General features: G+C 73.4%; 105 protein-coding genes and 4 pseudogenes (1 of these 109 running past the window's edge). 28 read left to right on the top strand and 81 right to left on the bottom strand.

Going from position 1 to position 113,633, the window contains the following annotated elements; genetic code table 11:
* The 16 genes from cobT to PUR56_RS18925 form a co-directional block, all read right to left on the bottom strand.
* Positions 1–884, bottom strand: partial view of a nicotinate-nucleotide--dimethylbenzimidazole phosphoribosyltransferase gene (cobT, locus tag PUR56_RS19000; protein ID WP_329949817.1) — the start only. The gene continues 2,950 nt to the left of window position 1, outside the view; 884 of the gene's 3,834 nt are visible here — the first part of the coding sequence; the start codon lies at positions 882–884; its stop codon lies off the left edge, out of view.
* Between the two features lie 534 nt (positions 885–1,418).
* Positions 1,419–2,747, bottom strand: coding sequence for a precorrin-6y C5,15-methyltransferase (decarboxylating) subunit CbiE (gene cbiE / locus PUR56_RS18995; RefSeq protein ID WP_329949816.1), 1,329 nt, complete (start codon positions 2,745–2,747; stop codon positions 1,419–1,421).
* A 162-nt stretch (positions 2,748–2,909) separates the two neighbouring features.
* Positions 2,910–3,548, bottom strand: coding sequence for a GNAT family N-acetyltransferase (locus PUR56_RS18990; protein WP_329882291.1), 639 nt, complete (start codon positions 3,546–3,548; stop codon positions 2,910–2,912).
* Between the two features lie 210 nt (positions 3,549–3,758).
* Positions 3,759–4,586, bottom strand: coding sequence for a MetQ/NlpA family ABC transporter substrate-binding protein (locus tag PUR56_RS18985; protein ID WP_329882292.1), 828 nt, complete (start codon positions 4,584–4,586; stop codon positions 3,759–3,761).
* A gap of 57 nt (positions 4,587–4,643) precedes the next feature.
* Positions 4,644–5,390: a methionine ABC transporter permease gene (locus PUR56_RS18980; RefSeq protein WP_329949815.1), complete on the bottom strand. Its 747-nt coding sequence runs from the start codon at positions 5,388–5,390 to the stop codon at positions 4,644–4,646.
* On the bottom strand, positions 5,387–6,412 hold the full coding sequence (locus PUR56_RS18975) for a methionine ABC transporter ATP-binding protein (RefSeq protein WP_329882294.1): 1,026 nt from the start codon (positions 6,410–6,412) through the stop codon (positions 5,387–5,389). Before PUR56_RS18975 ends, PUR56_RS18980 begins: the two co-directional genes overlap by 4 nt.
* A 558-nt stretch (positions 6,413–6,970) precedes the next feature.
* A complete protein-coding gene (locus tag PUR56_RS18970; protein ID WP_329949814.1) occupies positions 6,971–7,471 on the bottom strand; it encodes a GNAT family N-acetyltransferase in 501 nt (166 codons plus the stop codon).
* Positions 7,472–7,878: 407 nt separating this feature from the next.
* Positions 7,879–8,136: an RNA polymerase sigma factor gene (locus PUR56_RS18965; protein WP_329882297.1), complete on the bottom strand. Its 258-nt coding sequence runs from the start codon at positions 8,134–8,136 to the stop codon at positions 7,879–7,881.
* A gap of 113 nt (positions 8,137–8,249) precedes the next feature.
* The gene (gene argH, locus PUR56_RS18960) at positions 8,250–9,683 is read right to left on the bottom strand and encodes an argininosuccinate lyase (protein ID WP_329949813.1); all 1,434 of its coding nucleotides are present in this window, start codon (positions 9,681–9,683) and stop codon (positions 8,250–8,252) included.
* Between the two features lie 164 nt (positions 9,684–9,847).
* Positions 9,848–11,041, bottom strand: a complete 1,194-nt coding sequence (locus tag PUR56_RS18955) for an argininosuccinate synthase (protein WP_329949812.1) — start codon at positions 11,039–11,041, stop codon at positions 9,848–9,850.
* Positions 11,042–11,287: 246 nt separating this feature from the next.
* A complete protein-coding gene (locus PUR56_RS18950) occupies positions 11,288–11,836 on the bottom strand; it encodes an arginine repressor (RefSeq protein WP_030395991.1) in 549 nt (182 codons plus the stop codon).
* 17 nt (positions 11,837–11,853) lie between these two features.
* Positions 11,854–13,062 (bottom strand): acetylornithine transaminase, encoded by a 1,209-nt coding sequence (locus tag PUR56_RS18945; protein ID WP_329949811.1) that lies wholly within the window; start codon positions 13,060–13,062, stop codon positions 11,854–11,856.
* Positions 13,059–13,991: an acetylglutamate kinase gene (argB, locus tag PUR56_RS18940; RefSeq protein ID WP_329949810.1), complete on the bottom strand. Its 933-nt coding sequence runs from the start codon at positions 13,989–13,991 to the stop codon at positions 13,059–13,061. Before argB ends, PUR56_RS18945 begins: the two co-directional genes overlap by 4 nt.
* Before the next feature lie 30 nt (positions 13,992–14,021).
* Positions 14,022–15,194, bottom strand: coding sequence for a bifunctional glutamate N-acetyltransferase/amino-acid acetyltransferase ArgJ (gene argJ / locus PUR56_RS18935; protein ID WP_329949809.1), 1,173 nt, complete (start codon positions 15,192–15,194; stop codon positions 14,022–14,024).
* A complete protein-coding gene (gene argC / locus PUR56_RS18930) occupies positions 15,191–16,219 on the bottom strand; it encodes an N-acetyl-gamma-glutamyl-phosphate reductase (protein WP_329949808.1) in 1,029 nt (342 codons plus the stop codon). Before argC ends, argJ begins: the two co-directional genes overlap by 4 nt.
* Before the next feature lie 239 nt (positions 16,220–16,458).
* On the bottom strand, positions 16,459–17,661 hold the full coding sequence (locus PUR56_RS18925) for a methyltransferase (protein WP_329949807.1): 1,203 nt from the start codon (positions 17,659–17,661) through the stop codon (positions 16,459–16,461).
* A 231-nt stretch (positions 17,662–17,892) separates the two neighbouring features.
* Here PUR56_RS18925 and PUR56_RS18920 point away from each other — a divergent pair, with 231 nt between their 5' ends.
* Together PUR56_RS18920 and PUR56_RS18915 are read left to right on the top strand one after the other, a co-directional pair.
* Entirely contained in the window at positions 17,893–18,297 is a 405-nt protein-coding gene (locus PUR56_RS18920; RefSeq protein WP_329949806.1) for a VOC family protein, read from the top strand.
* A gap of 88 nt (positions 18,298–18,385) precedes the next feature.
* Positions 18,386–18,760 carry an RNA-binding S4 domain-containing protein gene (locus PUR56_RS18915; RefSeq protein ID WP_329949805.1) on the top strand — a complete coding sequence of 125 codons (375 nt, stop codon included), beginning with the start codon at positions 18,386–18,388 and terminating at the stop codon, positions 18,758–18,760.
* Between the two features lie 60 nt (positions 18,761–18,820).
* On the opposite strand, the gene PUR56_RS18910 is transcribed toward PUR56_RS18915, so the two are convergent.
* Together PUR56_RS18910 and PUR56_RS18905 are read right to left on the bottom strand one after the other, a co-directional pair.
* The gene (locus PUR56_RS18910) at positions 18,821–19,330 is read right to left on the bottom strand and encodes an FBP domain-containing protein (RefSeq protein WP_329882308.1); all 510 of its coding nucleotides are present in this window, start codon (positions 19,328–19,330) and stop codon (positions 18,821–18,823) included.
* 222 nt (positions 19,331–19,552) lie between these two features.
* Complete coding sequence (locus tag PUR56_RS18905) at positions 19,553–20,437, bottom strand: SAM-dependent methyltransferase (RefSeq protein WP_329949804.1); 885 nt, start codon at positions 20,435–20,437, stop codon at positions 19,553–19,555.
* Positions 20,438–20,700: 263 nt separating this feature from the next.
* Between PUR56_RS18905 and PUR56_RS18900 the strand changes: the two genes are divergently transcribed.
* From PUR56_RS18900 to PUR56_RS18890, 3 genes and pseudogenes are all read left to right on the top strand, one after another.
* Positions 20,701–21,678: a polysaccharide deacetylase family protein gene (locus tag PUR56_RS18900; protein ID WP_329949803.1), complete on the top strand. Its 978-nt coding sequence runs from the start codon at positions 20,701–20,703 to the stop codon at positions 21,676–21,678.
* Positions 21,679–21,798: 120 nt separating this feature from the next.
* Positions 21,799–22,179, top strand: a pseudogene (locus tag PUR56_RS18895) (ketopantoate reductase family protein); the annotation flags it as partial.
* A gap of 109 nt (positions 22,180–22,288) precedes the next feature.
* Complete coding sequence (locus tag PUR56_RS18890) at positions 22,289–22,858, top strand: ketopantoate reductase family protein (RefSeq protein WP_329949802.1); 570 nt, start codon at positions 22,289–22,291, stop codon at positions 22,856–22,858.
* Positions 22,859–22,944: 86 nt separating this feature from the next.
* On the opposite strand, the gene PUR56_RS18885 is transcribed toward PUR56_RS18890, so the two are convergent.
* Positions 22,945–23,763, bottom strand: coding sequence for an SDR family NAD(P)-dependent oxidoreductase (locus PUR56_RS18885; RefSeq protein ID WP_329882312.1), 819 nt, complete (start codon positions 23,761–23,763; stop codon positions 22,945–22,947).
* 477 nt (positions 23,764–24,240) lie between these two features.
* Between PUR56_RS18885 and PUR56_RS18880 the strand changes: the two genes are divergently transcribed.
* On the top strand, positions 24,241–25,110 hold the full coding sequence (locus PUR56_RS18880; RefSeq protein WP_329882313.1) for a 3-hydroxybutyryl-CoA dehydrogenase: 870 nt from the start codon (positions 24,241–24,243) through the stop codon (positions 25,108–25,110).
* Between the two features lie 307 nt (positions 25,111–25,417).
* Here the strand turns inward: PUR56_RS18880 and PUR56_RS18875 are convergent.
* From PUR56_RS18875 to PUR56_RS18865, 3 genes and pseudogenes are all read right to left on the bottom strand, one after another.
* Positions 25,418–25,507: pseudogene (locus PUR56_RS18875) on the bottom strand.
* Positions 25,508–25,531: 24 nt separating this feature from the next.
* Positions 25,532–26,263 carry a DUF7873 family protein gene (locus PUR56_RS18870; RefSeq protein WP_329882314.1) on the bottom strand — a complete coding sequence of 244 codons (732 nt, stop codon included), beginning with the start codon at positions 26,261–26,263 and terminating at the stop codon, positions 25,532–25,534.
* A gap of 109 nt (positions 26,264–26,372) precedes the next feature.
* Entirely contained in the window at positions 26,373–27,212 is an 840-nt protein-coding gene (locus PUR56_RS18865; protein ID WP_329949801.1) for a chitosanase, read from the bottom strand.
* A gap of 254 nt (positions 27,213–27,466) precedes the next feature.
* On the opposite strand from PUR56_RS18865, the gene PUR56_RS18860 reads away from it, so the two are divergent.
* A complete protein-coding gene (locus PUR56_RS18860) occupies positions 27,467–28,636 on the top strand; it encodes a hypothetical protein (RefSeq protein WP_329949800.1) in 1,170 nt (389 codons plus the stop codon).
* Between the two features lie 90 nt (positions 28,637–28,726).
* On the opposite strand, the gene pheT is transcribed toward PUR56_RS18860, so the two are convergent.
* The 7 genes from pheT to infC form a co-directional block, all read right to left on the bottom strand.
* The gene (pheT, locus tag PUR56_RS18855) at positions 28,727–31,228 is read right to left on the bottom strand and encodes a phenylalanine--tRNA ligase subunit beta (protein WP_329949799.1); all 2,502 of its coding nucleotides are present in this window, start codon (positions 31,226–31,228) and stop codon (positions 28,727–28,729) included.
* The gene (gene pheS / locus PUR56_RS18850) at positions 31,228–32,349 is read right to left on the bottom strand and encodes a phenylalanine--tRNA ligase subunit alpha (RefSeq protein ID WP_329882318.1); all 1,122 of its coding nucleotides are present in this window, start codon (positions 32,347–32,349) and stop codon (positions 31,228–31,230) included. The genes pheT and pheS overlap by 1 nt, the downstream gene beginning before the upstream one ends.
* Positions 32,350–32,656: 307 nt before the next feature.
* Complete coding sequence (locus PUR56_RS18845; protein WP_329949798.1) at positions 32,657–33,760, bottom strand: sensor histidine kinase; 1,104 nt, start codon at positions 33,758–33,760, stop codon at positions 32,657–32,659.
* 103 nt (positions 33,761–33,863) lie between these two features.
* The gene (locus PUR56_RS18840; RefSeq protein WP_329882320.1) at positions 33,864–34,730 is read right to left on the bottom strand and encodes a TrmH family RNA methyltransferase; all 867 of its coding nucleotides are present in this window, start codon (positions 34,728–34,730) and stop codon (positions 33,864–33,866) included.
* A gap of 192 nt (positions 34,731–34,922) precedes the next feature.
* The gene (gene rplT, locus PUR56_RS18835) at positions 34,923–35,318 is read right to left on the bottom strand and encodes a 50S ribosomal protein L20 (RefSeq protein WP_327675850.1); all 396 of its coding nucleotides are present in this window, start codon (positions 35,316–35,318) and stop codon (positions 34,923–34,925) included.
* Between the two features lie 109 nt (positions 35,319–35,427).
* A complete protein-coding gene (gene rpmI, locus PUR56_RS18830) occupies positions 35,428–35,622 on the bottom strand; it encodes a 50S ribosomal protein L35 (RefSeq protein WP_030055648.1) in 195 nt (64 codons plus the stop codon).
* A 139-nt stretch (positions 35,623–35,761) separates the two neighbouring features.
* Positions 35,762–36,520 (bottom strand): translation initiation factor IF-3, encoded by a 759-nt coding sequence (infC, locus tag PUR56_RS18825; RefSeq protein ID WP_329949797.1) that lies wholly within the window; start codon positions 36,518–36,520, stop codon positions 35,762–35,764.
* A gap of 444 nt (positions 36,521–36,964) precedes the next feature.
* Between infC and PUR56_RS18820 the strand changes: the two genes are divergently transcribed.
* Entirely contained in the window at positions 36,965–37,342 is a 378-nt protein-coding gene (locus PUR56_RS18820; protein ID WP_329882326.1) for a DUF1844 domain-containing protein, read from the top strand.
* Positions 37,343–37,541: 199 nt separating this feature from the next.
* Here the strand turns inward: PUR56_RS18820 and PUR56_RS18815 are convergent, their stop codons facing one another.
* Positions 37,542–38,285, bottom strand: a complete 744-nt coding sequence (locus PUR56_RS18815) for an SseB family protein (RefSeq protein WP_329949796.1) — start codon at positions 38,283–38,285, stop codon at positions 37,542–37,544.
* Between the two features lie 119 nt (positions 38,286–38,404).
* Between PUR56_RS18815 and PUR56_RS18810 the strand changes: the two genes are divergently transcribed.
* The 3 genes from PUR56_RS18810 to PUR56_RS18800 all read left to right on the top strand — a co-directional run bounded on the left by PUR56_RS18810 (position 38,405) and on the right by PUR56_RS18800 (position 41,477).
* On the top strand, positions 38,405–39,637 hold the full coding sequence (locus tag PUR56_RS18810) for an amino acid deaminase/aldolase (protein WP_329949795.1): 1,233 nt from the start codon (positions 38,405–38,407) through the stop codon (positions 39,635–39,637).
* A 229-nt stretch (positions 39,638–39,866) separates the two neighbouring features.
* Positions 39,867–40,292, top strand: coding sequence for a hypothetical protein (locus tag PUR56_RS18805; protein WP_329949794.1), 426 nt, complete (start codon positions 39,867–39,869; stop codon positions 40,290–40,292).
* A gap of 264 nt (positions 40,293–40,556) precedes the next feature.
* Entirely contained in the window at positions 40,557–41,477 is a 921-nt protein-coding gene (locus PUR56_RS18800) for a lytic polysaccharide monooxygenase auxiliary activity family 9 protein (RefSeq protein ID WP_329949793.1), read from the top strand.
* 210 nt (positions 41,478–41,687) lie between these two features.
* Here the strand turns inward: PUR56_RS18800 and PUR56_RS18795 are convergent, their stop codons facing one another.
* The 4 genes from PUR56_RS18795 to PUR56_RS18780 form a co-directional block, all read right to left on the bottom strand.
* On the bottom strand, positions 41,688–42,857 hold the full coding sequence (locus PUR56_RS18795) for a DUF2510 domain-containing protein (protein ID WP_329949792.1): 1,170 nt from the start codon (positions 42,855–42,857) through the stop codon (positions 41,688–41,690).
* Positions 42,858–43,025: 168 nt separating this feature from the next.
* Positions 43,026–43,844 (bottom strand): 3-oxoacyl-ACP reductase, encoded by an 819-nt coding sequence (locus PUR56_RS18790; protein ID WP_329949791.1) that lies wholly within the window; start codon positions 43,842–43,844, stop codon positions 43,026–43,028.
* A gap of 9 nt (positions 43,845–43,853) precedes the next feature.
* A complete protein-coding gene (locus tag PUR56_RS18785; RefSeq protein WP_443034527.1) occupies positions 43,854–45,284 on the bottom strand; it encodes an aldehyde dehydrogenase family protein in 1,431 nt (476 codons plus the stop codon).
* On the bottom strand, positions 45,281–46,753 hold the full coding sequence (locus PUR56_RS18780) for a glutamine synthetase family protein (protein ID WP_380364301.1): 1,473 nt from the start codon (positions 46,751–46,753) through the stop codon (positions 45,281–45,283). Before PUR56_RS18780 ends, PUR56_RS18785 begins: the two co-directional genes overlap by 4 nt.
* A gap of 156 nt (positions 46,754–46,909) precedes the next feature.
* Between PUR56_RS18780 and PUR56_RS18775 the strand changes: the two genes are divergently transcribed.
* The gene (locus PUR56_RS18775; protein ID WP_329949790.1) at positions 46,910–47,665 is read left to right on the top strand and encodes a gamma-glutamyl-gamma-aminobutyrate hydrolase family protein; all 756 of its coding nucleotides are present in this window, start codon (positions 46,910–46,912) and stop codon (positions 47,663–47,665) included.
* Positions 47,666–47,767: 102 nt separating this feature from the next.
* Here PUR56_RS18775 and PUR56_RS18770 read toward each other — a convergent pair whose 3' ends face one another.
* The 7 genes from PUR56_RS18770 to chrA form a co-directional block, all read right to left on the bottom strand.
* Positions 47,768–48,724, bottom strand: a complete 957-nt coding sequence (locus tag PUR56_RS18770; RefSeq protein ID WP_329949789.1) for a GDSL-type esterase/lipase family protein — start codon at positions 48,722–48,724, stop codon at positions 47,768–47,770.
* A gap of 34 nt (positions 48,725–48,758) precedes the next feature.
* Positions 48,759–49,997 carry a beta-ketoacyl-[acyl-carrier-protein] synthase family protein gene (locus PUR56_RS18765; RefSeq protein WP_329949788.1) on the bottom strand — a complete coding sequence of 413 codons (1,239 nt, stop codon included), beginning with the start codon at positions 49,995–49,997 and terminating at the stop codon, positions 48,759–48,761.
* The gene (locus PUR56_RS18760; protein ID WP_329949787.1) at positions 49,994–50,350 is read right to left on the bottom strand and encodes an acyl carrier protein; all 357 of its coding nucleotides are present in this window, start codon (positions 50,348–50,350) and stop codon (positions 49,994–49,996) included. The genes PUR56_RS18765 and PUR56_RS18760 overlap by 4 nt, the downstream gene beginning before the upstream one ends.
* Positions 50,347–51,885: an MFS transporter gene (locus PUR56_RS18755; RefSeq protein WP_329949786.1), complete on the bottom strand. Its 1,539-nt coding sequence runs from the start codon at positions 51,883–51,885 to the stop codon at positions 50,347–50,349. Before PUR56_RS18755 ends, PUR56_RS18760 begins: the two co-directional genes overlap by 4 nt.
* 7 nt (positions 51,886–51,892) lie before the next feature.
* Positions 51,893–52,828 (bottom strand): cyclopropane-fatty-acyl-phospholipid synthase family protein, encoded by a 936-nt coding sequence (locus PUR56_RS18750; protein ID WP_329949785.1) that lies wholly within the window; start codon positions 52,826–52,828, stop codon positions 51,893–51,895.
* Between the two features lie 152 nt (positions 52,829–52,980).
* Positions 52,981–53,934 (bottom strand): acyl-ACP desaturase, encoded by a 954-nt coding sequence (locus PUR56_RS18745; RefSeq protein WP_329949784.1) that lies wholly within the window; start codon positions 53,932–53,934, stop codon positions 52,981–52,983.
* A 77-nt stretch (positions 53,935–54,011) separates the two neighbouring features.
* Positions 54,012–55,199 (bottom strand): chromate efflux transporter, encoded by a 1,188-nt coding sequence (gene chrA, locus PUR56_RS18740; RefSeq protein WP_329949783.1) that lies wholly within the window; start codon positions 55,197–55,199, stop codon positions 54,012–54,014.
* 174 nt (positions 55,200–55,373) lie between these two features.
* Here chrA and PUR56_RS18735 point away from each other — a divergent pair, with 174 nt between their 5' ends.
* The 3 genes from PUR56_RS18735 (at position 55,374) to PUR56_RS18725 (ending at position 58,225) form a co-directional block, all read left to right on the top strand.
* Entirely contained in the window at positions 55,374–56,423 is a 1,050-nt protein-coding gene (locus PUR56_RS18735; protein WP_329949782.1) for a cation diffusion facilitator family transporter, read from the top strand.
* A gap of 117 nt (positions 56,424–56,540) precedes the next feature.
* Positions 56,541–57,476: a 5'-3' exonuclease gene (locus tag PUR56_RS18730; protein WP_329949781.1), complete on the top strand. Its 936-nt coding sequence runs from the start codon at positions 56,541–56,543 to the stop codon at positions 57,474–57,476.
* Between the two features lie 176 nt (positions 57,477–57,652).
* On the top strand, positions 57,653–58,225 hold the full coding sequence (locus PUR56_RS18725) for a transcriptional regulator (RefSeq protein WP_329949780.1): 573 nt from the start codon (positions 57,653–57,655) through the stop codon (positions 58,223–58,225).
* Between the two features lie 840 nt (positions 58,226–59,065).
* Here PUR56_RS18725 and PUR56_RS18720 read toward each other — a convergent pair.
* Positions 59,066–59,257: a DUF397 domain-containing protein gene (locus tag PUR56_RS18720; protein ID WP_329949779.1), complete on the bottom strand. Its 192-nt coding sequence runs from the start codon at positions 59,255–59,257 to the stop codon at positions 59,066–59,068.
* The gene (locus PUR56_RS18715) at positions 59,250–60,113 is read right to left on the bottom strand and encodes a helix-turn-helix domain-containing protein (RefSeq protein ID WP_329882364.1); all 864 of its coding nucleotides are present in this window, start codon (positions 60,111–60,113) and stop codon (positions 59,250–59,252) included. The genes PUR56_RS18720 and PUR56_RS18715 overlap by 8 nt, the downstream gene beginning before the upstream one ends.
* A gap of 294 nt (positions 60,114–60,407) precedes the next feature.
* Between PUR56_RS18715 and PUR56_RS18710 the strand changes: the two genes are divergently transcribed.
* The 3 genes from PUR56_RS18710 to PUR56_RS18700 are packed head-to-tail and all read left to right on the top strand — an operon-like array spanning position 60,408 to position 61,299.
* Positions 60,408–60,773 (top strand): ATP-binding protein, encoded by a 366-nt coding sequence (locus PUR56_RS18710; RefSeq protein WP_329882366.1) that lies wholly within the window; start codon positions 60,408–60,410, stop codon positions 60,771–60,773.
* On the top strand, positions 60,770–61,030 hold the full coding sequence (locus tag PUR56_RS18705; protein ID WP_329949778.1) for a hypothetical protein: 261 nt from the start codon (positions 60,770–60,772) through the stop codon (positions 61,028–61,030). Before PUR56_RS18710 ends, PUR56_RS18705 begins: the two co-directional genes overlap by 4 nt.
* The gene (locus tag PUR56_RS18700; RefSeq protein WP_329949777.1) at positions 61,027–61,299 is read left to right on the top strand and encodes a hypothetical protein; all 273 of its coding nucleotides are present in this window, start codon (positions 61,027–61,029) and stop codon (positions 61,297–61,299) included. The genes PUR56_RS18705 and PUR56_RS18700 overlap by 4 nt, the downstream gene beginning before the upstream one ends.
* 280 nt (positions 61,300–61,579) lie before the next feature.
* Here PUR56_RS18700 and PUR56_RS18695 read toward each other — a convergent pair whose 3' ends face one another.
* Complete coding sequence (locus tag PUR56_RS18695) at positions 61,580–64,435, bottom strand: DEAD/DEAH box helicase (protein ID WP_329949857.1); 2,856 nt, start codon at positions 64,433–64,435, stop codon at positions 61,580–61,582.
* A gap of 263 nt (positions 64,436–64,698) precedes the next feature.
* On the opposite strand from PUR56_RS18695, the gene PUR56_RS18690 reads away from it, so the two are divergent.
* Both PUR56_RS18690 and PUR56_RS18685 read left to right on the top strand, forming a co-directional pair.
* Positions 64,699–65,073, top strand: a complete 375-nt coding sequence (locus tag PUR56_RS18690) for a hypothetical protein (RefSeq protein ID WP_329875033.1) — start codon at positions 64,699–64,701, stop codon at positions 65,071–65,073.
* 35 nt (positions 65,074–65,108) lie between these two features.
* Positions 65,109–65,441, top strand: a pseudogene (locus PUR56_RS18685) (ArsR/SmtB family transcription factor); the annotation flags it as partial.
* 181 nt (positions 65,442–65,622) lie between these two features.
* On the opposite strand, the gene PUR56_RS18680 reads toward PUR56_RS18685, so the two are convergent.
* The gene (locus tag PUR56_RS18680; protein WP_329949776.1) at positions 65,623–66,792 is read right to left on the bottom strand and encodes an aminotransferase class V-fold PLP-dependent enzyme; all 1,170 of its coding nucleotides are present in this window, start codon (positions 66,790–66,792) and stop codon (positions 65,623–65,625) included.
* 95 nt (positions 66,793–66,887) lie between these two features.
* Between PUR56_RS18680 and PUR56_RS18675 the strand changes: the two genes are divergently transcribed.
* Positions 66,888–68,981 carry a S9 family peptidase gene (locus tag PUR56_RS18675; RefSeq protein ID WP_329949775.1) on the top strand — a complete coding sequence of 698 codons (2,094 nt, stop codon included), beginning with the start codon at positions 66,888–66,890 and terminating at the stop codon, positions 68,979–68,981.
* A gap of 67 nt (positions 68,982–69,048) precedes the next feature.
* On the opposite strand, the gene PUR56_RS18670 is transcribed toward PUR56_RS18675, so the two are convergent.
* On the bottom strand, positions 69,049–70,149 hold the full coding sequence (locus PUR56_RS18670) for an LLM class flavin-dependent oxidoreductase (protein WP_329949774.1): 1,101 nt from the start codon (positions 70,147–70,149) through the stop codon (positions 69,049–69,051).
* 85 nt (positions 70,150–70,234) lie between these two features.
* On the bottom strand, positions 70,235–70,708 hold the full coding sequence (locus tag PUR56_RS18665; protein ID WP_329949773.1) for a MarR family winged helix-turn-helix transcriptional regulator: 474 nt from the start codon (positions 70,706–70,708) through the stop codon (positions 70,235–70,237).
* Positions 70,709–70,835: 127 nt separating this feature from the next.
* Here PUR56_RS18665 and PUR56_RS18660 point away from each other — a divergent pair, with 127 nt between their 5' ends.
* Positions 70,836–73,208, top strand: coding sequence for an immune inhibitor A domain-containing protein (locus tag PUR56_RS18660; RefSeq protein ID WP_329949772.1), 2,373 nt, complete (start codon positions 70,836–70,838; stop codon positions 73,206–73,208).
* 98 nt (positions 73,209–73,306) lie between these two features.
* Here the strand turns inward: PUR56_RS18660 and PUR56_RS18655 are convergent, their stop codons facing one another.
* On the bottom strand, positions 73,307–74,761 hold the full coding sequence (locus PUR56_RS18655; RefSeq protein WP_329949771.1) for an MFS transporter: 1,455 nt from the start codon (positions 74,759–74,761) through the stop codon (positions 73,307–73,309).
* 74 nt (positions 74,762–74,835) lie between these two features.
* Between PUR56_RS18655 and soxR the strand changes: the two genes are divergently transcribed.
* The gene (gene soxR, locus PUR56_RS18650; RefSeq protein ID WP_329949770.1) at positions 74,836–75,591 is read left to right on the top strand and encodes a redox-sensitive transcriptional activator SoxR; all 756 of its coding nucleotides are present in this window, start codon (positions 74,836–74,838) and stop codon (positions 75,589–75,591) included.
* Between the two features lie 190 nt (positions 75,592–75,781).
* Here soxR and PUR56_RS18645 read toward each other — a convergent pair whose 3' ends face one another.
* The 5 genes from PUR56_RS18645 to PUR56_RS18625 are packed head-to-tail and all read right to left on the bottom strand — an operon-like array spanning position 75,782 to position 81,464.
* Positions 75,782–76,759, bottom strand: coding sequence for an ABC transporter ATP-binding protein (locus PUR56_RS18645; protein ID WP_329875017.1), 978 nt, complete (start codon positions 76,757–76,759; stop codon positions 75,782–75,784).
* The gene (locus PUR56_RS18640; protein ID WP_329949769.1) at positions 76,756–77,757 is read right to left on the bottom strand and encodes an ABC transporter ATP-binding protein; all 1,002 of its coding nucleotides are present in this window, start codon (positions 77,755–77,757) and stop codon (positions 76,756–76,758) included. The genes PUR56_RS18645 and PUR56_RS18640 overlap by 4 nt, the downstream gene beginning before the upstream one ends.
* Positions 77,757–78,743, bottom strand: a complete 987-nt coding sequence (locus tag PUR56_RS18635) for an ABC transporter permease (RefSeq protein ID WP_329949768.1) — start codon at positions 78,741–78,743, stop codon at positions 77,757–77,759. Before PUR56_RS18635 ends, PUR56_RS18640 begins: the two co-directional genes overlap by 1 nt.
* Positions 78,740–79,699 (bottom strand): ABC transporter permease, encoded by a 960-nt coding sequence (locus PUR56_RS18630; protein ID WP_329875011.1) that lies wholly within the window; start codon positions 79,697–79,699, stop codon positions 78,740–78,742. The genes PUR56_RS18635 and PUR56_RS18630 overlap by 4 nt, the downstream gene beginning before the upstream one ends.
* Before the next feature lie 13 nt (positions 79,700–79,712).
* The gene (locus PUR56_RS18625) at positions 79,713–81,464 is read right to left on the bottom strand and encodes an ABC transporter substrate-binding protein (RefSeq protein ID WP_329949767.1); all 1,752 of its coding nucleotides are present in this window, start codon (positions 81,462–81,464) and stop codon (positions 79,713–79,715) included.
* Between the two features lie 238 nt (positions 81,465–81,702).
* Here PUR56_RS18625 and PUR56_RS18620 point away from each other — a divergent pair, with 238 nt between their 5' ends.
* Complete coding sequence (locus tag PUR56_RS18620; RefSeq protein ID WP_443034529.1) at positions 81,703–83,214, top strand: aminopeptidase P family protein; 1,512 nt, start codon at positions 81,703–81,705, stop codon at positions 83,212–83,214.
* 143 nt (positions 83,215–83,357) lie between these two features.
* Complete coding sequence (locus tag PUR56_RS18615) at positions 83,358–83,768, top strand: MerR family transcriptional regulator (RefSeq protein ID WP_329949765.1); 411 nt, start codon at positions 83,358–83,360, stop codon at positions 83,766–83,768.
* Here the strand turns inward: PUR56_RS18615 and PUR56_RS18610 are convergent.
* The 3 genes from PUR56_RS18610 to PUR56_RS18600 all read right to left on the bottom strand — a co-directional run bounded on the left by PUR56_RS18610 (position 83,728) and on the right by PUR56_RS18600 (position 86,704).
* A complete protein-coding gene (locus PUR56_RS18610; RefSeq protein ID WP_329949764.1) occupies positions 83,728–84,774 on the bottom strand; it encodes an NAD(P)H-dependent flavin oxidoreductase in 1,047 nt (348 codons plus the stop codon). The two genes, PUR56_RS18615 and PUR56_RS18610, sit on opposite strands and share 41 nt — an antisense overlap.
* Positions 84,775–84,839: 65 nt before the next feature.
* Positions 84,840–85,490, bottom strand: a complete 651-nt coding sequence (locus PUR56_RS18605; protein WP_329949763.1) for a response regulator transcription factor — start codon at positions 85,488–85,490, stop codon at positions 84,840–84,842.
* Complete coding sequence (locus PUR56_RS18600) at positions 85,487–86,704, bottom strand: sensor histidine kinase (RefSeq protein WP_329874999.1); 1,218 nt, start codon at positions 86,702–86,704, stop codon at positions 85,487–85,489. The genes PUR56_RS18605 and PUR56_RS18600 overlap by 4 nt, the downstream gene beginning before the upstream one ends.
* Before the next feature lie 165 nt (positions 86,705–86,869).
* Here PUR56_RS18600 and PUR56_RS18595 point away from each other — a divergent pair, with 165 nt between their 5' ends.
* On the top strand, positions 86,870–87,946 hold the full coding sequence (locus PUR56_RS18595) for an ABC transporter permease (protein WP_329949762.1): 1,077 nt from the start codon (positions 86,870–86,872) through the stop codon (positions 87,944–87,946).
* Positions 87,943–88,623, top strand: coding sequence for an ABC transporter ATP-binding protein (locus PUR56_RS18590; RefSeq protein WP_329949761.1), 681 nt, complete (start codon positions 87,943–87,945; stop codon positions 88,621–88,623). Before PUR56_RS18595 ends, PUR56_RS18590 begins: the two co-directional genes overlap by 4 nt.
* A 350-nt stretch (positions 88,624–88,973) precedes the next feature.
* Here the strand turns inward: PUR56_RS18590 and PUR56_RS18585 are convergent, their stop codons facing one another.
* Together PUR56_RS18585 and PUR56_RS18580 are read right to left on the bottom strand one after the other, a co-directional pair.
* Complete coding sequence (locus tag PUR56_RS18585; protein ID WP_329874995.1) at positions 88,974–89,687, bottom strand: GntR family transcriptional regulator; 714 nt, start codon at positions 89,685–89,687, stop codon at positions 88,974–88,976.
* A gap of 165 nt (positions 89,688–89,852) precedes the next feature.
* A complete protein-coding gene (locus PUR56_RS18580) occupies positions 89,853–90,797 on the bottom strand; it encodes an NAD(P)-dependent oxidoreductase (RefSeq protein ID WP_329949760.1) in 945 nt (314 codons plus the stop codon).
* A 107-nt stretch (positions 90,798–90,904) separates the two neighbouring features.
* On the opposite strand from PUR56_RS18580, the gene PUR56_RS18575 reads away from it, so the two are divergent.
* The gene (locus tag PUR56_RS18575; RefSeq protein WP_329949759.1) at positions 90,905–91,483 is read left to right on the top strand and encodes a TetR/AcrR family transcriptional regulator; all 579 of its coding nucleotides are present in this window, start codon (positions 90,905–90,907) and stop codon (positions 91,481–91,483) included.
* A 313-nt stretch (positions 91,484–91,796) separates the two neighbouring features.
* Here the strand turns inward: PUR56_RS18575 and PUR56_RS18570 are convergent, their stop codons facing one another.
* The 23 genes and pseudogenes from PUR56_RS18570 to dop form a co-directional block, all read right to left on the bottom strand.
* Positions 91,797–92,828 (bottom strand): ornithine cyclodeaminase family protein, encoded by a 1,032-nt coding sequence (locus PUR56_RS18570; protein ID WP_443034526.1) that lies wholly within the window; start codon positions 92,826–92,828, stop codon positions 91,797–91,799.
* Entirely contained in the window at positions 92,825–93,862 is a 1,038-nt protein-coding gene (locus PUR56_RS18565) for a proline racemase family protein (protein ID WP_329949758.1), read from the bottom strand. The genes PUR56_RS18570 and PUR56_RS18565 overlap by 4 nt, the downstream gene beginning before the upstream one ends.
* A complete protein-coding gene (locus PUR56_RS18560) occupies positions 93,862–95,226 on the bottom strand; it encodes an aldehyde dehydrogenase family protein (RefSeq protein WP_329949757.1) in 1,365 nt (454 codons plus the stop codon). The genes PUR56_RS18565 and PUR56_RS18560 overlap by 1 nt, the downstream gene beginning before the upstream one ends.
* A gap of 44 nt (positions 95,227–95,270) precedes the next feature.
* Positions 95,271–96,275, bottom strand: coding sequence for a proline racemase family protein (locus PUR56_RS18555; protein WP_329874987.1), 1,005 nt, complete (start codon positions 96,273–96,275; stop codon positions 95,271–95,273).
* 97 nt (positions 96,276–96,372) lie between these two features.
* Positions 96,373–97,236 (bottom strand): dihydrodipicolinate synthase family protein, encoded by an 864-nt coding sequence (locus tag PUR56_RS18550; RefSeq protein WP_380358807.1) that lies wholly within the window; start codon positions 97,234–97,236, stop codon positions 96,373–96,375.
* Positions 97,237–97,354: 118 nt separating this feature from the next.
* Positions 97,355–98,872 carry an FAD/NAD(P)-dependent oxidoreductase gene (locus tag PUR56_RS18545; protein ID WP_380358794.1) on the bottom strand — a complete coding sequence of 506 codons (1,518 nt, stop codon included), beginning with the start codon at positions 98,870–98,872 and terminating at the stop codon, positions 97,355–97,357.
* Positions 98,853–99,167: a (2Fe-2S)-binding protein gene (locus PUR56_RS18540; protein ID WP_329874983.1), complete on the bottom strand. Its 315-nt coding sequence runs from the start codon at positions 99,165–99,167 to the stop codon at positions 98,853–98,855. The genes PUR56_RS18545 and PUR56_RS18540 overlap by 20 nt, the downstream gene beginning before the upstream one ends.
* Before the next feature lie 98 nt (positions 99,168–99,265).
* Positions 99,266–100,438 (bottom strand): NAD(P)/FAD-dependent oxidoreductase, encoded by a 1,173-nt coding sequence (locus tag PUR56_RS18535; protein WP_329949756.1) that lies wholly within the window; start codon positions 100,436–100,438, stop codon positions 99,266–99,268.
* A gap of 137 nt (positions 100,439–100,575) precedes the next feature.
* A complete protein-coding gene (gene tatC / locus PUR56_RS18530) occupies positions 100,576–101,466 on the bottom strand; it encodes a twin-arginine translocase subunit TatC (protein ID WP_443034528.1) in 891 nt (296 codons plus the stop codon).
* 152 nt (positions 101,467–101,618) lie between these two features.
* Complete coding sequence (gene tatA, locus PUR56_RS18525) at positions 101,619–101,930, bottom strand: Sec-independent protein translocase subunit TatA (protein ID WP_329874977.1); 312 nt, start codon at positions 101,928–101,930, stop codon at positions 101,619–101,621.
* Positions 101,931–102,263: 333 nt separating this feature from the next.
* A complete protein-coding gene (locus PUR56_RS18520; RefSeq protein ID WP_329949755.1) occupies positions 102,264–102,443 on the bottom strand; it encodes a hypothetical protein in 180 nt (59 codons plus the stop codon).
* A 63-nt stretch (positions 102,444–102,506) separates the two neighbouring features.
* Positions 102,507–102,740 (bottom strand): hypothetical protein, encoded by a 234-nt coding sequence (locus tag PUR56_RS18515; RefSeq protein ID WP_329874972.1) that lies wholly within the window; start codon positions 102,738–102,740, stop codon positions 102,507–102,509.
* 3 nt (positions 102,741–102,743) lie between these two features.
* Complete coding sequence (locus tag PUR56_RS18510; protein WP_329949754.1) at positions 102,744–103,700, bottom strand: helix-turn-helix transcriptional regulator; 957 nt, start codon at positions 103,698–103,700, stop codon at positions 102,744–102,746.
* A complete protein-coding gene (locus PUR56_RS18505) occupies positions 103,697–104,677 on the bottom strand; it encodes a helix-turn-helix transcriptional regulator (RefSeq protein WP_329949753.1) in 981 nt (326 codons plus the stop codon). The genes PUR56_RS18510 and PUR56_RS18505 overlap by 4 nt, the downstream gene beginning before the upstream one ends.
* A 169-nt stretch (positions 104,678–104,846) precedes the next feature.
* Positions 104,847–105,227: an FKBP-type peptidyl-prolyl cis-trans isomerase gene (locus tag PUR56_RS18500; protein ID WP_329874968.1), complete on the bottom strand. Its 381-nt coding sequence runs from the start codon at positions 105,225–105,227 to the stop codon at positions 104,847–104,849.
* Between the two features lie 145 nt (positions 105,228–105,372).
* A complete protein-coding gene (locus PUR56_RS18495) occupies positions 105,373–106,686 on the bottom strand; it encodes an FKBP-type peptidyl-prolyl cis-trans isomerase (RefSeq protein WP_329874967.1) in 1,314 nt (437 codons plus the stop codon).
* 219 nt (positions 106,687–106,905) lie between these two features.
* The gene (locus tag PUR56_RS18490) at positions 106,906–107,895 is read right to left on the bottom strand and encodes an FKBP-type peptidyl-prolyl cis-trans isomerase (protein WP_329874965.1); all 990 of its coding nucleotides are present in this window, start codon (positions 107,893–107,895) and stop codon (positions 106,906–106,908) included.
* A gap of 169 nt (positions 107,896–108,064) precedes the next feature.
* Positions 108,065–109,426, bottom strand: a complete 1,362-nt coding sequence (gene pafA, locus PUR56_RS18485; protein WP_329874963.1) for a Pup--protein ligase — start codon at positions 109,424–109,426, stop codon at positions 108,065–108,067.
* A 123-nt stretch (positions 109,427–109,549) separates the two neighbouring features.
* A complete protein-coding gene (prcA, locus tag PUR56_RS18480) occupies positions 109,550–110,317 on the bottom strand; it encodes a proteasome subunit alpha (protein ID WP_329874961.1) in 768 nt (255 codons plus the stop codon).
* Positions 110,318–110,352: 35 nt separating this feature from the next.
* Complete coding sequence (gene prcB / locus PUR56_RS18475) at positions 110,353–111,147, bottom strand: proteasome subunit beta (RefSeq protein ID WP_329875040.1); 795 nt, start codon at positions 111,145–111,147, stop codon at positions 110,353–110,355.
* Positions 111,144–111,221: pseudogene (locus PUR56_RS18470) on the bottom strand (endonuclease VII domain-containing protein); the annotation flags it as partial. The gene prcB and the pseudogene PUR56_RS18470, both read right to left, overlap by 4 nt.
* Positions 111,222–111,365: 144 nt before the next feature.
* Positions 111,366–111,584 carry a ubiquitin-like protein Pup gene (locus tag PUR56_RS18465; RefSeq protein WP_329874959.1) on the bottom strand — a complete coding sequence of 73 codons (219 nt, stop codon included), beginning with the start codon at positions 111,582–111,584 and terminating at the stop codon, positions 111,366–111,368.
* Positions 111,585–111,757: 173 nt separating this feature from the next.
* Positions 111,758–113,269: a depupylase/deamidase Dop gene (dop, locus tag PUR56_RS18460; protein WP_329949752.1), complete on the bottom strand. Its 1,512-nt coding sequence runs from the start codon at positions 113,267–113,269 to the stop codon at positions 111,758–111,760.
* Positions 113,270–113,633 lie beyond the last annotated feature (364 nt).

Below are 113,633 nucleotides of genomic sequence, written 5' to 3'. Positions count from 1 at the left end.
TCCGGCACCGGCCGGACGTCCTGGGCCTGGGGCAAAGGCTGCACGTGCGGCACCGGCTGGGCCTGCACGACCGGGACGGCCTGCGGCTCCGGCTGGACGGCGGCCGGGATCACCGGGATGCCGTGCGCGGGCGTGCCGCCCTGCGAGGGTCCGCGGTCGGCGAGCGAGCGGACCGGGACCTGGCCGGTCATCAGGGACGGGTCCGGGATCGGCGGTCCGGCGTGCAGCGGACGGCGCGGCGCCTGGGCGGCCGCGGCCTGCTCCGGGCTCTGCTGGACGGGAACGGCCTGACCGGCCTGCGCCGGGAACGGCGCCTGCGGTGCGCCGTGGGCCTGCGGGACGGCCGGGTCGACGCCGAGCGGCGGCGGGTCCAGCGGCGGCCAGGACGGCTCGACCGGGGTGCCCGGCGCGACCTGCTGGTCGGCGGCGGTCGCGGCCGGCTCGCCCCACGAGCCCTGCGGGCCGGGCATGAGCAGGACGTCGTCCTCGTCGTCGAGCCCGTCCGGCTGGTCGGGCTGGTCGAGGAAGTGGAAGGCGGGGCGCGGGGCGCCCGGGTCCGCGGCCCAGCCCTCGCCGACGGCGCCCGGGACACCGGTGCCGACGGGAACGCCCGGGGCCTGGACGAAGCCGGGCGCGCCGAGCGGCGGGGCCTGGCCGGGGACACCCTGCGGCGGAAGGACACCCGCGCCGGGGGGCACCGCGCCCGGGAAGCCCGCACCCGGAACCGTGGGGTTCGGGATCAGCTGTCCGGGGACCGCACCGTCCGTCGCGACGCCCTGCACGGGTGCGACAGCCGCGACGCCCTCCGGGCCGCCGAGCGGGTCGGGCCCGGCGAGCAGGTGCTCCGGCAGTCCCTCGTTCGGGACGTGGCCGCCATCGGTCATGTCAAAGCTCCTTCCAGGCCGCTGCCGCGCCCTCGGCGACGCGATCACCGACCGCAGCGCCCATCCGCACGGGCCGGGCCTGCACCGGCCCGCCCCTCAACCACACATGGCCGCCGCGCCGAGGCGCTGCGGCCGAAGTCCTTCCGGCGCGCTGCGGCACCCCGGCCCGCGCACCACCCGCGAGGGGTGGCGCGTCATCTGAAACAACGACAAGCCGGGGCAACCGGCACGACCGCACCGGACCCTACGGCATTCTCCAGGTCCGGCAGGCGGCCCGTCGAATTGCCCACACTCCGAGCCGTACCGGCCTGCACCACGTCAAAAAGGCGACAAACCGACCGGATCGGGCGGGCTGTCGGACGTCGCAGCCGTCCCGGACGCCACACTACCGGCCCGGCGGCGCCGCCTCTCGAATCGGTGTCCGGATGCGACCTGGATCACCGTCGGACCGGCCGCGCCTGCCACCGCGCCTTCCGTCGGACCGCCGCGGTGGCGATCCGCCACCGGGATCACCACCCTGCGGCGACCGCGCCTTCACACGATCTGCTCACCCCAGAGCAGGAAGGTGCCCGGATCGCCCACACCGAGGCGGAGTCCGGAGCCGGTGTCCGCCGCGGCGGCGGGTGCGGAAGCCGACGCGGCGACAGGGGCCGCGGCGGGCGCGAGCAGCGGCGCGGACTGGAGGAGTGCGCCGTCCGCGCGATAGCCCGCTCCGGCGATCGCCCGGCGGACCTCCTCCGCCTCGCCGAGGGTGCGGGCCACCGCCACGACCCGCTCGGGGCGGCGGGACAGGACGGCGCGCACCACGTCGGCACCGCCCGACTCGACCACCGCCGCATCGGGCTCCGGGAGTCCGCCCAGCACCTCGGGGCCGCGGCCCTGCACGATCTCCACCTCGACCCCGTAGCGGCGGGCATTGACGGCCAGCCGGGCGCAGGCCGCGCGGTCGGACTCGACGGCGACGACGGCGGCACCGAACCGGGCCGCCTCCACGGCGAGCTCGCCGCTGCCTGCCCCCACCGACCAGACCAGGTCGCCCGGGCGGGCCCCCAGGCGGGCCAGCACCAGGGCGCGCACGTGCGAGGGGAGCGTTTCGGACGCGCCGGGCTCGCCCCCCGCGCGCCCGGCGCCCGTGTAGGCGTCGGACGGGAGCGCCCAGCCCCGTTCCACGCCGGGATACCCGACCGGACGGCCGGCGATCCAGCCGGCCGCCTCGGAGGCCGTGCCGGCCTGCGGTCCCCCACCGGGGCCGCCGCCGCTGCTGCCGCCGATCACCAGCACCACGCTCGGGTCGCGCCAGACGTGGTCGGCGACCCGGTCGGAGGTGAGCACGGTGACGTCCTCGTCGGGCGTGCCGAGCGCCTCGCAGACCACGAAGGTGCGGTGCACGCCACGGAGCATGAGGGCGAGTTCGGCGGGCCCGGCGCCGGGAGCCGTGAGGACGGCGACCTTCGGGTTGGCCCGGCAGACGTTGGCGGCACGGCGCAGCCGGCCGCCGTGGGCGCTGACCACCTGGGCGTCATCCCAGGGCATGCCGGCCCGGGCGAAGGCGGCCGCGACGGAGGAGACGGCGGGCAGGACCTCCAGTTCGAGGCCGTACTCGGGGCGGCGCAGGGTGCGCACCACACCGAAGAAGCCCGGGTCCCCCTCGGCGATGACGACGGCCGCGCCGCGGTGCTCCGCGATCCGGCGGGCGGCCGGCCGGATGCTGCCGAGGATGATGCGCTCGGCGGCGGGCGGCACCGGGAGGGTCCTGAGCTGGTACGGGGCGCCGGCCACCAGGGTCGCTGCGGCGAGGGCCGCTGCGGCGGCCTCGGTCAGCGGGGTGCCGTCCCACCCGATGACCGTGATCCGGTCAGCCATCTGCGGCTGTTCCCCCTCGCCATCCGTGCGCCGACATGCTGCGCCCGCGTACGGCGCCGGTGGAGAGGCTACCGGGTGCGATCCCCCCGTCGGCGACATCCCGCACACATGTCCGTCACGTACGGGCGGCGGGGCGGCCGGGCACCGGGCGGCCCCGGGGGGTCAGTCGCGCAGGACGTAGTGGCGGTCGCCGGGCCAGGCCCCGGCCTGGACGGTGTCGGGGGTCTCCATGTCCTCCGGCAGCAGGCTCCACAGGATGAGGTCGCTGCGGCTCTCCTCCACCACCTCGCCGGCCTCACCCCGCACTATCCACGCGCTGCGCAGGACGCCTTCGCTGATGCCGCCGATCTTCTGCGCGACCTGCTGGGCGGCGGTGTTGCCGGCGGCGGTGCGCATCTCCAGGCGGAGGAAGCCGCGGTCCTCGAAGAGCCACTGGGCGACGCCGAGGACGGCCTCCGGCGCGTAGCCCTCGCCGCGCGCCCAGGCGGCGGTGACGAAGGCGATCTCGGTGGAGCGCAGCCGCCAGTCGGTGGCGCGCAGTTCGACCAGGCCGACCAGCCGCTGGGTGAGGTGCTCGGTGACGGCGAAGACGATGCCCCGGCCGGCGGCCCGGTGGGCGGGGGCGAGACTGCGGGCCAGTTCGGCGGCGTAGGACTCGGTGAAGGGGTGCGGGAGGTCGGTCCAGGCCAGGACGAGTTCGTCGGCCATCATCGTGGCGAGGCCGGCGGCGTCGTCCTCCGCAAGCGGGCGCAGCAGCAGCCGTTCGGTGCTGATGGCGGTCTCGGGGAAGCTCGCTGCCATGCCGTCTCTCCTCGCCGGGTCGTGGACACACCGTACGCCTCGCCGGTGCCCGGGTCTCACGCGGTGCACGGACCGCACGACGGTACGTCAGTTCCGGGTCTGTCGGACCGTCACTGGTGCATACTGCCCGACCGGGCCCCCGCCGAGGTGCGGCGGGGGCCCGGTGCGGGTCCGGCGGGACGGGTCGGAGCGCGGTTCGGCGCGCCGGTGTCAGAACGCCGGGATGACGGAACCCTTGAAGGTGTCGTCGATGTACTTCTTGACCTCGGCCGAGTGGAGCAGCTCGGCGAGCTTCTTGACCCGCGGGTCGTTCTCCTTGCCCTGCTTGACGGCCAGGATGTTGGCGTAGGGGTTGCCCTCGGCCTTCTCCAGGAGCAGCGAGTCGGTGGCCGGCTTGAGGCCGGCGTCCAGCGCGTAGTTGCCGTTGATCACGGCGGCGTCGAGGTCGTCGATGGAGCGGGGCAGCTGGGCGGCCTCCAGCTCCTTCCACTTGAGGTTCTTCGGGTTGGCGGTGACGTCGGCGGGGGTGGCGGCGGTGCCGACACCGGCCTTGAGGGTGATCAGGTTGTTGTCGGCGAGCAGCTTGAGCGCGCGGCCCTCGTTGGTGGCGTCGTTCGGCAGGCCGACGGTGGCGCCGTCCTTGAGGTCGCCGATGGTCTTGACCTTCTTGGAGTACACACCCAGGGGCTCCAGGTGGACCGTCTCGACCGAGACGATCTGGGTGTTGTGCTTCTTGTTGAAGTCCTCCAGGTACGGCACGTGCTGGAAGTAGTTGGCGTCGGCCGAGCCGTCCTGCACCGCGGTGTTGGGGGTCACGTAGTCGGTGACCTCCTTGATGGTGAGCTTGAGGCCGGCCTTCTCCGCCAGGTTGTCCTTGACGTACTTGAGGATCTGACCGTGCGGGGTGGGGCTGGCGACGACGGTGAGCGCGGCGTTCGGGTCGGAGGACGCCGAGTCGCCGTTGCTGCCGCAGGCGGCGAGCGAGAGGGCGATGCCGGCGGTGGCGAGGACGCTGGTGAACTTCAGGGCGTTGCGCACGAAAAGTGCCTTTCTGCGTGATACGGGGAGCCGGGTCCGGGTTCGGACATCGGAAGGTCAGTGGGCGACGACGTCCTCGTCGGGGGTGGCCGGGGCCGCGGGGGTGCGGCCGCGCGGGCCGAGCAGGCGGGTCCGGCCGCCGGTGCGTCCGCGGTTGGCGAGGGCACGGACGGCCCGGTCGCCGATCAGCTGGACGACGGTCACGATGATCACCAGTTCCGCGACGATGATCCACATGAAGGCGGTCTCGAAGCGGAAGTAGCCGTAGTTGATGGCGAGGGTGCCGAGGCCGCCGCCGCCGACCACGCCGGCCATGGCGGAGTAGCTGATCAGCGTGATGATCGTGGTGGTGACGGAGGCCACGAGGGCGGGCAGCGCCTCGGGGATCAGCGTCTTGCGGACGATGGTCCAGGTGGAGCCCCCCATGGCCTGGACGGCCTCGACCAGGCCGCGGTCGACCTCGCGGACGGAGGTCTCGACCAGCCGCGCGAAGAAGGGGATCGCGCCGATGGTGAGCGGCACGGTGGCGGCCTCCCACCCGATGGAGGTGCCGACCAACCAGCGGGTGAAGGAGATCAGCGCGATCATCAGGATGATGAACGGCACCGAGCGGGCGATGTTCACCGCGGCGCCGAGCACCTTGTTGACCGGCTGGTTCTGCAGCAGGCCGCCCTTGTCGGTGAGGACCAGCAGCACGCCCAGCGGAAGGCCGAGCAGTACGGTGCCGGCGGTGGCGACGCCGACCATCTGGAGGGTCTCCCAGGTGGCGGGCCACATCAGTTCCTGCATCTGGTCCCAGGTCATGCCGCCGCTCCGTTCGCCGTCTCCAGCACGTCCACCTGCAGGCCCTGCTCGCGCAGGAAGCCGATCGGCACCACGTTGTCCGCGCGGGAGCCGGGCAGCTCGACCCGCATCCGGCCGACCATCCGGCCGGCGATGGTCTCGACGGCGGCGCCGAGGATGTTGATGTCGATCTGGTAGGTGCGGGCGAGCTGGGAGACGAACGGCCGGGCGGAGCTGTCGCCCTGGAAGGTGATCTCCAGGACGGTGCTGCCGGGGTGGCCGGTGCCGAACTCGCTGAGCGGGAAGAGCTCGCGGGCGAGCTCCGAGCCGGGCTTGGCGAGCAGGTCGGTGAGCTCGCCGGACTCGACCACCCTGCCGCCGCGCATCAGGGCGGCGGAGTCGCAGACGGACTTGATGACGTCCATCTCGTGGGTGATCAGCAGGACGGTGAGGCCGAGCTGCTGGTTGAGGTCGCGCAGCAGCTTGAGGATCGACCGGGTGGTCTCCGGGTCGAGTGCGGAGGTGGCCTCGTCGGAGAGCAGCACCTTCGGGTCGCCGGCGAGGGCGCGGGCGATGCCGACCCGCTGCTTCTGACCGCCGGAGAGCTGGCCGGGGTAGCTGCGGGCCTTGTCCCCGAGGCCGACCAGGTCGAGCAGCTCGGCGGCCTTGCGGCGGCGCTCGGCCCCGTCCAGGCCCATGATCTCCAGGGGGAGCTCGACGTTCTGCTGGACGGTCCGTGAGGAGAGCAGGTTGAAGTGCTGGAAGACCATGCCGATGCGGCGGCGGGCCTCGCGCAGTTCCCTGCCGGCCCGGTTCTCGCCGCCGGACAGCGCGGTGAGCTCGACGCCGTCCACGGTGACGGTCCCGGAGCTGGGGCGCTCCAGCATGTTGACGCAGCGGATGAGGGTCGACTTGCCGGCACCGCTGGTGCCGACGACGCCGTAGACCTCGCCGGGGCGGACGTGGAGGTCGACGCCGGCGAGGGCGGTCACCTCGCGGCCGCTTGAGCGGTAGACCTTGGTGAGGTCCGTGGTGGTGATCACAGCTGCTTCCGTGGGTCGGGGGCGGGCGGCGTGCAACCGCCGGACCGGGTTGCGGTCGGCGACGAGGACGGCGTTGCGCCAGGGGGGTCCGGACCTGCCACCCCTTGATCGTCGCCGGTCGACGGCCGGGCCGCGCGACGGCGTGGCCCTTACGTGTCAACGGTGACGGCCACCCGCCCGTGGACGGGCAGGCGGGGTGAAGGGGGTGGTGACGGCAGGCTCGGCTCGCTCACTCGGACGGGAGCGGCCGGGTCTCGCTTCGGGGCGCGAGATGTGGTCCCCCGGCCGGCGGCGAGGGGGAGGGAACGGTGGCCCTCAGCGGTGACACATTCGACGGCACATGGCACGCTCACCTGCCGGCAGGGTGCCGGTGGGGGTCCATTTCGTCGTCGCAGTCATGTGAGCCAGTAAATCAGATGGGTCGAGGTGGTCCCAACTATTCGGACCAGCTGTCCGCAATACGGACGCTCATGGCCCTGACCTGCATCAATGCCGACCGGCGCCGCCTTCGGAGGTCCGAATGATGGCGGCGCCGGATCGGGAGGGTACGGCGGAGGGTCAGGCCGTGGCGGCGAGCTCGACCTCGGCGGGCTTCTCCAGGTGGACCAGGCTCAGCCGGCCGCTGATCTGCTCCACGGTGGTCTGCCGGTACCCCTGGCGGGCGTAGAGACGCAGGTTGCCCAGGCTGCGGTGGCCGGTGAACAGCCGGTAGGAGCTCACCGCGCCGTCCTCCGAGAGGCGGTGTTCCAGTGCCTCCAGCAGTCGGCCGCCGAGGCCGTGCCGCTGCATCCGGGGGTGGACGACCAGGCGCCCTATCCGGCCGACGCCGTCGGGGCCGACCCGGCCGCGTACGGTGCCGACGATCTCGCCGCCGAGGCGGGCGACGAGGAAGTGCTGTTCGGTCAGTTCGGCGCGCAGACTCTCCAACGACTGTGTCAGGGGCTCGATGGCCCAGTCGCCGTAGAGTTCAGCCTCGGTCTGGTAGCCGAGGTACTGGAGCTTGAGGATCTGCTCCGCGTCCTCCGCCTCGGCGGTCGAGATGATCACGGTCATGCCCATGTGCGGGGGCCTCCCCATCGTTGTGCCCGGCGCGCGAACGTGAGGGTGTCGCACCGGATGCCCTGCCGGAGATGTCCCGGCCGGGGGTCTTCCCGGACCGGGGGTGGCGCACGAACGTACCAGCCGCGCGGCCCTGGTGAGGGCCGTGCCGCCGATGGCGTGCTCACGGTCAGTATCCGAGCGACCGCGCCACCGTCAAGAGCTACGTTCGCCAGCGCCTTACCCGCGCGTCAGCTGCCCTCAACCTTTCGGCCGCCGGACGTGGCGAGGGTCACGCCCGACGGGGCCGGTCGAGGGCCCGGTTCCGGAGCCGGACGGGGGTCGGACGGGGGGCCGGACGGGGGCGCGACGACGCGGCGGATGACCGGGGCCGGAGGGCGCGGGGCGGGACCGCGCCCCGCGACGGTTCAGGCGTAGCGCTCGGCGTGGAGGCGGGCCCGGAGGCAGGCGAGGCAGCGGGAGCGGGTGGGCCCGATGGACCCGCGCGGCATCCCGAGGCGTTCGGAGAGTTCGCGGTAGGTCGGCGGCGGGTCCTCGACGAGGGCGGCCATCAGCTGCGGGCAGCGGCCGGGCAGGGCGGCCACTGCCTCCCGGACGAGGCGGCGCCGCAGCTCGGCGAGGACCTCGTCCTCGGCGGAGGGGACGAACGGGAGGTTGGTGCACATACCGTGGATGACCGGGTACGGGCCCGGCCGGTTACGCCCGCCCGGTCGCGTCCACGCGAAAGGGGCGCGACGGTCGGACCGTCGCGCCCCTCCCCCGGTTCGGTGACCGGGCGTCAGCCCTTGACCCACTCCTGCTGGACCGCGAGGTCCGCCTTGAGCTCGGCGAGCTGGACCGCCACGGCGTCGGGGGCGGTGCCGCCCCGGCCGTTGCGCGAGGCGATCGCGCCGTGCACGCTGAGCACCGAGCGGACCTCGGGCGTCAGGTGCGGGGAGATCGCGGCGAACTGCTCGTCCGTCAGGTCGGCGAGTTCGATGCCGTCGGCCTCGCACACCTTGACGCAGGTACCCGCCACCTCGTGCGCGACCCGGAACGGCACGCCCTGCTTGACCAGCCACTCGGCGATGTCGGTGGCGAGGGAGAACCCGGCCGGGGCCAGCTCCTCCAGCCGCTCCCGGTGCACGGTGAGGGTGGCCATCATGCCGGTGAAGGCGGGCAGCAGCACCTCCAGCGTGTCGCAGGAGTCGAAGACCGGCTCCTTGTCCTCCTGGAGGTCCCGGTTGTAGGCCAGCGGCAGCGCCTTGAGGGTGGCGAGCAGACCGGTGAGGTTGCCGATCAGCCGGCCGGACTTGCCCCGGGCGAGCTCGGCGATGTCCGGGTTCTTCTTCTGCGGCATGATCGACGAACCGGTGGAGAAGGCGTCGTGCAGCGTGATGAAGCCGAACTCCTTGGTGTTCCAGATGATCACCTCCTCCGCGATCCGGGAGAGGTTGATCCCGATCATCGCGGTGACGAAGGCGAACTCGGCGACGAAGTCCCGCGAGGCCGTGCCGTCGATGGAGTTGCCGACCGAGCCCCGCTCGAAGCCGAGGTCGGCGGCGACGGCCTCCGGGTCGAGGCCGAGCGAGGAGCCGGCCAGCGCGCCGGAGCCGTACGGGGAGACGGCGGTGCGGGTGTCCCACTGGCGCAGCCGCTCGGCGTCCCGGCCGAGGGCCTGCACGTGTGCGAGGACGTGGTGGGCGAAGAGGACGGGCTGGGCGTGCTGGAGGTGGGTGCGGCCCGGCATGGCGGTGTCCGGGTGGGCCTCGGCCAGGCCGACCAGGGCGTGCTGGAGGTCGAGGACCAGCCCGCCGATGATCTTCGCGTGGTCCCGCAGGTACATCCGGAAGAGGGTGGCGATCTGGTCGTTGCGCGAGCGCCCGGCCCGCAGCTTGCCGCCCAGGTCGGGGCCGAGCCGCTCCAGCAGACCGCGCTCCAGGGCGGTGTGGACGTCCTCGTCGGCGACGGTGCCGGTGAAGGTGCCGGCCTCGACGTCGGTGAGCAGCCGGGCGAGCCCGTCCAGCATGCCGGCGAGTTCCTCGTCGGAGAGCAGGCCGGCCTTGTGCAGGACGCGGGCGTGGGCCTTGGAGCCGGCGATGTCGTACGGCGCGAGGCGCCAGTCGAAGTGCACCGAGGCGGAGAGCCTCGCCAGTGCCTCGGACGGGCCGTCGGCGAAGCGGGCGCCCCAGAGGCGGACGTCGCCACCGGAGGTGGTCTGGTCGGCGGACATCGCACGGGCTCCTTTGCGCGAGAGGGTTCGGGAGGGGTGGTCCCGGCCGCGGGGGTGGGCGCGGCCGGGACCGGGAGAGGTGGTTCGGGCCCCGGTCGGGGCGGTTCGGCCCGGGCCCGTCCGGGGGTTCGGACGGAGGTCGGGCCGGTTGTCGGGCCGGGGACTCAGCCGAGGTCGCGGCGGGCGGCGATCTTCGAGGACAGCCCGAAGATCTCGATGAAGCCCTTGGACATCGACTGGTCGAAGGTGTCGCCGGTGTCGTAGGTGGCGAGGTTGAAGTCGTACAGCGACTGGTCGGACTTCCGGCCGTTGACGACGGCCCGGCCGCCGTGCAGCACCAGCCGGATCTCGCCGGAGACGTGCTGGTTGGCCTCGTTGACGAAGCCGTCCAGGGCGCGCTTGAGCGGGGAGAACCAGAGGCCGTCGTAGACCAGCTCGGCCCAGCGCTGCTCGACCTGCCGCTTGTAGCGGGCCAGCTCGCGCTCGACCGTGACGTTCTCCAGCGCCTGGTGGGCGGTGATCAGGGCGATCGCGCCGGGGGCCTCGTAGATCTCCCGCGACTTGATGCCGACGAGCCGGTCCTCGACCATGTCGAGCCGGCCGATGCCCTGGGCGCCGGCCCGCTTGTTGAGCTCCTCGATGGCCTGGAGGACGGTCACCTTGCGGCCGTCCACGGCGACCGGGACGCCGGCGTCGAAGGTGATGACCACCTCGTCGGCCTCGCGCGGGGTGGCCGGGTTCTGGGTGTACTCGTAGACGTCCTCGATCGGGGCGTTCCAGATGTCCTCCAGGAAGCCGGTCTCGACGGCCCGCCCGAAGACGTTCTGGTCGATCGAGTACGGGGACTTCTTGGTGGTGGCGATCGGCAGGCCCTTGGCCTCGGCGAAGGCGATCGCCTTGTCCCGGGTCATCGCGTAGTCGCGGACCGGGGCGATGCACTTCAGCTGGGGGGCCAGCGACTGGATGCCGACCTCGAAGCGGACCTGGTCGTTGCCCTTGCCGGTGCAACCGTGGGCGACGGTGGTGGCACCGTGCTTCTGCGCGGCGGCGACCAGGTGCTTGACGATGACCGGCCGGGACAGGGCGGAGACGAGGGGGTACTCGCCCTGGTAGAGGGCGTTGGCCTTGATGGCCGGGAGGCAGTACTCGTCGGCGAACTCGTCGCGGGCGTCCGCGACCTCGGCCTCGACGGCACCGCAGTCCAGCGCCCGCTGGCGGATGACGTCCAGGTCCTCGCCGCCCTGGCCGACGTCGACGGCGACGGCGATGACCTCGGCACCCGTCTCCTCGGCGATCCAGCCGATGCAGACGGACGTGTCCAGACCGCCCGAGTAGGCGAGTACGACGCGCTCGGTCACGGCTTTCTCCTTCACAACAGTGCGAACAGGCTTACGGCGATAGGCATAAGTATGCACTACTCCGTATGAAACTCAAAACGCCGACCGGGAGCTTCCACGAACGGGACTGCCGGCGGGGTGACGGACGGGACTTCGGGCGTGCTGCGGGCGGGCCGAGGGCGGGCCGGTTGGGCCGGTCGGGCCGTGGACGGGGCCGCGGATACGACTGTGGGCCCGGGGAAACCGGGCCCACGGAAGGGGATGCCGCTACTGGGCCTTCGCCTGGGCGAGCTGCATCAGGTGGTCGGCGAGGGCCTGGCCGCCCGCCGGGTCCCGGCTGATCAGCAGGACGGTGTCGTCCCCGGCGATGGTGCCGATGATCTCGAAGACCTCCGCCTGGTCGATCGCCGAGGCGAGGAACTGGGCGGCACCCGGCGGGGTGCGCAGCACGACGAGGTTGCCGGAGGCGGTGGCGGAGACCATGAGCTCGCCGGCCAGCCGGGCCATCCGGCCCTCGGTGGCGGACTCCCCCATCGGTGCGCGGGGGGTGCGGTCGCCGCCCTCGGCCGGGACGGCGTAGATGAGCGCGCCGTCCCGGTTGCGGATCTTCACCGCACCCAGCTCGTCCAGGTCCCGGGAGAGGGTGGCCTGGGTGACCACCAGTCCGTCGTCGGCGAGCAGCTTGGCGAGCTGGCTCTGCGAGCGCACGGGCTGGCGGGTGAGCAGGTCCACGATCCGCCGGTGGCGCGCGGTGCGGGTCTGGGGGACCTGCGGCGTCGGGCCGGCGGCGGGTTGGCCGGAGTGGGGAACGGTCATGTGATTATTCTCCCGGACTACGCTCGGTTCGCATCGCCCGGGGCGCCCTCGCGGACCGCCCGGAGGACGTCCGGCAGGGCGGCGAGGAAGGCGTCCGCCTCCTCCTCCGTGAGCACCAGCGGCGGGGCGAGCCGGATCGCGTCCGGGACGGCGGCGTTGACGAGGAAGCCGGCCTCCTGGAGCCCGGCCTGGATCGCGCCCGCGACCGGTTCGGTGAGGACGATGCCGAGCAGCAGGCCGGCGCCGCGCACGTGCGAGACCAGCGGGTCGCCGATCGCCTCGACGCCGTGCCGCAGCCGGTCGCCGATCTTGCGGACGTGCTCCAGCAGGCCCTCGGACTCGATGGTGTCCAGGACGGCGAGGGCGGCGGCCGCCACCACCGGGTTGCCGCCGAAGGTGGTGCCGTGCTGGCCGGGGGTCAGCAGGTCGGCGGCCTCGCCGAAGGCGAGCACCGCACCGACCGGCAGGCCGCCGCCGAGCCCCTTGGCGAGCGTGACGACGTCCGGCTCGACCCCCTCGAACGCCTGGTGGGCGTACCAGTGGCCGGTCCGGCCGATGCCGGTCTGGATCTCGTCCAGGACGAGCAGGGTGCCGGTGGCGCGGGTGATCTCCCGGGCCGCGGCGAGGTAGCCGTCGGGCAGCGGGACGGCGCCGTTCTCGCCCTGGATCGGCTCCAGGAAGACGGCGGCGGTCTCGGTGGTGACGGCCGCCCGCAGCGCTTCGACGTCGCCGAACGGGACGTGGGTGACGTCGCCGGGCAGCGGGCGGAACGGCTCCTGCTTGGCGGGCTGGCCGGTGAGCGCGAGGGCGCCCATGGTGCGTCCGTGGAAGCCGCCCTCCAGGGCGACGACATGGGTGCGGCCCGTCCGGCGGCCGATCTTGAAGGCGGCCTCGTTGGCCTCGGCTCCGGAGTTGCAGAAGAAGACCCGGCCCTCGCGGCCGTCGAGCGCGAGCAGCCGCTCGGCGAGGCTGATGGTCGGCTCGGCCATGAAGAGGTTGGAGATGTGGCCGAGGGTGGCGATCTGCCGGCCGACGGCCGCGACGATCGCCGGGTGGGCGGTGCCGAGCACGTTGACGGCGATGCCGCCGAGCAGGTCGGTGTACTCCTTGCCGTCCGCGTCCCACAGCTTGCTGCCCTCGCCGCGGACCAGCGGGATCCGGGGCGTGCCGTAGTTGTCGGTGAAAGCGTGCTGCCACCGCTCGGTGAGCTGCTCGTTGGAAGTCATGCCAGTCCCCCGGTCACGGTCGTTTCGTCGTCCGGCACGACCATCGTGCCGATGCCCTCGTCGGTGAAGATCTCCAGCAGCAGGCTGTGCGCCACCCGGCCGTCCAGCACGCGGGCGGTGCCGACGCCGGAGCGGACGGCGCGCAGGCAGCCCTCCATCTTCGGGAGCATCCCGCTGGCCAGGCCGGGCAGCAGCTCCTCCAGCTCGCCCGCGCTGAGCTGGCTGATCACGTCGTCGGAGTTCGGCCAGTCCTTGTAGAGGCCCTCGACGTCGGTGAGGACGACGAGCATCTCCGCGCCGAGCGCGACCGCGAGGGCGGAGGCGGCGGTGTCGGCGTTGATGTTGTAGACGTGGCCGTCGACGCCCCGGGCGATCGAGGAGATCACGGGGATGCGGCCGTCGGCGATGAGCGCCTTCACCGCGCCCGCCTCGATGTTGACGATGTCGCCGACCAGGCCGATGTCGACCTGCTCGCCGTCGACGACCGCGTACCGCTTGACGGCCGTCATGGTGTGGGCGTCCTCGCCGGTCATGCCGACCGCGAACGGGCCGTGGCCGTTGAGCAGCCCGACCAGTTCGCGCTGGACCTGGCCGGCGAGCACCATCCGGACCACGTCCATGGTCTCGGGGGTGGTGACCCGGAGTCCGTTGGTGAAGGAGGACTCCAGGCCGAGCCGGTCGAGCTGGGCGCTGATCTGCGGGCCGCCGCCGTGCACCACGACCGGGTGGAGACCGGCGTAGCGGAGGAAGACGACGTCCTGGGCGAAGGCCGCCTTGAGCTCGTCGTCCACCATGGCGTTGCCGCCGAACTTGATGACGACGGTCTTGCCGTGGAACCGCTCCAGCCACGGCAGCGCCTCGATGAGCGTCAGGGCCTTGGGCAACGCGGTGTTGTTGCGGGCCTGTTCGCCCTTGGGTGCGATCTGCACGTTTTCTGTCCCCGGCTCAGGTAGCAGGTCTCAGGAGGAGTAGGCGCTGTTCTCGTGCACGTAGTCGGCGGTGAGGTCGTTGGTCCACAGGGTGGCGGTGGCCTCGCCGGCGTTGAGGTCGGCGGTGACGACCACCTCGCGGCCGGTCATGTCGACGAGATCGCGGTCCTCTCCCACGCTGCCGTCGCGGCAGACCCAGACGCCGTTGATGGCGACGTCGAGCCGGTCGGGGTCGAAGGTGGCGGCGGTGGTGCCGATCGCGGCCAGGACGCGGCCCCAGTTGGGGTCCTGGCCGTGGATGGCGCACTTGAGGAGGTTGTTGCGGCCGATGGTCCGGGCCACCTCGACGGCCTCGTCCTCGGTGGCGGCGCCGGTGACGTCGATCCGGATGTCCTTGCTCGCGCCCTCGGCGTCGCCGATGAGCTGGCGGGCGAGGTCGGCGCAGACGGTGCGGACCGCCTCGTCGAACTCGGCGGTGTCCGGGGTGGTGCCGGAGGCGCCGGAGGCGAGCAGCAGCACGGTGTCGTTGGTGGACATGCAGCCGTCGGAGTCGATCCGGTCGAAGGTGGTGCGGGTGGCGCCGCGCAGTGCGGCGTCCAGGGCGGCGGCGTCCAGGTCGGCGTCGGTGGTGAGGACGACGAGCATGGTGGCCAGGGAGGGGGCCAGCATGCCGGCGCCCTTGGCCATGCCGCCGACCGTCCAGCCGGCGGGGCTGGTGACCTGGGCCGTCTTGTGGACGGTGTCGGTGGTCTTGATGGCGATCGCGGCGGCCTCGCCGCCGGTGGCGCTCAGCTCGGCGGCGGCGGTGGCGACGCCGGGGAGCAGCAGGTCCATCGGGAGGCGGACGCCGATCAGGCCGGTGGACGCGACGGCGACCTCACCGGCGTTGAGCTTGAGCTCCTCGGCCACCTTCTCGGCGGTGGCGTGGGTGTCCTGGAAGCCGAGCGGGCCGGTGCAGGCGTTGGCGCCACCGGAGTTGAGGACGACGGCGGAGACCGAGCCGCCCTTGAGGACCTGCTCGGACCAGAGCACGGGGGCGGCCTTGACCCGGTTGGCGGTGAAGACGCCGGCGGCGGCGAGCGAGGGCCCGTCGTTGACGACCAGGGCGAGGTCCGGGGTGCCGGAGGCCTTGATGCCGGCGGTGACACCGGCGGCGCGGAAGCCCCTGGCGGCCGTCACTCCGAGGTTCTGGTGGTCGGTCACGGTGCGACTCCGTTCACGGGAAGGCCCAGCTCCTCGGGCAGGCCCAGGGCGATGTTCATGCTCTGCACCGCGCCACCGGCGGTGCCCTTGACCAGGTTGTCGATCGCGCTGATCGCGATGATCCGCCCGGTGGCCTCGTCCAGGGCGATCTGGACGAGGGCGGCGTTCGAGCCGTAGACGCTGCTGGTCTGCGGCCACTGCCCCTCGGGCAGCAGGCGGACGAACGGCTCGTCGGCGAACGCCCCGGTGTAGGCGGCGCGCAGGCTCTCGGCCGTCACGCCGGGCTTCGCCTTGGCGGAGCAGGTGGCGAGGATGCCGCGCGGCATGGGGACGAGCGTGGGGGTGAAGGAGACCGCGACCGGCTCGCCCGCGAGCGGGGTGAGGTTCTGGGACATCTCCGGGGTGTGCCGGTGGACGCCGCCGACGCCGTACGCGCTGACGTTGCCCATGACCTCGCTGCCGAGCAGGTGGGTCTTGGCCGCCTTGCCGGCGCCGGAGGTGCCGGAGGCGGCGACGACGACGGCCTCGGGCTCGGCGAGTCCGGCCGCGTACGCGGGGAAGAGGGCGAGCGAGACGGCGGTCGGGTAGCAGCCGGGGACGGCGATGCGGTTGCTGCCCTTGAGCGCGGCACGGTGGCCGGGGAGCTCGGGCAGCCCGTACGGCCAGGTGCCGGCGTGCGCGGAGCCGTAGAACTGCTCCCAGTCGGCGGCGGCCCTGAGCCGGAAGTCGGCCCCGCAGTCGACGACCAGCACGTTCCCGCCGAGTTCCTCGGCGACGGCGGCGGACTGTCCGTGCGGCAGCGCCAGGAACACCACGTCGTGGTCGGCCAGCACCTCGGTGGTGGTGGGCTCCAGGATCCGGTCGGCGAGCGGCAGCAGGTGCGGCTGCAGCAGGCCCAGTCTGGTGCCGGCGTTCGAACCGCCGGTCAGCGCCCCGATCTCCACCTCCGGGTGGCCGAGCAGCAGACGCAGCACCTCACCGCCCGCGTATCCGCTCGCGCCGGCGACGGCGACTCGCAATGCCATGGCATTCCCTCCTTCGTCGTGGCATGAATATACGCAGTACGGAACATTCATGCAAGGAGTGGGGCGAGGGGCGCCGCAACGGGCACGCCCCACCCCCACGTCCGAGGACAGGGCGCTCCGACCGCGCGGGCGATCGTCCGCCCGTCGTCGGCGATTAGCTTAGGCTACCCTTACTTAGGGGAAAAACGGCCCGCGCGGGACCGGCCCGACCGCACCCCGCCGGCCCGGCCCCCGGCGGTTCACCGGCGGACGGCCCGCAGGACGACGAACTTCGGGTTACCGGCGACGAGTTGACAGTTGCCGAAGAGACGGCGGAGCTTCTCGTGGTAGCCGAGGTGCCGGTTGCCGACCACCCAGAGCTCACCGCCCGGCCGCAGGGCGCGACGGGCACCGGTGAACATCCGCCACGCGGTCGCGTCGGTGGTGGCCTGGTGCGAGTGGAACGGCGGATTGTTGAGGACGAGGTCCACCGACCCGGGGGGCACCGCCTCGGCCGTCATCGCGTCGGCGGTCAGGAACTCGGCGGGGGCGTCCGGGCCGAGGTTGGCGCGGAAGGTCTCCTCCGCCGAGGCCACCGCCTGGTGGGACTCGTCGACGAAGACCAGCTCGGCGCCGGGCGCGGCCAGGGCGGCGGCGGTGCCGACGACCCCGTTCCCGCAGCCGAGGTCGACGACCCGGTCACCCGGCGCCGCGGTCGGCAGGTGGGCGAGCAGGAACCGGGTACCGATGTCGAGGCGGTCCGCGCAGAAGGTGCCGGCGTGGTTGACCACGGTGCGGCCGGCGGCAGGACCGATGTCGGCGGGCAGCGCGTAGCGGTACGGCCAGGGGTTGGGGCCGGGGTCGAGCGTCCGGTCAGGCGTGCAGAAGATCAGCCGGGCCTTGCGGACGGCGAGCGAGGTCCGGGTCGGCCCGAGGATGCGCTCGAAGAGCTGGAGGGTGGAGGTGTGGATCTCGGTGACCATGCCGGTGCCGATCACCACGGTGTCCGGGTGGACGGCCGGGGCGAGGCGGTGCAGCTGGTCCTCCAGCAGCGCGAGGCTCTTGGGGACGCGCACCAGCAGGACGTCGATCCGCGCGGGCGGGGCGTCCCGGGTGGTGAGCAGCCGGACGGCGGCCGGGTCGGCGCCGGCCCGCGCGAGGTTGGCGCGGGTGGCCCGCTGGGCGAGGTGCGAGTCGCTGATCTGGGCGGGAGCGAACCGCGCGAGCGCGGTGGCCAGGGCGCCCCAGCGGTCGCCGAGGACGGTGACAGCCCGGCCCGTGAGGTCGGTGGCCCCGCCCTGGGCGGAGTCGGCCTCACCGGCCAGGTGCCGCAGCAGGTACTCGTCGGCGGCGTCCCAGGCGCGCAGCAGCTCGCGCGGGTCCTCCGGGTAGCGGGTGAGGTCGAGGCTGCCCCAGGGAGTGGCGAAGGGGGTCGCGGCGGCGGGCGTCGAGAGGCGGTTCATCGTGGCCCAGGCTAGCCGACCGGCGGGCGGGCCCGGTGGGCGGCGACGGCGGGCCCGGGATCACGGGTGCGGGGACGCGTTGCGGGGGCGCGTAGCGGGGTCGTACGGGCTGGGCGGGTAAACCGGGCCGACGGGGGGCTGATCGGCGCGGTTCACCGCCCGGGGCCGGGCGCCGGGCGCGCATCGGGGCCTCGGCCGATACTGGAGGGGCCCGAAGGAAGGGGCGAGGCCATGGACTGGAAGCTCGAAGTGGTGGTGGTCCCGGTGTCGGACGTGGACCGGGCCAAGGTCTTCTACGAGGAACAGGCCGGTTTCACCGTCGACCACGACACCCGGATCCGGGACGGCGTGCGGGTCGTCCAGCTGACACCCCCCGGATCCGGCTGCTCGATCGTGGTGGGCGCCGGGATGACGGAGGCGCCGCCCGGCTCGCTGAAGGGTCTCCAACTGGTGGTGCCGGACATCGACCGGGCGCACGCCGAGCTGGTCGCGCGGGGCGTGGAGGTCAGCCCGGTGCAGCACTTCGAGGACGGGACCCGGGTGGACGGGCGTGGCGGCGAGTGGAACTCGTTCGTCTTCTTCAGCGACCCGGACGGCAACGGCTGGGCCGTCCAGGAGGCACCCGACCGCCGGTAGCGCCTTCGGTACCGTCCGGTCCCGTCCGGTGGCGGGGTCCGTCCGGCTGAGGTAGGGGCCGCCCGGGCGGTCTCGGTAGGCTCGGAGGATGGTCGATGTCGAGGGAAGCGTCCGGGTGGACAGCTGGATCTGGTCGGTGCGGCTCGCGAAGACGCGGTCGGCGGCGGCCGACGCCTGCAAGGCCGGGCACGTCCGGGTCAACGGCGAGCGGGCCAAGCCGGCCCAGTCGCTGAAGCCCGGCGACGAGGTGCGGGTGCGCCAGGAGGGCTACGAGCGGGTCGTCGTGGTGCGGAAGCTGATCCGCAAGCGGGTCGGCGCCGAGGTCGCGGCGGAGTGCCTGGTGGACAACAGTCCCCCGAGGCCGCCGCGCGAGCTGCTGGCCGTGCCCGGCCTGCGCGACCGGGGCGCCGGGCGGCCCACCAAGCGGGACCGCCGGGACATGAACCAGCTGCGCGGCCAGTAGCACGGCGGGCCGGGTCCCCGGCCCGCCGACCCCGCCGCGGCCGACCCGGCCGGACGGCGGTCAGGAAGCCAGGGTGTCCGTCCGGACCTGGGTGAGGAAGGTGTCCAGGTTCGCCAGCGTGCGGGCGATCTGGTCCTCCAGCGGGAGCGACTCGTCGGGCCGGGTCACCAGCGCGGACTTCTTCAGGCCGCGCAGGTAGAGCGAGCAGGCCAGGTCCGCGCAGATGTACGTGCCGACCGTGTTCCCCTCCCGCCCCGCCGCACCGGCGCGCCGGGCGGTGAGCAGCGCGACGCCGGAACCCGCGTGCGCCGTGACGCAGAGCGAACAGACGTTGGTCTTGGTCAGGCTGCGCCGGAACGACGGCACCCGCAGCGTGACACCGACCAGCTCGCCGCCGTGCTCCGCCACCAGGTAGCCGCGGTCGGGGGCGCCCTGGTCCCGCCAGCCGAGGAAGTCCAGGTTCTCCCAGGGGAGTTCGGCCATGCCTCGGGGCAGGTTGAGCCGACGGGCCTCGCCCTTGGAGCAGTTGACGAAGGACGCGCGGATGTCGGTCTCGTTCAGGGGTCGCATACGTCGCAAGCTAACACCGGACGCCCGGCGCCGTCGCGCGGTTTTCCGTCCGCCCGGGCACCGGACCTGCGGCGATCGGGCCCGCCCGTGCAGCGGGCCGGGGGCGTTCCTCGCGGTGGGCGGCCTCGCCGGGGTCTCGGGTGGCGGCGCCGAACAGCACCGCCCCCCCGGCCCACCCGCACGCCCCCCTGATCCGACGGTGCGTCAGGGACGGCCGACGGCTCAGCGCTTGAAGGCGACGCCGGCGTAGGCGGAGACGTCCTGCCAGCCCTCCGGCAGGTCGGTGGTCCGGATGTGGCCGGACTCCGGCCGCCAGAGCGGAAGTTGGACCAGGCCGGGGCCGACGAACTCGAAGTCGCCGAAGAACGGCTCGACGGCGGCGCGCGGGCGCAGCACCAGGGGCGCGCTCGCGCTGCGGTAGATCCGGGTGCCCTCGGCGGCGCTCTCCCGGGAGGCGAAGTCGGGGCTGCCGTGGGAGAGGATCAGCGCGCTGCCGGGGGCGAGCACGTCGCGCAGGGTGCGGACGATCCGTTCGGCGCCGTCCTCGTCCCGGATGAAGTGCAGGACGGCGACGAGCATCAGGGCGACCGGCTCGCCGAGGTCGATGGCGGCGCGCAGGCCGGGGTGGTCGAGGATCGCCTCGGGCTCGCGCAGGTCGCCCTCGATGACGGAGGTGTGGCCCGCCGGGTGGCCGGCCAGCAGGGCGCGGGCGTGGGTGGCCACGATCGGGTCGTTGTCGACGTAGACGACCCGGGCGTCCGGGGCGACCCGCTGGGCGATCTCGTTGGTGGAGCCGACGGTCGGGATGCCGGTACCGATGTCGAGGAACTGCCGGATGCCCCGGCCGGCGGCGAACTCGACGGCGCGGCCGAGGAATTCACGGTTGGTGCGAGCCAGCAGCGGCAGCGCCGGGTAGGCGGCGATGGCGGCCTCGGCGGCCTTCCGGTCGGCCTCGAAGTTGTCCTTGCCGCCGAGGTAGTAGTCGTACATCCGGGCGGTGTGCGGGACGCCGGTGTCGAGCTCGGTCGGGGGCTGCCAGTCGTCGGCGCGCGCCCACTCCCAGTCGGTTCCGATCCCCGTGCTCGCCGTCGTCGTGTCCTCGGTCATCTGCCGCCCCCTGTCGTTCACCGCGTTCACCTCCGGCCGGTGCCGGCGGCGTCCCCCGTACCGGCTGCGGTCGGCGGGCCCGGTGTGCCGTGCCCCCTCCGCCCCGGTGCGCGGCGATCGTAACCGACGACGGACCCCCGAAACAGCGGGAGTTCAGGTTTCCGCAGCATTCGAACGATGGCCCCCGTGCGCGTCGGCGGCCGAGCCCTCGGGCTCTTCCCACCGGTCGCCGCGGGGTGCCGCCCTCTCTATGCTGGCTGCCGATGACTGTCGATCGGCGCAGCGTCCTGCGCACCACCGCCAAGCTGGCCGCTCTGACCGCCGTCGGCGGGCTCGTCGGCGCCTGCGGCGACAGCGTCGCCCGCCGGGCCGATCCGGGGGCGCTGGCCGTCCGCCCGGGCACGATCGACCCGGCGGGCACCGTCGACCCGGCGTGGGCGGAGGCGGAGGGTCCCGCCTCGCCGGCGGCCGGTGGCTCCTCCGGCGCGCCGGGCACCCCCGCGCCGACGGTCCCGGCGGCAGAAGCACCGGCGGCGGGCCCGGCAACCGATCCGGGGGCAGGTCCGGGGGCAGGTCCGGGAGCCGCCACCACCCCGTCCGCACCGCCCGCACCGCCGGTGCTCCCGCCCCTGGCGCCCGGCACCCCGGTCGAGGTGGCGTACGGGCCGCGTACCCGCCGCAATGTCGCGCTGACCTTCCACGGCAGCGGCGACCCGCGGCTCGCCACCGCCCTGCTGGAGACCGCCGAACGGCGCGGCGTCGGGCTCACCGTGCTGGCCGTCGGAAGCTGGCTGGACCAGCAGCCGCAGATGGCCCGGCGGATCCTGGACGGCGGCCACGAACTGGGCAACCACACCCAGAACCACCAGGACATCTCCACCATGACCCCCGACCGGGCGCGCGCCGAGATCGCCCAGTGCGCGGAGCGGCTGCAGCGGCTGACCGGCTCGATCGGCCGCTGGTTCCGCCCGTCGGCCGCCCAGTACGCCACGGCGATGGTGCGCGAGCAGGCGAAGGCCGTCGGGTACGAACACGTGCTGGCGTTCGACGTGGACCCCCGGGACTACAGCGACCCGAGCGCGGCCGAGCTGCAGCGCCGGGTGCTCGGTTCGGTGCGCGCCGGCTCGGTGGTGGCCCTGCACCTGGGTCACCAGTGCACGGTGGACGCGCTCCCCGCGATCCTGGACGGCCTCGCCGGGGCCGGCCTGACCCCGGTCACCGCCAGCCGCCTCTTCGCGTAGCCGCGACACCGCCCCGCAGGGCACCCGGCGCGGGGCGCCCGGCCCGTGGGGCGCGGGCCCGCCGGGCGGTGCCGCGGAAGAGCCCGGCCGCCTCCCGCACGTGCGTGCCATGCTTCCCGCATGCGCTACATCATCATCGGGGCGGGTGCGGTGGGCGGCACGATCGGTGCCCGGCTGCACGAGGGCGGGCACGAGGTGGTCCTGGTGGCGCGCGGCGCCCATCTGGCCGCGCTGCGGGAGACCGGCCTCCGGTTCGGCACCCCGGAGGGCACCCGGACGCTGCGGATCCCGGCCGTCGGCGGGCCCGCCGAGCTGGAGCTGCGTCCGGACGACGTGCTCGTCCTCGCCGTGAAGACCCAGGACACCGCCGCGCTGCTGGCCGCCTGGGCTCCCCGCCCGGTGGCCGGCGGCGGCACCGCCGGCGAGCGGCTGCCGCTGGTCTGCGCGCAGAACGGGGTGGAGAACGAGCGGCTGGCGCTGCGGCTCTTCCGTGAGGTGCTCGGCGTGTACGTGTGGATGCCGTCCACCCACCTGGAGCCGGGCCGGGTGAGCGCGGCGGGGACGCCGGTCAGCGGGATCCTGCGGCTCGGCGGCTACCCGACCGGGACGGGTGAGCGCGGCGGGGACGCCGGTCAGCGGGATCCTGCGGCTCGGCGGCTACCCGACCGGGACGGGCGGGCGGGCGGCGGCGATCGCCGCGGACCTCGCCGGATCCTCCTTCAGCGTGCCGCTGGAGGAGGACGTGATGCGCTGGAAGTACACCAAGCTGCTCGGCAACCTGGCCAACGCGCTGGACGCGGTGGCCGGCCGGATCGAGGACGGTCCGCTGGGCGCCCTCCGCGACCGGGTGACGGCCGAGGGCGCCGCCGTGCTGGCCGCCGCCGGCGTCCCGCACCACGACCTGGCCGAGCAGTTCGTCGAGGCCCGGGAGACGCTGCGGCTCGCACCGGTGGCGGGCGAGGGTCGCACCGGCTCGTCGTCCTGGCAGAGCCTGGCGCGCGGCACCGGCTCGATCGAGGCCGACCACCTGAACGGTGAGATCGTGCTGCTGGCCCGGCTGCACGGGGTGGCGGCGCCGCTCAACGAGGCGCTCCAGCGGCTGGCCGGGGCGTTCGCCCGGACCGGGCGGGCGCCGGGCTCGCTCACCGCGGAGGAACTGGCGGCACTCACCGCACTCTGAGCCGGGTCCGGGGCCGGGTCCGGGCCGGGCCCGTTCCGGCCGGGGTTCCGCGGACGCGCCCGCGCGCCGTCCTGCGGACCGGGCGGTCAGCCCATCGGGTCGTCCGGCCCGTACGGGCGGAGCCGGAGCGTGCGCGCGTCCGCCTCCCGGATCTCCCCGGCCCGGTTGACCAGAACCTCCAGGTCGTCCCGCCCCGCGTGGATGAACCGCCCGTGCAGCCCGTCGAAGCGGCCTCGGGCGGCGTCCACGGTGACGGCGACCATGTACGGGATGGAGCCCCACTCCTTGGTGGACCGGAACATCGGCATCCCGGCCGTCATGTCGGTGGCGACCGCGCCGGGGCTGATGTCGAGGACGACCACGTGGTGCTCGGCGAGCGAGTCGGCGAGGTTGTCGGAGAGCTGGAGCAACGCGCCCTTGGAGGTGGCGTACGCGGTGTAGTGGCCGTCGGGGCGCAGCGCGAAGCCGGAGTTGAGGTTGATCACGCGCCCGCTGCCGCGGCGGACCATGCCGGGCAGGACGCAGCGCAGCAGGTTGTAGGGTCCGCGCAGGTTGACCTCGACGACCTGCCACCACTGGTTGGCGTCGGTCTCCCAGAGCGGCACCTCGGCGCGGTCGATCTGGCCGGCGTTGTTGATCAGCAGGTCGACCGGGCCGAGGTCGCGTTCGACCAGGCGGACGGCCTCCCGGACCGAACCTGGTCTGGTGACGTCGGCGGTGACGGCGACTCCGCGTGCACCGTGCCGGACGCACTCCTTGAGGGTCTCGGTGAGGGTCTCGTGGGTCCGCCCCACCAGCCCGACGGCCATGCCCTCGGCTGCGAGGCCGATCGCGAGCTCCCGGCCGATTCCCCGGCCGGCGCCGGTGATCAGGGCGACCTGTCCCGTGAGCGACCCCGTCGGCATCCCCGTACTCCCTTCGCCTGTGTGCGGACCGTCCCGCATTCTGTCCGGCGCGGGGCGGCGCGGAGCCGGGGCGCACGTGCGACGCGAACGCGCCCACCCGTCCGGCGCAGCCGCCGGACCGGGGCGGGCGCGGACGCCTGGAGGAAGCGCCGGGAGGACGCCGGAGGATCGCGGGGGCGTCGCCGGGAGATCGCCGGGAGGTCGTGACGAGATCGCCGGAACGTGGTCGGAAGTTTGCCGGAGGGTCACGTCGGGAGGCGGGCGGGAGGGGCCGGAAGGAGGCCCGCGGAAGGCCCCGGGGGCACGGGACGGCCGGTTCGACCCGGAGGGAGGGGATGACCTACTGGCCGGTAGGGAGTAGTAACGTCGTCGGGGCGGTGCACCGGTGCACACCTACCGTGCACCCGCCCCGCTGGACAACAGCTTGCGGTACCACCTGTCGCTGGGCGACCCCCAGCACCACCGAAGGGCAACTGAGTGAGTGACATCGCGCGTGTCGGAGTGATCGGCTGCGGCCTGATGGGGTCGGGCATCGCGGAGGTGTTCGCCCGGGCGGGGCTGAGCGTGCTGGTCGCGGAGGCCACCGGGGAGGCCCTGGAGTTCGGCCGCACCCGTCTGACCAACTCGCTGGACACCGCCGTCAAGCGGGGCAAGCTCACCCCCGAGGAGCGGGACGAGGCGCTGGGCCGTCTCGCCTTCACCGTGGACCTGGCGGACTTCGCCGACCGCGACCTGGTGGTCGAGGCGGTGGCCGAGCGCGAGGACGTCAAGGTCAAGATCTTCCAGACCCTCGACCAGGTGGTGGAGCGCCGTGACGCGATCCTCGCCTCCAACACCTCGTCGATCCCGATCGTGAAGCTGGCCGCCGCCACCTCCCGCCCGGAGCAGGTGATCGGCCTGCACTTCTTCAACCCGGCGCCGGTGCAGAAGCTGGTCGAGGTGATCCCCACCCTGACCACCTCCGCGGCCACCACCGAGCGGGTCGAGACCTTCGCCACCGAGGTGCTCGGCAAGGAGCCGATCCGCGCCCGCGACCGGGCCGGCTTCGTCGTCAACGCCCTGCTGGTGCCGTACCTGCTCTCCGCCGTCCGGATGTTCGAGTCGGGCGTGGCCACCGCCTCCGACATCGACAAGGGCATGGAGGCCGGCTGCGCCCACCCGATGGGCCCGCTGCGGCTGTGCGACCTGATCGGCCTGGACACCATCGTCCTGATCGCCGAGTCGATGTACGACGAGTACAAGGAGCCGCTGTACGCCGCTCCCCCGCTGCTCTCCCGGATGGTCGACGCCGGTCTGCTCGGCCGCAAGTCCGGCCGCGGCTTCTACGACTACACCGCCACCGCCTGACCTGCGGAGCACGCGGGAGTGACGGGCACGTGACGGGGCCCGGGAGCGGTATCCAGCTCCCGGGCCCCTGAGGTGCCACCCAATTGCTCTGCACCGGCACGTTTAAGGGTGTGGGTCATTTTCACAGCGTCGCGCTTTGCCATTGAAGCTACCGCGCCAGGAAGAGGCGCAGGCGGGAGTCGAACCCGCATCCGACGCTTACAGCACACACCCGGTCGATCCGGCGCTCGGCGGCGAATGCTGAGACTTGAGCGAGAGTCTGAGTTTGACAGGGGTTGCCTCTGCCGAGTTGGGCCACCCCGGCGCGTGGTGCCGGGGGGAGGACTCGAACCTCCACCGTTCCCCTGATGTCAGCTTCACCATCAGTGTCAGCTTGCGCTCTTCGCGCCACCCCCGCTCTCATACGGGGGCGATCATGGGGCTACCCGAACAGGTAGCCGAACACCGCATCACCGACCCGGTGGTCCGCGACCTCGGCGCCGTTGGCCTCCTCGCGGGCGAACTGAACCGCCTGCTGGAGCTTCTCGACGCGCTCCAGGAGTTCGTTCACCCGCCGGGCCGGGAGGGCGCCGGAGAACTTCACGGTCGTCCAGTAGCCGATGGCGATGTCCTCGTAGTACACCTCGACCTGCGCCGGGTGCTTCTCCGTCGCCTCGGCCTTGACGTGGTTGCGCGGGACCTTCTTGGTCCGGATGGTGCGCACCGACTCGGTCTTCCAGGAGTCCGTGGAGGCGTCGTGGTTCCAGGCCTCGGAGGCGTCCAGCACCGGCAGCTTGCGGACGAAGGTCCGCAGGTCGGTGAGCTGCTTCTCCAGGAAGAGCAGGTAGGTGACCGGGGCGTCGGCGACCAGCGTCCGCCCGTCGACCACGACGTCGGCGCGGGCGGTGGTGTTGGCCCAGTCCTTGGTCGCGGTGACGTCGAACAGCCGGGTCAGGGTCGCGGCGGTCGCCCGCAGGACGTCCTCGGCCTTCACCTGGACGCGGGTGGACTCGGGGGGCAGTTGCTCGCCCTCCTCGTCCTTGGGCTGGTACGTCCGGGAGATTCCGGCCAGCAGCGCGGGCTTCTGCAGGTCCTGGTGGGACTGCGTCAGCTCCTGGAAGGACTTGGACTTGACGCCCTTTTCGACGGCGATGATCTGGTTCAGCTTGGCCACGTCCCGGACGCTATCAGCGCACCCGTTCGACCGTCATCCGAATTCCCGACCGGCCGCGGGGCCCGGGCGGACCCGGTCCCCGCGGCTCGGCCGGCCCGGCGGCCGGACGTCAGCTGTTGATGCTGTAGCTGTCGCCGTAGACCTTCCACTTCAGCGGGGGGTTGAGGTCGAAGTTCTTGGCGTTGAGGAAGACCAGTTGCGCGGTGTCGACGCGGCTGGTGTCGGAGTGCGCGTCCTCCTGCTTCATGACGACCTTGCGGGCGTCCAGGAAGGCCTTGAGGTAGGCGGTCTCGTCGCCGCCCTGGGCGGGGGTCTTGGCCTTCTTCATGGCGGCCTTGCGGATGCCGCCGAAGCTGTCGGAGCTGGTGCCCGGGCCGTGCATGACGATGGCGTCGTAGTAGATGAACTGCCCGAGCGCGCGCAGGCCGTCGGACTTGGCCTGGCTGACGGAGGGGTTGAAGTAGACGCGGTCGCGCTCTTCGTTCTGGGCCTGCTGGAAGACGGCGTCCTTGGCTGCGGTCGCCCAGTCGCGCTCGAAGGCGGAGCCGAGGCCGGCGTGCGACTCCGTGCCGTTGACCTTGCGGAGCGCGGGCAGGTACTTGGCGAGGATGTTGCCGGGCTTGAGGTCGGTGTAGTGCTCGACGAGTTCGAGCATGTCCCCGGTGCCGGAACAGAAGCCGATGATCCCGGCGGTGTAGCCGCGGCCGTCCTTGATGTCCTCGATGTACTTGTACTGGGCCTTCCAGTCGAGGGACGAGTTCTCGGCGCTGGACACCAGCTGCATGGCGATGTCCTTCTTGTGGGGGTCGTCCAGGCCGACCGCCGCGATCCGGACCGCTGCGGGCGCGGTCTGCGCGGCGTGGCCGACGCCGGCGGCCGCCACCGTGGCCGGGGCGGCGACCAGGAGGGCGGCGAGGGTGATCCCGACGGTGCGGTGCTTGAGACGCATCTGACGCTCCGTTTCTCCGCCCGGGCAGGGGGATACCCGAGCTCCATGAGAGTTAGGAAACTTTCCTAACTAAGAGATAGCGCCCACCGGCGCACGTCCGCAAGGCCTTTGACCGAATCACTTCAACCCGCCCGGCGCGCGCGAGCCCCATGCACGCCCCCTCACCTCCGCGCGCCTGTCCCCGTACCTGCCGGTGCCTCAGAATGCCTACCCGTGGGCCGCAGTCGGACGGCCACGGGCACGAGGAGCCGCGCATGATCGGGTACGAGATCGAGATCGACCTTCCCGTCGTCGACGGGAAGGGGGCGAAGATCAAAGGGGACACCAAACTGGCGGCGAGCAGGACCCGCACCGACGGCAAACCCGTCTTCAAGGTGGTCGCGGACAGCAGGAGCCTCCCCGACGGGCGGAAGTACTCCAACCTGGAGTTCGTCACCAGGCCCTGGTCCGTGGTCGGGGACGGGCACACCCGGGGCCCCGCGGCGCTGCTCGACACCCTCACGCGGATCCGGACGGTCCGCGACGCGTTCTACCGGAACACCACCGCGCTGCTCTCGGCCCCGGCCGACCTCCTCGACGTGCTGCCCGCCGGCACCGGGGCCAGGCTCGCCGGCGGCAACGGCTACCAGGAGAGCGCCGGAACGGAGGGCAAGGGCGACGGCCTGTTCGTCCACTACTCCGTGGGCGTACCGGTGAGCGGCATGGCCACCTTCTTCGACCGGCTGCGCCGTGCGGCGCCGCTGCGCGACGGCGTCTACCTCCCCGACGCCCGGCACCGCCTGCAACAGGCGAACGCCTTCGCCGAACGTGCGGTCCAGGAGTTCCTGCCGCGGAACCGGCCGAGCGACGCGGGCCGCAACGCCCCGGCGCTCAGCGCCCGGGCGAGGCGCGACCGGGAGGTCCTCGGCTACCTCCAGCTGGTGTTCATGCAGATCACCGCGTTCGCCGACCACGCCGACACGGTCGCCCGGGGCGGCCCCGACTCCGGCATCAAGAACCGGACCGTGGTGCTGAGCCGGTCGCCGCTCGCCGATGTGCACGCGCACCTGGACCCCGAGGTGCGGACCGCGCTGCGCACCCACCACGACGCGCTCGTCACGCTCCTCGCCGACGACTACCAGGAGGAGGGCCGGGTGCGGAAGGACATGGGCTTCTACGAGACCGCGGTGCGCGAGATCGACGGCGGCCCCGTCGTCCTCCTCGACTACGCGACGGCGGCGTTCCGGGGCGACGCCGCCGTCCCCCAGCAGAGCGTCTTCGGCGGGATGCGCCAGATAGCGCCGCACGTGGAGGAGGAGGCGGTGATGGTCCCGTTCGAGATCCGCACCCTCGGCTCCTCGCTGAAGTCCTGGACCCAGGTCGAGGCCGACCTCAGGGACCTCTGCGACTGGGTGCAGAGCTCCCACGAACTCGGCATGGCCTGAGCCGGCCGCCGGCCACGCCGAAGGGCCCCGGCCCGGACGGAGGAACGTCCGGGCCGGGGCCCTTCACCGGTTGCGCGGATCAGGCGCGGATCAGGCGCCGCGCAGCACCGCTCCGGTGCGGGCGACGGCCTCGGCGACGGCCGCCTCGCGGGCGGCGGTCGCCTCCTCGGCGGTCAGCGTCCGGTCCGCGGCACGGAACCGCAGCGCGTACGCCAGGGACTTCTTGCCCTCGCCGACCTGCTCGCCGGTGAAGACGTCGAACAGCCGGAGGGCCTCCAGCAGGTCCCCGGCGCCCGAACGCAGCGCGGCCTCCACCTCGGCGGCCGGCACGGCGGTGTCGACGATCAGCGCGACGTCCTGGGTGGCCACCGGGAAGCCGGAGACCGCCGGGCCGGAGACCCGCTCGGCGCCGTCGGCGGTCAGCAGGTCGAGGTCGAGCTCCATCGCCGCGGTCCGCTCCGGCAGACCCAGCGCCTTGACGGCGCGCGGGTGCAGCTCACCGGCGTGGCCGACCACCCGGTCGGTGCCGGCGACGACCAGCTCGGCGCAGCGGCCCGGGTGCCAGGGCAGCAGCCGGCCCTGACGCACGGCCAGCTCGACGCCGGCGGCGCGGGCCACCGTGCGGGCCGCCTCGACGGCGTCCGCCCAGGACGCCCCGGCGCCCTTGCCCCACCAGCCGGACGGCAGCCGCTCGCCGGCCAGCGCGACGGCGACCCGGCGCGGCTGGTGCGGCAGCGCGGCGTCCAGCGCGGCCAGTTCCCCGTCACTCGGACGGCGGTCGACGGCCGGGCGCGGCGCGACGGACAGCTCGTCCTTGGGCAGGAAGACGGTGCCGGTCTCGAAGACCGCCAGGTCGGTGTTGCCGCGGCCGACGTTGCGGCGCAGCGCCCCGAGGAGGCCCGGCAGCAGCGTGGTGCGCAGCGCCGGCTCCTCGTCGTTGAGCGGATTGACCAGCTTGACCGTACGGCGGCGGCGGTCGTCCTTCTCCAGGCCGAGCGCCTCGAAGGCGGCCTCGCCGACGAACGGGTAGTTGTTGACCTCGACGTAGCCGGCGGCGGCCAGCGCCACGCCGACCCGGCGGTGGATCCGCTGGGCCTCGGTCAGACCCTTGCCCGGCGGCACGGTGGGCATCCGCGCGGGCACGTTGTCGTACCCCTCCAGGCGGATGACCTCCTCGGCGAGGTCGTACGGGTCGGTGAGGTCGGGACGCCAGGTCGGCGGGGTGACCTCCAGCACGTCGGCGCCGGCGACCGAGCAGCCGATCTCCTGGAGGCGCCGGGTGACGGTCTCGCGGCCGTACGCGGTGCCGGCCACCCGGTCGGGCAGATCGGCGGCGATGGTGATGGTGCGCACCGGGTGCGGGGCGGCGATGTCGGTGACACCGGCCTCCGCGGTGCCGCCGGCGATCAGCACCAGCAGGTCGACCGCGCGCTGCGCGGCGGCGCGGGCGGCCTCCGGGTCGACGCCGCGCTCGAAGCGCTTGGACGCCTCGGAGGGCAGCTTGTGCCGCTTGGCGCCGCGGGCGATGACGACCGGGTCGAAGTGCGCCGCCTCGATGATCACCTCGGTGGTGCCCGGCCCCGCGGCCGGGTCGAGGATCTCGGTGGAGGCGCCGCCCATGACGCCGGCGAGGCCGATCGGGCCGCTGTTGTCGCAGATCAGCAGGTCCTCGGCGGACAGCGTGCGCTTGACGCCGTCCAGCGTGGTGAGGGTCTCGCCCTGCTCCGCCCGGCGGACCGTGATCGGGCCGTCGACGCGCTGCTTGTCGTAGGCGTGCAGCGGCTGGCCGACCTCCAGCATCACGTAGTTGGTGATGTCGACGGCCAGCGAGATCGGGCGGATGCCCGCCTTCTGCAGCCGGCGCTGGAGCCAGAGCGGGGACTTGGCGGCGGGGTCGAGGCCGATCACGGTGCGCGCCACGAACCGGTCGCAGCCGACCGGGTCGGCGACCTTCACGAGGTAGCCGAAGGAGTTCGCCGGCGGCACGTCGAGCAGCGCCGGGTCGGCCAGCGGCAGCCCGTACGCGGCGGCGGCCTCGCGGGCCACGCCGCGCAGCGAGAGGCAGTAGCCGCGGTCCGGGGTGACGGCGATGTCGAGCACCTCGTCGACGAGCTGGAGCAGCTCGACGGCGTCGGTGCCGGGCTCGAACTCGGGCGGGAGCACGATGATGCCGTTGTGGTCGTCGCCCATGCCCAGCTCGCGGGCGGAGCAGATCATGCCGGCCGAGGTGTGGCCGTAGGTCTGGCGGGCGGCGATCGGGAACGGGCCGGGAAGCACGGCGCCCGGGAGCACCACGACGACCTTGTCGCCGACGGCGAAGTTGGTCGCGCCGCAGACGATCTCCTGCGGGGCGCCGGTGCCGTTGGCGTCGCCGACGTTCACGAAGCAGTGCCGGATCGGCTTCTTGAAGCCGGACAGCTCCTCGATGGAGAGCACCTCGCCGACCACCAGCGGGCCCTTGAGGTCGGCGCCGATCTGCTCGACGGTCTCGACCTCCAGGCCGGCCCGGACCAGGCGCTCGGCCACGTCACGGCCGGTCTCGCCGGCCGGCAGGTCGACGTACTCGCGCAGCCAGGAAAGCGGGACGCGCATCAGATCTCCATCCCGAACGGGAGGGTGAAACGCACGTCACCCTCGACCATGTCGCGCATGTCGGCGACGTTGTGACGGTTCATCAGGATCCGCTCCAGGCCCAGGCCGAAGGCGAACCCGCTGTAGCGGTTGGGGTCGATCCCGCAGGCGACCAGCACCCGGGGGTTGACGACGCCGCAGCCGCCGAGCTCGATCCAGCCCTCGGAGCCGCAGGTCCGGCAGGGCCTGTCGGGGTTGCCCACCGACTCGCCGCGGCAGACGAAGCACTGGAGGTCGATCTCCGCGCTCGGCTCGGTGAACGGGAAGTACGAGGGCCGCCAGCGCAGCTCCAGGCCGTCGCCGATCAGGGTCGAGACCAGCTGCTCGATGGTGCCCTTGAGGTCGGCGAAGGTGATGCCCTCGTCGACGGCCAGACCCTCGACCTGGCGGAAGACCGGGGTGTGGGTCGCGTCCAGCTCGTCGGTCCGGTAGACCCGGCCGGGGCAGACGACGTACACGGGGGGCTCGCGGTCGAGCATGGTGCGCGCCTGGACCGGGGAGGTCTGGGTGCGCAGCACCACGCCGGAGTCGGCGGAGCCGTCCGGGGCCTGCACGAAGAAGGTGTCCTGCATGGAGCGCGCCGGGTGGTCCGGGCCCAGGTTGAGCGCGTCGAAGTTGAGCCACTCGGCCTCGACCTCGGGGCCCTCGGCGACCTGGTAGCCCATCGCGACGAAGGTGTCCTCGATACGCTCGGCCAGCGTGGTCAGCGGGTGCCGGGCGCCGCGCGGGGCGCGGTCGTACGGCAGCGTGACGTCCACCGCCTCCTCGACCAGCACGCGGGCGTCGCGCTCCGCCTCCAGCTCGGTCTGCCGCTTGGCGAGCGCCTGGTTGACGGCGCCCCGGGCCTGGCCGATCAGCTTGCCGGCGGCGGCCTTGGCGTGCGGGGGCAGGGCGCCGATCTCGCGGTTGGCGAGGGAGAGCGCGGAACGGTCGCCGGTGTGGGCGACCTTGGCCTGCTTCAGCTCGTCCAGGCTGGTGGCGGCGGCGAACGCGGCGAGCGCCTCGCTCCGGGCCGCCTCCACCACCTCGGGCTTGAGGGCCTCGACCTCGACCGGGTCGTACGACTTGTTGGGTGCCGACATCTCTATCTTTCCCGTGCTCCTGCTCGTCCGTGCTCAGGTAAGGGGGGGCTCGCTCCCTCCTGTCCCGCCAGCGGGCAGGAGGGTCCCATCGCGTCACGCCCGACGTGGCCGGGCCACGGGCAGGCCCGTCCTCCGTGCAGGACGATCCGGGAGGATCTCCGTACGGGGAGGAGGGGTGTCCGCGGCGCCACCGCGCAGGGCGTCCCACAACGCCAAGGGTCGAGTGTAGTCGCAGCGCGTAGCGCAGCTGCCGTGAAGCCCGTCCGGGGGCCGCTCCCAGCGTGCTCCGCTGGTCGTCCGAGCTCGGTCAGAGCATGAAGTCGGGCACCCCGGAGGGCAGGATAAATCGGAACCGGGCTCCGCCGCCGGGCGCGCGGTCGACCCGGATCGAGCCGCCGTGGGCCTCGACGATGCCCTTGACGATGTAGAGGCCCAGGCCCGTGCCGCCGCGCTTGGAGCCGCGCCAGAAGCGGGTGAAGACGCGCGGCATCGAGTCCTCGGGGATGCCGCTGCCTTCGTCGCTCACGGTGACCGCTGTGCCTTCCACGATGCGGGGCGGGGTGCCGGAGCGCTCCCACACGGGTGCCTCGACGACCTCCTTGGCCGGTGCCACCTCGATGGTGACAGTCCCCTCGCCGTGGCGCACGGCATTTTCGAGCAGGTTCGCCAGGACCTGGTCGACCTTGTCCGGGTCCGCCCACAGGACGGTCAGGGACTCGGCGACGCGGATGTCGAAGCGGTCCTCGGGGATGCCGGTGGCCACCTTCCGCTCGACGTGGCGGCGGACGGCGGCGGTCAGGTCGACCACCTGCTTGCGCAGCTCCAGCCGGCCGGCGTCGATCCGGGAGATGTCCAGCAGTTCGGCGATCAGCCGGGTGACCCGGTCGGCGTCGGCGTCCACGGTCTCCAGCATCAGCCGCTTCTGCCCGTCGGTGAACCGTTCCCACTTGGCCAGCAGCGTGGCGGTGAACCCCTTGACGCTGGTCAGCGGCGAGCGCAGCTCGTGCGCGACGGTGGCGATCAGCTCGGCGTGGCTGCGTTCGGTGCGGCGGCGCGCCTCGGTGCCGCGCAGGGCGATCACCAGCCGCTGCACCGGCCCCTGCGGCAGCGCGCGGACGTACCGGGCGGAGACCAGCACCTCGCGGCCGCCGGGCAGCAGCAGGTTGCGCTCCGGCTGGCTGGTGCGGATCGCCAGGCCGCCGTACGGGTCGGTCAGCTGCCACCAGCGGCGGCCGTCGAGGTCCTCCAGCGGGAGGGCGTCCTCCAGCACGCTGCCGAGGGCGGCCTGCGGGCGGATACCGGTGAGCCGGGCGGCGGCGCGGTTGAAACAGACCACCCGGCCCAGGGCGTCGGCGACCACCAGGCCGTCCGGCAGGTCGTCCGGGTCGAGCTCTGGCCCGCTGCCGACCATGGGTGTCCTCCCCGATTACCCACCGTGTCTTTCCCCCCACCGAGGCAGACCCTAGCGTCTCGCAGCGCCCGGTCATAGGGTCCGCGACGACTTGAGGGGGCGGCTACCCCACCGCGCGGCACCCGCCGGGCGAGCGCTGGGCCCGGGCGGAGGCGTAGAGGCACACGGCGGCGGCGGTGGCCAGGTTGAGGCTCTCGGCGTGTCCGTGGATCGGCACGCGCACCACCTCGTCGGCGAGTGCGCGGGTCTCCTCCGGGAGCCCCCACGCCTCGTTGCCGAACACCCATGCGCCGGGCGCGCCCAGGGTGCCCTCGTCGAGCTCCCGGTCGAGGTCGCGCTCCCCCGCGCCGTCGGCGGCGAGCACCCGGACGCCGGCCTCGCGCAGGCGACCGATCGCCTCCTCGACCGGCACGCCGACCGCGACCGGCAGGTGGAACAGGCTGCCGACCGAGGCCCGGACGGCCTTCGGGTTGTACAGGTCCACCGAGGCGTCGGTGAGCACCACGGCGTCCGCGCCGGCCGCGTCGGCGGTGCGCAGCACGGTGCCGGCGTTCCCGGGGTCGCGGACGTGCGCGAGCACCGCGACGAGCTTCGGGCGGGCGGCGAGCACGTCGGCGAACGGCGTGTCGATGAACCGGCAGAGCGCGACGATGCCCTGCGGGGTCACGGTGTCGCAGATCCCGGCGACGACCTCGTCGGTGGCGGTGAGCACCGGCAGGTCCTCGGCGAGGGCGGCGTCGACGATGCCGGCGTGCCGCTCGGCGGCCTCCGGGGTGACGTACACCTCGACGACGGCGTGCTCGCCCGAGTCCGGCAGCCGCCCGAACGCGATCGCCTCGCGGACGGCCTGCGGGCCCTCGGCGAGGAAGCGGCGTTCCTTGCCGCGCTGGTTCCGCTTGGCGAGCCGCCGGGCGGCGACCACGCGGGGAGAGCGCAGGGAGGTCAGCAGGGGGGTCTCGGTGCTCGGCATGATCTCGTCTCTGGTGCGGACTCTGTGCGGACCTGTGGCGGGCGGGCGACAGGGACCGTCGGTCCGCGCGGACCGCCGGCGCGCGCAGCCCGCCGGTGCTCGGTGCGGACCGGTGGCGGTCGGAACGCAAAACCGGACCCGCAGGATCGAGCCTGCGGGTCCGGTCAGCTCAACTCGACTGATCCAGGAAGATCAGGCGGCGTCGGCGGCGGCCTTCGGGGCGTTCACGTCGGCCGGCAGCGCCTTCTGGGCCACCTCGACCAGCGTGGCGAACGCGCCCGGGTCGTTGACGGCGAGGTCGGCCAGCATCTTGCGGTCGATCTCGACGCTGGCGGCCTTCAGGCCCTGCACGAAGCGGTTGTAGGTGATGCCGTTGGCACGGGCCGCAGCGTTGATGCGCTGGATCCACAGCTGACGGAAGTCGCCCTTGCGCTTCTTGCGGTCGTTGAAGTTGTAGACCAGCGAGTGGGTGACCTGCTCCTTGGCCTTGCGGTACAGGCGCGAGCGCTGGCCGCGGTAGCCGCTGGCGCGCTCCAGGATGACCCGGCGCTTCTTGTGGGCGTTGACTGCCCGCTTGACGCGTGCCACTTGATTACTCCTTGGATTGGACCACGGACTACTTCACGTGGTCCGTCATTCGAATGGGTCGGGAAGGATCAGCTGCCCCGCACACGGCTCGCACCGGGCGGGAGGGCGATCACTTGCCGAGAAGCTTCTTGATCTTCTTGGCGTCGGCGGGGGCCAGCTCGACGGTGCCGGCCAGCTTGCGGGTCAGCGTCGAGGGCTTGTGCTCCAGGAGGTGGCGGCGGCCGGCGCGCTCGCGCAGCACCTTGCCAGAGCCACTGATCTTGAAGCGCTTGCTGGCGCCACTGTGCGTCTTCTGCTTCGGCATTTCGCCGTATCTCCTCGTCGGTCCGTCCACGCCCGCGCGGTGTGCGCCGCGCGGGCGTGAAGGATGGATCTGCGGTGACCGGGCGGGCGCCCCGTCTCCGTGGTGGCCGGTCTCCCGGACTGCTCTGGCCCGTGAAGGGTCAGGCGCCCTGGGAGGCCTCGGCCGGCTGCTCGACCTCGGTGGCGGCCTCGACGTCGGACTCGTCGGCCTCGTCGGCCTCGTCGATCTCGTCGGCCTCCGCCTCGGCGGCGGCGTTCTCTGCCTCAAGCGCTGCGTCGTCGTCGGCCTCGGGGCCGGTGTTGCGGCCCTGACGCTCGGCCTTGCGGGCGTCCGCGATCGCGCGGGCCTCGGCCATCGCTTCGGTCTTCTTCTTGTGCGGGCCGAGAACCATGATCATGTTACGGCCGTCCTGCTTCGGCGAGGACTCGATGAAGCCCAGGTCCTGGACGTCGTCGGCGAGTCGCTGAAGCAGCCGGAAGCCCAGCTCGGGACGGGACTGCTCACGACCACGGAACATGATCGTGATCTTGACCTTGTCGCCCTGCTTGAGGAACCGAACGACGTGACCCTTCTTGGTGTCATAGTCGTGCGGGTCGATCTTCGGCCGGAGCTTCATCTCCTTGATGACCGTGTGCGCCTGGTTCTTGCGCGCCTCACGGGCCTTCATGGCCGACTCGTACTTGAACTTGCCGTAGTCCATGAGCTTGCACACCGGCGGCCGGGCGGTCGCCGCGACCTCGACCAGGTCGAGGTCGTACTCCTGCGCGAGCTCCAGCGCCTTGGCAAGCGGCACGATGCCGACCTGCTCGCCGCTGGGACCGACGAGTCGCACCTCGGGGACGCGAATCCGGTCGTTGATGCGGGGCTCGGTGCTGATGGGGCCTCCTCGGTTGCACAACTTCTGCGATGCGGCCGTCGGGCGGCGGTCGCACGTAGTGGACTCGACCACTGGGCGGGGCTTCATTCGTGCTGCGCTGTGGGCCGAAGCCCTGGAGGGCAACCACACCGCGACACGAAAAAAGCCCCGCTCGGTACAAGCGGGGCTCCACACAACCGGGGGCGACGCCCGGTGAGGGGCGCTGCGGCGACGTCGGCACACTGGGCGCCCGTCGCGGACCGGGACCCGTCGACCCGGAGGTCGATCGGGTGGGAGACTTTCGCGGTTGCCCTCTCGGGCCTCCTGAAGTGGAGCCTCCACTTGCTGGCCGGACATCCGTGAGAACGCCTGGCCGGTCAGTCTCGAAGCATACAGCGCCCCGGGGCCGAAGGCCATTCCGCCCCTCCGCGCCACCCCTTGTACGCTCCCTCTGTACGGAGACCGGCACGACGGAACGAGCCCCCCTTGAGCAGCGAGCCCACCCAGAACCCCGCCGCGGACGACGAGGCGATCGGCTTCGACGACCTCACCCGGGACATCGCCGAGGTCCCCGCCGTCGAGGTGATCACCACCGTCGCGGTGCACCTGATGAGTGCCGCCGCGGTCAAGTGCGGTCTCGCCGAGGGCGGCGAGAAGGACAAGGACCTCGACGAGGCCCGCAAGCTGATCACCGCGCTGGCCGGGCTGGTCACCGCCGGCGCCCCGGAGATCAGCAACTTCCACGCGGCGCCGCTGCGGGACGGCCTGCGCTCGCTCCAGCTCGCCTTCCGCGAGGCCTCGGTCGTCCCGGACGCGCCCGGCTCCGGCCCCGGCGAGAAGTTCACCGGGCCGGTCTACGCCTGAGCATCCGGTCCGCCGCGCCGAGCGGCGGCACCTCAGGGGTCCCCCCGGAACCACGTTCCGGGGGGACCTCGTGCTTTTCCCCCGTGCTGATTCCGGCCGGGCGGCCGCCGCGGCCGCGCCCGTCGGGGCTCCGGCCAGCTCCCGCGGACCTCACCGGGCGGCCCGTCGGCGCCCGCCCTCCCGGTCCGCACCCCGGCGGCTACCGCCGGTAGAGCGGCTCCCCCGGCAGCCCGGCGTCCGCGGGCAGCACCGCCAGGCTCAGGCCCCGGTCGAGCCGGACCCGCAGCACCGGGTCCTCGCTGACCGCCCGCCCGATCCGCCGGGCCGCCTCCTGGACCGCCTCGCGCTCCAGCCCCTCGTCCAGCACCACCGCGAGCAGACCGTCCGCGTCCTGGTAGGGCGCCAGCAGGCCGCGCACCACGGCGGGCTCCGCGGCCAGCAGCGCCCGCACCGCCTCCCGCACCTCGGGATCGGCCACCGGCGGCAGGTGGGGCCGGTTCTCGGCCAGCGCGCGCAGCCGGGCGCCGGACAGCCGGAAGGCGACCGGTCCGGCCGGGTCGACCAGCAGGGTGTCGGCGCGCTCGGAGAACGCGACCATCGCGGCCTGCGGGGCCGCCACCGGCGCCGGGCGGGCGTCCGCGCGCCAGCGGGCCAGGGTCTCCAGCGAGGTGAAGGCCGGCAGGGCGCGACGGCCGTCGGCGGCCTCGACCACGGGGACGGCCATGTCGCTGGTCTTCTCGTGCCGGTGCCCGTGCTCGTCCAGCTCGACCTCGCCGAGGATCGCCACGATCGGCACCATCAGCCGGGTGGGCGCGAGCGCCGCGAGCACCTCCGGCTCGGCCGTGCGGTCCTGCGACCAGCGGGCGAGCGCGGCGGCCAGGGCCGGGTCTGCGGCGCCGTCGTCGGCGGCGAATCCGGGGTTGGGGATGTTCTTGCGGTCCACCCGGCCGACCCTATGCCACCGTGCGGGCCCCGCCCACGGACCGAAGGTCCCCGGAACCCGGCCCGACACGCCCGGCCCATCCCCTACCGGCCGGTAGTGAGGTGTGGCACTCTGCGCCCATGGCCACCCTCGAAGCTGCTGCCCGCGCCGCCGCGACCTCCTCCCCGGCGGCCGACCGCGCCCGGTACGACCGGGCCACCGCCCACCTGGACGGCCCGGTGGCCGTCGTCGACCTGGCCGCGTTCGACGCCAACGCCGCCGACCTGGTGCGCCGCGCGGCGGGCAAGCCGATCCGGGTGGCCAGCAAGTCGGTGCGCTGCCGGGCCCTGCTGGAACGGGCCCTGGCCACGGACGGCTTCGCCGGGGTGATGAGCTTCACCCTCGCCGAGTCGCTCTGGCTGGCCCGCTCGGGCCTGCGCGACATCCTCCTGGCCTACCCCTCCACCGACCGCGCCGGCTTCGCCGAGCTGACCGCCGACCCGGAGCTCGCCGCCGCCGTCACCGTCCTGCTGGACGACCCGGCCCAGCTGGACCTGGTCGACGCGGCCCGGGCGGGCACCGCCGAGGTCCGGGTCTGCCTGGAACTCGACACCGCGCTGCACCTGCTCGGCGGGCGGGTCCGGGTCGGCGCCCGGCGCTCCCCGCTACGCGCCCCCGGGGACCTCGCGGCCTTCGCCGAGCTGGTCCAGCGCCGCCGGGGCTTCCGGGTGGTCGGGCTGATGGCGTACGAGGGGCACGTGGCCGGGGTGGGGGACGCGGTGCCCGGGCGCCCGGTGCGCTCCCGGCTGGTCCGGGTGATGCAGACCAGGGCGCGGACCGAGCTCGCCGGGCGGCGGGCGGAGGCGGTCCGGCTGCTGCGCCGGGTCGCCGAGCTGGAGTTCGTCAACGGCGGCGGCACCGGGAGCGTCGAGTCGACGGCGGCGGAGCGCGCGGTGACCGAGGTGGCGGCCGGCTCCGGGCTGTACCAGCCCCGGTTGTTCGACAACTACCGGTCGTTCCAGGGGCGGCCCGCCGCCCTTTTCGGCCAGCCGGTGGTGCGCCGGCCCGGGGTCGGTGTGGTGACGGTCCTCGGCGGCGGCTATCCGGCGTCGGGCGCGGCCGGCCCTGACCGCTCCCCCGTGCCGTACCTGCCGCCGGGGCTGCGGTACGACCCGATGGAAGGGGCCGGGGAGGTGCAGACCCCGTTGCTCGGCTCGGCCGCCGACGACCTGCTGATCGGCGACCGCGTCTGGTTCCGGCACGCCAAGGCGGGCGAACTGTGCGAGCGGTTCGCCGAGTTGCACCTGGTCGAGGGGGACGCGGTGGTGCTTACCGTGCCGACCTACCGGGGCGAGCGGCAGACCTTCCTCTGAACCCCGTCCGGTCCCCGGACCGGACGGACCGCACGCGCCCCGCACGGACCGCGTCGCGCGGCTCCCGGGTCGTGCGGGGCTCGTGCGGCGCGGGGGTCGCACGGGGCGTCCTCCCTGCGGCGAAACCCCCGCCGCAGGGTTCCTGAGCTGCACGGTTCCGCCTCGCGCGCGGGCCCGGTTCCACTACCGTGGAGCGGATGCGAGGACCACGCCGACGGAGGGGGAGACCGTGGAAGCGGAAGTCGTGCAGTTGGTGACGGCCGGCGCCAGCACGCTGGTCGGGCTGATGGCCACCGAGTTCTGGACGCAGGCCCGTTCGCGCTTCGGCTCGTGGCTGGGACGCGGCGAGGGAGACGAGGCGGAGGAGGCCGCACTGGAACGCTCCAGGGCGGCCGTCACCCGCGCGCAGGAGGCCGGCGACACCCGGGCGGTCGAGGACCTGACCGGCGGCTGGCGCGCCCGGCTCCGTGAGGCGCTCCACGAGAACCCCGCTGCGGCCCGGGAACTCGAAGCCCTCCTGGAGGAGTTCGGGCCGAGGCTGCCGAAGCCCGCGACCGGCTCGTTGAACATCGCGATCAGCGGCGGGACGGTGCAGGGCAGCGTCATCCAGGCGGGCACCGCGGGCTCGGTCACCATCGGACGAACCGACCCCTGACCCGCCCCGGCCGCCGAACCTTGGCCGCACCTTAAGAGGGCCCGATGGGATGCCTAACTCCGGCATCCGATCGGGCCTTTGTGCTGTTCGCAGGGCTACAGTCCGTCAAAAAGTGGCTCAGAACGGCCTATTGCCAGCTGGTCTAGTCCAATCATACGCTCAGCTCAGGGGCCGGCGCGCCGGGTCGGCGGGCCCCTCGGACAGACGTGTCCGGCACTCCCCCACATCTTCGACCCGGGAACACGGTCAAGGAGTCCCCACCCCATGTCCATGAAGCGAACCGCCATGTCCGTCGGCGTCATCGGCGCCGCCGTCCTCACCGTCTCGGTCACCGGCATCGGCACCGCCGGCGCTCACGGCACCGTCACCAACCCGGTCAGCCGGATCGCGGCCTGCTACGCGGAGGGCCCCGAGACCCCCAAGTCGCAGATCTGCAAGGACCTCGTCTCCCTGAGCGGCACCCAGCCGCTGTACGACTGGAACGAGGTCAACATCGCCAACGCGGACGGCCGCCACCAGGCCATCATCCCGGACGGCAAGCTGTGCTCCGCCAACCGCGACAAGTACAAGGCGCTGGACCTGCCGCGCGCCGACTGGCCGGCCAGCGCGGTCACCCCCGGCAAGGTCGACTTCAAGTTCCGGGTCACCGCCGCGCACCAGGGCAACCAGACCATCTACATCACCAAGCAGAGCTGGGACCCGACCAAGCCGCTGAAGTGGTCGGACCTCGACGCCCTCCCCGTCGCCCAGGTCCCGACCAGCCGGACCTCCGACAACGGCTACTACAACTACAGCGGGACCCTGCCGCAGCGCACCGGCCGCCAGCTGCTGTACATGGTGTGGCAGCGGACCGACAGCCCCGAGGCGTTCTACAGCTGCTCCGACATCGACTTCGGCAAGGCGGCGGTGACCGGCGGGACCACCGCGCTCACCGCGCAGGCCCCGGCCGCGCCGAGCGAGGAGCAGATCTCCGCCGGCCTGGGCAAGTCCACCGTGGCCCACCACGGGCACGGCGGCAACGCCAACGAGCCGGCTGGCGCGGTCGTCCCGACCAACAGTGCCGCGGTGGGCGGCGGCTCGGCCACCGGCCCGCTGCTGCTCGCCGGTGCCGCCGCCGTCGGCGTCGGCTGGGCCGGCATGGTGCTCCGGCGTCGTCGGGTCGAGGCTGTTCGACACGACGGCTGACTGCCGGAAGCCGGGGCCGGATCTCAACCCCCGTGAGGTCCGGGCCCGGCGAACGTCCACCACGCCGTGAACGGCGGCGGCCCGCCCGGATCCCTCCGGGCGGGCCGCCGCCGTGTGTGAGCGGTGCGGTGGGCGGCGCCTGGACGGTGCCGCCCACCGCTGTCTCCCGCGGCCGGCCGGGACCGCTGCGGTCCCGGCCCACGGCCCGGGTCAGGTCGTCGCGGTACCGGCGCCGTCGTCGGGTCCACCGGGGAGGCCCGGGACGGCCGGCAGCTTGCCGCTGTAGTCGTCGATGCCCTTGACGATGGTGTCCATCACCGACAGCTCGGGCGCCTTGGGGGTGATGTCGAAGCCGAGGTGCACCGAGACCAGGGTCTTCCCGTCGGCGGACGGGAAGACCACGGTCTGCACGTACCCGTCGTTGCCCTTGGCCGCGTCCACCTTCCAGCGGACCAGGTAGCCGTCCCGGCCGTCGACCTTGACCGCCTCGGACTTCAGCTCCTCGTGCGAGACCAGCTCGTTGTAGGAGTCCTTGGCCGCCTTCTCGATGTCGGCCTTGGCCGCCGCCTGGGCGTCGGTGCCGCCGCCGGCGATCCGGCCGCTGTTGGCACCGCCGAGCGAGCAGGTCCCGCCGCCCTCGCAGGTGTACGAGCCGATGCTGAGCGCGGCGAAGCCGTCCCGGGTGGTCCCGCCCTCCCAGCCGGACGGGACGGGCAGGACGAGCCGGTTCACCACGTCGACGGCCTTGTCGCGGCCCTTGGCCGTGCCGTCGTCCTGGCCGCCGTTGCCGCCGTCGCCGCCCTTGCTGTCGCCGCCGCCGTTGCCGTTGCCGCCCTTGCCGCTGTTGCCGTTGCCGTTGTTGCCGTTCCCGTTGCCCTGGCCGTTGCCCTGGTCGCCGGGGCCGCCGAGGTCCGGCAGGCCCCGCCACGGGCCGCCCTCGCCGTACGGGCCGTTCGGGAAGCCGGGACGGGCGGACCGCTGCCGGTCCCCGTGGTCGTCCATCGCCAGATAGGTGATGCCCGAGCCGGCGCCCAGCCCGAGCAGGGCCGCCACCGTCGCGGCGACCACGAGCTTGGACGGCCGGCGCCGCACCTTGGGGGGCGGCGGCACGGGCGAGCCGTAGGCGGTACCGAAGGGGGGCGGTTCCGGATAGCGGGCCGACGGACCGCCCTCCAGTACCTCCCCCTCCAGCACCCGGGTCTCGGCGGTCGTGTCCGGCCCCGGAGCGCCGGCCGCCGGGGACTCCGGCGGCGGCGCGTCCGAGGGTGCGGGCCGGGTGCTGGCCGTCCAGCCCGTGCCGTCCCACCAGCGCTGGGGTCGCGGGTCGCCGGTGATGTCCTTCGGGTCCGGGTACCACCCGGCGGGGATCTGCTCGCTCACGACACAGAATCTAAAGGGAACCGGATAAACGCGATATCAGCGGGACACCGAATTCCCGGCATTTTCCATGAGATTACGGTGAGAAGCGGCGGGGCCGCCCGGACGGACCGATTCCGGACCCTCCCGGCGGCCCGGCCGGGGCCCGTCCCGGCGGCCCGTCCCGGAGGGCTACAGCGGGGTCACGTAGGCCCCCGAGATCCCGCCGTCCACCAGGAACTCGCTCGCCGTGATGAAGGAGGAGTCGTCGCTGGCGAGGAACGCCACGGCGGCGGCGATCTCCTCGGGCCGCGCGAACCGGCCCAGCGGGATGTGCACCAGCCGCCGCGCCGCCCGCTCCGGGTCCTTGGCGAACAGCTCCCGGAGCATCGGGGTGTCCACCGGCCCGGGCGAGAGCGCGTTGACCCGGATGCCCTCCCGGGCGAACTGCACGCCCAGCTCCCGGGACATCGCCAGCACCCCGCCCTTGGAGGCGGTGTAGGAGATCTGCGAGGTGGCCGCGCCCATCCGGGCCACGAAGCTGGCGGTGTTGATGATCGAGCCGCGCCCGTGCCGGCGCATGTACGGCAGCGCGGCCTTGCAGCAGAGGTAGACCGAGGTCAGGTTGACCTCCTGGACCCGCCGCCAGGCATCCAGCCCGGTGGTCAGGATGGAGTCGTCCTCCGGCGGCGAGATGCCCGCGCTGTTGAACGCGACGTCGACGCTGCCGAACGTCTCGTAGGCCTGGTCGAAGAGCGCCTCGACCATGTACGGGTCGGTGACGTCGGTGTGCACGAACAGGCCGTCGACCTCCTGCGCGGCCGCCTTGCCGGTGGCCTCGTCGAGATCGGCGCAGACCACCTTCGCCCCCTCGGAGGCGAGCCTGCGCGCGGCGGCGAGGCCGATGCCGCTGCCGGCTCCGGTGATCACCGCGGTACGGCCGACCAGCCGCCGGCAGACCGGGGCACCGGGCTCCTGGCTCTCGTGGGTCTCGTGGGACTTCCGGGTCACGGTGTGCTCCTACTCCTCGGTCCGGATGAAGACGTTCTTGGTCTCGGTGAAGTGGGTCAGCGCGTCGGGCCCGAGTTCCCGGCCGACACCGGACTCGCCGAATCCGCCGAACGGCGTCCAGTACCGCACCGAGGAGTGCGAGTTGACGGAGAGGTTGCCCGCCGCGACGCCCCGGGCCAGGCGCAGGGCCCGGCCGAGGTCGCGGGTCCAGATCGAACCGGAGAGGCCGTAGCGGGTGGCGTTGGCGAGCCGCAGGGCGTCCGCCTCGTCCTCGAAGGGCAGCACGACGGCGACCGGACCGAAGACCTCCTCGGTGACCGCCGGCGCGTCCGGGTCGGTGGGCGCCAGCACCGTCGGCGGGTACCAGAAGCCGGGGCCGTCCGGCACGGCGCCGCGGGCCAGCACGGGAAGGTCCGGGGTGACGAACGACGCCACCCGGCGGACCTGCGCGGCCGAGATCAGCGGGCCCAGCTGGGTCTCCGGGTCGGCCGGGTCACCGGTGCGGACCGCCTCGACGGCGGGCAGCAGCAGGGCGAGGAAGTCGTCGTAGACCGCACGCTGGACCAGGATCCGGCTGCGGGCGCAGCAGTCCTGACCGCTGTTGTCGAGGAAGGACATCGGATCGGCGGCCCCGGCGAGGTCGGCGTCGGCGAAGACGATGTTGGGGCTCTTGCCGCCGAGTTCGAGGGTGACCCGCTTGGCCCGGGCCGCGCAGCGGGCGGCGACCTCCTTGCCGACCACCGTCGAACCGGTGAAGACGATCTTGCGGACGGCGGGGTGGTCGACCAGGGCCCGGCCGGTGGTCGGGCCCGCACCCGGGACCACCTGGAACAGGCCCTCGGGCAGTCCGGCGGCGAGGGCGAGTTCGGCCAGCCGCAGTGCGGTCAGCGGGGTGGCCTCGGCGGGCTTCAGCAGCACCGCGTTCCCGGCGGCGAGGGCGGGGGCGAAGCCCCAGGCGGCGATCGGCATCGGGAAGTTCCACGGCGCGATCACCCCCACCACGCCGACCGGCTCGTGGAACGTGACGTCCAGGCCGCCGGCCACCGGGATCTGCCGCCCGGTCAGCCGCTCCACTCCCCCGGCCGCGTACTCCAGCAGGTCGCGGACGTTGCCCGCCTCCCAGTGGGCGGTCCCGACGGTGTGGCCGGCCTCGGCGACCTCCAGTCCGGCGAGTTCGGGGACGTGCACCTCGACCTGGTCGGCGAAGCGCCGCAGCAGCCGGGCCCGCTCGCCGGGAGCGAGGGCGGCCCAGCCCTGCTGCGCCTTGACGGCGCGCTGGACGGCGGCGTCCAGCCGCTCCGGGGTGGTGTCCGGGACGGTGGCGAGGGTCTCGCCGGTGGCGGGGTTGAGGACGACGGAGACGGCGGGTCCCGCGCCGGACCCGTGGCCGGCGGTGGCGGTGGCGGTGGCGGTGTCACTGGTGGTGTCGATGGTGGTCACATCCGCTCGAAGGATCGGTAGCGCTCCCAGTCGGTGATGGCGCTGTCGTAGGCGGCCTGTTCGACCCTGGCCATGTGCAGGTAGTGCTCGACCACGTCGTCCCCGAACGCGGCGCGGGCGAGCTCGCTCGCGCCCCACAGGTCGGCCGCCTCGCGGAGCGAGCCGGGCACCCGGGCGTAGTCCTCGACGGCGTAGGCGTTGCCCAGGCAGGGCGCGGGCAGTTCCAGCTTCTGCTGTACCCCGTGCAGGCCGGCCGCGATCATGCCGGCCACCGCGAGATACGGGTTGACGTCCCCGCCGGGCACCCGGTTCTCCATCCGCAGGCCCGGGCCGCGGCCCACCACCCGGTAGGCGCAGGTGCGGTTGTCCCGGCCCCAGGCGACCGCCGTCGGGGCGAACGAACCCGGCCGGTACCGCTTGTAGGAGTTGATGTTGGGCGCGTACAGCAGGGTGAACTCGCGCAGCGCGAGCAGCTGGCCGGCCAGGAAGTGCCGCATGGTGTCGGTCATCCGACCGTCGGGGTCGGCGAAGGCCGGGGCGCCGACGGCGTCGCGCAGCGAGAGGTGGATGTGGCAGCTGTTGCCCTCGCGCTCGTCGTACTTGGCCATGAAGGTGAGCGCGCAGCCCAGTTGGGCGGCGATCTCCTTGGCACCGGTCTTGTAGACGCTGTGCTGGTCGCAGGTGGTGAGCGCGTCCGTGTAGCGGAAGGCGATCTCGTGCTGGCCGAGGTTGCACTCCCCCTTGGCGGACTCCACCACCAGGCCGGCGCCGGCCATCTCGATGCGGATCCGGGAGAGCAGCGGCTCGACCCGGGCGGTGCCGAGCAGCGAGTAGTCGACGTTGTAGAGGTTGGCCGGGGTCAGGCTGCGGTAACCGCCCTGCCAGGCCTGCTCGTAGGTGTCGCGGAAGACCAGGAACTCCAGCTCCGTGCCGATGTCGGCGGCCAGGCCCTGTTCGGCCAGCCGCTCGATCTGGCGGCGCAGCAGCTGGCGGGGCGCCGCGGCGACCGGACGTCCACCGTGCCGGGCGAGGTCGGCGGTGACCTGGGCGGTGCCCGGCTGCCAGGGCGTGAGCCGGAGGGTGTCGAGGTCGGGGCGCATCGCGAAGTCGCCGTAGCCGGTCTCCCAGGAGGAGAGGGCGTAGCCGTCCACCGTGTTGAGGTCGATGTCGACGGCGAGCAGGTAGTCGCAGGCCTCCGCGCCGTTCTCGGCCACCTCGTCGAGGAAGAACCGGGCGGCGAAGCGCTTGCCCTGGAGTCTGCCCTGCATGTCGGTGAAGGCGAGCGCGACGGTGTGGATCTCGCCGGCGTCGACCAGGGCGCGCAGCTCGTCCAGGGCCAGCGGGGCACGGCGCGACGCGGCCGACACGGCTCTGCCGGACCCGGCGCCGGGTCCGGCAGAGCCGGTGGCGCCGGGCTGGGCGGTCGGCGCAGCGGCGGCGCTGCCTGGCGCGGCGACGTGGTCGTTCATGGCGGACACCCTCCTCGTCGATCACGCTGTGAGATCACGTGGTCACAGGGAACCGTACGGCCTGTCACGGACGGCGCGGAAGAGGGCGGGCTGGTGTGGCGCGCCGATATGCGTGGTTGGCGATGTATCGGGCGGCACGGGAGGAGAATGCCCGCCATGGATCGCAGGCCTTTTGTCGGCGTCAGCACCTATCTGGTGGACGCGAGTTGGAGCGACTGGAGGGACCGCCGGGTGGCCCTGGTGCCCGAGCGGTACACCTCGTACGTCAAGGACTCGGGCGGGATCGCGGTGCTGCTGCCGCCGGACGCCCCGGAACGCGCGCCGGAGGTGCTGGCGCGACTGGACGCCCTGGTCGTGGCGGGCGGACCGGACATCGACCCCGCCTACTACGGGCAGCAGCCGCACCCGCTCACCGACGTGGACACCGTCGAGCGGGACGTCTGGGAGTGCGCGCTGCTGCGGGCGGCGCTCGCGGCGGGCATGCCGCTGCTGGGGATCTGCCGGGGCATGCAGGTCCTGAACGTCGTCTGCGGGGGCACGCTGGTGCAGCACCTGCCGGACGTCGTCGAGGTGGACGTGCACACCGGCTCCCCCGGCAAGTACGGCACGCACGTGGTGCGGCCGGTGCCCGGGACGCTGCTCGGCGGGCTGCTGCCGGAGCCCGAACTGACCGTGCCGACCTTCCACCACCAGGCGGTGGACCGGCTCGGCACGGGCCTGCGGGTCGGCGCGCACGCACCGGACGGGACGGTGGAGGCGGTGGAGGGACCGGGATTCACGCTCGGCGTGCAGTGGCACCCCGAGCAGGGGGACGACCTCCGGGTGATGCAGGCGCTGGTCCGGGCTGCGACGGCGGCGCGGACGCCGGAACTGGATCTGGACCTGGGCCTGGAGGCGGTCGAGGTGCGGTAGCCGGCGGGACCGTCGGTGCGTCCGGACGCCCGCGCCCCGTACGGGGGTGCGGGCGTCCGGACGTCCGGGCGGGTGGGCGGGCGGGCCGTGTTCGGTGGGCGCTCAGGCGGTGGGCGCCGCCGGGGTACCCGCGGCCACGGCGGGTACCGACTCGGCGGGTGCCGAATCGGCGGGCAGTCGGGAGGCGGCGTCGAGAAGCGCGGGGAGCATGCGGGCGGCGTGCTCGGCGTAGCCCCGGGAGCTCGGGTGGACGCCGTCGGGGGCGAGGAGCAGCTCGGCCCGGTCCTGGAACTCGGGCCCGGAGGACGGGGCCAGCGGCGTCCCGGCGCGCTCGGCGGCGCGGGCCTGCCGGCGGGCGAGGCGCCGGGAACGGTGACCGCCGACCAGTCGGGCGGGGGCACGGAAGCCGGGCGCGTGGCCGGGGTCGGGGCACGGCACCACGACCGGCTGCCAGCCGGTCTCGCGGAGCCGCCCGAGCAGCAGGGCGAACAGACGGGCGGACCGGCCGATCGGCAGCGGGAGGAGGGCGTCGTTGCCGCCGACGATCACCACCGCGAGCCCGGGCCGCAGGCGCGCCGCCCGGGCGGTCTGCCGGCGCAGGCCGGTCGTGGTGGCACCGACCCGGGCGAGGACGCGCAGGTCGACGGGCCGGTCCAGCCGGTCGCCGAGCGCCTGGGCGAGCCGGGCCCCGAGCGTCTCCTCGGGGCGGTCGGCGCCGAAGCTCCGGGCGAGGGAGTCGCCGAGCATCAGCAGGGTGACCGGCCGCTCGTCCGCGGGTTCGGCCGGGCCGTAGCGGCCGTCGGCGTGCGGGGCCGACCAGTCGGCGGGCGGGCAGCGCATCAGCAGCCGGCCGTAGAGCCGGGAGGCGGCGAGCCGGGCGCGGAGCAGGGGGCGGCGGGCCGCGGGGGCGGACGGGGTTTCCGGGGCGGACGGGGTTTCCGGGGCGGAGTGGGTGGTCGGGGCGGAGTGGGTGGTCGGGGCGGAGTGGGTGGTCGGGGCGGAGTGGGTGGTCGGGGCGGAGTGGGTGGTCGGGGCGGAGTGGGTGGTCGGGGCGGGCATGGCGGGACTCCCGGGGCAGGCGGACGGGGGCGTGTCAGGCGGAGGTCAGGACGACGGCCGCGTTCTGGCCGCCGAAGCCGCTGGACACCGAGACGGCGGCCTGGAGCTGGACGCGCCTCGGCATCTTGGTGACCACGTCGAGGTCGATCGCCTCGTCCAGCCGGTCAAGGTTGGCGGTGGGCGGGATCAGCCCGTACTGGAGGGTGAGGACGGTGACGGCCGCCTCGATCGCGCCCGCCGCGCCCAGGCAGTGGCCGATCACACTCTTGACCGCCGTGACCGGGGGCGGCCGGCGGAAGACCTGCCGCAGGGCGGCGGCCTCGGCCAGGTCGTTGAGCGTGGTGCCGGTGCCGTGCGTGTTGACGTGGCCGATCTCGTGCGGCGCCAGCCCGGCGTCGGCGAGTGCGATCCGGACGGCGCGGGCCAGGCCCGCGCCGTCCGGGCGGGGCGCGGTGAAGTGGTGGGCGTCGGCGGTCGAACCGTGGCCGGCCAGGTAGGCGCGCGGGCGGACGCCACGGGCCCGGGCGTCCGCGGCGCGTTCCAGGACGAGGAGGCCCGCGCCCTCGCCGAGCACGAAGCCGTCCCGGTCGGCGTCGAAGGGCCGGGAGGCCCCGGCCGGGTCGTGCCGGCGGCGGGAGAGCGCGCCGAGCCGGTCGAAGGAGGTCGCCACCATGGGCGCCCGGCCGCTCTCCGTGCCGCCGGCCAGCACCACGTCGCAGGAGCCGGCCCGGAGCAGGTCGCAGGCGACGCCGAGGGCGGTGGTGCCGGAGGCACAGGCCGTGCTGGTGACCAGGTTGGGCCCCCGGGCCCCGAGGTCGAGGCCGACCTCGCCGGCGGCCATGTTGGGGATGGAGCGCGGTGCCATCAGCGGAGAGACCAGGCCGGGCCGGCCGTCCGCGAGCCGCCCGTACTCGACCGCGTGGGTGTCCGTGCTGCTGGCGCTCACCCCCAGCACCACCCCGACCCGGTCCGGGTTCCAGTCGGCCGGGTCGAGGTCGGCGTCGGCGACGGCCTCCCGGGCGGCCAGGACGGCGAGTTGGGCGAACCGGTCGAGCCGCCGGACCAGCCGGCCGCCGAGCAGGGCGACCGGGTCGAAGCCGTCGGCCCGGCAGGAGAAGTCGACGTTCAGCCCGGCGAGGAGCGGGTCGCGCCGGGCGGTCGGCGCTCCGCCGAGCAGGTGGTCCCAGCCGGCCGCCACGCCGAAGCCGGCGGGGGTGACCAGGCCGAGCCCGGTCACCGCCACCGCCCGGTCGGCCACCGTGTGGGCGCTCAACTGACGGCGCCCGCGGTCAGATCGACACCGACGAGCGGGGCGGCACCGGGAGCCGGAAGGGCGCCCGGCGCGGCACCCGCAGCGGCACCCCGGCCGGCGACCGGAACGGCGCCCGGGCCATCGACCTCGGCCGGGGCGGCACCGGCGTGGGCGAGCAGTTCGCCGAGCGTGGAGTCCGGCCGGATGTCGCGGACGGTGACGCCGATCCGCTCCTCGACCAGCAGGGAGAGTTCGACCAGCGCGAGACTGTCGAGCGACAGCGAGGCCAGCGTGGCCTCGGGCGTGACAAGGGCGGCCGGCACCTCGAACTCCTCGACCAGGCAGGCACGCAGGACGGTGAAGCTGTCGTTCATGGGACGTTCCTTTCAATGGCGGACGGTGCGAACGGCCGGGCCGTTCGGTCCGGTTCGGGGGCGAGGACGGGCGGCAGGACGGCCTGAGGGACGGCCTGTGGGACGGCCTGAGGGACGGGCCGCGCGGCAGGCTGCGGGACGGGGAGGCGGGCGGGCAGCCGGAACCAGGCGAGCAGGACGCCCGCCGCGGCGACGGCCCCGCCGACCTGCGCCGACGCGGTGAGCCCGGTGGTGAACGCGATACGGTCGCCGGTCGCCGCATCGGCCGCGGCGGTGGCCAGCACGGAGCCGAGCACCGCCACGCCGAGGGTCGAACCGACCTGCCGGGTGGCGTCATTGAGGGCCGATCCGACCCCGGCCATGGCGGCCGGCACCGCGCTCATCACCAGCTCGGTGGCGACCGGCGCCATCAGCCCGGCGCCGAAGCCGGAGACCGCCTCGAAGACGAACACCGGTGCGTCCCCGGACTCCACGCCGAGACGGCCGAGTTGAACGAATCCGGCGGCGATCAGCAGTTGCCCGGCCGCGACCGGGACGCGCGCGCCGGCGTACCGGGCGACCACCGGGCCGAGGACCGCCCCGGCGGCCAGCCCCAGCGAGAGCGGGACCATCCGCAGCCCGGCCTGCCAGGCCGAGAGGCCCCGGACCTGCTGGAGGTAGAGGGTCAGCAGGAACATCGCGCCGAACATCGCGAAGGACATCAGCGCCAGGCAGACCGTGGCCGGCCAGACCGGCCCGTCGCGCAGCAGCCGGACCGGCACCATCGGTGCGGCGCAGCGGAGTTGGCGCAGCACGAAGAGGCCGAGCAGCAGCGCGGCGGCGGCGAGGGCGGCAAGCACCTCCGGGCTGGTCCAGCCGCGTCCGGGCGCCTCGATGATCCCCCACACGAGGGTGAGCAGAGCGGCGCAGGAGAGCAGTGCACCGAGCCGGTCCAGCGGCCGGGCCTCCGGATCGCGCGACTCGGGGATCACCGGGGTGACCACCAGGATCGCCGCCACCACGGGGACGTTGAGCCAGAACGCGGCCTGCCAGCCGTGCTGTTCGACCAGCCGGCCGCCGACCACCGGACCGAACAGCGCGCCGACGCCGGCCACCGCCGCCCAGATCCCGATCGCCCGCCGCCGGTCGGCCGCCGCGGGCAGGACGTGCACCACGGTGGAGAGCGTCGAGGGCATGAACAGTGCCGCGCCGACGCCCATCGCGCAGCGTGCGGCGACGAGTCCGGCCGGGCCGTCGACGAGCGCACCGGCCGCCGATGCCAGCGCGCAGACGGCGAGTCCGGTCGCGAAGGCCCGCCGCCGGCCGTACCGGTCGCCGAGCGCGCCGGCGGCGAGCACGCAGCCGCCCAGCGCGAGCGCGTAACCGTCGACGATCCACTGGGTCTCGGCCAGAGTCGGCCGGAGATCGTCCCGCAGGCTCGGGATCGCCACGTTGAGGACGGTGAAGTCGAGTCCGAGGAGGAAGAGGGCGGCGCAGACGACGGCCACCGCCGCCCACGCCCGCGGCCGGGCCACCGGGCCGTTCGAGGGGTCCACCCGGGCCTCAGACCGGCAGCCGGAGCGGTTCGTCGCGCCGCCGGAAGCCGATCCGGTAGAGCGTGGCGGCGCCGCGCAGGAAGGTGACCTCGCAGGCCCGCAGGTAGCGGCGGTAGCGGCGGAAACCGTCCGGGCCGACCAGTGCCTCGGCCTCGGCGCGGGCCCGCAGCAGCCGGGCGGACCAGGCGCCCAGGGTGCGGGCGTAGTCCTCGGCGGAGGCGCGGACGGCGGTCACCGCGAAGTACGGGTCGCCGGCGGTGACGATCTCGCCGAGCCGGGGCAGCGCCGCACCGGGGAAGACCTCGGCCGCGACGAACGAGCCGACCGGACCGTCGCCGCCGGCCACGCCGTCGTAGGCGATGGTCTGCAACGACATCCGGGCGCCGGGGCGCAGCCAGCCGTGGCAGCGTTCGAAGTAGCCGCGGTAGGCGGCGAGCCGTCCGGCGGCGTCCATGTCGGCGGTGGCGAAGTGCTCGAAAGCACCGATCGAGACGATCCCGTCGTAGGGCCGCTCGGGGCGGTGGCCGTCCCAGCTCTCCAACCGGACGTCGACGCCGGGGAGCGCGAGCCCCCGTACGTGGGCGTGCTGGGCGCGGGAGAGGGTGAGCCCGGTGGCCTCGCCGGCCCGGCCGGTGAGGACGGCGTGGGTGAGCAGGCCGCCCCAGCCGCAGCCGACGTCGAGCAGGCGGAACCCGGCGTCGGAGGCGGCGCCGGCCAGGTCGAGGTGCAGGTCGAGCTTGGCCCGCTGGGCGCGGGGCAGGGCGGTGGTGTCGGGCTCGCCGGGGGCGATGCCGTCCCAGACGGCGGCGGAGTAGCTGAGCGTCTCGTCGAGCCAGAGGGCGTAGAAGTCGTTGCCGAGGTCGTAGTGGAACTCGATGTCGGCGGCGCTGGTGCCGACGGTGGTGGTGCCGACAGTGGTGGTGCCGACAGTGGTGGTGGTCATACCTCTCCTGTTCGGGGAACGGGCGGGCGGTACCGGACGGCCCGCGCGAGGCGACGCGGGTCGGCGGCACCGGGAAGGGCGACGCGGGTCGGCGGCGCTTCGGGGCGGACGCCGCGGGACGGCGGTGCGGAACGGCGGCGCCGCGGGGCGCTTCAGGCCGTGGCGGCCTGCTCGCGCCGGGCCCGGACGTCGAGCGCCCGGTCCCGGCGCTCGACGAACCGGGAGGCCCTGGCGTCGAGGTGCTCCAGGTACCCGGCGAGCCGTTCGCGCGCCTGCTCGCCGGCGGGGCCGAGTCCCGTCAGTTCGAGGACCTTGAGCGAGCGGAGCAGCGGGACGAGCACCTCGTCGTGGTGGACCCGCAGGTCGTACACGCCCGCGACGGCGATCTCGCCGGCCAGCCGGGCGAAGCCGGGCATGCCCTGGCCGGGCATCGCGAAGCCGCGGACGGTCGCGTCGAGGGTGACCATGACCTGATCCGGGTCCGACGCCAGGGCGGCCCGCAGCAGCTCGCGGTAGAAGACCATGTGCAGGTTCTCGTCCTGGGCGACCCGGGTGAGCAGCCGGTCGCAGACCGGGTCGCCGCTGAGCCGGCCGGTGTTGCGGTGGCTGACCCGGGTGGCGAGCTCCTGCACCGCCGCGTAGGCGACCAGGCCGAGCACGCCGTCCGGTTCGGGGAGGGTGCCGGTGGCGACCTGGGCCATCCGGGCCCGCTCCAGCGCGATCGGGTCGACGGCGCGGGAGGCGTGCAGGTAGGCGCGGATGGCGGCGGCGTGCCGGTCCTCCTCGGCGGTCCAGTGGTGCAGCCAGGCCCCCCAGGCTCCGTCGCGGGAGGTCTGCGCGGCGATGGTCCAGTGGTAGCCGGGGAGGTTGTCCTCGGTCAGCAGGTTGACCACCAGGGCGGAGCGGACGGCCGGGGCGAGCGTGGAGTGCTCGGCCCGCCAGGGTTCACCGTCGAGCGGCCCGTCGAAGTCCCGCCCGAGGCTCCACGGCACGTACTGGTGCGGGAACCACTCGCGCGCCGTTGCGAGGTGACGGTTCATCAGATCGGCGGCGATGGGCTCCAGTTCGACGAGCCAGTGGACGGCCTCCGCCGTAGTGATCTTCACGGGCGCCGATCGTTGCGCAGGCGCACGGGGGCGCGCAAACCGGCGTCACCCGGTCGGGTGAGCCCCCTCGGGAGGGTTCACGCCACTGGCAGATCGGCGACCGCCGCCAGCACCCCGGCCGCTCCGGCGGCCAGCAGGGTGAGCACCACGCCGCGCCGGGCCGCGACCAGCCAGAGCAGCGCCCCGGCCAGGACCCCCCACTGCCAGACGTGACCCAGCGCGGCGGCGAGCGGCACGGCCGATCCGGCGATGGCGCCGATCACGGCCGGCCCCGCGCCGGTGAGGAAGTCCTGCACCCGCCGGTCGGCGCGGAGCCGGTCGAAGTGGCGTCCGCCGACGATCACGAAGAGGAACGACGGCGCGAAGGCGACCGCCGCCGCCAGCAGCCCACCGACGAGCCCGGCGGCCGCGTAGCCGACCACCGCGACGGTCTGCACCACCGGGCCGGGGGTGACCTGGCCGAGGGCGACGGCGTTGAGGAACTGTCCGTCCGTCATCCAGTGGTAGCGGTTGACCGCGTCGTCCCGCATCAGCGGGATGATCACGAAGCCGCCCCCGTAGGAGAGCGCCCCCACCTTGAACGCCACCCAGGCCACGGCGCCCAGTCCGCCGAGCGCGGGCAGCCCGACGGCCAGCGGCAGCGCGGCGGCCGGGCCGGACGGCCGGTCGCCGGACGGCCGGTCGCCGGACGGCCGGTCCGGCCGTCCGCGCAGCGCCGCCTCGGCCAGCCCCGCCGCGATCAGGACCAGCACCAGCCAGGGCCCGGTGACGATCGCGGCCGCCGCGCCCGCCGCCGCGTACCCGGCCCAGCGGGTGCGGGCGGCCCACTCCCGCCCGGCCCGGGCGAAGCTGCCCGGGACCAGCGAGGTCGCGGCCTGCACGGCGACCGCCGGAACGGCCGCGCCGGCACCGGCCGCCGCGCCGAGCACCGCGAGCGGCGGGTCGCCGGCCAGGAGGAGCGCCGCGAGCACCAGGATCAGCACGAGTCCCGGCGCGATGAAGCAGACCCCGCCGACCAGCGCGCCGGGGGTGCCGCGCAGCCGGCCGGCGGTGAGTACGGCCAACTGGGTGGAGGCCGGTCCGGGCAGCAGGTTGGTCGCCGCGATGCCGTCCTCGAACTCGGTCGGCGTCAGCCATCCGCGCCGCTCCACGCAGAGCCGCCGCAGCAGCAGAATGTGTGCGGGCGGTCCGCCGAAGCCGAGCACCCCGATCCGTCCCCACTCCCGGGCTATCTCACCCAGGCTCACCCGGCCGGTCACGCCCATGTGCGACTCCCCCGTTAGACGGCGGCGCGACGATACCGGACGGGGGTTACGGCACGGCAATGACAACGGTCTCCAATGCAGCCTTTGGATCTTCGTTCGATCTGAGGTTCACTTCGGATGCAGGGCAGTCGCGCCCCCTTCCCCCCACCCCCGCACGTCCAGGAGAGGACTTCGATGGCCGGGCACGAGCACTATGATGATCATGCTCATGACCACAAGCAGGCGCACGGCGGCCACACCCACGGCGGCCACGGCGGCCACTCGCACGGCGTGGCCGCGGACGCGGACCGCCGTTGGCTGGTCAGCGCACTCGTACTGATCGTGGTGTTCATGGCCGGGGAGGTGGTGGTCGGCTTCGCCGCCCACTCGCTGGCGCTGATCTCGGACGCCGCGCACATGCTCACCGACGCCGCCTCGATCGTGCTCGCCCTGATCGCCATGCGGCTCTCCGCCCGCCCGGCCCGGGGCGGCTACACCTACGGGCTCAAGCGCGCGGAGATCCTCTCCGCCCAGGCCAACGGCGTGACGCTGCTGATCCTCTCCGCCTGGCTCGGCTACGAGGCGATCACCCGGCTGTTCGAGCCCCCGGAGGTGGCCGGCTCGCTGGTGCTGGTCACCGCGCTGGTCGGAATCGTCGTGAACATCGCCGCCACCTGGTGCATGTCCAAGGCCAACCGCAGCTCGCTCAACGTCGAGGGCGCCTTCCAGCACGTGCTCACCGACCTCTACGCGTTCATCGCGACCGCCGTCGCCGGCCTGATCGTGGTGACCACCGGCTTCGTCCGCGCCGACTCGATCGCCTCGCTGATCGTGGTGGCGCTGATGCTCAAGGCCGGCATCGGCCTGGTCCGCGACTCCGGGCGGATCTTCCTCGAAGCCGCCCCGGCCGGCATCGACCCGGACGCGGTGGCGGACCGGCTGGTCACCCAGCCGCTGGTCGAGGAGATCCACGACCTGCACATCTGGGAGATCACCTCCAACCAGCCGGCCCTGTCCGCGCACATCCTCGTCACCCCCGGCGGCGACTGCCACGCCGTCCGCCGCGAGCTGCAGCGCAAGCTCTCCAAGGAGTACGGGATCTCGCACAGCACCCTCCAGGTCGACCACGTCGGCGAGGACGAGGCGGGCGCACTGCTCCAGATCACCACCCCCGGCGGTCCGGTCCCCGAGCACTGCGCGGACGCGCACGGCCCCGTCCACCGCGCCGGTCCGCACAAGCACTGAGCCGGTCCGGCACCCCGCCCGCCCGGACCCGCCCCCGAACCAGCCCCGCCGCCGGCTCCCGCCGGTGCGCACCGACCGGCGCGCACCGGTACCGGCCGGCTGTCCGCCCGGTACGGCATGATCGGAGGCGTGACCGCACCCCGCCTGATGCTGCTCGACTCCGCCAGCCTCTACTTCCGGGCCTTCTTCGGCGTACCGGACACCCTGCGCTCGCCGCAGGGTGAGCCGGTCAACGCCGTCCGGGGCCTGCTGGACTTCATCGCCCGGCTGGTCCACGACCACCGGCCCGACCAGCTGGTCGCCTGCATGGACGCCGACTGGCGCCCGCAGTGGCGGGTGGACCTGATCCCCTCCTACAAGACGCACCGGCTCGCCGAGGCGGCCGAGAACGGCGAGGAGGAGGTGCCGGACAACCTCTCCCCGCAGGTCCCGGTGATCGAGCAGGTCCTGGACGCGCTCGGCATCGCCCGGGTCGGCTCCCCCGGCTACGAGGCCGACGACGTGATCGGCACCCTCACCGCCGGCGCCACCGGCCCGGTCCAGATCGTCACCGGCGACCGGGACCTGTTCCAGCTGGTGGACGACGCCCGCGCGATCACGGTGCTCTACCCGGTCAAGGGCATGGGCAACCTCCAGGTCACCGACGACGCCCTGCTGCAGGAGAAGTACGGCGTGCGCGGCGACCGGTACGCGGACATGGCCGCACTGCGCGGCGACGCCAGCGACGGCCTGCCGGGCGTCAAGGGCATCGGCGAGAAGACCGCCGCCCAGCTGATCCACGAGTACGGCGACCTGGCCGGCATCCGCGCCGCCGCGCTGGACGTGGGCTCGCGGCTCACCCCGGCCCGGCGGCGCAACCTGGTCGAGGGCTCCGCCTACCTGGACGTCGCCCCGACCGTGGTGCGGGTCGCCACCGACGCCCCGCTCCCGGCGTTCGACCCCGCCCTCCCCTCGGAGCCGCTCGACCCGATGACCCTGGAGGACCTCGCGGCCCGCTGGGGCCTCGGCACCTCCCTGGACCGCCTGCTGGAGGCCCTGGCCGCCACCCGCTGACCCACCCGGAAGGGGCCCGCCGCACCTCGCGGCGGGCCCCTTCTCCTTCTCGGGCACCCTTGAGCTTTGGATCAACGTGAACTCTTGACCGCCATCTACTTTGCGATGCGAAGTTCATTCACCGGGGGGATCCCACCCGCGCAGTCGGCGCGGCGGATGCGAACGAGGGGTGGCGCATGGAACCGATCAGCACGGTCGACACGGTCACGACGAACGACGCGGCGCGGTTGCTGGCCGACGCGGAAGGGCTGCGGGGCCCGGACCCGCACCCGGCTGAGCGGTTCGGGAGTGCCACTGCTGCTCTTCGGCACGCTCGCACTGCTGGCGGTGCCGGCCGCCAGGCACGCCACGGCATGAACGATGCGGAGGCGCCCGCCGCGACCGGCGGCGCGGACCAGGACACGGCCGAGCGGCCGCACCCGACCCTGGACCTGGACGACACCGTCCACCAGCGGGTCCGGCTCGGCGTCCTGACCGTCACCCGCGAGGCCGAGAGCGTGGAGTTCGGCTTCCTCAAGCAGGAGTTGGGCCTCACCGACGGCAACCTGTCCCGGCACCTGAAGGTCCTGGAGGACTCCGGCCTGGTCACGGTCACCGAGGGCTACGCCGGCCGCCGGCCGCGCACCTGGGTCGCCCTGACCGTCGAGGGCGCCCGCGCCCTGGACCGCGAACTCCGCGCCCTGCGCGAACTCGTCCGCCGCCTCGACGCCGCCGCAGCACCCGCCGAAGACGGAACAGCCCCCTCCTAGAAAGTCGGCCCGCCCGACTCTCCCCGCAGCCGGAGTGCGAGCTCCTGCCGGTGGTGGGCGAGTCGGCTCTCGGACACCGTCTGCCTGCTCACCATGACGTCGGTGGCGGATCGGTGGCCTCCGGGCCGAAGCCTCGAAAGGCTCTGTTGGGCGATGCGTCCCAAGGCACTCGGGTTCTGGTACTCGCCGGAGTCGCCCGGCCTTCCGCACCCGTCAGCTCTGATCGATCCGGACTGGAGCGAATCAGAACGCTCGATGATCTTCGACTGTCTGGAGGGCGGGCAGCTTGCCCGCCGGTTCATGGGTGTCTCGTCGTGTCGCATCTGCGGGATCCCCAACGGCAGCGCAGAACTGACCGACGGCGAGTTCATCTGGCCGGCGGGGCTCGGACACTACATGCTTGAGCACTCCGTGAGACGCCGAGGCCGGCTCCCGCCGGCCCTTCTCCGCCACGCGCTCGTACGGCTGGCCGATCTTGAGGAGGCGAGCACGGATCGCTCGTGGTGGCTGGCCACGCGCACGATGGCCTGCCCTGGACGCCGACCGCCGCCAATAGCGGCCGGAGCCTGTCCGCCCGCCTTTACGCCGACGCTGAACCGTTTCGCCGGAGGCGTGGCGGTGGCGTCCGCACGCCGGGCAGTACCGGCAAGACGCAGTCCTGAGCGGCTCGAACATCGAGCGGCAGGAGGACCGGCACCACCTCGCGCAGGAAGTCGGACCGGTCGACTTCCTGCGCGCGCCTTACTTTCGCCCGGGAGTTCAGAGGACCCCGAAGGTGAGGAGCGGGAGGCTGGGAGGGCAGGCGACGCCTGGCTCCGAGACAGCGAGGCGCCGCAAAGGTCACGCGTGGTGGTCGAGTTCACAGGCCTTGATCGCGCGCAGGAGATCGGCGAAGGCATCGGGAGTGGTGCGGATGATGACCTCGCCGTCGTCGGACTCACGGAGTTCGACCAGCCCACTGCTCGTACGGACCTCCACACACTCGTTGCTCGAAGCGCTGAAGCTGGACTTCTGCCACGTGGACTCAGACATTGGTGGGCTTCACTTCCTTCATGACAGCCAGGATGAACTCGCGTGACTCATCTTCGGCGAGGGCCGTGGAGTCGAGGCGCGAGAAGATCGCTCGATGGTTGGCCAGATCGGCTGGCGAATCGAGGAACAACGCACCCTGGGAGACATCTATCTCGATGGTGTCCAGTTCAGGGATCGAGCCTTCGGCGAAGGTGAGGTTCTCGCCGGCACCCGGGAAGGTGTCGACGGTGAACGGCACGACGCGTACAGAGATCCCAGGCCGCTCGGCATCGGCCAGGAGTGCCCCGAGTTGCTCCACGAGCACCTTGGGTCCGCCGAACTGCATGCGCAGCGCAGCTTCGTGGATGAACGTTCGCAGCGGGGTGGCACCGGAGCGGACGATCTCCTGGCGCCTGATTCGAAACGCGGTCCTGGTGTCGATCTCGTGCGAGGAAAGTGGGGGAAACAACCGAGCGAAGACCGCCGACGCATAGGCGCTCGTCTGGAGCAGGCCCGGCATGTAGGCAGTCGTACAGAACGTCAGCCGCGTGGCATGGGCCTCAAGCTCGGCGACTTCCAGGAAGTCTGTCGTCAGAACTCCGCGGAACTCCTCCCACCACCCCTTGCCGCGTTCCGTCGCCATGTGCGCCAAGACGTCGATCAGCGACTCATTGGCGCAGTTGCACGCCGAAGCGACCAGTCGGAGACGTTCCGGACTGACGCCGATCTTCGCCATCTCCATCTGGTTCACCTGGGCAGGACTGATGCCCAGGATTCGGGCGAGCTGGCTACCGCCGAGGCCCGCCTGCTCACGCATCCGTCTCAGCTCGGCACCGAGCCGTCGTTGACGGAGAGTCGGGTTGGAGCGAAGGGCCATGACGTCCTCTCTACCGGTGCTGGATCAGTGTGCCGCGCTGGCAGTGGGCAGGTCCATCCCGGCTCGGAGTACACGGTAGAGGGAACTTCCCTCCATCAACCTATAAATAGAGGCCTTTTCGGCTATGGTCTTTCTCACAGCGATCCGACGGATCGTCAGTACCGCCCGTTCATCCGGGCGGCCGATGCCTGCTGTCTTCCTGCCCAGCAAAGCGGCCGGCTTCGGTCCACCCCGCCTGATGGTGGCGCGTCCGCCGCCGCTTCTCCTCACTCCACCCCTCCTCGGAGGTCTCCTATGCGTGCCTTCAACCCGCCCGACTGGTCCGCCGCCCGTAAAGAACTGCGTCGCGCCCTCACCTCCTCCGGCTGGCACCCGGACACCATTCACGACGCCGAACTCGCCCTCCACGAGCTCTACTTCAACGCCTGGCGGCACGCCGACTGCCAGGCCCCGCTGGTCATCGTCACCCTCCTCCCCCGCACCCTCCGCGTGTGCGTCTGCGACGACAGCCCCACGCTCCCCGAGTCCCCCTTCTCCTCCGGCCCCTACGAGGTGTCCGGCCGGGGCCTCCACCTCGTCCGCGCCCTCACCCACCGCTTCGGCGCCGACCCCACCAAGAACGGCAAGGTCGTCTGGTACGAACTGGACGCCGCCGCGTGAGAGACGACCACCACCCCGCCCCGCTCACGCCCCACGACCCCGTCCTCCGCACCTACACCGAGTCCGAGGTCGCCGCGCTCCTCCGCGAACTCCACGAAGCGGGCCGCCCGTTCGGCATCCAGTGGGGATCGGCCGCCACCAACGGCACCACCGTCGAGGGCCGCCTCCTCGTCGACTTCGGCAACGCGCCCGTCTCGACCCTCCTGAACCTCCTCAATATCCTCCGCGACACCGAGAGGCACGCCCGCTCCCAATGAGCAGCTTCCTCGTCGGCACCGCCTTGGCCGTCCTCCTCGCGCTCGCCATCATGACCGTCGTCGTCGGCGTGGTCACGAGCTTGCGCATCGAGGACACCCCGCCCCCGCCGCCCATCACCCGCCACGGCCGCTGGGAACTGCGCCGCCTTCCCGACGGCAGCACCGAGTACGCCTGGATCGCCCGCCAGGCCGGCCACTTCAGCCCCGAGACCAACCCGGCCCCCGACCGGCGGAGCCGTGGCCGCCACCGCATATCCCATAGCCGTTGACCGCGTGCCTCGTCGGATCGCCCCGACGAGGCACGCGGCCGTCCCCGCGCGGTGACGGGACGAAGGCGTCGTGGTTGGCCTCCTCGCTCGGGTCGAGCGGGGGCCACCGAGAGCACTGCCCGCCAGCCCGAGCGTCCTTGGACGACGGCAGCCTGCGGCTGTGGAGTGGGAAGTCGGACCGGCCGACTTCCTGTGCGCGCGGTGGTGCGGGCCCGGAACAGGACGATGCCGGCCTTCGAGAGGAGTCTCGAAGGCCGGCATCACGGCAGCGGAGTCGGGCTCAGCTCACCGAGGAGTAGGCGATGATGCCCCGGCGCAGGCCGTCGACGGCCTTGCGGGCGGTCTTGCGCAGCTCGACGTCCTCGCCCGCCGCGTCCTGGATCTGGCCGAGCACGTCGATCAGTTGCTTGGTCCAGCGGACGAAGTCACCGGCCGGCATGTCGGCGTCGCGCAGCACCTGGTCGAGCGAGTGGCCGAGTGCCCAGCGGTAGGCGGCCCAGGCGAAGCCGAGGTCCGGCTCGCGCTGGCCGACGCCTTCGGCCGTGTTGATCCGGTGCTGCTCCTCCAGGGCGTCGAGGTGGCCCCAGATCCGGACCATCTGGCCGAGCGCCTCCTTGGCCCCGCCCTCGGGCACCCGGGGGGCGGTGGCGTCGTCGGACTGGCGGGACTCGTAGACCAGCGCCGAGGCGCAGGCGGCCAGTTCGGCGGCGGCCAGGCCGTTCCAGACGCCCTCGCGGATGCACTCGGAGGCGAGCAGGTCGAGTTCGCCGTAGAGCCGGCCGAGCCGCCGGCCGTCGTCGGTGACGGTGTCCCCGCTGAGGTAGCCGAGGTCGGTGAGCAGCCCGCAGACCCGGTCGAAGGTGCGGGCGATGGTGTGGGTGCGGGAGCGCATCTTGCGCTCCAGCAGCTCGGTGTCCCGGTGCAGCCGGTGGTAGCGCTCGGACCAGCGGGCGTGGTCCTCGCGCTGGTCGCAGCCGTGGCACGGGTGCTGGCGCAGGACGGTGCGGAGCCGGGTGATCTCCGGGTCGTCGGCGGCGGCCGCGCGGCCCTTGCGGAACCGCTCGGGCTCCAGGTGGCCGGCCTTGGTGCGCAGCGCGGAGGCGAGGTCGCGGCGGGACTGCGGGCTGCGGGGGTTGAAGGACTTGGGGATGCGCACCCGGTCCATGGCGACGACCGGGTGCGGGAAGTCGATCATGGCGAGCCGCTTGACCTGCCGCTCGGCGGTGAGGACCACCGGGCGCGGGCCGTCCTGGAAGTCGGGGTGGCGGGGGCCGCCCCGCGGCGAGCGGACGACCGGCGGCAGGCCCGGGTCGAGGACGAGCGCCAGGCCGGCGAACTTGCCGGTGGGGACGTGGATGACGTCGCCCGGCTTGAGCTGCTCGATCGACTCGACGGCCGCCGCGCGGCGCTGGCTGCTGCCCTCGCGGGCGAGCTCGTTCTCCCGGTCCTTGAGCTGGCGGCGCAGCGCCATGTACTCGTCGAAGTCGCCGAGATGGCAGGTCATGGACTCGCGGTAGCCGTCCAGGCCCTCCTCGTTGCGCTGGACCTGGCGGGCGATGCCGACCACCGAGCGGTCGGCCTGGAACTGCGCGAAGGACGTCTCCAGCAGCTCGCGGGAGCGGTGCCGGCCGAACTGCGAGACCAGGTTGACGGCCATGTTGTAGGACGGCCGGAACGAGGACTTCAGCGGGTAGGTGCGGGTGCCGGCCAGGCCGGCGAGCGCCTCCGGGTCGAGGCCGCGCTGCCAGAGCACCACGGCGTGGCCCTCGATGTCGATGCCGCGACGGCCGGCCCGGCCGGTGAGCTGGGTGTACTCGCCGGGGGTGATGTCGGCGTGGGTCTCGCCGTTCCACTTGACCAGCTTCTCCATGACCACCGAGCGGGCGGGCATGTTGATGCCGAGCGCCAGGGTCTCGGTCGCGAAGACGGCCTTGACCAGGCCCTTCACGAAGAGCTCCTCGACGACCTCCTTGAACCGGGGCAGCATCCCGGCGTGGTGGGCGGCGATGCCGCGCTCCAGCCCGTCCAGCCACTCGAAGTAGCCGAGGACGTGCAGGTCCTCGTCCGGGATGTCGGCGCAGCGTTCCTCGACGATGGCGCGGACCCGGCCGCGGTCGCCCTCCTTGTTGAGCCGCAGGCCGGAGGAGAGGCACTGCTGGACGGCGGCCTCGCAGCCGGCCCGGCTGAAGATGAAGGTGATGGCGGGCAGCAGGCCCTCGGCGTCGAGCCGGTCGATGACGTCGACCCGGCCCGGGGTCCAGATCTTGCCGGGGCGGCCGTTGGGCATGGACCGCCCGCGGCCCCGGCCGAACTTGTCGCGGGGGTTGCGGTCCAGCTCCGAACGGGCGAGCCGGACCAGCTCGGGGTTGACGGCCTTGGCCGGGTTGCGCGGCGCGTCCTTGGGGCGGCCGTCGCGGTCCGGGTTGGCGAACAGGTCGTACATCCGGTTCCCGGCCATCACGTGCTGCCAGAGCGGCACGGGGCGGGTCTCGGAGACGATCACCTTGGTGCCGCCGCGCACGGTGTCCAGCCAGTCGCCGAACTCCTCGGCGTTGGAGACGGTGGCGGAGAGGGAGACCAGGGTCACCGACTCGGGGAGGTGGATGATGACCTCCTCCCAGACGGCTCCGCGGAAGCGGTCGGCGAGGTAGTGGACCTCGTCCATCACCACGTAGCCGAGGCCGTCGAGGGTGCTGGAGCCCGCGTAGAGCATGTTGCGGAGCACCTCGGTGGTCATCACCACGACCGGGGCGTCGCCGTTGACGGTGTTGTCACCGGTGAGCAGGCCGACCTTGGCGGCGCCGTAGCGCTTGACCAGGTCGCCGAACTTCTGGTTCGACAGGGCCTTGATCGGCGTGGTGTAGAAGCACTTGCGCCCGCCCTGGAGGGCGAGGTGAACGGCGAACTCGCCGACGATGGTCTTGCCGGAGCCGGTGGGAGCGGCGACCAGGACGCCCTCGCCCGCCTCCAGGGTGCGGCAGGCCTCCAGCTGGAAGTCGTCCAGCGGGAAGTCGTAGAGCTGCTGGAAGCCGTACAGGGCGGTGGCCTGTTCCTTGGCCCGCTGCCGGAAGGCCGCGTACGCCTCGGCGGGGCTGAGGTCCCGGTCGTCGGAGGGCTCGGGCTCAGGGGTGTTCATCGCCGTCCGGGGGTCGTTGGTGTGATCTCGCATCTCAGCGAGAGGTTACCCGGCAGGACTGACATCGATAGCACCGTTTTTCCCGGCCGTCGGATCAGATCTCTCTCACATCCATAGTTGCAAATGTCTTCAAGTGATCGGAAAGTCACCGACTGCGAACGTCTCCGGTCATCCCGGGTGGCAGGCCCTCCGGCCTGCCTACATTCGGTGTCGCGGCCGGCACCCACCGTCCGCATCCACCGGACGCACGGGAGGAACAGACGATGGCGAACCTGGAGACGTCGCTCAAGGAGGCCATGGCGATCGAGGGCGCGATCGGCGTCGCCCTGGTCGACTACGGCAGCGGCATGGCGCTCGGCACCCTCGGCGACGGCGGCGAGCTGGACCTCAACGTCGCCGCGGCCGGGAACACCGACGTGGTCCGGGCCAAGATGCGGGCGATGGAGCTGCTCAACCTGCACGACAACGAGATCGAGGACATCCTGGTCAGCCTCACCAGCCAGTACCACCTGGTCCGCCCGCTCACCACGCAGACCGGCCGGGGGCTCTTCCTCTTCCTCGCGCTCAACCGCAACCGCGCCAACCTGGCGATGGCCCGCCACCAGCTGAAGCGGATCGAGATCTCGCTGGAGATCTGAGGGACCGGAACGGACGGCACCAGGGAGGGATCGCTGTGGCGGTCGCGCTGTACCAGGCCAAGGCCGAGTTCTTCCGGATGCTCGGCCATCCCGTCCGGATCCGGGTACTGGAGCTGCTGCAGGCCGGACCGACGCCCGTCCGCGACCTGCTCGCCGAGCTGGCGGTCGAACCGTCCAGCCTCTCCCAGCAGCTCGCGGTACTGCGCCGGTCCGGCATCGTCACGGCCACCCGCGAGGGCAGCACGGTGGTGTACGCGCTGGCCGGCGGCGACGTCGCCGACCTGCTCCGGGCGGCGCGCCGGATCCTCACGGGTCTGATCTCGGACCAGAGCGTGCTGCTCGCCGAACTCCGCGCCACCGCGGACCCGCCCACGGACCGGGCGGCGGAGCCCGCGGCGGCGGACCGGACGGCCGGCGAAGCGGCAGCGGACCGGGCGGCGGCGGACCCGGCGACAACGCCACCACCGGCCGAGTCCGCCGAGCCCACCGCCCTCAATCCACGAGCCGCGCCCGCCGAGCCCACGACGCCCACGGCGCCGGACGGGCCGGTCAGCCCAGCAGCTCCGCCACCCCCGCCGCCAGGACCTCGTACTCGTGCGCCCGGTTGTACACCTGCGCACTGACCCGCATCACCCCGCCGCCCGGCCACGGGCGCGCCACCGTGCGGACGGCGTGCCGCCGCCACATCCCGGCCATCAGCTCCTGCGCCTCCGGGAGCGTCTCGGCCACCCCGGGCGGCAGCCGCAGCGCGCGCATCGACAGACCGGCCGAGACCGGCAGCGGGGTCAGCCCGGCGCGCTCGGCGAGCAGGGCGGCACCGTACGCGGCGAGCTGCTCGTTGTGCCGGCGGACCCGGTCGGCCCCGAGTTCGTGCAGCAGGTCGAGGCCGGCCGGGGCGGCCAGGTACGGCGTGTAGTCGTAGGTGCCGCGCCACTCGACGTTGTGCGGGAAGCCCCGGTAGTCCTCCCAGGAGAGGGCGAGCGAGCGGACCTTGCCGGTCCACTCCGGGCCGACCACCAGGGCGCCGGTGGCGCGCGGGGCGAAGGCCCACTTGTGCAGGTTGCCGAACCAGAAGTCGGCTCCGGCGGGGACCGGGCCGGGCAGCATGCCGGGCTCGTGCGCGGCGTCCACGACGGTGGTCACGCCGTGCCCGCGCAGGGCGGCGAGCAGGTCCGGGGTGGCGATCCGGCGGGCGGTGGGCGAGGTGATGCCGTCGAGCACGGCGAGCACCGTGCGGTCGGTGACCTCGGCCAGGACCGTCTCCCTGACGGCGACGCCGTCCGGGGTGTCCAGCGGCAGGGTGACGGTGCGCAGCTCCGCGCCGGTCTCCTCGGCGCGCCGCCGGACGGCCTGGGTGACCGTGCCGTAGCCGTGGTCGGTGACCAAGATCTGGTCCCCGGGGGCGAGCGGCACGCACGCGAGGGTGACGGCGATCGCGTCGGTCGCGTTGGGGACGAGGGCGAGCCGGTCCGCGTCGGTGCCCAGGGCGGCGGCGATCCGGGTGCGGGCGGCGGCGACCCGCTCGGGCAGGTCGGCGTAGAAGCCGTCCGGGTCGGCCTCCTGCTCCTCGTGGAACCGCCGCTGGATCCGCTGGACCGGGACGGGCACGGAGCCGAAGGAGCCGTGGTTGAGGTGGAGCACCGCCCGGTCCAGTGAGAACAGCTCGTCCGTTCCGGCCAGCGGCTCGGGGGGTCCGACGGTCCGCGAATGATCGGTCACTGCGTCTCCTCCTGATATACGCATTAATGTGGTGTGTGACATTTCACATGTCGCCCTACTGGCCCGCGAGGCCGCCGCACGGCGACCATCGGGCGGTGACCATCACCGACCCCTACCTCTCCCTCAGCGCCCGGACCGGCCGCTTCGGCTTCGGTGCCCCGCGAGCGATCTCGCTCAACCAGGACGGTACCCGGCTCCTGCTGCTCCGCTCCAGCGGTCCCGAGGACCCGGTCGACCGGCTCCACCTCCTCGACCTGACCACCGGCGAGGAGCGCGAGGTCGCCGACCCCACCGCGCTCGCCCCCGACCGCACCGGCGACCGGGACGACCTCCCGGCCGTCGAACGCCGGCTGCGCGAACGGACCCGGCTCGTCGCCGCCGGCATCGGCACCTACGCGGCCACCGCCGACCTGGCCGTCGCCGCCTTCGCCCTGGACGGCCGACTCTTCCGCACCGACACCGCCACCGGCCTGACGGTCGAACTCCCCACCGCCGGGCCCGCCTTCGATCCCCGCCCCGAGCCCCGCACCGGCGAACGCGTCGCCTACGTCGCCGACGACGCGCTCTACGTCACCGCCGCGCCCGGGCAGCCGCCCGCACCGCTCCGGCTCAGCCCGGCCGACGGCGCCCGCTGGGGCGTCGCCGAGTTCGCCGCCGCCGAGGAGCTGGGCCGCACCCGCGGCCACTGGTGGCGCCCCGACGGCGGCGCCGTCCTCGCCGCCCGGGTGGACGAGTCCGCCCTGCCCGCGGTCCACTTCGCCGACCCGGCCCGGCCGACCCGCGAGCCCGAGCAGTTCGCCTACCCGCAGGCAGGCGGCCCCAACGCCGACGTCCAGCTCTGGGTGCTCGGCCTCGACGGCGCCCGCACCCGCCTGGACTGGGACGCCGAGGCCTTCCCGTACGTCTGCGCCGCCGGGTGGGACGGCGAGGACGAGCTGCTGCTCACCGTCGCCGACCGGCTCCAGCAGCACGTCCTGCTGCTGAGCGCCGACCCGGCCACCGGCACCACCCGCGAACTCTCCCGCACCAGCGACGAGTTCTGGGTCGACGACCTGCCCGGCACACCCGCCCGGCTGGCCGACGGCCGGCTGCTCACCGTGCACGACACCCCCGGGGCCCGCGGCCTCGCGCTCGACGGCAAGCCGCTGGACACCACCGGCCTGCAGATCCGCCGGGTGGTCGGCCGGCTGGGCGGCCGGCTGCTCTGCGAGACCGGCGAGGGCGACCCGTACGACCAGCACGTCCACCTGGTCGACCCGGACGGCGGGGCGCCCGAGCGGCTCTCCGACGGCCCGGGCACGCACTCCGCACTGGCCGCCGGCGAGACCGTCCTGCTCACCACGGCCGGGCCGGACGGCATCCGCCGCCGCACCCTCGGCCCCGGCGGCGGGCTCACCCTCGACGACCGCTGCGCCGCGCTGCCGTTCCGCGTCGAGCCGCAGCTCGCCCGGGTCACCGAACGCCGGCTGCCCAGCGCCGTGGTGTACCCGCGCGACCACGTCCCCGGCCGGCGGCTGCCGGTGCTGCTCGACGTCTACGGCGGGCCCGGCTACCAGGCGGTGGCCAACGAACCGCGCCGCTGGCAGCTCAAGCAGTGGTGGGCCGACCAAGGCTTCGCGGTCGTCACCACCGACAACGGCGGCACCCCGTTCGTCTCCCCCGACTTCTCCCGGACGATCTTCCGCCGCTTCTCCCAGGTGGCCCTGGACGACCAGGTGGACGCGCTGCACGCACTCGCCGAGCTCCACCCCGACCTCGACCTCGCCCGGGTCGGCGTCCGCGGCTGGTCGTACGGCGGCTACTTCGCGGCGCTGGCCGTGCTGCGCCGCCCGGACGTCTTCCACGCCGCCTGTGCGGGCGCGCCGCCCACCGACTTCCGCCACTACGACACCGCGTACACCGAGCGCTACCTCGGTCTGCCCCGGGAGAACCCGGACGGCTACGCGGCGGACTGCCTGGTGGACGACGCGCCCGGGCTCAGCCGCCCCCTGCTGCTGATCCACGGCCTGGCCGACGACAACGTGCACCCCTCGCACACCCTGCTGCTCTCCCAGGCCCTCACCCGGGCGGGCCGACCGCACAACCTGCTCGCCCTCCCGGGCATCACCCACATGACCCCGGGCGGGGTCAACGAGCAGCTGTCCCAAGCCGAACTCGCCTTCCTGCAGCAGGCACTGGGGCTTCAGTAGGCACGGCGCCGAGGTCCACCACGGGATCCGCGGCGGCAGCGGCGTGCGCGACCGGGCCTTCCCCGCGTCACACCGCCGGCGCCGTCCGCGGCCGCCCGTCGCCCCCCGGGGCGGCCAAGGGGGCGGCCAACGGTGCCTCCGCAGGCGCGTCCAACGGGCGGCTCGGCAGCTCGCGGCGGAGCACCGGGGCGATCTCGGAGAAGAAGAGCTCCAGGGTGCCGAGGTAGTCGGCGCGGTCGAGCACCTCGCCGTCCACGTGCAGGTGCAGCAACTCGTGGCCGAAGTGCGCGTGCTGACCCAGCACCTTCTCGATGATCTGCTGCGGGCTGCCGACCAGCACCGAGCCGTGCTCGATCAGGTCCTCGACCTCGTCGAACCGGAGCGAGCTGCCGTCGAAGGCCCGGTTGACCTTCAACCGGGCCTCGAAGACCGGGCGGTAGCGCGCGACGGCCTCCTGCGAGGTGCGGGCCCCGAAGTAGCCGGCCGTTCCCGCGCCGACCAGGGCGCGGGCCGGATCGTGCCCGTACGCCGCCCAGCGCTCCCGGTAGTGCCGCACGATCTCGGCGTACGGGCCGATCGGGCCCGCGCCGTTGGGCGAGAAGACGGGGTCCCCGTGGCGGGCCGCGAAGTCGGCGGAATCCGGGTTGTGCCCGGCTCCGTGCCAGATCCGGATCTCGGGCTGGTACGGGCGGGGCAGCGGCTCGGCGTCCTCCAGCGAGCGGCCGAGCCGGCCCTCCCAGGTCACCTTCTCCTCACGCCAGAGGGTGCGGAACAGCCGGTAGTTCTCCTGGAGGAGCTCCCACTGGTTCTCCTTGGTCACGCCGAACAGCCGGGAGGATCGCGGGTAGGCGCCCTTGGCCACGATCAGGTCGAGCCGCCCCTCGGCGAGGTTGTCCAGGGTGGCGTAGTCCTCGTAGGCGCGCAGCGGGTCGAGCATGCCGAGCGTGGTGACGGCGGTGAAGAGCCGGATCCGCGAGGTCACGGCGGCGATGTGGGAGAGCAGGACGGGCGGCGCGCTGGAGACGGCGGGGCGGTCGTGGCGCTCGCCGATGCCGTAGGCGTCGAACCCCACCTCCTCGGCGAAGACGGCGTAGTCGACGAGCTCGCGGAGCTGTTCACGGTCCGACGTGGACTGGTCGGGGACGTGGGGCAGGAGCAGGAAGCGCATGGCGGTCCCCCCGGGGTGCCATCGGGTTGATGTGTCAACCCCAGCATGGGCGCACCGGGTTGACGCGTCAACCGCTCCCGGGGGTTCAGCCGGCCGGGTTCTCGCCCTTCAGCCGGGCCAGCAGTACGGCGGATATCCCGACCAGCGCTTCCTGCTGACGCCCGGTCAGGGGGTCGGTCAGCCAGCGGCGGATGTGCGCCGCCCGGCGCGGCAGTGCGGCGGTGACGGCGGCCCGGCCGTGCTCGGTGAGCGCGATGACGGCGCCGCGCTCACCGTCCGGACAGGACTCGCGGGCGACCAGGTCACGGCCGGCCATCCTGTTCAGGTGGTGGTGCAGCCTGCTCTTCTCGAACTGGGTGACGCCACCGAGCCGGTACTGCCGCAGCCGGCCGTCCGGGGCGGCCAGCAGCGCCTGGAGGATGGCGAGGTCCGGCTCGGAGAGGCCGGTCTCCTGCTGCAACTGCTGGGCGAGGCGGCGCCAGAAGAGCACCTGGGTCTCGAAGAAGCCGTTCCAGACCTCGTCCTCGCGCTCGTCCAGCCACTCCGCCCGCTCACCCATGCGGCAGATGCTACCGACCCGCCCGCTCCGCCGGACGGCCCTGCCGACATCTTCCGTGTGACCCATGACATGTGAAATATTACCTGCGCTTCACCAGATCACCCACCGTCCGGAAAGGACCGGTCAGTTGCGCAGACTGTCCGCGGTACTCGCGGCCGCGCTCACCACGAGCGCGATAGCGGCCACGCTCCTCGGCTCCCCAGCCCAGGCCGCTCCCCCCGCCCCCTCCCTCACCATCGCCGCCGAGGCCGACAGCGCCGAGGCCGGCGGCGCCGAGGCCCCGTCCGGCCCGCTCGCACCCCAGGAGCGCGAGCGACAGTCGCTCCGCACCAAGGCCCTGGAGCAGGTCAACAAGGGCGTCGCGGCGAAGACCTCGGACCGGCGGGCCCCCGCCAAGGTCCGGATCGGCAACGACTACGTCCAGCTCGCGCAGCAGCGCAAGGACAAGGTCTTCGTGATCCTCGCCCAGTTCGGCGACGAGGTCGACACCACCACCCAGCACAACGGCCAGCCCCGCTACGGCGGCACCCCCGGCCCGCGGCACAACACCATCCCGAAGCCCGGCAAGAGCGACAACCACACGCTCTGGACCGAGGACTTCAGCCGCGACTACTACCAGAAGATGTTCTTCGACGACTCGCCCGGCGCGGTCTCGATGCGCAACTACTACCGCACCCAGTCCTCCGGCCGGTACGACATCGAGGGCACCGTCAGCAACTGGGTCACCCTCCCGTACAACGAGGCCCGGTACGGCAGCAACAAGGGCCCGCAGGGCTCCGGTGCCTGGACCCAGGGCCAGGAGTTCATCCGGGACGCGGTCAAGGCCTGGTACGACGGCCAGATCGCCAAGGGCAGGCCGGCCGCCGCCATCAAGGCCGAACTGGCCCAGTACGACGTCTACGACCGCTACGACCACGACAAGAACGGCGAGTTCAGCCAGCCCGACGGCTACCTCGACAACGTGATCGTCGTCCACGCCGGCGTCGACGAGACCTGGGGCGGCGGCACGCAGGGCGCCGACGCGCTCTGGGCGCACCGCAGTTGGACCTTCCCGGACCCGGCCGGCCAGGTCGGCCCGGTGGGCAACAAGATCGGCGGCGCCCCGGTCGGCGACAGCGGCCTGTTCGTCTACGACTACGTCCAGGCCGGCGAGAACAGCGGAGTGGGCCTGTTCGCCCACGAGTTCGGCCACAACCTCGGCCTGCCCGACCTGTACAGCACCTCCGGCGGCGACAACAGCGTCAACTTCTGGTCGCTGATGTCCTCCGGCTCGTACCTGGGCAAGGGCAAGAACACCACCGGCGGCTACCCCGGTGACCTCGACGCCTGGAGCAAGCTGCAGTTCGGCTGGCTCAACTACGACGAGGCACAGGCCGCCACCCGCTCCAGCCACGCGCTCGGCGTCAGCGGCTACAACACCGACCAGGCCCAGGCCGTCCTGGTCCACCTGCCGGACGGCACCACCAGCACGGACCTCGCCGACCCGCGCGAGGGCTCCAAGCAGTGGTGGAGCGACACCGGCGACAACCTGGACAACGCGCTGGCCCGCGAGGTCGACCTGCGCGCGGTGACCGGCCCGGCCGCCCTCGACGCTGCGGTCTGGTACGACGTCGAGCAGGACTACGACTTCCTCTCGGTCGAGGCCTCCACCGACGGCGGCAAGAGCTGGAAGTCCCTCGGCGGCACCGTGGACGGCGCCCCGATCGGCAACACCACCGCCAACACCCCGGGCCTGAGCGGCACGTCCGGCGCGTTCCGGCAGCTGCACATCCCGCTCGACGGCTACGCCGGGCAGAACGTCCGGCTGCGCTTCCACGTCACCTCTGACGGCAACACGCACGGCAAGGGCGTGCTGGTCGACGCGGTGAAGATCACCGCCGGCGGCACCGAACTGTTCGCCGACGGCGCCGAGAACGGCCTCAACGGCTGGACCGCCACCGGCTTCGAGGTGGTCACCGGCCGCACCGCCGTCAAGCAGCACCCCCGGGCCTACCTCGTCGAGAACCGCCGGTACACCGGCTACGGCGCCTTCCTCAAGACCGGCCCGTACAACTTCGGCTACACCGGCGTCGAGGGCAAGAAGGACATCGTCGACACCTACCCCTACCAGGAGGGCGTGCTCATCTGGCTCTGGGACACCGGGTACGGCGACAACAACACCAAGGACCACCCGGGCGGCGGCCTGATCCTGCCGATCGACGCCCACCCGACGCCGATCCGCTTCGCCGACGGCACCCTGGTCAACGGCCGCGCCCAGACCTACGACGCGACCTTCTCGCTCAAGCCGACCACCGCGTTCACGCTGCACAAGGCCGGCGTCCCGGTCCGGATCGGCTCCAAGCCGGCCGTCCCGGCGTTCAACGACCGGACCGGCGTCTACAGCGACCCGGCCACCCCGCAGCTCGGGGTGAAGGTCCCGGACACCAACACCAAGATCGAGGTGGTCCGCGAGTCCCAGGGCGGGAAGATCACCACCGTCCGGGTGAGCCCGGCGTCCTGACCCCGGCGCTCTGACGCCGGCCCCCGCGAAGGACAGGTAGCAGGTAGGCCGCCCCGGCCCTCCCCCACACGGAGGACCGGGGCGGCTCCGCGCGTGACCTACCGCGCCTTCCGAAGGCTCATTGCGGCGGTGAGCACACCGAACACGGTGAGCCCGCCGAGACCGAAGACCATGTACCGGGCCGCGTCCAGCCGCGAGTCACCGCCGACGCTCACCAGCGTGCCGGCCAGGGCCGAGCTCACCGAGTAGGCGATCAGCTGGGTGGTGTTGAGGCCCGCGGCGGCCTTGGAGCCCTCCACCTCGTCGTCGGTGCTGCGCATCGCCGAGACGCTCAGGTGCGGGAAGGCGATGCCGATGCCCGTACCGCCGACGATCAGCACGGCGGCCCAGAGCAGGATCCGGCCGGTCGACGCCGAATCGGTCTGGAGCAGCCCGTACGCCAGCAGCCCGGCCGTGAGCACCGCCGGGCCGATCCGGATCGCCAGCTCGCGGGCCCGGGCCGAATCCATGTTCACGCTGAACAGCTGGGCGGACGTCCAGCCGGCCGACACCGTCGCCCCGAGGAACCCGGCCGCCAGCGGGCTCAGCCCGCCCAACTCCTGCCCGAACAGCGGGATGAAGGTCTCGGTCATCACGCCGGCGCAGTACACCGCGACGGTCAGGTAGATCCACTTCAGGTGGTTGCCCCGCCGGTAGGTCAGCTTGGGCAGGACGGTCGCCGAACCGCCGCGCTCGACCAGCACGAAGCCGGCCAGCAGCACCAGGCCGGCGCCGATGCAGAGCGCCGTCGCCCAGCCGCGCGGCACCGTCGAACTGATGCTGAACGTGGCCGCCGACAGGGTCAGCAGCACCAGCGAGGGCAGCGGCAGCGGCTCGGTGTGCTGCCCCGTACCGGACGGCCCCGGCAGCGAGCGGCGGGCCAGGACCGCCAGGACCAGCGCGGCGACCAGCAGCAGCAGGTACGCCCCGCGCCAGATCCCCAGCTCCGCGAAGAGCCCCCCGAGCGAGGGCCCCACCAGCGTGCCCACACCCCACATGGCCGAGACCAGGCCGGCCGCACGGGTCCAGAGCCGCTCGGGCAGCGCGGTGCGGATCACCGCGTAGCCGAGACCGGCCACCAGCCCGCCGCCGAAGCCCTGGACCACCCGCCCGACGATCAGCGTCTCCATCGAGGGGCTCGCCGCGGTCAGCGCCGCACCGGCCCCGAAGACCAGGAACCCGGCCAGGTAGGCGCGGGAGGCGCCCAGCCGCGCCAGCAGCCGGCTGACCAGCATCGCGGCGATCACGGCGGCCATCAGGAAGCCGGTGGCGACCCAGGCGTAGTACTTGGCGCCCCCGATGTCCTCGACGATCGAGGGCAGCAGGGCGGCCGTGAAGTAGAGGTTCATCGCGTACAGGGCGACGCCGCCTGCGAGGATCGACGCCGAGGCGGCGAATCGCCGGGAGAACAGTTCACCCCACCCGCCGGAGGAATCCGGCGGCCCTGCCTCCGGCGAGTAATCGCCCTGGTCGGAGGGGGCGGAGGCGGTCGGTGCATGCGAGGAGTCGGTCACGCTTCGGTACGCTAGTAGTTCAAGAGAACTTGAAGTCAAGGACGCGATATGCGCAGCACCGCCGAAAGCTCCCCGTGATCCCCACGACCCCGGCAGCTTCCGCGAGCCCCGCAGCCCCCGCGGCTGCGGAGACCGGCCCGGCCCCCGCAGCCGGCGCGACCCGGCGGCCGGGCGACCTGCTGAGCGTGGGCGAGGTGGCCCGTCGGGCCGGCGTGGCGCCCTCGGCCGTGCGGTTCTACGAGGACCAGGGGCTGATCGCCTCCGAACGGTCCGCCGGCAACCAGCGCCGCTACCACCGGCACGTGCTGCGCCGGCTCTCGCTGATCCTGGTCGCCAAGCGGCTCGGCATCCCGCTGGCCGAGGTGGCCGAGGTCTTCGAGGGCCTGCCGGCCGACCGGATGCCCGACAAGCGCGACTGGGAGCGGATCTCCCGGCGCTGGGCGGCCCTGCTCACGGCGCGGCGGCGGGAGATCGAGCGGCTGGAGCAGGAGCTGACGGGCTGCATCGGCTGCGGCTGCCTCTCGCTGCGCCGCTGCCGGGTGCTCAACCCGCAGGACTCGCTCGGCACCGACGGACCGGGCCCGCGGCGCCTGCTCGACGACGAGTTCGACCCGGACGACCCGGACGACCCGGACGACCCCGATGATCCCGACGGCCTCGGCGACCTCGCAGGCCCCGGCGGCCCCGACGGCCCCGACGGTCCTGCGTTCGGCCCCGCAGGCTCGGGCGATCCCTGCGGCGCGGGCCTGCCGGACGACGCCGACGGGCCCGACGGATCCGCCGATCCCGTCGGGCCCGAGGGCGCCGGTACCGGTCCCGACGAGCGGTGACCGGCGTGGACCCGGCCGGGCGCGGCCCTCGTGAGGTTCCCCGCCGCGCCCGACCGGGGGCATGACGCGCGAGGGCGGAACCCTCGCGCAAGTGGTGCCGTACCGTCCTCCGTGGGGGTCGGACGGTACGGCGGCTTCGATCGGCCGGACGGCGCACGGCGGCGCCTCCGGCCCGGCCCCGGAGGCCGGCTCAGTTCTCCGGGAAGTGGCAGGCCGCCTCGCGTCCGCCGGTTCCGGCGATCTGCAGCAGCGGACGTTCGGTCCGGCAGATCTCCTGGGCCTTCGGGCAGCGCGGGTGGAAGCTGCACCCGGGCGGCGGGTCGGCCGGGCTCGGCGGGTCGCCGAGCAGCACGATCCGCTCGCGCGCCCGCTCCGCTGCCGGATCCGGCAGCGGGACGGCGGAGAGCAGCGCCTTGGTGTACGGGTGCGCCGGGTTGCCGTAGACCTGCTGCTTGTCGCCGATCTCGACGATCCGGCCGAGGTACATCACCGCGACCCGGTCGCAGACGCGCTTGACCACCGAGAGGTCGTGCGCGATGAAGATGTACGCCAGCCCCAGCTCCTTCTGGAGCCGCTCCATCAGGTTGACCACCTGGGCCTGGATGGAGACGTCCAGCGCGGAGACCGGCTCGTCGGCGACCACCAGGCGGGGCGAGGTGGCCAGCGAGCGGGCGATGCCGATCCGCTGGGCCTGGCCGCCGGAGAACTCGTGCGGGTAGCGGTCCAGGTGCTCGGGGATGAGCCCGACCAGTTCCATCAGCTCGCCGGCCCGCTTGCGCGCGTCGGCCGCGCCGGTGCCCTGCACCAGCAGCGGCTCGGAGATGATCCGGGCCACCGTCTGCCGGGGGTTGAGCGAGGAGTACGGGTCCTGGAACACCATCTGCAGCTCCCGCCGGTGCGGGCGGAGCTGGGCCTGGCTCAGGGCGCCGATCTCGGTGCCGTCGAAGGTTACGGTGCCGGAGGTCGGATCGGCCAGCCGGACGATCATGCGCCCGGTGGTGGACTTGCCGCACCCGGACTCACCGACCAGGCCGAGGGTCTCGCCCGCGCCGACGTCGAAGCTGACCCCGTCCACGGCGCGGATCGGCGCACCGGGCCGGCCGGTACGGGTACGCCGGCCCGGGAAGGTCTTGACGAGATCCCGGACGGACAGCAGGGGCTCGGTCATCCGAGGACTCCTTCCGGCACCAGCGGCAGATGGCAGGCGGCCTGGTGGCCGGTGGCGAGCGGCCCGAACTCCGGGCGCTCGGACAGGCAGCGGGCGTGTTCCTCGGCGGTGGCGGCGGCGGTGCGGGCGCAGCGCGGGGCGAAGGAGCAGCCGGGGGCGGGGGCGATCAGCGACGGCGGGCTGCCGGGGATCGCCCGCAGCGGTGCGTCGTCGGTGTCGTCGAGGCGGGGCAGCGAGTCGAGCAGCCCTCGGGTGTACGGGTGCGCGGGGGTGCCGAACAGCCGGTCCACGGGGGCCTGTTCGGCGGCCCGGCCGCCGTACATGACCATGACCTCGTGGGCGACCCGGGCGACCACGCCGAGGTCGTGGGTGATCATCACGACGCCGAGGCCGCGTTCCTGCTGGATCCGGGCGATCAGGTCGAGGATCTGGGCCTGGACGGTGACGTCGAGGGCCGTGGTGGGCTCGTCGGCGATCAGCAGCTCCGGTTCGCAGGCGAGCGCCATGGCGATCATCACGCGCTGGCGCATGCCACCGGAGAACTGGTGCGGGTACTCGTCGACCCGGCGGGCCGGTTCGGGGATGCCGACCTCGGTGAGCATCTCGATCGCGCGCTGCCGGCCGGCCTTGCGGGAGGCCTTGAAGTGCACCCGGTAGTGCTCGGCGATCTGCTCGCCGACCGTGTAGAAGGGGTGCAGGCTGGAGAGCGGGTCCTGGAAGATCATGGCGATCCGCCGGCCCCGGACGGTGCCGAATTCCTTCTCGCCGAGGCCGTTGAGCTCCTGGCCGTTCAGCCGGATCGAGCCGGTGACGCTGGCGCCGCGGTGCAGGCCCATGACGGCGAGCGAGGTGACGGACTTGCCGCTGCCGGACTCGCCGACCAGGCCGAGGGTCCTCCCCGCCTCGACGGCGAAGCTGATGCCGTCGACGGCCCGGACGATGCCGCGCGGGGTGTTGAACGCGACCCTGAGGTCGTCAACCTCCAGAAGACCGGTCATCAGTACCTCACTCTCGGGTCGACGTACGCGTAGAGCACGTCGACCAGCAGGTTCGCGACCACGATGAAGAAGGCCGCGAGCAGGGTGACGCCGAGGATGATGGGCTGGTCGGAGCGGAGCAGGCCGTCGTAGAAGAGCCGTCCGACGCCGGGCAGGCCGAAGATGGACTCGGTGATGACGGCTCCGGCCAGCAGGCCGCCGAGGTCCATGCCGAAGATGGTGAGGATCGGCGTCATGCCGGAGCGCAGCCCGTGCTTGACGGTGACGGTCCGGGCCGGCAGGCCCTTGGCGCGGGCCGTGCGGATGTACGGCTCGGCCATGGTCTCGATCATCGAGTTGCGGCTCTGCCGGGCGTACATGGCCGCGTTGAGCAGGGCCAGGGCGATCCACGGCAGCAGCAGGTTGGAGGCCCAGTCGAGCGGGCCGTCGGTGAACTGGTGGTACGCCGGGTAGGGCAGCAGGCCGGCGGTCCGGACGACGCCCCAGATCAGCATGATCGACGTGAAGTAGACCGGCAGCGAGGCGGTTCCGACCGAGATCACCATCAGGGCGCGGTCGGCGAGGCTGCCCTTGCGCAGGGCCGAGGTGACACCGGCGCCGAGGCCGAGGGCCAGCCAGAGCACGGACGCGCCGAGGGCGAGCGAGACGGAGACCGGCAGGCGGTCGACGAGCAGGTCCCAGACCGGCAGCGAGTACTCGTAGGAGTAGCCGAGGCACGGGAATCCGCAGTGGACGGCGCTCGGACCGCTGCCGTAGTCGCGGCCGGCCACGATGCCGGAGAGGTAGGAGCCGAACTGTTCCCAGATCGGGGCGTCGAGGCCCATCGCGGCCTTGACCTCGGCGAGCCGCTCGGGGCTGCAGGTCTTGCCGCAGGCGGCCGCGGCCGGGTCGTTGGGCAGCAGGTAGAAGATGGTGAAGGTGATGGCGCAGATGGTCAGCAGGATGCCGGCCACGCCGATCAACCGGCGGCCGAAGTAGAGGATCACGACCGGCCTCCCCGGGGGTCGAGGATGTCCCGCAGCGCGTCGCCGAGCAGGGTGAAGGCGAGCACGGCGGTGAAGAGGAAGGCCGTCGGGATCAGGAAGTACGTCGGGTCGATCTCGTAGTGGACGATGGACTCGGCGATCATCTGGCCCCAGGAGGCCGTGGGCGGGCGGACGCCGACGCCGAGGTAGGAGAGCGCGGCCTCGGTGGCGATCATGCCGGGGATCAGCAGCGTGGTGTACGCGATGATCGGGCCGGAGACGTTCGGCAGGATCTCCCGGGTCAGGATGCGCCAGGAGCGGGCGCCGCCGACCTTGGCGGCCTCGACGTACTCGCGGTGCTTGAGCGAGAGGGTCTGGCCGCGGACCACCCGGGCGATGCCGGGCCAGCCGAACATGCCGATCACCACGGTCATCAGCAGGATCCGGTTGACGTCCTTGGCCACCGACATCATCGCGATCATGAAGATCAGCGACGGGAACGACATCGTGAGGTCCATCAACCGGGACAGCACCGTGTCGACGCGGCCGCCGAAGTAGCCGGCCGCGATGCCGGCGAGGGTGCCGGCGACCACGACCAGGGCGGTGGCGGTGAAGGCGATCAGCAGCGAGACCTGGCCGCCGTGCAGGACGCGCGCGAACAGGTCGCGGCCGGTGACCGGTTCGACGCCGAACCAGTGCCGGGCGCCGATGCCGCCGAAGTCGCCGATGGGCACGCCGCCCATGTACGGGTCGATGGCCCGCTTGTCGAACTCCTCGGGGGACCAGCCGCCGAGGGCACTCAGCGGACTGGCCAGGGCTGCCAGCAGCAGCAGGACCCCGACCGTGATCAGGCCGAACCGGGCCGCGCCGCGGGCCCAGAGCTGGTCCCAGACCAGCCGCCAGGGCCCGCGCCCGGCCTTCGCGGGGCCCGCCGCCGCGACGGGCGCGGCAGCGGGCTCAGTGGAAGTACTACTCATCGCGAACGGTCCCTCAGCCCTGGCTCTTCGCGGGGTCCTTGAGGCCGATCACGGCCATGTCGATCATGCCTGCGTAGCCGGAGTTGCCGAACGCGCCGGCCACGTTGGTGCCGACCAGCAGGGGGCGGCGCTGCCACATCAGCGGGATGGCCGGGGCCTTCTTCATCAGGTCCTCGTCCAGCTGCGACCAGGCCTTGTTGGCCTCGTTGACGTCCGTCATGGCCGCGATCTGGTCCATCCGGTCCATCGTGGCCTGGTCACGGAACTGGCTGTAGTTGCCCTGGTTGCCCTTCTCCTTGATGGTCCGGCCGTCGAAGAGGAACGGGAAGAAGGTCGCGGCGGACGGGTAGTCCGGGCACCAGCCCTGGATCAGCAGGTCGGGGGCGTTCTTGATGTCGCCGACCGTGTCGGCGAAGGCCGACGGGTCGACGGTGTTGACGGTGACCTGGATGCCGGACTTGGTCAGCGACTGCTGGAGGGCCTCGCCGCGGGTCTTGTCACCGAGCGAGACGGTGAGCGAGAGCTTGAGGTCGGTCTTGCCGGCCGCCTTCAGCAGCTCCTTGGCCTTCTCCGGGTCTCCGGTGGCCGGGATCTTCAGCGGGTCGGCCTTGGTGCCGCCGTTCAGCGACGGCGGCAGGAAGGAGGTGGCGACGTCGGCCATCGCGGGGCCGCCGAACGCGGTGACCTGGCTCTCCCGGTCGACGGCGTACATCATCGCCTCGCGGACCTTCGGGTCGTCGAAGGGCGCCTTGGAGGTGTTCAGGTAGAGGCTGTCGGTACAACCCGTGCGCTCGGCCACCATGCGGGCCTTGACGTCCGCCTTGGGCAGCACCTTCGGCACGGACTCGGGGCGCATCCACGGCATCTCGATGGCGGAGGCGTCGGCGCCGTCGCTGGCGATGATCCGGTCGTCGGCCTGGCCGCCCTTGAGGCCCTGGGTCACCACGATCTTGTCCGGATAGGCCTTGCGGACCGTGTCGCTGGCGGCGTCCCAGTTGGTGTTGCGGACCAGCACCAGCTGCTTGCCGCGGTCGTAGCTCTCGATCTTGTACGGGCCGGAGGAGAACGGGCGGATGTCGTACTGGGTGCCCTTCTCCTGGGCCTGCGGCACCGGGGAGAAGGTCGGCAGGGTCGCGGTGTAGGCGAACTCGGCGACCGAACGCTTGAGGTGGAAGACGATGGTCTTGTCGTCCGGCGTCTCGATGCTCGGCAGGTGCTCGCCGGTCAGCGGGCCCTTGTAGTTCTCGCCGCCGGCGAGGTACTGGACGGCGTAGTCGGGGCCGCCGGTGAGGTCGGGGGAGAACGAGCGCTCGACGTTGTACTTGATGTCGGCGGACTTGATCGGGGTGCCGTCCTCGTACTTGAGGCCGTCCTTCAGGGTGAAGGTCCAGGTCTTGCCGCCGTCGGAGGGGCGGCCGGTGTCCGTGGCGAGGTCCGGGACGATCTCGTTGCCGGCGGCACCCGGCTCGGCCTTGAAGGTGACCAGGGTGCGGTAGATCAGGCGGGTGCCGAAGTCCATGTGCGGCAGCACCCAGTTGCGGGCCGGGTCGAGGTGGGCGAAGTCCTGGTTGGTCAGCACCGTGAGGGTGCCGCCCTTGACCGGCGAGCCGCCGATGATCGTGCCGGACTCGGCGCCCGGACCCTTGGTGGAGCTCGGCGCGGCGTCACCGCCGGTGTCGCTCTTGTCCTTGGCACAGGCCCCGAGGCCGAGGGTCATTGTCGCCGCGATGGCCGCCGCGAGGGCAGCCTGGGTACGCCTGGTCATGTGCAACTCCGCTGTGGGGGGCCAACCGTGACCGGCCCGTCGTCCGCCCCGGGGTGATCCGGGGTCCTGCCGGGAGGGCGACCTCAAGGGGTCTAGCCGCTCCTCGGTGTGACCCGTAACATAGTAATGTGAAATTGCACTGCACAAGAGGTGACGCGACCCGTTACCGAGCTGTGTCCGTGCCGCCCCCGCGCCCCGATCGCCCGAAGCCCGACCCGCAAGGGCCTTGATCAGGGAAATCCCGTTCCAGGAAGCCCGCTTAGGAGTACCCCCGGTGACCCTCCGTCAGACCGGCCTCAACACCGGCAGCCACGACCTCCCCGTCTCCCCCGCCCTCGACGCCTTCATGGGCACCTCCTGGGCCCCCACCCCGCTCCCCGCCGCGAACCGGGTCCCCGCCCACGCCGCGCTGCCGGGCCGCCACGCCCGGCTCTCCGCCGCCTTCCCCGGCGAGCGGCTGATCGTTCCGGCCGGCCGGCTCAAGGTCCGCAGCAACGACGTCGACTACCGGTTCCGCCCGCACAGCGCCTACGCCTGGCTCACCGGCCTCGCCGGCGAGGACCAGGTCGGCCACGTCCTCGTCCTCGAACCGACCGGTCCCGACGGCCACGAGCCCGTCCTCTACCTGCGCCCCCGCTCCCCCCGCGGCGGCGACCCGGTCCGCGGCGCCGAGTTCTACCGCGACCGCCGCTACGGCGAGTTCTGGGTCGGCCGCCGCCCCGACCTCGACGAGGCCGCCCGGCTCACCGGCATCCGCGCCGAACACCTCGACGACCTCGACAAGCTCCTCGCCGGCCCCCAGCCCGCCACCCGCGTGCTCGCCGGCATCGACAGCGAACTCGACACCGCCGCCGGCCGCCCCGGCGCCGCCGCCCGGGCCGAGAACGACGCCACCCTGGCCGCCGTCCTCTCCGAGCTGCGCCTGGTCAAGGACGCCTGGGAGGTCGAGCAGCTCCAGCTCTCCGTCGACCACACCGTGCTCGGCTTCCAGGACGTCGTCCGCGCACTGCCCGACGCACTGCGCCACCACCGCGGCGAGCGCTGGATCGAGGGCGTCTTCAACCTGCGCGCCCGCGCCGAGGGCAACGGCATCGGCTACGACACCATCGCCGCCACCGGGGCGCACGCCTGCGTCCTGCACTGGATCCGCAACGACGGCGCCATCGACCCGAACGCGCTGCTGCTCCTCGACGCCGGCGTGGAGACCGACACCCTCTACACCGCCGACATCACCCGCACCCTCCCGCTCAACGGCACCTTCAGCCCGGTCCAGCGCCAGGCCTACGAGCTCGTCCTCGCCGCCCAGAGCGCCGGCATCGCCGCGCTGCGCCCCGGCGCCCGGTTCCGCGACTTCCACCACGCCGCCATGCGGGTCATCGCCGAAGGCCTCGCCGACTGGGGCGTGCTGCGCGTCTCCGCCGAGGAGGCCCTCGCCGAGGACAGCGGCCTCTACCGCCGCTACACCCTCTGCGGCACCGGCCACATGCTCGGCCTCGACGTCCACGACTGCGCGAAGGCCCGGGCCGAGACCTACCTCGACGGCGTCCTGGAGGAGGGCCACGTCCTCACCGTCGAGCCCGGCCTCTACCTCCAGCCCGACGACGAGACCCTCCCCCTGGAGCTGCGCGGTCTCGGCATCCGGATCGAGGACGACCTCGTCATCACCGCCGACGGCGCCCGCCTGATGTCCGGCGCCCTGCCCCGCTCCGTCGCCGGCATCGAGTCCTGGATGGCCGACCTCCTCGCCTGATCCCGGGCGGGCCGACCGGCCCGCCCCGCGGCAGGGGGCCTCAGGCGACCTTGATCGTCCGATCCCCCTGCCGCACCGTGACCTCGACCTCCGCTGCCGCACGCCCCGGTGGCGCGCTCATGTCCGGTGGGATGATCGGCCGCATGAGTGGAGCCGGTACGGAGATGCTGTCGCCCGCGGAGGCGGTGGCGCGGTCGGGGTTCAGCCTCGACACGCTGCGGTACTACGAGAAGATCGGGCTGCTGGACGCCGTACAGCGCGACCGCACCGGGCGGCGGCTGTTCAGCGAGCACGACCTCGCCTGGCTCGGCATGCTGCGGTGCCTGAGGGACACCGGCATGCCCATCGCCGGCATGCTCCGCTTCACCGAACTCGCACGCAGCGGGGACCTCACGGTCGCCGAGCGGCTCGCCGTGCTGGAGGAGCACGACGCCCGGGTCGAGGAGCAGATCGCCCATCTGCGACGGCAGCAGGGCCGCATCCGGGCCAAGATCGGCCACTACCGCGCGGTGCTCACCGACCCGCGGCCCGAGCCCGCTCCCACAGCTCCTTGACGAGCTCCGCCGCCGGCCCGCCGCGCGCCGCCCGGTGGCCCGTCCCGGCCCACAGGTGCATCGCCGCGGTGTCCCCACGGCGGGTCGCCGCCACGCGCAGCGGCTGCGTCAGGTGGTGCACCTCCGGGTAGGCGGCCGGCGCGTACGGCTCGTACCGGTCGATGAACGCGTTGCGCAGGCCGCGTGCCGGGCGCCCGGTGAACGACCTCGTCACCACCGTTTCCTCGAACTCCGCCAGCGCCGACCGGTGCGCCGCCGACGCCCCGGACTCGTCCGCGCACAGCAGCGCCGTCCCGAGCTGGACGGCCACCGCGCCGGCCCGCAGCGCGCCCGCGACGGCCGGGCCGTCGGCCAGCCCGCCGGCGGCGATCAGCGGCAGTCCGGTCACCGCCCGGACGCCGGCCAGCAGTTCGAGCAGCGGCTGGTCACCCGGGCGGTCCGCCACCCGGTGGGTCGCCCGGTGCCCGCCGGCCTCCGGACCCTGGACGCAGAGCGCGTCCATCCCGACCGCCTCGGCCCGCCGGGCCTCCTTGGGGGTGGTCACCGTGCCGACCTGGAAGCTCCCCGCGTCCCGCAGCGCCCGCGCCTCCTCGGCGGAGGGCAGCCCGAAGGTGTAGGAGACCACCGGGACGGGGGCGGGCCCGGCGAGCAGCGCGGCGATCTTGGCGTCCCAGTCGTCCCGGTCGGGCGCGATCGTCTCCGGCAGCGTCACGCCGTGCCGTTCGGCCTCCGGCCGGAGCCGGTCCCGGTAGGCCGCGACGGCCGCCGGGTCTCCCGGCTCCGCGGGCACGAAGAGGTTGACGCCGAACGGCCGGTCCGTCGTCTCCCGTACCCGGTGGATCTGTTCGAGCATCGCGGCGGCGCTCCGGTACCCGGCGGCCAGGAAGCCGAGCCCGCCGGCGCCGTTCACCGCGGCGACCAGCTCCGGTGTGGACGCCCCGCCCGCCATCGGCGCGGCGATCACGGGCACGGCGAGTCGGTCGAGTGCGTCGAGTCGGACGGCCATCCGGAGGTCCTCCACCGAGGTGTAACAGAGCGGTTCGAACAGCCACCACCCTACGCCCCGGCGGTCTACGCCCCCCGGCGGATCAGTCCCCCGGCCCGCGCCGCCCGTACCGCGGCCGTGCGCGACTCGACCCCCAACTTGGTGTAGACGTGCACCAGGTGCGACTTCACCGTGGCCTGGCTGAGGTGCAGCTCCCGGCTGATCTGCTGGTTGGTCAGCCCGTCCGCGACCAGCCCCAGCACCTCCGTCTCGCGGACGCTCAGCGCCGCCGCCGGCGTCCGCATCCGTTCCAGCAGCCGGTCCGCCACCGTGGCCGCCAGCGCCGACCGCCCGGCCGCCGCGGACCGGACCGCCCGGGCCAGCTCCTCCGGCGGCGCGTCCTTCAGCAGGTAGCCGGTGGCCCCGGCCTCCAGCGCCGGCAGGGTGTCCGCATCGGTGTCGTACGTGGTGACGACCAGGACCCGCGGCGCCCCCGCGCCCCGGGCGGTGATCGCCGCGGTGGCCTGGGCCCCGTTCATCGCCGAGCCGGCCCCGAACTGCAGGTCCATCAGCACCACGTCGACACCCGGGTCCGCCGCCAGTTCGACGGCCCGCTCGGCGGTGGCCGCCTCCGCGACGATCACGAAGCCCGGTTCGCTCTCCAGGACGGCCCGCAGGCCGGCCCGGACCACCGGGTGGTCGTCGGCGATCAGCAGGCCGATCGTGCCGTCGGTCATGCGGACTCCTCCGGGGTGGCAGCGGGCACCGGCAACAGTACGGCGAGCGCCGTGCCCTCGCCCGGCGCCGACTCCACCGCGAAGGTCCCGCCGAGCGACCGGGCCCGGGCCCGCATGGACGGCAGCCCGAACCCGCGGTCGCCGTCGCCCGGGCCGGCCTCGGCCAGGGCCTCCGGGTCGAACCCCGCCCCGTCGTCCACCACGTCCAGCGCGACCTCTCCCGGCGTGAAGCCGAGCGTCATCTCCGCATGGGTCGCCCCGGCGTGCCGCACCGTGTTGCCGAGCGCCGACTGCGCGATCCGCAGCAGCGCCACCTCGTGCGGCACGGGCAGCCGGACCCGTTCCCCGGAGACGTGCAGCCGCACGGGAAGTCCGCTGCGCACCGACGTCGTGGCGCAGAGCCGCTCCAGCGCGTCGGGCAGCGAGCCGCTCTCCAGGTCGGGCGGGGTGAGCGCGCGGACGAAGCGGCGCGCCTCGGCGAGGTTGTCCTGGGCGGCCTGCCGGGCCTGCTCCACGTACTCGGCGACGGCCCCGGTCCGCTCCGGCAGCGCCCGCTGCGCGGCCCGGAGCAGCAACTGGATGCTGGTGAGGCTCTGCGCGAGGGTGTCGTGGATCTCCCGGGCGAGCCGCTCGCGTTCGGCGAGGACGCCGGCCGCGTGGTGGGCGGCGGCGAGGTCCGCGCGGGCGGCGGTGAGCTCGTCGATGAGCCGGCGGCGTTCCTCGCTCTCCCGGTAGAGCGCCTGGTAGCCGAGGACGGTGGCGACGGCGACGGCGGCCCCCAGCAAAGGCCCGATCGCGGCGGCGACGCTGACGGTGTGCTCGTGCGCCGAGTACGCGGTGATGGCGGCGACGGCGGTGAGCAGCACCGCGGCCGGTCCGGCCCGGCGTCCGAGCAGGTGCAGTTCCAGGAAGTACAGCGGGAAGGCCACCCAGACCCCGTCCGGGGTGGCGACGAGGACACCCGCCCAGGTGACGCCGAGCAGGGCCAGCCAGAGCACGGAGGCCCGGCGGGAGCGGCGGACGGCGCCGATCAGCGGTCCGGCCGCGTAGACGGCGGCCATCGCGGTGGCGGCGGAGGTGACGGCCGCGAGGTCACCGCCCCGGCCGACCGCGGCCCGCGCGACGGCCAGCGCCAGCAGGCCCGCCACCGACAGGTGCAGGCAGACCTGGAGCATGCGGGCGACGGGGGTGGTTCGTGGTCGTTCGGTCGCCATCCGTCCAGCGTAGGGTCCTCGGCCGCATCCGGCATCAATCAAAGGGTTGAGCTCCGCCCCGGCCCTTCGATGCGGAGGTTCCCATCCCCGGTGCGATGCCCGGAGGCGCCCTCCCCGGCCAGTCTCGTCAGTGTCGGAAAAACGCGTCGGGAAGAAGGGCCGAAGGTGTTCGTCGCCTGGAGGGATCTGAGGTTCGCCAAGGGGCGGTTCGCCCTGATGGGAACCGTCATCGTACTGATCACCGTGCTGGTCGGCCTGTTGTCCGGGCTGACCGCCGGGCTGGGCCGGCAGAACGTCTCGGCGGTCACCGGGCTGCCCGCCGACCACCTGGCCTTCGCCAGACCGGCCGACGGGCAGAAGCTCTCCTTCACCGACTCCCGGCTGACTCCCGAGCAGTGGCAGGAGTGGGCGCGGGTCCCGGGCGTCACCTCCGCGCAGCCGCTCGGCATCACGACCACCAGGGCGGCGGCCGGTCCGCGTAGCGCCGCGCTCTCCGTCTTCGGGGTGCCGGACGGCTCGTCGCTGGCCCCGCAGGGTGCGCTGCTCGGCCCCGGCCGGGCGGTGCTGTCGCAGACCGCCGCACAGGACCTCGGCGGTCTGCGCCCCGGCGACGCGTTCACGCTGGCCGGTCGGCCGCTCCGGGTCGCGGCGGTGGCGGGCGACGCCTCGTTCAGCCACACCCCGGTCGTCTGGGCGAGCCTCACCGACTGGCAGCAGACCGCGCCGGGCGGCGCGGGTCACGCCACCGTGGTCGCGCTCACCACCGCCTCCGGCGCCGATCTGGCCGCCGCCGACGCCCGCCTCGGCACCGAGACCCGCAGCCGGGCGGACTCGCTCGCCGCGATCGGCTCCTACACCTCGGAGAACGGCTCGCTCCAGCTGATGCGCGGCTTCCTGTTCGCCATCTCGGCCCTGGTGATCGGCGCGTTCTTCACCGTGTGGACGATCCAGCGCAGCGGCGACATCGCCGTCCTGAAGGCGCTCGGCGCCTCCACCCGCTACCTGCTGCGGGACGCCCTCGGCCAGGCGGTGGTGCTGCTCGTCCTGGGCACCGCCGCCGGCACCGCGATCGCGGCCGGCGCCGGCGCGCTGATCGGCTCGGCCGTGCCGTTCGTCCTGGACGCGCCGACCGTGCTCGTCCCGGCCGCCGTGATGATCACGCTCGGCGCGGTCGGCGCGGCCCTGTCCGTCCGCCGGATCACCTCCGTCGACCCGCTGACCGCTCTGGGGAGCGTCCGATGAGCCTGCACCTCGACCGCATCACCCTCACCTACCCCGACGGCGACGGCCGGCTGACCGCCCTGGACGAGGTCTCGCTGACCGTCCCGAAGGGCACGGTCACGGCGGTGGTGGGTCCGTCCGGCTCCGGCAAGTCCAGCCTGCTGGCGGTCGCCGCGACGCTGATCGCCCCGGACTCCGGCCGGGTGGTGGTGGACGGCACCGAGACCGCCGGCCTGGGCCGCGCCGCGCTCACCGCGCTGCGCCGGGACCGGATCGGGATCGTCTTCCAGCAGCCCAACCTGCTGCCCTCGCTCACCGCGGCCGAACAGCTCCAGGTGATGGCCCACCTGGACGGCCGCTCCCCGCGTGCCGCGCTCCCCCGGGCGCTGGACCTGCTGGACGCGGTCGGCCTGCGCGGGCAGGCGGCCCGCCGCCCGCACCAGCTGTCCGGCGGTCAGCGCCAGCGCGTCAACATCGCCCGCGCGCTGATGAACGATCCGACCGTGCTGCTGGTGGACGAACCGACCAGCGCCCTGGACCACGAACGCGGGGCCGCCGTCCTCGACCTGCTGACCGCGCTCACCCACCGGCGTGCCACGGCCACCGTCCTGGTCACCCACGACCGGACCCACCTGACGGCGGTCGACCAGGTCGCCGAGGTCCACGACGGACGCCTCACCGTCCCCGCGGCGGTCTGACCCCCCTGACGGGTCCTACGTCTTCGCCGCCAGCACGTCGTCCACCGACAGCGTCACCGGGGCCCCGATCGACTCGGACAGGGTGAACGACTGCCCGGGGCGGTGGACGGCGTGCACGCGGTGGTCGCCGCCCTGACGGGCACCCCGGCGGGCGCGTACGCGGAGGGCTTCTTCTTCAGGTCGTCACTCAGGTTCGACGACGTGACCTCCAGGACGAGGCGGAACACCGCCGGGTCGTACGTGCGCTGCCGATGTCGGGAACATCATCGTAGGACCCGGGCCCGTTCCCCGGCCCGATCGCCGGAACGCACCCGTCCGGGTGACTCCGCCCTACCGTGCCCTACCGCGCCCTACCGCGCGCGGAGGCGCAGCGCCGGGCGGGCCTCCTCCGCGGCCTCCTCCTGGCCCTCCGCCCACAGCGAGCGGACGTGGCTGAGGTGACGGGACATGCAGGCCTCGGCGGCGTCGGCGTCACCGGAGATCATCAGGTCGAGCAGCGCCAGGTGCTCCTCCGCCGAGGAGACCAGCTCGCCGCGCTCGGCGAGCCGGTTGAGGCCGTAGAGGCGGGAGCGCTTGCGCAGGTCGCCGACGACCTCCACCAGGCGGGCGTTGCCGGCCAGCCCGAGCAGGTCGAGGTGGAACTGGCGGTCGGCCTCCAGGTAGCCGATCAGGTCGTGCTTGCCGGCCGCGACGACGATGGCCTCGGCCTGCGGGCGCAGCGCCTCCAACTGTTCGGCGGTGGCGGAGCGGGTGACCCGGCCGACCGTCGGGACCTCGATCAGGGCGCGGATCTCGGTGAAGTCGTCGAGGTCGCGCTCGGTCAGCTCGGTGACCCGGAAGCCCTTGTTGCGGACGGCCTCGACCAGGCCCTCGCGGGCGAGGTCCAGCATGGCCTCGCGGACGGGGGTGGCGGAGACGCCGAAGTCGGCGGCGAGCGCGGGCGCGGAGTAGACCACGCCGGGGCGCAGTTCACCGGAGATCAGGGCGGCGCGGAGCGCGTGGGCGACCTGGTCGCGCAGCCGCTCCTGGACGGAGATCAGGGTGCGGGGTTTGAGGTCGGCCATGGTGTTCCTCCGGGTGGGTGCAGAACACCAGCGTACAATGTCACGTTACGTTGAGTGTGCAACAGTCCGCGATTCGGAGATCCCGTCAGCGGTCGGATCTTGCGCCGGACCCCATCGTGGCAGGGCCGCCGACCGGTGGCAACGGTCGGCGGCCCCGGACCCGCGTCACTCCCCGGCCGCCACTCCCCCCGCCTCCGTCGCGCCCTCCCCCCTGAACTGCCCGATCAGGCTGGTCGCACTGGACCCGCCGTGCCCGGCCTCGACGCCGCGCCGGAAGGTGTCCGCCAGCAGCCGGGGCAGCGCGCCGTCCACCCCCGACGCCTCCACGGTGTGCAGGACGTGATCGAGGCTGGCGGCGGCCATGACGAGCCGGTCGACGTCACCCCCGTGGTGCCCGGCGGTGATCCGGGGCGCGTAGAAGGACAGGAATCCGGGCATCGAGGCGGCCGTCGAGGCGGCGTAGGGGAGGAACTCCTCGGCCGAGATGCCGTTGGCCTCCGCGACGGCGGTGGCGTGCAGGTAGCCGGCCAGCGAGGTCCAGAAGAGGTCCATCTGGATCTGGTAGTACAGCTGGGCCAGCCCGGGGTCGTCGCCCCGGTAGTCGGCGCCGGTGAGCACCTCCAGGGCGGGCCGGTGCTCCCGGAAGGGCTCGACCGGCCCGCTGTAGAACGTGTCCGACTCCGGCCGGCCGATGCCGGACGGCGGCACCCGGACGCCACCGGTCAGGTGGGCGGCGCCGCGTTCGGCGAGCCAGCGGGCGGCCTCCCGGGCGCGCTCGGGGGTGTCCGAGCTGAGGTTGACGACGACCTTGCCGCGCAGCTCCGACTCGGCGGCGGTCAACACGTCGAACACCGCGTCGTAGTCGGTGAGGCTCAGGACCACCAGGTCGTTGGCGGCCACCGCCTCGGCCGCCCCCGGCGCGAGGACGGCGCCCCGGGCGACCAGCCCCCCGGCCCGGCCCGCGGTCCGGTTCCACACGGTGACGGCGTATCCGGCGTCCAGGTAGGCGGCGGCCATCGCGCGGCCCATCGGGCCGAGACCGATCAGGGTGACGGACCTCGCCGCCCCCTCGGCGTACTGGGCGTATCGGGCGGGCTGGGCGGCAGACATGGGAATCCCCTCCGAAGGGTTCGCTAGAACGAACGCTCTATCCAGGAGGAAGCCAGCACGGCCCTGGAACGAACGCTCTATCCATTCGACCGGCTAGACTCGCCGTCGTGAAGACGACCACCACCGGCACCCGCGAGCGGATCGTCCGGGCCACCTCCCGGCTGCTCCAGCGCCAGGGGTACGAGGGCACCGGCATCAAACAGATCTCCCGCGAGGCGGAGGCCACCCTCGGCTCCGTCTACCACTTCTTCCCCGGCGGCAAGCAGGAGCTGGCCGCCGAGGCGATCCGCCACGGCGACCAGGAGTTCGCCGAGCTGCTCCGCACCGGACTGGACAGCGCGGCCGACCCTGCCGAGGCGGTCATCGCGTGCACGCGCCTGCTCGCCGACGCGCTGCGCGACTCCGGGTGGCAGGACGGCTGCCCCATCACCACCACCGCCCTGGAGACGGTCGGCCGGGCCCCGGTCATCGAGGAGGCCGTCGTCGAGGCGTTCGCGCGCTGGCGCGCGATCGTCGAGGAGAAGCTGCACACCTCCGGGATCGGCCTCACCGACGCCCGTGAACTCGCCGCCACCGTCATCAACACCCTGGAGGGTGCGGAGCTGGCCGCCCAGGTGGCCCGCAGCGAGGAACCGCTCCACCTCACCGGCCGCCACCTGGCCCGCCTGATCGCCACCTACCGGTAGGACGCCCCCGGCCCCCCGACACCCGGGCACCCCGCCGGCCACGCACCGCACGGCCCGGGCACCCCACCGCCCGGGCACCCCACCGCTCAGGCACCGCACCGCCGACCGGCCGGACACACAAAAGCGGCCGACGCGACCGGGGATCCCTCCCGGTGCGTCGGCCGCAGCTCCGGCCCACTCCTCCAACGACCAATCAGTTTCCGAGGAAACGGACTTGACGCCCGGCACGCCGAGCGCGCCGGCCGCACCGGGCGCACTCGACGTGCCGGACCTCCGGGCCCCGGGCCGTCGGCCCGGGCACCCCGGCGGAAGATCAGCGCAGACCGCGCCGATGCACCTCCGCCGCCACGGCAAGGTCCTGCCAGGCCATCCCCACGCTCTTGAAGAAGCGCGGGCGGTCCGCCGGCACCGGCGCCTCGCCGCGCACCAGCTCGGCCAGGTTCCACAGCTCGTCGGCGGCAGTGACGCCCGCCATCAGCAGGTCGCCGGCCTCCCGGAGCGCGGCGGACCGCGCCTCCACGTACAGCGCGGACCGGCCGACCAGGAGCTCGTCCACCTCGCGGGCGTCCACCTCGTGCGAGCCGACCGCCGCCACCGCCGCGCGGTCCGGCACCAGCGAGCCGTCGAACAGCGGCGTGCGCGCCGTGGTGCAGCAGACCACCACGTCGGCGTCGGCCACGTCGGCCGGCGTGCCGAGGGCCGCGGCCAGGCCGCGCGCCCGGGCGTACCGGGCCAGCGCCTCGGCCGGCCGCTCGCTGCGGGCGACCACCGTCACCCGGGTCAGCGGCAGGACGCCGAGCAGCGCGTCCAGGTGCCCGTACGCCTGCGGGCCGGCCCCGAAGAGGACCAGGTGCGCGGCGTCCGGCGCGGCCAGCCGGCGCAGCGCGGCCGCGGTGACGGCCGGCGTGCGCAGCGCGGTGAGCGCGGCGCCGTCGAGCAGGGCGACGGGCTGCAGGGTGGGACCGTCGAGCAGCAGGTAGCTGCCGGTGATCCGGGGCAGCCCGGCCGCCGGGTTGGCGGGCGCGACTCCCGCGATCTTGACCCCGGTGTACGCGGCGGAGGCGGCCGGCATCAGCAGCAGTTCGCCGGCCGGCACCGGCATCGCCGAGCGGGCGGGCCCGGCCTCCGGGTCCAGCCCGTCGAGGAGCACCTGCTCGATCGCGGCGACGGCCTCGGCCGGGGTCAGCCCGACGGCGCCCTGCCCGACCTCACCGACCTCACCGACCTGACCGACCTGACCGGCCTGACCGGCCTGACCGGCCGGGCCGACCTCACCGACCGGCGCGGCGGGCGGCGGGGCGTCCGCGCCGACCGGCCCGAGGCCGCCCCGGAGCTCGCCCGTCACAGCAGGAACCCCACGCCGAGCTCGTCCCGGGGGTCGAGCAGGAACCGGTGCTCCCCCGTGCGGTAGGCGTGGCCCGTCACCTCGGTGACCACCCCGTCGCCCCACGGGTCGCCGCCGGCCAGGACCCGGCCGCCGAAGACCGTTCCGACGATCGACTCGTGCCGCAGCTCCTGCCCGGGCAGGAGCCTGCCTTCGGCGGCGAGCACGGCGAGCCGGGCCGAGGTGCCGGAGCCGCACGGCGAGCGGTCGATCTGCCCGTCCGCGAAGACGGTGACGTTCCGCTGGTTCAACCCGCCGTCGGCGGAGGGGAGTTCGTCGTACAGGATGACGCCGTAGACGCCCGACAGCCGGCGGTCCACCGGGTGCTGGACCGCGGGTTCGTCGGCCAGCGCGGCCTGGATCTCCCGCCCGGCCGCGGTGAGCTCGGGCAGCCGGTCGAGGCTGACCGAGAGCCCCAGGGCGGCGGCCGGCACCGAGGCGTAGCAGGCCCCGGCGTGCGCGACGGCCACCTCGACGGTCCCGCGCGAGGTCGCGACCGGGACCTTGAGGTCGCCGACCCAGGCCGGGACGTTGCGGAAGGTCACCCCGGTGGTGCGCCCGCCGCTCCGGTGGACCAGCGCGGTGACGCGGCCGGACGGGACGTCGATCCGCACCCGGGCGACGCCGAACTCCGGCGCCGGGACGAGCCCGGAGTCCACCGCCCAGGCGCCGAGCGCGATGGTGCCGTGACCGCAGGCGGTCGAGTAGCCGTCCTTGTGCCAGAAGAGCACGCCGAGGTCGGCCTCGTCGTCGTCCGGCGGCACCAGGAACCCGCCGTACATCCCGGCGTGCCCGCGCGGTTCGCGGGTGAGCAACCGGCGCACCTCGTCCAGCGGGCCGGGCCGGGGCGAGGTGGCGGTGCCGCCCGCGCCGATCGCGATCGCCCGCCGCTCGGCGACGGTGTCCCCGGGGACGACCGGGGCGCCACCGACCACGATCCGGAACGGCTCGCCGGCCGTGTGGTAGTCGACCGTGTCGACGTGATCGACCCGCATCAGGCACCGCCCGCCGGCAGCAGGGTGACCGTGCGGCCCTGGGTGTAGAAGTCGAGCGCGGCCTCGCCCTGCTCCCGCGCACCGTGGCTGGCGCCCTTGGCGCCGCCGAACGGCAGGTGGAAGTCGACGCCGCTGGACGGCGCGTTGACCCGGATCATGCCCGCGTCCAGCCGGTCGGCGACGGCGAGCGCGACGTCCAGGCTGCGGGTGTGCACCGAGGCGGCCAGCGTGTACGGGGTGTCGTTGGCGAGCGCGACCGCCTCGTCCAGGTCGGCCGCGGCGTGCAGCACGGCGATCGGGCCGAAGAACTCCTCGCGCCGCAGCGGGTGCCCGTCCGGCACCCCGGCGACCAGGGTCGGGTCCAGGTACCAGCCGGCCCGGTCCGGGACGCCGCCGCCGGCCAGCACCTCGGCGCCGGCCTCCCGGGCGGAGGCGAGGGCCTCGGTGATCTGGTCGCGCGAGGCGGCGTTGATGACCGGCCCGCAGGCCGTCTCGTCGACCTGCGCCAGCGCCTTGACCAGCGCGGCGCGCAGCGGCTCGTAGGCTTCGCCGACGGCGATCACCCGGCTGGTGGCGGTGCACTTCTGCCCGGCGTACCCGGCGATCGCCGCGGCCAGGTGGGCGGCGGCCTGCTCGAAGTCGGCGTCCGGCAGGACCAGCGCGGCGTTCAGCCCGCCGAGCTCGGCCTGGACCGGGGTGCCCCGCTCGGTGGCGGTCCGGACGACCTGCTTGCCGACCCCGGTGGAGCCGGTGAACGAGACCACGTCCGCGGCGCCGACCAGCGTCCCGCCCTCGGCCCCGCCGCCGGGCAGCACGGTGAAGACGTCGTCCGGCAGCCCGGCCTCGGCGACCAGCTCGGCGAGGCGCTTCGCGCAGCCGATCGCCTCCGAGGACGGCTTGAGCACCACGGTGTTGCCGACGGCCAGCGCCGGTGCGGCCTTCCAGGTGGGGATCGCCAGCGGGAAGTTCCACGGCGTGATCAGCCCGGCCACGCCGTACGGGCGGCGGCGGGTGAGCAGCAGCCCGGGCCCGGCGGCGGTCTCGTGCACGGCGCCGGACGCCGCGTACGGCGCCTGCGCGTAGTACCGCCAGATCGCGGCGGTGCGGGCCACCTCGCCACGTGCCTCGGCCGCCGGCTTGCCGACCTCGCGCACGATCAGCGCGGCCAGCTCCTCGGCGTGCGCCTCGACCACCTCGGCGATCCGGGTGAGCGCGGCCGAGCGACCGCCGGCGCCGGCCGCGACCCAACCGGGCTGCGCGGCACGGGCGCGGGCGACGGTGGCCTCGACGGCCTCGGCACCGGGGGCGGGCGCCTCGGCGACGAGGTCCGCGGGGTCGGCGGGGTTGTACGAACGGATCGTCACGGCAACAAGCCCTTCAGGGGGGTCGGCGGGTGAGGCGGCGGGCTTCAGAGCAGGAAGCCGGCCGGGAACGGGTCGCTGGGGTCGAGGAAGTACTGGGCGGTGCCGGTGATCCAGGCCCGCCCGGTGACGGTGGGGACGACCGCGGGCCGTCCGGCCACCTCGGTCTCCTCGACCAGGCGCCCGGTGAAGGTCGTCCCGATGAAGGAGTCGTTGCGGAAGTCCCGGCCGAGCGGCAGCTCTCCGCGCGCGTGCAGCTGCGCCATCCGGGCCGAGGTGCCGGTGCCGCAGGGCGAGCGGTCGAACCAGCCGGGGTGGATGGCCATGGCGTGCCGGGAGTGCTCGGCGGTGGAGCCGGGGGCGAGCAGCTGGACGTGGTGGCAGCTGTGGATGGACGGGTCCTCCGGGTGCACCGGCCGGTCCGGGCTCCCGTTGATCGCCTCCATCAGCGCCAGGCCGGCGTCCAGGATGTCCTGCTTGCGCTCGCGTTCGAAGGGGATCCCGAACTCGGCGAGCGGCAGGATGGCGTAGAAGTTGCCCCCGTACGCGAGGTCGTAGCCGACGGTGCCGTACCCGGGCACCTCGATCGTGCGGTCCAGCGCCACGGAGTAGGACGCCACGTTGCGGATGGTGACCGAGGTGGCCGCGCCGTCCTCGACCGCGACGTCGGCGATCACCAGGCCGGCCGGGGTGTCCAGCCGGACGGTCGTGACCGGCTCGACCACCGGCACCATCCCGGTCTCGACCAGCACGGTGGCGACGCCGATGGTGCCGTGCCCGCACATCGGCAGCAGGCCGGAGACCTCGATGTAGAGCACCCCGAAGTCGGCGTCGGGCCGGGTCGGCGGCTGGAGGACGGCGCCGCTCATCGCGGCGTGGCCGCGCGGCTCGTACATCAGCAGGGTGCGGAAGTGGTCGAGGTGCTGCTGGAAGTGGACCCGGCGTTCGGCCATGGTGGCACCGGGGATGACGCCGAACCCGCCGGTGACGACCCGGGTGGGCATGCCCTCGGTGTGCGAGTCGACGGCGTGGAAGACGTGGCGGGTGCGCATCTGGCGGAGCTCCGTGGGGGTGGGGGTGAATGGTGGGGCCGGAGGCCGGCTGCCCCCGCAGCCGGCCGTCCCGGACACCGGACGTTCGGAGCGGCGGTTACGCGTGGCCCTCGGCCAGGGCCTTCTCGGTGGCCGCACGGACGGCCGCCTCGACCTCCGGGGTCAGCGGCCCGCGGGGGGCGCGGACCGGACCGCCGGGGCGGCCGGCGATGTCCATGGAGAGCTTGATGGCCTGGACGAACTCGGTCTTGGAGTCCCAGCGCAGCAGCGAGTGGAGCGAGGTGTAGAGCGGCAGCGCGGTGTCCAGGTCGCGTGCGACGGCGGCCCGGTAGAGCGCGACGCTCGCCGCGGGCAGCGCGTTCGGGTAGCCGGCGATCCAGCCGACCGCACCCGCGAGGGCCAGCTCCAGCAGCACGTCGTCGGCGCCGATCAGGAGGTCGAGGCCCGGGGCCAGCTCGGCGATCTCGTAGGCCCGGCGGACGTCGCCGCTGAACTCCTTGACCGCGACGATCGAGCCCTCGCCGTGCAGCTGCGCGAGCAGCGCGGGGACGAGGTCGACCTTGGTGTCGATCGGGTTGTTGTAGGCCACGATCGGGACGCCGGCCTTGGCCACCTCGGCGTAGTGCGCCCGGACGGCGTCGTGGTCGGCCCGGTAGGCGTTGGGCGGCAGCAGGAGGACGGAGCCGGCGCCGGCCTCGGCGGCCTGCTCGGCCCAGCGGCGGGACTCGGCGCTGCCGTAGGCGGCCACACCGGGCATGACGCGGGAGCCGTCACCGGCGGCCTCGACGGCGACCTCGACGACCCGGGCGCGCTCCTCGGCGGTCAGGGTCTGGTACTCGCCGAGCGAGCCGTTGGGGACGACGCCGTCGCAGCCCGACTCGATCAGCCAGCGGACGTGGTCGGCGTAGGCGTCGTAGTCGACGGAGAGGTCCTCGCGCAGCGGGATCGTGGTGGCGACCATGATGCCGCGCCAGGGGCGGGTGGTGTCGTGCGGGGTGTGGGACACAGCTTCTCCTTGGTGAGGTGTGACATTTTACTAGAGATCGCGCGGTGGAGACAAGAGTCCCCGACCGGCGAGTTCAGTCCAGGTCCGAGCCCTGCGGCCCGTCCCCGTGCGGTTCGGCCGCGAGCTGCCCGAGCGGGACCGGGCAGGAGAACGGGCGGCTGTCCGGCCGCACTTCCTCCTCGCCGATACCGGCACCGGCACCGGCGCCACCACCGGCACCGGCGAGGCAGGCCACCGCCGGACCGCACATCCGGCCCTGGCACCAGCCCATCCCGGCCCTGGTCAGCAGCTTCACGGTGCGGGCGTCTCCCGCGCCCAGCTCCTCCACCGCCTCCCGGATGACACCGGCCGGCACCTCCTCGCAGCGGCAGACGTCGGTGTCCGGCCGCAGCCAGCCGGTCCAGCCCGGGCCGGGCCGGTGGGAGGCGGCCATCAGCTCGGCGAAGGCCCGCAGCCGGGTCCGCCGCCGCAGCAGCGCGGTGCGCACCGGACGGTCCGCCACCGCGTGCGCGGCCAGCTCGCCCTCCGCGATCGCGAGGTCGGCGCCGCCGACGCCGCAGGCCTCGCCGGCCGCCCAGAGGCCGGGCACGGTGGTCCGCAGCCGGGCGTCGACCGTGAGCGCGGCGGTCCCGTCGGGGGTGGTCCGGGTCGCCGCCCCCAGTTCGGTGGCCAGCTCGATCTGCGGCAGCAGCCCGTGGCCGACGGCGAGCGCGTCGCACGCGATCCGCCGCTCCGTGCCGGGCACCGGCCGCCACTCGGCATCCAGCCGGGCCACCGTGACGGCGGTGACCCGGTCGGTGCCGTGCGCCTCGACCACCGCGCTGCTGCGGCGCAGCCGAACGCCGTGCCGCAGCAGTGCGGAACCGTGCCCGGCGCCCTCGACCAGCTTGGCCGGGACGGCGGCCAGCACACCGGGGCGCCGGGCGTAGCCGAGGTAGTTCGTGGCCTCGACCACCGCGGGCACCTCGGCCCCGGCGGTGACGAGCGAGGACGCCGCGGCGAGCAGCAGCGGACCGCTGCCGGCCACCACGATCCGCCGGCCGGGCAGGACCAGACCGGCCTTGAGCATGGCCTGCGCACCACCGGCGGTGACCACTCCGGGCAGCGTCCAGCCCGGGAAGGGGAGCTGCCGCTCGTAGGCGCCGGTCGCGAGCAGCACGGCCGCGGACCGGACGGTGGCCCGGTCGTCGGCGGCGGGTCCGGTGGTGGCGTGCAGCCGCCAGTCCCGGTCCCCCGCCCGCTCCAGCGCCCAGACCTGGTGGCCGGCCAGCAGCTCGACCCGCCCGGCCGCCCGGTGGGCGTCGAGCCGGTCGGCGAGGCCGGTGTAGACGGACCAGCCGTGGTGCAGCCGGTCCGGCCGGGCGGCGCCGAGGCCGGGCGCGGGGTGGCGGTAGTACTGGCCACCGGTGCGCTCTCCCGCGTCGAGCAGGGCGCAGCGCAGCCCGAGGTCAGCGGCGGTCACGGCGGCGGCCAGGCCGGCCGGCCCGGCCCCGATCACCGCGAGGTCGTACGGCGCCCGCGCGGCTTCGGCGGGTCCGGTGCCCGCGGGGGATCCCGCGGCTCCGGCGGACTCAGACGGCGAGGTCGGCACGGCCGTGGCCCTCCTGGGTGGTGACGGTGGTGCCGGGCTCGGCCGGCAGCAGGCAGGTGCGCCGGTTGGGCTGCCCGTCGACGGTGGCCAGGCAGTCGTAGCAGACGCCGATCCCGCAGAACGCCCCGCGCGGCTTCCCGCCGACCCGGGTGGTGCGCCAGGCGAGCACGCCGTCGGCCCAGAGCGCGGCGGCGATCGTCTGCCCGGGCAGTGCGGGCACGGACCGGCCGTCGAACTCGATGGTGTGCGCGGGCCCGGGTTCGGCCCGGACCAGGTCGGCGGGGGTACGGCGCATGGGTGGGGTTCTCCGTTCAGCTCATCCTGGGGCGCGCGAGCGCCGTCGTCCCGGTGCGTGCGGGCACCGTGCGGATTGCGGTCAGCGCTCCGCGCAGGTCACGAGGGGCCGCCGGCGACCGGGAAGCGGTCGGCGCGGAACGGCGTGAGGTCCAGTTCGGGTGCCTTGCCGACGAGCTGCTGGGCGATCAGCAGCCCGGTGGCCGGGGCCAGCCCGATGCCCGCGCCCTCGTGGCCGCAGGCGTGGTAGAGCCCGGGCACCCGCGGATCGGCGCCGATCGCGGGCAGGTGGTCCGGCAGGTACGGACGGAACCCCCGGTAGGCGCGCATCACGCTCACTCCGGCCAGCACCGGGAAGAGCGCCGCCGCCTGCACGGCCAGCCGGTGGAGCACCTCCACCGAGAGCGTCCGGTCGAAGCCGACCCGCTCCCGGCTGGCGCCGATCAGCACCGGCCCGCCCGGGGTCCCCTCGACCACGGCCGAGGTCTGCAGCGCGGCCGATCCGCTGGCCACGTCGGCGACGTAGTCGGCGGCGTACACCTTGCGCCGGACGATCCGCGGCAGCGGCTCGGTCACCAGCACGAAGCCGCGCCGGGGCAGCACCGGGAGGTGGACGCCGGCCAGCGAGGCCAGCTCGCCGCCCCAGGTGCCGGCGGCGTTGACCACCGCGGGCGCGTCCAGTCGCCGCCGGTCGGTCTCGACGCCGCGCACGGTGCCGTCGGCCGCCAGACGCACCGCCCGGACGGTCTCGCCGGTGTACAGCCGGGCGCCGGCCGCCCGGGCGGCCCGCAGCAGGTGGGCGGCGGCCAGTGCGGGCTGGACCTGGGCGTCCTGCGGGTACAGGAACCCGCCGGCCAGTCCGGGCGCGAGGTGCGGTTCCAGCTCCCGCAGCCGCTCGCCGGGGATCTCCTCGGAGGTGACGCCCACGGCGGTCTGCTCGGCGGCGAAGGCGCGCAGCGCGTCCTGCCGGGCCGGCGTGGAGGCGACCACGAGCCCGCCCTTGGGCTCGTACTCGACGGCGGTGCCGAGCTCCTCGGCGATCTCGCGCCAGAGCCGGGTGGAGTACAGGGCGAGGTCGAGCTCGGGACCGGGCTCCTTGTCGGAGACCAGCAGGTTGCCCTCGCCGGCGCCGGTGGTTCCGCCCGCGACCGGGCCGCGGTCGACGACGGCGACCGCGAGGCCGGCGGACGCGGCGTAGTACGCGCAGGCGGCGCCGACGACACCGGCGCCGACCACCACGACGTCGGGGAGGAGTCTCTGGGAGTGGGGCACGGCAGTAATATGTCACATGCCATGCATCGTGCCAAGACCGCCCGCCCCGCCGCGCCGGGAGCGGACCGCCCGCGAAAAAGCCCCGACCCGCCGCGATGCGGCAGGTCGGGGCTTCCGGGACGCTCGGCCCGGTCGGATCAGGTGATGTCGTCCATCTGCTCGTGCCGGGCCGCGGGCACCGACGCGGAGGCGGTCGGCGTGCCGGAGGCCTCGATCGCCTCGGCCCCGGAGACCGGCGCCACCGTGAGGTCGACGTGGGACGCCTCCTCGTCGCTCAGCTCCAGGTCCGGGTTGCGGCGGGCCCGGCGACGGTCGTTGATCATCGCGATACCCACCGCGACGAAGTACAGCGCCCAGATCGGCGCGGCCAGCGCCAGCATGCTCAGCGGGTCCGCACTCGGGGTGGCGAAGGCCGCGAAGACGGTGATGCCCATCACCATGCCGCGCCACCAGCCGAGCAGCCGCTTACCGGTGACGACGCCCACCAGGTTGAGCATCACCAGCAGCAGCGGGAACTCGAAGGCCAGGCCGAAGACCAGCACCAGCCTGGTCGCGATGTCGAAGTAGTCCGCGGGCGGCAGGATCGGCGTGGTGTCGTTCGGGGTGAACGAGATCAGCACCTCGACGGTCATCGGCAGCAGCAGGATCGCCAGCCCGACACCCGCCAGGAACAGCGGCGCACCGCACACCATGAAGATGACCGTGTACTTGCGCTCGTGCTTGTGCAGGCCGGGCGCCACGAACGCCCAGAGCTGGTACAGCCAGACCGGCACGGTGGCGACCACACCCGCCGTCAGGGCGACCTTCAGCATCCAGTTGAAGCCCGCGGTCAGGCCGATGGTGGAGACCTGTGCGCAACGGCCCTCGGATTCGAGGATGACCTCGGGGGTGCACTGCGGCAGGGGCTTGAGCAGGAACGACTCGATCTGCTTGTGGTAGATCAGCGCGACGATCGTGAACACCACGATCGCCAGGACCGACTTGACCACGCGGTTCCGCAGTTCCCGCAGGTGGTCGGCGAGGGCCATCCGCCCCTCGGGATCCTTGGGCGCCTTCTGCGCCTTGGTGAGCTTGCTCAACCCCGGTCCTCAACTCGTGCGTCGAGGCCCGCCGGTCGGCGGGCCTCCAGTGGTCGCGTGCGTCGCGTGCCTCGCGTGCGCGTCTTCACGGCGGGACGTGTTCAGTGCGCCCGGCCGCCGTCGGACGCGGCAGCACCGGCGGACCGTCCCGAGGGCTGCTCGCTCACCGGCCGGGAGGTCGCGGACGCCCCCGGCGCGGACTGGATGGTCTTCGCGGCGACGTCGTCGGCCACCGCCGGCGCGGGCGGGGCCGAGGCGTCCGCCGCCCCCTCCGAACGCATCGCCTGGGTCTCGCTCTTCAGGATCCGCATCGACTTGCCGAGCGAACGCGCCAGGTCGGGCAGGCGCTTGGCCCCGAAGAGGAGAATGGCAAGGACCACGACCACCAGAATCGCGATCGGCGAGATCCGCATGCTCGACCACCTTCAGTCTCGGCGGCACCGGCGGGCCGCCCGCTGCGGGGATGGTAACCGCTGCGGATGACACCGTGACGACGGCCGCCCGAACAGGACAGCGGCCCCCTCGCACTCAGGAGCCTGCTGAGAGCGTAACGCGCCGGTACCCCCGTACAGCAGCCCCCCGGCACCCCCGACCGCCGATCCCGGCAGGTCGGCCCGGTCCGGAAGAGGTCGGACGACCGCGGGCGGGGCCGGGCGGACGGCGCGGAGCGGAGCGGACGGACGGACCGGACGGGAGCCGGCACCGCCGCCGGGAGGGCGCCGGGGCCGATCCGCGACGGCGCGGGGTCAGGGACGTCCCGGCGCCGAGGCCGCGAGGTCGCCGGCCGCCTCGGCGAGCGCCCGGGAGGCGGTGTCCACTCCCTCGGCCAGCGCCCGCACGTCCAGCCAGAGCCGGACCGCGAGGACGCCGAGCACCAGCAGGCCGGCGGTGGCGACGAGGACGGCGGCGACGAGCATCCAGGACATGGCCCCACCCTATCCGCCGCCGCGGGCCGCGCCTCCCCCGCTCGGCCCCGCCCCGCCGCCCGCTCAGCCCTCGGCCGGCATCAGCCGCATGGTGCGCACCCCGGCCACGGTCAGCGCCGCGACGATCTTCTCCCCCGCGGGCTTGCGCACGGCCGCCCCGCAGAGCGGGCAGCCGAAGCTGTAGTGCGCCTGGGCCGGGGTCCGGCCGAACGTGAGGCGGAACTGCTCGGCGGGCAGCTCGACCTTCTCCCGGCACTCCGAGCAGTAGACCTTGAATCTGGTACCGGCGGGCTCCACGGCTCAGACCAGCCCCTCCCCGTAGTGGGCCAAGGCCTCCAGCGCCGCCGCCCGTGCCTGCCCGGCGAGCTCCGGCGGGGAGACGATCCGCCCGTCCCGGCCCAGCCGCAGCGCCAGCGGGCGCAGCTGCGAGGGGTCGGCGCTGCGCAGGGTGATCCGCAGCCCGCCGTCGGGCAGCTCCTCGGCCCGGTCGTGGGTGTAGTACTCGGCGACCCAGCGACCGCCGGAGGACACCTCGACCACCACCTCGGGGTCGTCGGCCGAGGGGTTGACCAGCCCCCCGGAGAGGTCGCGCGGCTCCCGCTTGGGCGGATCGGCGGGGACGTCCAGCACCCGGATCTCGGCGACCCGGTCGAGCCGGAACATCCGGTGGTCCTCGGAGGTCCGGCACCAGGCCTCCAGGTAGGTGTGGCCCTCGGTGAGCAGCCGGATCGGGTCGACCTCGCGCTCGGTCATGCCACCGCGCCCGTGCGAGTAGTAGCGCAGCCAGAGCCGTCGGCCCTCGCTGAGCGCGCGGTCGATGTCGGCGAAGACGTGGCTCTCGGCCTCGAAGGTGACGCCGACCCGGGCGCTGCCCTCGGCGTTCTCCCCCGCCGCGTTCTCGATCTTGGCGACGGCCCGGGTGAGCGCCTCCCGGTCACCGGCCCGCAGGCCCGGCAGCCCGGCCACCGCGCGGGCGGCGACCAGCAGGGCGGTCGCCTCGTCGGCGGCCAGCCGCAGCGGCTGCGCGACGTCGTCGACGTTGTGCCACCAGATCCGCTCGCCGTCGGTGTCGATGTCGAGCAGGTCGCCGCCGCGGAAGCTGGTGCCGCACATCGGGAGCACGTTGAGGTCGCCGATCAGCTCGCGCTCGGTGATGCCGAACGCACGGGCGACCTCGGCCACCTCCGCGCCGGGGCGCTCGCGCAGGTAGGTGACCAGCGAGAGCATCCGCCGGGTCTGGTCGATCGCGTTGCTCATGCCCGCACACCCTCCACCACAGTGCCGGCCACCGCGCGCAGCCGGTCGATCACGTCGGCCCGCAGCTCCTCCGGCCCGACCACCAGGACGTCCGGCCCGAACTCCGCCAGGTCGGCGCCGAGCCCGTTGCCGTACGGGATCTCCAGCTCGTCCCAGCCCTCGTCGGACCGCCGGGTGGAGAGCGCCTTGGTGCGCAGCGGGAACCCGGCGCCGCGGCGGATCCTCACCACGGCCGTGGCGGTGGCCCCTTCGCCGGCGAACTTGGCGACGGTGGCCCGGACGTCCACGTGCTCGGGCACGGTGCCCAGGAAGGCGCCGGAGCGGGCGCGGATCTTGCCGGTGATCCGGCTGAGCCGGAAGACCCGGGCGTCCTCGCGGTCGCGGTCCCAGCCCGCCAGGTACCAGTGGCCGCGCCAGCACTCCAGGGCCCACGGCTCGACGCTGCGCTGCTCGGCGGCGGCGGCCCCGGCCTTGCGGTACTCGAAGGTGACCGGGCGGCGGTCGCGGGCGGCGGTGAGCAGCGGCTCGAACGCGGCCTCCCGGGCCGGGATCCGCGGCTCCAGGGCCGGCCGGCCCTCGGTCTCGGTGAACGGGACGCCGGCCGCGCGGAGCTTCTGCAGCGCGCCGCTGGCGGCACCGGACATCTTGGCCTGCTGCCAGACGCGTGCCGCGAGGGTGAGCGCGGCGGCCTCCTCGGCGTCGAGGGCGATCTCCGGCAGCCGGTTGCGGTCGGCGCGGGCGAGGTAGCCGAGCTCGCCGTCGAGGGCGTTCTCGTCGACGTCGATGACCAGTCCGAGCTCGCGCAGGTCGTCCTTGTCCCGCTCGAACATCCGGTTGAAGGCTTCCTCGCTGCTGTTCTGCCAGGCCTCGCGATACGCCTCGATGGATTCCCGCAGCTCCTTCTTGGAGAGCGGACGTCTGGTGTTCATCAGGCACAGGGCGAGATTCATCAGCCGCTCTGCCTTGGCGATCGCCATCGCTGACCCTTCCGGTGTGCCGCGCCGCGCGCGGGGTGTGCCCGCCGGGCCGTCGTGGGACCCGGCGGGACCGACCGTACCGGTAGCGGTACGCAGTGCAAAAGCCGAGTCCGGAAACGCGTGGGGCCGCACCCCGTTCCCGGGGTGCGGCCCTGCGTCACGACCGGTTTCAGACGCCGATCAGGTCGACCACGAAGATCAGGGTCGAGCCCGCCGGAATGGCCGGGGTCGGCGACTGGTTGCCGTAGCCCAGGTGCGGCGGGATGACCAGCTCGCGACGGCCGCCGACCTTCATGCCGGCGACGCCCTGGTCCCAGCCCTTGATGACGCGGCCGCCACCGAGCGGGAACTTGAACGTCGAGCCGCGGTTCCAGCTGGCGTCGAACTCCTCGCCGGTCGCGAAGGTCACGCCGACGTAGTGGACCTCGACGACCTGGCCGGGCTTGGCCTCCTCGCCGGTGCCGACGACGATGTCGCGGATCTTGAGCTCGGCCGGCGGGTCGCCGACCGGGAAGTCGATCTCAGGCTTGCTCACTGTGCCTCTTCTCACGGTTGGTTCGGTCCATGACCAAGCGGCGGGCGCCCGCACCCCCGGTCCGTTCCCGGACCACGGTACGGGCGCCCGCCGCCCGTCCGGGCGGGCCACGCGGCCCGGCCCGAAGGTCACACGCACACCATTGTCACCCGAAAGTGGATCAGCCCTGACCGGCGTCGAGAATGTCGACGACGAAGACCAGCGTGGAGTTGGCCGGGATGTCGCCCTGGGCCTGGTCCTTGTAGCCGAGCGACGCCGGGATGACCAGCTCGACGCGGCTGCCGATGGTCTGGCCCTCCAGGCCCTGGTCCCAACCGGCGATGACCTGGCCGCCGCCGAGCGGGAAGGAGAACGCCTGGCCCTTGCTGAGCGAGGAGTCGAAGACCTTGCCGTCCTTGAACAGCGCGCCGGTGTACTGGACGAGGATCTTCTCGCCCTTCTCGACCTTGCGGCCCTCGCCCTTGATCAGGACGTGGGACTTCAGCTCGGTCGGGTCGGCCGCGCCGGCCACCGGCGTGATGTCGGCCGGCTTCTTGCCGTTGTCCTTGACCTGCGGGAAGTCCGCGGGCGGCGGGGTCACGGTGCCGCTGACCACGGCGTCCGGGGCGTTGCTGTTGCGGATGTCGATGACGAAGATCAGGTTGTCCTTCGCCCCGATCGACATGCTCGGGTTGCCCTGCGCCCCGAAGGCGGCGGCCGGCGGGGCCACCACCAGCAGCCGGCTGCCGGCCTTCTTGCCGACCACGGCCTGGTCGAGCGCCGGGATCAGCGCGTCGGTGCCGGCCTGGAAGATCTGCGGCTTGCCCTTCTCGTCGTACGAGGAGGGGATGTCCTTGCCGGTGTTCCAGTCCTTGCCGGTGTAGTCGACCGAGGTCCAGGAGTTCTTCTCGACCTTGGGGCCGGTGCCCTCGGTGAGGACCTTGACCACGAAGTTGCCGTCCGACTGGTCGGCGGGCACCTCGATGGTGGCCTTCTTGCCGAAATCGCCGGTGACCGTCGGCAGCACCTTGGCGGTGTCCTTGATCGGCGGGACCGGGTCGGCGGTCGGCGTGGCCGGGGCGCTCTTGGCGGCGTCCGGCTTGGCGGCGGCGCTGTCCGACGAGTCGTCGTCCTTGTTCACCAGGTACAGCGTCACGGCGCTGCCGATCAGCAGCACGGACAGCACGGTGCCGAGGATCACGCCCAGCTTGCCGACGTTCCCCGGGTTCTCGTCGTACCCGGCCTCGGAGGTGTCCTGGCGACGCACGGTCGACGCGAAGATCTGCGGGGTCTCGTCGGTCTTCGTCGCGCCCGTCGGCCGCGGGGCATCGCCGGGCTGGGCCCAGCCGGCCTGCTGCTTCAGGATCGACGGCGGTACGACGATCGACTCGCCGTCGCCCGGAAGCGGGCCGCCGGGCCGCGAGTCTGCCGGGTCACCGGCGGAGTTTCCGTTCGCGGTGCCGGCTCCGCCCGGGCTCGACGCTTTCTCAGACATGACTCCCCATCCATCTCGCCACGAGGTCTTCGAGGTCTACGGCCGGCGTGGTGGGCGCCGGAGTGCTGTCGCACTGCGCGCCCGGACCCCGGACGCCGGCGGCGCCTACCACAGTGCGAGGGCAGTATGACAGGTCAGGATGAGGGCGGGCGCTTCCCTGTGCGAGCGCCCGCCCAAGCGTACGGAATCGCCGCGGCCTTTCCCAGGCCGCGGCGGAGGCTACACGGCCTCCAGGATGTCGATCACGAAGACCAGCGTCGAGTTCGGCGGCACCGCGCCCTGCGCCTGGTCCTTGTAGCCCAGGGCCGGCGGCACCACCAGTTCGACCCGGCTGCCGACGGTCTGGCCCACCAGGCCCTTGTCCCAGCCCTCGATCACACTGCCGGTGCCGATCTGCAGCGCCTGGGCACCCCCGTGGCTCCAGGAGGAGTCGAACTGCTGGCCGTTGCTCCACAGCACCCCGGTGTACTGCACCACCAGGGTCTGTCCCTCCTTCACCTGCTTGCCCTCGCCCTTGATCAGCACCGCCTGCTGGAGCTCGGTCGGCGGGGCCTGCCCCGGCGGCACGGTGATCGTCACCGCGGCCTTGCCGTTGTCCTTGACCTGCGGCATGGTCGCCGGCGGCGGCGTCATGGTGCCGGAGAGCGTGGCGTCCGGCGGCAGGCTCTCCATGATGTCCAGTACGAAGACCACGGTGTCCCCCGGTCCCACCCCGAGCTGGGTGCTGCCCTGGGTGCCGAAGGCGGCGGCCGGCGGGGCCACCACGAGCAGCCGGCTGCCGACCTTCTTGCCGATCACGCTCTGGTCGAAGGCGGGCACCAGCTGCCCGCTGCCGGCCTGGTAGAGCTGCGGCTTGCCGCCCGCGTCGTACGAGCTGGGCAGGTCCTTGCCGGACGACCAGTCCTTCGCGGTGTAGTTGACCGTGACCCAGTCGCCCTTGTTGACCGTCGACCGGTCGCCCTCGCTGACGGTGTTCACCACGAACTGGCCGCTCGGCTGGCCCTCGGGGAGGGTGATGGTGGCCTTGCTCCCGAACCCGCCGCCGGACAGCGTCGGCATCGGCGAAGCCTCGTTCACCGGGGTCGGCACGGTGGGGGCGACACTGGGCGACGCCGTGGGCGTGGCCGGGCTGGCGGGTCGGGTGGAGCTGCTGCAGGCCACCGCCAGCAACAGGGGCAGGGTGAGAAGCAACCCGGCGGTGCGGCGCACGGTGTTCCTAACTGTCGGTCAAAGTCGGCTCTCCGGACTCGACGGACAGCGTATTCCCCGCCGGTGCCCGGCCCCGGTAGACACCACCGGGCCCGGGCGCCGCAAAGATCACACCGGCGGGGGACGCCGCACCCCGGCGGCGCCCCCGTTCACCTCGCCGCCCCTGCGCTCACATCCCCGCGATGAGCTTCTCCACCCGCTCGTCGACCGACCGGAACGGGTCCTTGCACAGCACCGTCCGCTGCGCCTGGTCGTTCAGCTTCAGGTGCACCCAGTCGACGGTGAAGTCGCGGCGCTGCTCCTGCGCCCGGCGGATGAAGTCCCCGCGCAGCCGGGCCCGGGTGGTCTGCGGCGGGATCGACTTGGCCTCGAAGGTCTTGAGGTCGGTGGTCACCCGGAGCGCCTGGTTCTTGGCCTGGAGCAGGTAGAACAGGCCCCGCCGGCGGTGGATGTCGTGGTAGGCGAGGTCGATCTGGGCGACCCGCGGGTTGCTCATGCTCATCTGGTGCTTCTCGCGGTAGCGCTCGATGAGCTTGTACTTCATGATCCAGTCGATCTCGGTGGCCACGTCGTCCAGCCGCTCGGTCTTCACGGCCTCCAGGGTGCGGCCCCACAGCTCCAGGACGCGCGCGATGGTGCCGGTGTTGATGCCCTTGCGGTCGGCGAACTCCAGCGCCTTCGTGTAGTACTCCTCCTGGATGTCCAGCGCGCTGGCCTCCCGGCCGTTGGCCAGCCGGACCTGGTGGGTCCCGGTGAGGTCGTGGCTGACCTCGCGGATCGCCCGGATCGGGTTCTCCAGGGTGAGGTCGCGCATCACCACGCCGGCCTCGATCAGCCGGAGCACCAGGTCGGTGGAGCCGACCTTGAGCAGGGTGGTGGTCTCGGACATGTTGGAGTCGCCCACGATGACGTGCAGGCGCCGGTACCGCTCGGCGTCGGCGTGCGGCTCGTCGCGGGTGTTGATGATCGGACGGGAGCGGGTGGTCGCCGAGCTGACGCCCTCCCAGATGTGCTCGGCCCGCTGGCTGACGCAGTAGACCGCACCGCGCGGGGTCTGCAGCACCTTGCCGGCGCCGCAGATCAGCTGCCGGGTCACCAGGAACGGGATCAGCACGTCGGCCAGCCGGGAGAACTCGCCGTGCCGGGCCACCAGGTAGTTCTCGTGGCAGCCGTAGGAGTTGCCCGCCGAGTCGGTGTTGTTCTTGAAGAGGTAGACGTCCCCCGCGATGCCCTCCTCGTGCAGCCGCCGCTCGGCGTCGACCAGGAGTCCTTCGAGGATGCGCTCGCCCGCCTTGTCGTGCGTCACCAGCTCGACGACGTCGTCGCACTCGGGGGTGGCGTACTCGGGGTGGGATCCGACGTCGAGGTAGAGGCGGGCACCGTTGCGCAGGAACACGTTGCTGCTGCGGCCCCAGGAGACTACGCGGCGGAAGAGGTACCGGGCCACCTCGTCCGGGGACAGCCTGCGCTGCCCGCGGAACGTACAGGTGACGCCGTACTCGTTCTCCAGCCCGAAAATTCGGCGGTCCATGGGCCATCCATTCTCTGATGGGAGCTGTCCGAAACCGCCTCCGCGGCGCCGTCCGGGCCGCCGCAGGGGCACCGGGGTCCCTGCGCCGGTCGTTCGCCGGCCGCCGCGGGGACCCCGCAGGCACTACTGGTCGGAGGCGGCCGGCGGGGTGGCCGCCGGCTTCTCCTCGTCGTCGGTCTCGGCGGACTCGTCGCCGTCGAGGAGCCGGGCGAGCTGGCCGCCCAGGATCCGCTTGAACTTGCGCTGCTGGAAGCGCTGGCGGTCCAGCACCGCCACCTCCAGCTGCTCGGGGGTGAGGGTGCGCGGGCTGCCGCCGTTGGGGTCGCGGGCGAGCGAGTCCACGGCCACCTTCACCGCGTCGGTGAGCGAGAGCCCGGTGCGGTGGCGCTGGCCCAGGTAGTTGCCGATGGAGTCGGCGTTGCCGCCGACCACCACGTAGTTCTGCTCGTCGACGACCGAGCCGTCCGGGGTGAGCCGGTAGATCTGGTCCTCGTCGGTGGTGCGGCCGACCTCGGCCACGATGAGCTCCACCTCGTAGGGCTTCTCGCCGACCGAGGAGAAGATGGTGCCGAGCGTCTGGGCGTAGACGTTGGCCAGACCCCGCGCGGTGACGTCGGCCCGGTCGTAGGAGTAGCCGCGCAGGTCGGCGTAGCGGACGCCGCCGATGCGCAGGTTCTCGAACTCGTTGTAGCGGCCGACCGCGGCGAAGGCGATCTTGTCGTAGATCTCGGAGACCTTGTGGAGCGCCCGGGAGGTGTTCTCGGCGACGAAGACGATGCCGTCGGCGTAGGTGAGCACGACCACGCTGCGACCGCGCGCGATGCCCTTGCGGGCGTACTCGGCGCGGTCCGCCATGGCCTGCTGGGGCGAGACGTAGAACGGTGTCGACACCGGCGGTCGTCCCTTCCTTGGTAGGTGTGGCGCGGCTAGAGCAGCGGGGCCTGCGGGCCGTTGGGGCGGCCCAGGCGGTGGTCGGTGATGGAGACGACGATGTCGGAGACCTCGGCGTCGGTGAGCCGGCGGAAGCCGTCCTCGGTGATCAGCGACACGATCGGGAAGATCCTGCGGGCGAGGTCCGGGCCGCCGGTGGCGGAGTCGTCGTCGGCCGCGTCGTACAGGGCCTGGACGACGGCGGTGGAGGCCTGCTCGGCCGTGAGGTCGTCGCGGTAGAGCTTCTTCAGCGAACCGCGGGCGAAGACCGAGCCGGAACCGGTGGCGGCGAAGCCGCGCTCCTCGGAGCGGCCGCCGGTGACGTCGTAGTTGAAGATCCGGCCGCGGCCGAGGTCGAGGTCGTAGCCGGCGAAGAGCGGGACGACGGCCAGACCCTGCATCGCCATGCCCAGGTTGCCCCGGATCATGGTGGTGAGCCGGTTGGCCTTGCCCTCCAGCGAGAGCACGGTGCCCTCGATCTTCTCGTAGTGCTCCAGCTCCAGCTGGAACAGCCGGACCATCTCCACCGCGAGGCCGGCGGTGCCGGCGATGCCGACCGCGCTGTACTCGTCGGCCGGGAAGACCTTCTCGATGTCCCGCTGGGCGATCACGTTGCCCATGGTGGCCCGGCGGTCACCCGCGAGGACCACGCCGCCGTCGAACACCGCCGCGACGATGGTCGTCCCGTGCGGGGCCTGGACGATGCCTTCGGGCAGGCCGCGCCGGCCCGGGATCAGCTCCGGCTGGTGGTCGGCGAGGAAGTCGAGGAACGACGAGGACCCCGGGGTCAGGAAGGCAGCCGGTAGACGCCCGGTGCCACGAGTGTTGGCTTCCACACGATTCCTTCCAGGTAGCTTGAAGCGCGCGCTGCCCGCACCCTACCCGCCGGACGATCACTGTCCAGTGCGGCGGAGGGCCGGACCGGGGCGGACGGACGGCTCACGCCGCCCGCCCGCCGTTCTCGGTCGCAACCGCGAAATTCCGGAATACCCGCGGAGGGGTGCCGGGCTTACTGCCCGCCCTTTTGCACGAACTGCCGCACGAAATCCTCGGCGTTCGACTCCAGGACCTCGTCGATTTCGTCCAGAACGGCGTCGACGTCGTCGCTCAGCTTTTCCTGGCGTTCCTTGAGCTCGTCGGAATTCTGCGTTTCCGCGGCCTGCTCCTCGACCTCCTCGGAGGAGCGGTTCGCCCGCTGCTGGCCGCCGTCGGTGTCCTTGCTCGCCATTTCCCTCACCCCGCTCGATCGTCTGGCACGGTTTGGTCGTTGCTTGCTGCACCGACCCTATACACAAGGTGCGACTACCCGCTTCCGGTTTGCCGGGGCGCATCCTGTCCAACACCCGCTGCCACCCCGGATGATTCCCATTCGCCGGGATTTCACCCGTGGTGATCGGAAAACTACCCGCCGGAGAGCACCCGGAGCAGGTCCTCCGCGGTGCGGCAGCGGTCCAGCAGCTCCTTGACGTGGTTCCGGGTGCCGCGCAGCGGCTCCAGGGTGGGAACCCGCTGGAGCGAGTCCCGCCCCGGCAGGTCGAAGATCACCGAGTCCCAGGAGGCGGCCGCGACGTGCTCCGCGTACTGGTCGAGGCACCGCCCGCGGAAGTACGCCCGGGTGTCCTCCGGCGGCTTGGTGACGGCCCGCGTGACCTCGTCCTCGGTGACCAGCCGGTCGAACCGCCCGCGGGCCACCAGACGGTTGTAGAGGCCCTTCTCGGGGCGCACGTCGCTGTACTGGAGGTCGACCAGCTGGAGCCGCGGACTGTCCCACTCCAGGGCGTCCCGGCTGCGGTAGCCCTCCAGGATCTCCCGCTTGGCGATCCAGTCCAGCTGGCGGGAGAGCGACATCGGATCGCGCTCCAGCCTCCCCAGCACGTCCTCCCAGCGCGCCAGCACGTCCACGGTCTGCTCGTCGGCGTCGGTGCCGAAACGGTCCTCGACGTACTTGCGGGCCAGCTCGAAGTACTCCAGCTGGAGCTGGACGGCGGTGAGCCGGCGCCCGCTGCGCAGCGTGATCAGGTGTTTGAGCGTGGGGTCGTGGGAGACCCGGTGCAGGGTGCGGACCGGCTGGTCGACGGCCAGGTCGGAGGCGATGAAGGCGTCCTCGATCATCGCCAGGACCAGGGAGGTGGTGCCGAGCTTGAGGTAGGTGGAGATCTCGGAGAGGTTGGCGTCCCCGATGATCACGTGCAGCCGGCGGTACTTCTCGGCATCGGCGTGCGGCTCGTCGCGGGTGTTGATGATCGGGCGCTTGAGGGTGGTCTCCAGGCCGACCTCGACCTCGAAGTAGTCGGCCCGCTGACTGATCTGGAAGCCGTTGGCCGAGCCGTCCTGCCCGATCCCCACCCGGCCGGCGCCGGTGACCACCTGGCGGGAGACGAAGAACGGGGTGAGGTGGCGGACGATGTCGGCGAACGGCGTCGCCCGCTTCATCAGGTAGTTCTCGTGGGTGCCGTAGGAGGCGCCCTTGTTGTCGGTGTTGTTCTTGTACAGGTGGATGTTCTGCCCGTTGGGCAGTTCCAGGGCGCGCTGTGCGGCGGCTGCCATGATCCGCTCGCCGGCCTTGTCCCAGAGCACGGCGTCGCGCGGGTTGGTCACCTCGGGCGAGCTGAACTCGGGGTGCGCGTGGTCCACGTAGAACCGCGCGCCGTTGGTGAGGATGATGTTGGCGAGGCCGATGTCCTCGTCGGTCAGCTGGCTGGCGTCCGCGACGTCCCGTGCGAGGTCGAAGCCCCTGGCGTCGCGCAGCGGATTCTCCTCCTCGAAGTCCCAGCGGGCCCGCCGTGCCCGGTGCATCGCCGCCGCGTACGCGTTGACGATCTGGGACGAGGTGAGCATGGCGTTGGCGTTGGGGTGCCCCGGCACGGAGATCCCGTACTCGGTCTCGATGCCCATCACGCGCCGTACGGTCATGCGGCCCTCCTTGCCCGGTGTACCGCCCCCGACGGGCGGAACACGCTGACGTACCGCTGTGCAACACCGGCGCCGGCCGTCTGCCTGCGAACGGTGGGTCGAGCCTAGAACGCGGCACCGACCGGCGGGCCCCGAGACGCGCCGTCCGGCTGCGGGGCCACGAGGCACCACAGCCGGACGGGGCGCGGGTTCCGGGACCGCCGACGGTCCGGACCGGATCGGTTACAGGTACTGCCCGGTGTTGGCGACAGTGTCGATCGAGCGGCCGGACTCGGCACCCTGCTTCCCGGTGACCAGGGTCCGGATGAAGACGATCCGCTCGCCCTTCTTGCCGGAGATCCGGGCCCAGTCGTCCGGGTTGGTG

It is taken from the genome of Streptomyces sp. BE303 (assembly GCF_036290945.1).
In the GTDB taxonomy this organism is placed as follows: domain Bacteria; phylum Actinomycetota; class Actinomycetes; order Streptomycetales; family Streptomycetaceae; genus Kitasatospora.
This window is presented reverse-complemented; position numbering and strand designations above follow the sequence as displayed.

Coding starts and splice junctions, on each gene's coding strand:
- cbiE (WP_329949816.1), bottom strand. CDS start 2,747: ATGGCTGACCGGATCACGGTCATCGGGTGGGACGGCACCCCGCTGACC.
- PUR56_RS18990 (WP_329882291.1), bottom strand. CDS start 3,548: ATGGCAGCGAGCTTCCCCGAGACCGCCATCAGCACCGAACGGCTGCTG.
- PUR56_RS18980 (WP_329949815.1), bottom strand. CDS start 5,390: ATGACCTGGGACCAGATGCAGGAACTGATGTGGCCCGCCACCTGGGAG.
- PUR56_RS18970 (WP_329949814.1), bottom strand. CDS start 7,471: ATGGGCATGACCGTGATCATCTCGACCGCCGAGGCGGAGGACGCGGAG.
- PUR56_RS18965 (WP_329882297.1), bottom strand. CDS start 8,136: ATGTGCACCAACCTCCCGTTCGTCCCCTCCGCCGAGGACGAGGTCCTC.
- argH (WP_329949813.1), bottom strand. CDS start 9,683: ATGTCCGCCGACCAGACCACCTCCGGTGGCGACGTCCGCCTCTGGGGC.
- PUR56_RS18950 (WP_030395991.1), bottom strand. CDS start 11,836: ATGACCGTTCCCCACTCCGGCCAACCCGCCGCCGGCCCGACGCCGCAG.
- PUR56_RS18945 (WP_329949811.1), bottom strand. CDS start 13,062: ATGACTTCCAACGAGCAGCTCACCGAGCGGTGGCAGCACGCTTTCACC.
- argC (WP_329949808.1), bottom strand. CDS start 16,219: ATGGCATTGCGAGTCGCCGTCGCCGGCGCGAGCGGATACGCGGGCGGT.
- PUR56_RS18925 (WP_329949807.1), bottom strand. CDS start 17,661: ATGAACCGCCTCTCGACGCCCGCCGCCGCGACCCCCTTCGCCACTCCC.
- PUR56_RS18920 (WP_329949806.1), top strand. CDS start 17,893: ATGGACTGGAAGCTCGAAGTGGTGGTGGTCCCGGTGTCGGACGTGGAC.
- PUR56_RS18915 (WP_329949805.1), top strand. CDS start 18,386: ATGGTCGATGTCGAGGGAAGCGTCCGGGTGGACAGCTGGATCTGGTCG.
- PUR56_RS18910 (WP_329882308.1), bottom strand. CDS start 19,330: ATGCGACCCCTGAACGAGACCGACATCCGCGCGTCCTTCGTCAACTGC.
- PUR56_RS18905 (WP_329949804.1), bottom strand. CDS start 20,437: ATGACCGAGGACACGACGACGGCGAGCACGGGGATCGGAACCGACTGG.
- PUR56_RS18900 (WP_329949803.1), top strand. CDS start 20,701: ATGACTGTCGATCGGCGCAGCGTCCTGCGCACCACCGCCAAGCTGGCC.
- PUR56_RS18885 (WP_329882312.1), bottom strand. CDS start 23,763: ATGCCGACGGGGTCGCTCACGGGACAGGTCGCCCTGATCACCGGCGCC.
- PUR56_RS18865 (WP_329949801.1), bottom strand. CDS start 27,212: ATGCGTCTCAAGCACCGCACCGTCGGGATCACCCTCGCCGCCCTCCTG.
- PUR56_RS18860 (WP_329949800.1), top strand. CDS start 27,467: ATGATCGGGTACGAGATCGAGATCGACCTTCCCGTCGTCGACGGGAAG.
- pheT (WP_329949799.1), bottom strand. CDS start 31,228: ATGCGCGTCCCGCTTTCCTGGCTGCGCGAGTACGTCGACCTGCCGGCC.
- pheS (WP_329882318.1), bottom strand. CDS start 32,349: ATGTCGGCACCCAACAAGTCGTACGACCCGGTCGAGGTCGAGGCCCTC.
- PUR56_RS18845 (WP_329949798.1), bottom strand. CDS start 33,760: ATGGTCGGCAGCGGGCCAGAGCTCGACCCGGACGACCTGCCGGACGGC.
- PUR56_RS18840 (WP_329882320.1), bottom strand. CDS start 34,730: ATGCCGAGCACCGAGACCCCCCTGCTGACCTCCCTGCGCTCTCCCCGC.
- rpmI (WP_030055648.1), bottom strand. CDS start 35,622: ATGCCGAAGCAGAAGACGCACAGTGGCGCCAGCAAGCGCTTCAAGATC.
- PUR56_RS18810 (WP_329949795.1), top strand. CDS start 38,405: ATGGCCACCCTCGAAGCTGCTGCCCGCGCCGCCGCGACCTCCTCCCCG.
- PUR56_RS18800 (WP_329949793.1), top strand. CDS start 40,557: ATGTCCATGAAGCGAACCGCCATGTCCGTCGGCGTCATCGGCGCCGCC.
- PUR56_RS18780 (WP_380364301.1), bottom strand. CDS start 46,753: ATGAACGACCACGTCGCCGCGCCAGGCAGCGCCGCCGCTGCGCCGACC.
- PUR56_RS18775 (WP_329949790.1), top strand. CDS start 46,910: ATGGATCGCAGGCCTTTTGTCGGCGTCAGCACCTATCTGGTGGACGCG.
- PUR56_RS18770 (WP_329949789.1), bottom strand. CDS start 48,724: ATGCCCGCCCCGACCACCCACTCCGCCCCGACCACCCACTCCGCCCCG.
- PUR56_RS18760 (WP_329949787.1), bottom strand. CDS start 50,350: ATGAACGACAGCTTCACCGTCCTGCGTGCCTGCCTGGTCGAGGAGTTC.
- PUR56_RS18750 (WP_329949785.1), bottom strand. CDS start 52,828: ATGACCACCACCACTGTCGGCACCACCACTGTCGGCACCACCACCGTC.
- chrA (WP_329949783.1), bottom strand. CDS start 55,199: ATGGGCGTGACCGGCCGGGTGAGCCTGGGTGAGATAGCCCGGGAGTGG.
- PUR56_RS18735 (WP_329949782.1), top strand. CDS start 55,374: ATGGCCGGGCACGAGCACTATGATGATCATGCTCATGACCACAAGCAG.
- PUR56_RS18730 (WP_329949781.1), top strand. CDS start 56,541: ATGATCGGAGGCGTGACCGCACCCCGCCTGATGCTGCTCGACTCCGCC.
- PUR56_RS18725 (WP_329949780.1), top strand. CDS start 57,653: ATGGAACCGATCAGCACGGTCGACACGGTCACGACGAACGACGCGGCG.
- PUR56_RS18720 (WP_329949779.1), bottom strand. CDS start 59,257: ATGTCTGAGTCCACGTGGCAGAAGTCCAGCTTCAGCGCTTCGAGCAAC.
- PUR56_RS18715 (WP_329882364.1), bottom strand. CDS start 60,113: ATGGCCCTTCGCTCCAACCCGACTCTCCGTCAACGACGGCTCGGTGCC.
- PUR56_RS18710 (WP_329882366.1), top strand. CDS start 60,408: ATGCGTGCCTTCAACCCGCCCGACTGGTCCGCCGCCCGTAAAGAACTG.
- PUR56_RS18700 (WP_329949777.1), top strand. CDS start 61,027: ATGAGCAGCTTCCTCGTCGGCACCGCCTTGGCCGTCCTCCTCGCGCTC.
- PUR56_RS18695 (WP_329949857.1), bottom strand. CDS start 64,435: ATGAACACCCCTGAGCCCGAGCCCTCCGACGACCGGGACCTCAGCCCC.
- PUR56_RS18690 (WP_329875033.1), top strand. CDS start 64,699: ATGGCGAACCTGGAGACGTCGCTCAAGGAGGCCATGGCGATCGAGGGC.
- PUR56_RS18670 (WP_329949774.1), bottom strand. CDS start 70,149: ATGCGCTTCCTGCTCCTGCCCCACGTCCCCGACCAGTCCACGTCGGAC.
- PUR56_RS18665 (WP_329949773.1), bottom strand. CDS start 70,708: ATGGGTGAGCGGGCGGAGTGGCTGGACGAGCGCGAGGACGAGGTCTGG.
- PUR56_RS18645 (WP_329875017.1), bottom strand. CDS start 76,759: ATGACCGAGCCCCTGCTGTCCGTCCGGGATCTCGTCAAGACCTTCCCG.
- PUR56_RS18640 (WP_329949769.1), bottom strand. CDS start 77,757: ATGACCGGTCTTCTGGAGGTTGACGACCTCAGGGTCGCGTTCAACACC.
- PUR56_RS18630 (WP_329875011.1), bottom strand. CDS start 79,699: ATGAGTAGTACTTCCACTGAGCCCGCTGCCGCGCCCGTCGCGGCGGCG.
- PUR56_RS18625 (WP_329949767.1), bottom strand. CDS start 81,464: ATGACCAGGCGTACCCAGGCTGCCCTCGCGGCGGCCATCGCGGCGACA.
- PUR56_RS18615 (WP_329949765.1), top strand. CDS start 83,358: ATGAGTGGAGCCGGTACGGAGATGCTGTCGCCCGCGGAGGCGGTGGCG.
- PUR56_RS18610 (WP_329949764.1), bottom strand. CDS start 84,774: ATGGCCGTCCGACTCGACGCACTCGACCGACTCGCCGTGCCCGTGATC.
- PUR56_RS18605 (WP_329949763.1), bottom strand. CDS start 85,490: ATGACCGACGGCACGATCGGCCTGCTGATCGCCGACGACCACCCGGTG.
- PUR56_RS18600 (WP_329874999.1), bottom strand. CDS start 86,704: ATGGCGACCGAACGACCACGAACCACCCCCGTCGCCCGCATGCTCCAG.
- PUR56_RS18590 (WP_329949761.1), top strand. CDS start 87,943: ATGAGCCTGCACCTCGACCGCATCACCCTCACCTACCCCGACGGCGAC.
- PUR56_RS18585 (WP_329874995.1), bottom strand. CDS start 89,687: ATGGCCGACCTCAAACCCCGCACCCTGATCTCCGTCCAGGAGCGGCTG.
- PUR56_RS18580 (WP_329949760.1), bottom strand. CDS start 90,797: ATGTCTGCCGCCCAGCCCGCCCGATACGCCCAGTACGCCGAGGGGGCG.
- PUR56_RS18565 (WP_329949758.1), bottom strand. CDS start 93,862: ATGCGGGTCGATCACGTCGACACGGTCGACTACCACACGGCCGGCGAG.
- PUR56_RS18555 (WP_329874987.1), bottom strand. CDS start 96,275: ATGCGCACCCGCCACGTCTTCCACGCCGTCGACTCGCACACCGAGGGC.
- PUR56_RS18550 (WP_380358807.1), bottom strand. CDS start 97,236: ATGGTCGCCACCACGATCCCGCTGCGCGAGGACCTCTCCGTCGACTAC.
- PUR56_RS18540 (WP_329874983.1), bottom strand. CDS start 99,167: ATGCGCCGTACCCCCGCCGACCTGGTCCGGGCCGAACCCGGGCCCGCG.
- tatC (WP_443034528.1), bottom strand. CDS start 101,466: ATGGCCCTCGCCGACCACCTGCGGGAACTGCGGAACCGCGTGGTCAAG.
- tatA (WP_329874977.1), bottom strand. CDS start 101,930: ATGCGGATCTCGCCGATCGCGATTCTGGTGGTCGTGGTCCTTGCCATT.
- PUR56_RS18520 (WP_329949755.1), bottom strand. CDS start 102,443: ATGTCCTGGATGCTCGTCGCCGCCGTCCTCGTCGCCACCGCCGGCCTG.
- PUR56_RS18510 (WP_329949754.1), bottom strand. CDS start 103,700: ATGAGCAACGCGATCGACCAGACCCGGCGGATGCTCTCGCTGGTCACC.
- PUR56_RS18505 (WP_329949753.1), bottom strand. CDS start 104,677: ATGGCGATCGCCAAGGCAGAGCGGCTGATGAATCTCGCCCTGTGCCTG.
- PUR56_RS18495 (WP_329874967.1), bottom strand. CDS start 106,686: ATGTCTGAGAAAGCGTCGAGCCCGGGCGGAGCCGGCACCGCGAACGGA.
- pafA (WP_329874963.1), bottom strand. CDS start 109,426: ATGGACCGCCGAATTTTCGGGCTGGAGAACGAGTACGGCGTCACCTGT.
- PUR56_RS18465 (WP_329874959.1), bottom strand. CDS start 111,584: ATGGCGAGCAAGGACACCGACGGCGGCCAGCAGCGGGCGAACCGCTCC.
- dop (WP_329949752.1), bottom strand. CDS start 113,269: ATGACCGTACGGCGCGTGATGGGCATCGAGACCGAGTACGGGATCTCC.